The organism is Paenibacillus gansuensis (assembly GCF_042684925.1).
Classification (GTDB): domain Bacteria; phylum Bacillota; class Bacilli; order Paenibacillales; family DY6; genus Paenibacillus_N; species Paenibacillus_N gansuensis.
Genome location: NZ_JBHUME010000013.1, coordinates 56,992 through 172,334 on the forward strand (window position 1 = coordinate 56,992; position 115,343 = coordinate 172,334).

The 115,343-nt window shown below is 44.1% G+C and carries 116 protein-coding genes and 1 pseudogene (2 of these 117 only partly in view); 43 read left to right on the forward strand and 74 right to left on the reverse strand.

The genetic code is table 11. The annotated features are described in order from the left end of the window. Window positions 1-597, forward strand: the 3' portion of a protein-coding gene (locus tag ACFSUF_RS19675) for a hypothetical protein (RefSeq protein ID WP_377605702.1). The gene continues 411 nt to the left of window position 1, outside the view; only the last 597 of its 1,008 coding nucleotides appear in the window; its start codon lies off the left edge, out of view; the stop codon is at window positions 595-597. Between the two features lie 17 nt (window positions 598-614). Beyond that, window positions 615-1,196 (forward strand): stalk domain-containing protein, encoded by a 582-nt coding sequence (locus ACFSUF_RS19680; RefSeq protein WP_377605704.1) that lies wholly within the window; start codon window positions 615-617, stop codon window positions 1,194-1,196. 139 nt (window positions 1,197-1,335) lie between these two features. On the opposite strand, the gene ACFSUF_RS19685 is transcribed toward ACFSUF_RS19680, so the two are convergent. Genes ACFSUF_RS19685 through ACFSUF_RS19695 form a run of 3 tightly spaced genes read right to left on the reverse strand, consistent with a single transcriptional unit; the run spans window position 1,336 to window position 5,929 of the window. Next, complete coding sequence (locus ACFSUF_RS19685) at window positions 1,336-4,215, reverse strand: DEAD/DEAH box helicase (protein WP_377605705.1); 2,880 nt, start codon at window positions 4,213-4,215, stop codon at window positions 1,336-1,338. Beyond that, window positions 4,216-4,854, reverse strand: a complete 639-nt coding sequence (locus ACFSUF_RS19690) for a hypothetical protein (protein ID WP_377605707.1) — start codon at window positions 4,852-4,854, stop codon at window positions 4,216-4,218. It lies immediately after the preceding gene. A gap of 28 nt (window positions 4,855-4,882) precedes the next feature. Continuing rightward, on the reverse strand, window positions 4,883-5,929 hold the full coding sequence (locus tag ACFSUF_RS19695; RefSeq protein ID WP_377605709.1) for a DUF6094 domain-containing protein: 1,047 nt from the start codon (window positions 5,927-5,929) through the stop codon (window positions 4,883-4,885). A gap of 327 nt (window positions 5,930-6,256) precedes the next feature. Between ACFSUF_RS19695 and ACFSUF_RS19700 the strand changes: the two genes are divergently transcribed. Continuing rightward, the gene (locus tag ACFSUF_RS19700; RefSeq protein ID WP_377605711.1) at window positions 6,257-6,505 is read left to right on the forward strand and encodes a hypothetical protein; all 249 of its coding nucleotides are present in this window, start codon (window positions 6,257-6,259) and stop codon (window positions 6,503-6,505) included. Window positions 6,506-6,566: 61 nt separating this feature from the next. Here ACFSUF_RS19700 and ACFSUF_RS19705 read toward each other — a convergent pair whose 3' ends face one another. The 11 genes from ACFSUF_RS19705 to ACFSUF_RS19755 all read right to left on the reverse strand — a co-directional run bounded on the left by ACFSUF_RS19705 (window position 6,567) and on the right by ACFSUF_RS19755 (window position 15,738). Continuing rightward, window positions 6,567-6,899: a hypothetical protein gene (locus ACFSUF_RS19705; RefSeq protein WP_377605713.1), complete on the reverse strand. Its 333-nt coding sequence runs from the start codon at window positions 6,897-6,899 to the stop codon at window positions 6,567-6,569. Window positions 6,900-6,904: 5 nt separating this feature from the next. Continuing rightward, window positions 6,905-7,279 (reverse strand): hypothetical protein, encoded by a 375-nt coding sequence (locus ACFSUF_RS19710; RefSeq protein WP_377605715.1) that lies wholly within the window; start codon window positions 7,277-7,279, stop codon window positions 6,905-6,907. A 104-nt stretch (window positions 7,280-7,383) separates the two neighbouring features. Then, window positions 7,384-8,544, reverse strand: coding sequence for a DNA polymerase III subunit beta (locus ACFSUF_RS19715; protein ID WP_377605716.1), 1,161 nt, complete (start codon window positions 8,542-8,544; stop codon window positions 7,384-7,386). A gap of 308 nt (window positions 8,545-8,852) precedes the next feature. Beyond that, a complete protein-coding gene (locus ACFSUF_RS19720) occupies window positions 8,853-9,680 on the reverse strand; it encodes a hypothetical protein (RefSeq protein WP_377605718.1) in 828 nt (275 codons plus the stop codon). 84 nt (window positions 9,681-9,764) lie between these two features. Further along, the gene (locus ACFSUF_RS19725; protein WP_377605720.1) at window positions 9,765-10,664 is read right to left on the reverse strand and encodes a hypothetical protein; all 900 of its coding nucleotides are present in this window, start codon (window positions 10,662-10,664) and stop codon (window positions 9,765-9,767) included. Window positions 10,665-10,785: 121 nt separating this feature from the next. Further along, on the reverse strand, window positions 10,786-11,337 hold the full coding sequence (locus tag ACFSUF_RS19730; protein WP_377605722.1) for a hypothetical protein: 552 nt from the start codon (window positions 11,335-11,337) through the stop codon (window positions 10,786-10,788). An 87-nt stretch (window positions 11,338-11,424) separates the two neighbouring features. After that, window positions 11,425-12,111 (reverse strand): hypothetical protein, encoded by a 687-nt coding sequence (locus ACFSUF_RS19735; protein WP_377605723.1) that lies wholly within the window; start codon window positions 12,109-12,111, stop codon window positions 11,425-11,427. A 216-nt stretch (window positions 12,112-12,327) separates the two neighbouring features. After that, window positions 12,328-12,609: a hypothetical protein gene (locus ACFSUF_RS19740; RefSeq protein WP_377605725.1), complete on the reverse strand. Its 282-nt coding sequence runs from the start codon at window positions 12,607-12,609 to the stop codon at window positions 12,328-12,330. Between the two features lie 129 nt (window positions 12,610-12,738). Next, window positions 12,739-13,221 (reverse strand): single-stranded DNA-binding protein, encoded by a 483-nt coding sequence (gene ssb / locus ACFSUF_RS19745; protein ID WP_377605728.1) that lies wholly within the window; start codon window positions 13,219-13,221, stop codon window positions 12,739-12,741. A gap of 136 nt (window positions 13,222-13,357) precedes the next feature. Further along, a complete protein-coding gene (locus ACFSUF_RS19750) occupies window positions 13,358-14,611 on the reverse strand; it encodes a hypothetical protein (protein ID WP_377605730.1) in 1,254 nt (417 codons plus the stop codon). 17 nt (window positions 14,612-14,628) lie between these two features. After that, a complete protein-coding gene (locus ACFSUF_RS19755; protein ID WP_377605733.1) occupies window positions 14,629-15,738 on the reverse strand; it encodes a hypothetical protein in 1,110 nt (369 codons plus the stop codon). Between the two features lie 852 nt (window positions 15,739-16,590). Between ACFSUF_RS19755 and ACFSUF_RS19760 the strand changes: the two genes are divergently transcribed. Then, a complete protein-coding gene (locus ACFSUF_RS19760) occupies window positions 16,591-17,586 on the forward strand; it encodes a helix-turn-helix domain-containing protein (RefSeq protein ID WP_377605735.1) in 996 nt (331 codons plus the stop codon). 392 nt (window positions 17,587-17,978) lie between these two features. Here the strand turns inward: ACFSUF_RS19760 and ACFSUF_RS19765 are convergent, their stop codons facing one another. The 7 genes from ACFSUF_RS19765 to ACFSUF_RS19795 form a co-directional block, all read right to left on the reverse strand. Continuing rightward, window positions 17,979-18,572, reverse strand: coding sequence for a hypothetical protein (locus tag ACFSUF_RS19765; RefSeq protein WP_377605738.1), 594 nt, complete (start codon window positions 18,570-18,572; stop codon window positions 17,979-17,981). Continuing rightward, window positions 18,550-19,140, reverse strand: coding sequence for a hypothetical protein (locus ACFSUF_RS19770; RefSeq protein WP_377605740.1), 591 nt, complete (start codon window positions 19,138-19,140; stop codon window positions 18,550-18,552). The genes ACFSUF_RS19765 and ACFSUF_RS19770 overlap by 23 nt, the downstream gene beginning before the upstream one ends. Before the next feature lie 314 nt (window positions 19,141-19,454). Then, entirely contained in the window at window positions 19,455-19,619 is a 165-nt protein-coding gene (locus ACFSUF_RS19775) for a Spo0E family sporulation regulatory protein-aspartic acid phosphatase (RefSeq protein ID WP_377605743.1), read from the reverse strand. A 32-nt stretch (window positions 19,620-19,651) separates the two neighbouring features. Next, window positions 19,652-21,382, reverse strand: a complete 1,731-nt coding sequence (locus tag ACFSUF_RS19780; protein WP_377605745.1) for an LPD1 domain-containing protein — start codon at window positions 21,380-21,382, stop codon at window positions 19,652-19,654. A 94-nt stretch (window positions 21,383-21,476) separates the two neighbouring features. After that, the gene (locus ACFSUF_RS19785) at window positions 21,477-21,908 is read right to left on the reverse strand and encodes a hypothetical protein (RefSeq protein WP_377605747.1); all 432 of its coding nucleotides are present in this window, start codon (window positions 21,906-21,908) and stop codon (window positions 21,477-21,479) included. A 92-nt stretch (window positions 21,909-22,000) separates the two neighbouring features. Continuing rightward, window positions 22,001-23,848, reverse strand: coding sequence for a phosphoadenosine phosphosulfate reductase domain-containing protein (locus ACFSUF_RS19790; protein WP_377605750.1), 1,848 nt, complete (start codon window positions 23,846-23,848; stop codon window positions 22,001-22,003). Continuing rightward, complete coding sequence (locus tag ACFSUF_RS19795; RefSeq protein ID WP_377605752.1) at window positions 23,849-24,109, reverse strand: hypothetical protein; 261 nt, start codon at window positions 24,107-24,109, stop codon at window positions 23,849-23,851. A 1,179-nt stretch (window positions 24,110-25,288) separates the two neighbouring features. On the opposite strand from ACFSUF_RS19795, the gene ACFSUF_RS19800 reads away from it, so the two are divergent. Beyond that, a complete protein-coding gene (locus ACFSUF_RS19800) occupies window positions 25,289-26,545 on the forward strand; it encodes a replication initiation protein (RefSeq protein ID WP_377605753.1) in 1,257 nt (418 codons plus the stop codon). A gap of 62 nt (window positions 26,546-26,607) precedes the next feature. On the opposite strand, the gene ACFSUF_RS19805 is transcribed toward ACFSUF_RS19800, so the two are convergent. From ACFSUF_RS19805 to ACFSUF_RS19840, 8 genes are all read right to left on the reverse strand, one after another. Further along, entirely contained in the window at window positions 26,608-28,047 is a 1,440-nt protein-coding gene (locus ACFSUF_RS19805; RefSeq protein ID WP_377605756.1) for a DNA cytosine methyltransferase, read from the reverse strand. A gap of 80 nt (window positions 28,048-28,127) precedes the next feature. Next, a complete protein-coding gene (locus tag ACFSUF_RS19810) occupies window positions 28,128-28,490 on the reverse strand; it encodes a hypothetical protein (RefSeq protein WP_377605758.1) in 363 nt (120 codons plus the stop codon). Then, window positions 28,474-28,914, reverse strand: a complete 441-nt coding sequence (locus ACFSUF_RS19815) for a hypothetical protein (RefSeq protein ID WP_377605760.1) — start codon at window positions 28,912-28,914, stop codon at window positions 28,474-28,476. The genes ACFSUF_RS19810 and ACFSUF_RS19815 overlap by 17 nt, the downstream gene beginning before the upstream one ends. 134 nt (window positions 28,915-29,048) lie before the next feature. Next, on the reverse strand, window positions 29,049-29,537 hold the full coding sequence (locus ACFSUF_RS19820) for a hypothetical protein (protein WP_377605762.1): 489 nt from the start codon (window positions 29,535-29,537) through the stop codon (window positions 29,049-29,051). Between the two features lie 43 nt (window positions 29,538-29,580). Next, a complete protein-coding gene (locus ACFSUF_RS19825; protein WP_377605764.1) occupies window positions 29,581-29,922 on the reverse strand; it encodes a hypothetical protein in 342 nt (113 codons plus the stop codon). Between the two features lie 648 nt (window positions 29,923-30,570). After that, complete coding sequence (locus ACFSUF_RS19830) at window positions 30,571-32,139, reverse strand: hypothetical protein (protein WP_377605766.1); 1,569 nt, start codon at window positions 32,137-32,139, stop codon at window positions 30,571-30,573. A gap of 34 nt (window positions 32,140-32,173) precedes the next feature. After that, window positions 32,174-32,842 carry a DUF4145 domain-containing protein gene (locus ACFSUF_RS19835; protein ID WP_377605768.1) on the reverse strand — a complete coding sequence of 223 codons (669 nt, stop codon included), beginning with the start codon at window positions 32,840-32,842 and terminating at the stop codon, window positions 32,174-32,176. Between the two features lie 232 nt (window positions 32,843-33,074). After that, window positions 33,075-33,269, reverse strand: a complete 195-nt coding sequence (locus ACFSUF_RS19840; protein WP_377605770.1) for a hypothetical protein — start codon at window positions 33,267-33,269, stop codon at window positions 33,075-33,077. A 376-nt stretch (window positions 33,270-33,645) separates the two neighbouring features. Between ACFSUF_RS19840 and ACFSUF_RS19845 the strand changes: the two genes are divergently transcribed. Together ACFSUF_RS19845 and ACFSUF_RS19850 are read left to right on the forward strand one after the other, a co-directional pair. Continuing rightward, window positions 33,646-34,278, forward strand: coding sequence for a hypothetical protein (locus ACFSUF_RS19845; protein WP_377605772.1), 633 nt, complete (start codon window positions 33,646-33,648; stop codon window positions 34,276-34,278). Window positions 34,279-34,301: 23 nt separating this feature from the next. Continuing rightward, a complete protein-coding gene (locus tag ACFSUF_RS19850) occupies window positions 34,302-34,496 on the forward strand; it encodes a hypothetical protein (protein ID WP_377605774.1) in 195 nt (64 codons plus the stop codon). Between the two features lie 437 nt (window positions 34,497-34,933). On the opposite strand, the gene ACFSUF_RS19855 is transcribed toward ACFSUF_RS19850, so the two are convergent. The 32 genes from ACFSUF_RS19855 to ACFSUF_RS20010 form a co-directional block, all read right to left on the reverse strand. Further along, window positions 34,934-35,146 carry a hypothetical protein gene (locus ACFSUF_RS19855; RefSeq protein WP_377605776.1) on the reverse strand — a complete coding sequence of 71 codons (213 nt, stop codon included), beginning with the start codon at window positions 35,144-35,146 and terminating at the stop codon, window positions 34,934-34,936. 108 nt (window positions 35,147-35,254) lie between these two features. Next, the gene (locus ACFSUF_RS19860) at window positions 35,255-35,791 is read right to left on the reverse strand and encodes a hypothetical protein (protein ID WP_377605779.1); all 537 of its coding nucleotides are present in this window, start codon (window positions 35,789-35,791) and stop codon (window positions 35,255-35,257) included. Window positions 35,792-36,055: 264 nt separating this feature from the next. Further along, on the reverse strand, window positions 36,056-36,262 hold the full coding sequence (locus ACFSUF_RS19865; protein WP_377605781.1) for a hypothetical protein: 207 nt from the start codon (window positions 36,260-36,262) through the stop codon (window positions 36,056-36,058). 415 nt (window positions 36,263-36,677) lie between these two features. Continuing rightward, window positions 36,678-38,591, reverse strand: coding sequence for a phosphoadenosine phosphosulfate reductase domain-containing protein (locus ACFSUF_RS19870; RefSeq protein ID WP_377605784.1), 1,914 nt, complete (start codon window positions 38,589-38,591; stop codon window positions 36,678-36,680). A gap of 82 nt (window positions 38,592-38,673) precedes the next feature. Then, window positions 38,674-39,732 (reverse strand): DNA cytosine methyltransferase, encoded by a 1,059-nt coding sequence (locus ACFSUF_RS19875; RefSeq protein WP_377605786.1) that lies wholly within the window; start codon window positions 39,730-39,732, stop codon window positions 38,674-38,676. Window positions 39,733-39,795: 63 nt separating this feature from the next. Beyond that, complete coding sequence (locus tag ACFSUF_RS19880; protein WP_377605787.1) at window positions 39,796-40,215, reverse strand: hypothetical protein; 420 nt, start codon at window positions 40,213-40,215, stop codon at window positions 39,796-39,798. A 566-nt stretch (window positions 40,216-40,781) separates the two neighbouring features. Continuing rightward, complete coding sequence (locus ACFSUF_RS19885) at window positions 40,782-40,955, reverse strand: hypothetical protein (RefSeq protein ID WP_377605789.1); 174 nt, start codon at window positions 40,953-40,955, stop codon at window positions 40,782-40,784. Further along, complete coding sequence (locus ACFSUF_RS19890; protein ID WP_377605792.1) at window positions 40,939-42,063, reverse strand: hypothetical protein; 1,125 nt, start codon at window positions 42,061-42,063, stop codon at window positions 40,939-40,941. Before ACFSUF_RS19890 ends, ACFSUF_RS19885 begins: the two co-directional genes overlap by 17 nt. Window positions 42,064-42,173: 110 nt before the next feature. After that, window positions 42,174-43,229 carry a hypothetical protein gene (locus tag ACFSUF_RS19895; RefSeq protein WP_377605794.1) on the reverse strand — a complete coding sequence of 352 codons (1,056 nt, stop codon included), beginning with the start codon at window positions 43,227-43,229 and terminating at the stop codon, window positions 42,174-42,176. 665 nt (window positions 43,230-43,894) lie between these two features. Then, window positions 43,895-44,212 (reverse strand): hypothetical protein, encoded by a 318-nt coding sequence (locus ACFSUF_RS19900; protein ID WP_377605796.1) that lies wholly within the window; start codon window positions 44,210-44,212, stop codon window positions 43,895-43,897. A gap of 27 nt (window positions 44,213-44,239) precedes the next feature. After that, the gene (locus tag ACFSUF_RS19905) at window positions 44,240-44,659 is read right to left on the reverse strand and encodes a DUF6573 family protein (RefSeq protein WP_377605798.1); all 420 of its coding nucleotides are present in this window, start codon (window positions 44,657-44,659) and stop codon (window positions 44,240-44,242) included. Further along, window positions 44,544-45,395, reverse strand: a complete 852-nt coding sequence (locus ACFSUF_RS19910; RefSeq protein ID WP_377605801.1) for a hypothetical protein — start codon at window positions 45,393-45,395, stop codon at window positions 44,544-44,546. The genes ACFSUF_RS19905 and ACFSUF_RS19910 overlap by 116 nt, the downstream gene beginning before the upstream one ends. Window positions 45,396-45,400: 5 nt before the next feature. Then, window positions 45,401-45,886 (reverse strand): hypothetical protein, encoded by a 486-nt coding sequence (locus ACFSUF_RS19915; protein ID WP_377605804.1) that lies wholly within the window; start codon window positions 45,884-45,886, stop codon window positions 45,401-45,403. An 82-nt stretch (window positions 45,887-45,968) separates the two neighbouring features. Then, window positions 45,969-47,531, reverse strand: coding sequence for a hypothetical protein (locus tag ACFSUF_RS19920; protein ID WP_377605807.1), 1,563 nt, complete (start codon window positions 47,529-47,531; stop codon window positions 45,969-45,971). Window positions 47,532-47,549: 18 nt separating this feature from the next. Next, on the reverse strand, window positions 47,550-48,224 hold the full coding sequence (radC, locus tag ACFSUF_RS19925; protein WP_377605810.1) for a RadC family protein: 675 nt from the start codon (window positions 48,222-48,224) through the stop codon (window positions 47,550-47,552). Between the two features lie 438 nt (window positions 48,225-48,662). Then, window positions 48,663-48,953: a hypothetical protein gene (locus ACFSUF_RS19930; protein ID WP_377605813.1), complete on the reverse strand. Its 291-nt coding sequence runs from the start codon at window positions 48,951-48,953 to the stop codon at window positions 48,663-48,665. Window positions 48,954-48,967: 14 nt separating this feature from the next. Further along, window positions 48,968-49,531, reverse strand: a complete 564-nt coding sequence (locus tag ACFSUF_RS19935; protein ID WP_377605816.1) for a hypothetical protein — start codon at window positions 49,529-49,531, stop codon at window positions 48,968-48,970. 3 nt (window positions 49,532-49,534) lie between these two features. Beyond that, window positions 49,535-49,879 carry a hypothetical protein gene (locus ACFSUF_RS19940; protein WP_377605819.1) on the reverse strand — a complete coding sequence of 115 codons (345 nt, stop codon included), beginning with the start codon at window positions 49,877-49,879 and terminating at the stop codon, window positions 49,535-49,537. 32 nt (window positions 49,880-49,911) lie between these two features. Next, window positions 49,912-50,178, reverse strand: a complete 267-nt coding sequence (locus ACFSUF_RS19945) for a hypothetical protein (protein WP_377605822.1) — start codon at window positions 50,176-50,178, stop codon at window positions 49,912-49,914. A gap of 230 nt (window positions 50,179-50,408) precedes the next feature. Then, entirely contained in the window at window positions 50,409-50,600 is a 192-nt protein-coding gene (locus tag ACFSUF_RS19950; RefSeq protein WP_377605825.1) for a hypothetical protein, read from the reverse strand. Between the two features lie 98 nt (window positions 50,601-50,698). Beyond that, window positions 50,699-50,977, reverse strand: coding sequence for a hypothetical protein (locus ACFSUF_RS19955; protein WP_377605828.1), 279 nt, complete (start codon window positions 50,975-50,977; stop codon window positions 50,699-50,701). A gap of 60 nt (window positions 50,978-51,037) precedes the next feature. Further along, entirely contained in the window at window positions 51,038-51,448 is a 411-nt protein-coding gene (locus ACFSUF_RS19960; protein WP_377605831.1) for a DUF4258 domain-containing protein, read from the reverse strand. Window positions 51,449-51,743: 295 nt separating this feature from the next. After that, window positions 51,744-52,178, reverse strand: coding sequence for a hypothetical protein (locus tag ACFSUF_RS19965; RefSeq protein ID WP_377605833.1), 435 nt, complete (start codon window positions 52,176-52,178; stop codon window positions 51,744-51,746). Window position 52,179: 1 nt separating this feature from the next. Continuing rightward, window positions 52,180-54,105 carry a glucosaminidase domain-containing protein gene (locus ACFSUF_RS19970; protein ID WP_377605836.1) on the reverse strand — a complete coding sequence of 642 codons (1,926 nt, stop codon included), beginning with the start codon at window positions 54,103-54,105 and terminating at the stop codon, window positions 52,180-52,182. Window positions 54,106-54,118: 13 nt separating this feature from the next. Next, complete coding sequence (locus ACFSUF_RS19975; RefSeq protein WP_377605838.1) at window positions 54,119-56,782, reverse strand: CD3337/EF1877 family mobilome membrane protein; 2,664 nt, start codon at window positions 56,780-56,782, stop codon at window positions 54,119-54,121. Continuing rightward, window positions 56,757-59,423 carry an ATP-binding protein gene (locus ACFSUF_RS19980; RefSeq protein WP_377605841.1) on the reverse strand — a complete coding sequence of 889 codons (2,667 nt, stop codon included), beginning with the start codon at window positions 59,421-59,423 and terminating at the stop codon, window positions 56,757-56,759. Before ACFSUF_RS19980 ends, ACFSUF_RS19975 begins: the two co-directional genes overlap by 26 nt. A gap of 32 nt (window positions 59,424-59,455) precedes the next feature. Next, a complete protein-coding gene (locus tag ACFSUF_RS19985; RefSeq protein ID WP_377605843.1) occupies window positions 59,456-59,911 on the reverse strand; it encodes a TcpE family conjugal transfer membrane protein in 456 nt (151 codons plus the stop codon). Next, a complete protein-coding gene (locus ACFSUF_RS19990) occupies window positions 59,863-60,165 on the reverse strand; it encodes a hypothetical protein (protein ID WP_377605845.1) in 303 nt (100 codons plus the stop codon). Before ACFSUF_RS19990 ends, ACFSUF_RS19985 begins: the two co-directional genes overlap by 49 nt. A gap of 61 nt (window positions 60,166-60,226) precedes the next feature. Further along, window positions 60,227-61,360 (reverse strand): conjugal transfer protein, encoded by a 1,134-nt coding sequence (locus ACFSUF_RS19995; protein ID WP_377605848.1) that lies wholly within the window; start codon window positions 61,358-61,360, stop codon window positions 60,227-60,229. Between the two features lie 15 nt (window positions 61,361-61,375). After that, a complete protein-coding gene (locus ACFSUF_RS20000) occupies window positions 61,376-61,762 on the reverse strand; it encodes a hypothetical protein (RefSeq protein WP_377605855.1) in 387 nt (128 codons plus the stop codon). Between the two features lie 123 nt (window positions 61,763-61,885). Next, window positions 61,886-62,059: a hypothetical protein gene (locus ACFSUF_RS20005; RefSeq protein ID WP_377605858.1), complete on the reverse strand. Its 174-nt coding sequence runs from the start codon at window positions 62,057-62,059 to the stop codon at window positions 61,886-61,888. A gap of 4 nt (window positions 62,060-62,063) precedes the next feature. Beyond that, entirely contained in the window at window positions 62,064-63,005 is a 942-nt protein-coding gene (locus ACFSUF_RS20010) for a replication-relaxation family protein (RefSeq protein ID WP_377605861.1), read from the reverse strand. 540 nt (window positions 63,006-63,545) lie between these two features. On the opposite strand from ACFSUF_RS20010, the gene ACFSUF_RS20015 reads away from it, so the two are divergent. After that, entirely contained in the window at window positions 63,546-64,823 is a 1,278-nt protein-coding gene (locus ACFSUF_RS20015) for a hypothetical protein (RefSeq protein ID WP_377605864.1), read from the forward strand. A gap of 36 nt (window positions 64,824-64,859) precedes the next feature. Further along, window positions 64,860-65,435, forward strand: a complete 576-nt coding sequence (locus ACFSUF_RS20020; RefSeq protein WP_377605867.1) for a hypothetical protein — start codon at window positions 64,860-64,862, stop codon at window positions 65,433-65,435. A 299-nt stretch (window positions 65,436-65,734) separates the two neighbouring features. On the opposite strand, the gene ACFSUF_RS20025 is transcribed toward ACFSUF_RS20020, so the two are convergent. After that, a complete protein-coding gene (locus ACFSUF_RS20025) occupies window positions 65,735-66,355 on the reverse strand; it encodes a hypothetical protein (protein ID WP_377605870.1) in 621 nt (206 codons plus the stop codon). Window positions 66,356-67,316: 961 nt separating this feature from the next. Next, window positions 67,317-67,973, reverse strand: a complete 657-nt coding sequence (locus tag ACFSUF_RS20030; RefSeq protein WP_377605873.1) for a hypothetical protein — start codon at window positions 67,971-67,973, stop codon at window positions 67,317-67,319. 515 nt (window positions 67,974-68,488) lie between these two features. On the opposite strand from ACFSUF_RS20030, the gene ACFSUF_RS20035 reads away from it, so the two are divergent. Continuing rightward, window positions 68,489-70,942, forward strand: a complete 2,454-nt coding sequence (locus tag ACFSUF_RS20035) for a type IV secretory system conjugative DNA transfer family protein (protein WP_377605876.1) — start codon at window positions 68,489-68,491, stop codon at window positions 70,940-70,942. A gap of 40 nt (window positions 70,943-70,982) precedes the next feature. On the opposite strand, the gene ACFSUF_RS20040 is transcribed toward ACFSUF_RS20035, so the two are convergent. Continuing rightward, window positions 70,983-71,300, reverse strand: a complete 318-nt coding sequence (locus ACFSUF_RS20040) for a hypothetical protein (protein WP_377605879.1) — start codon at window positions 71,298-71,300, stop codon at window positions 70,983-70,985. Between the two features lie 409 nt (window positions 71,301-71,709). Between ACFSUF_RS20040 and ACFSUF_RS20045 the strand changes: the two genes are divergently transcribed. The 20 genes from ACFSUF_RS20045 to ACFSUF_RS20140 all read left to right on the forward strand — a co-directional run bounded on the left by ACFSUF_RS20045 (window position 71,710) and on the right by ACFSUF_RS20140 (window position 92,643). After that, the gene (locus tag ACFSUF_RS20045) at window positions 71,710-72,333 is read left to right on the forward strand and encodes a hypothetical protein (protein WP_377605881.1); all 624 of its coding nucleotides are present in this window, start codon (window positions 71,710-71,712) and stop codon (window positions 72,331-72,333) included. Window positions 72,334-72,429: 96 nt separating this feature from the next. Then, window positions 72,430-72,912 carry a hypothetical protein gene (locus ACFSUF_RS20050; RefSeq protein WP_377605883.1) on the forward strand — a complete coding sequence of 161 codons (483 nt, stop codon included), beginning with the start codon at window positions 72,430-72,432 and terminating at the stop codon, window positions 72,910-72,912. Next, a complete protein-coding gene (locus tag ACFSUF_RS20055; protein ID WP_377605885.1) occupies window positions 72,909-73,754 on the forward strand; it encodes a 30S ribosomal protein S1 in 846 nt (281 codons plus the stop codon). Before ACFSUF_RS20050 ends, ACFSUF_RS20055 begins: the two co-directional genes overlap by 4 nt. A gap of 20 nt (window positions 73,755-73,774) precedes the next feature. Beyond that, entirely contained in the window at window positions 73,775-74,686 is a 912-nt protein-coding gene (locus ACFSUF_RS20060; protein WP_377605888.1) for a replication-relaxation family protein, read from the forward strand. A gap of 15 nt (window positions 74,687-74,701) precedes the next feature. Next, window positions 74,702-75,226: a hypothetical protein gene (locus tag ACFSUF_RS20065; protein ID WP_377605891.1), complete on the forward strand. Its 525-nt coding sequence runs from the start codon at window positions 74,702-74,704 to the stop codon at window positions 75,224-75,226. Window positions 75,227-75,293: 67 nt separating this feature from the next. Beyond that, the gene (locus ACFSUF_RS20070) at window positions 75,294-76,970 is read left to right on the forward strand and encodes a hypothetical protein (protein WP_377605894.1); all 1,677 of its coding nucleotides are present in this window, start codon (window positions 75,294-75,296) and stop codon (window positions 76,968-76,970) included. Window positions 76,971-77,018: 48 nt separating this feature from the next. Then, on the forward strand, window positions 77,019-77,870 hold the full coding sequence (locus tag ACFSUF_RS20075; protein ID WP_377605897.1) for an SAF domain-containing protein: 852 nt from the start codon (window positions 77,019-77,021) through the stop codon (window positions 77,868-77,870). Further along, window positions 77,867-79,093 carry an AAA family ATPase gene (locus ACFSUF_RS20080; protein WP_377605900.1) on the forward strand — a complete coding sequence of 409 codons (1,227 nt, stop codon included), beginning with the start codon at window positions 77,867-77,869 and terminating at the stop codon, window positions 79,091-79,093. Before ACFSUF_RS20075 ends, ACFSUF_RS20080 begins: the two co-directional genes overlap by 4 nt. A 5-nt stretch (window positions 79,094-79,098) precedes the next feature. After that, complete coding sequence (locus ACFSUF_RS20085) at window positions 79,099-80,493, forward strand: ATPase, T2SS/T4P/T4SS family (RefSeq protein ID WP_377605902.1); 1,395 nt, start codon at window positions 79,099-79,101, stop codon at window positions 80,491-80,493. A gap of 1 nt (window position 80,494) precedes the next feature. Beyond that, window positions 80,495-81,424, forward strand: coding sequence for a type II secretion system F family protein (locus ACFSUF_RS20090; protein ID WP_377605905.1), 930 nt, complete (start codon window positions 80,495-80,497; stop codon window positions 81,422-81,424). Window positions 81,425-81,439: 15 nt separating this feature from the next. Continuing rightward, the gene (locus ACFSUF_RS20095) at window positions 81,440-82,306 is read left to right on the forward strand and encodes a hypothetical protein (RefSeq protein WP_377605908.1); all 867 of its coding nucleotides are present in this window, start codon (window positions 81,440-81,442) and stop codon (window positions 82,304-82,306) included. A gap of 14 nt (window positions 82,307-82,320) precedes the next feature. Beyond that, a complete protein-coding gene (locus tag ACFSUF_RS20100) occupies window positions 82,321-82,470 on the forward strand; it encodes a hypothetical protein (protein ID WP_377605910.1) in 150 nt (49 codons plus the stop codon). Window positions 82,471-82,491: 21 nt separating this feature from the next. Beyond that, complete coding sequence (locus ACFSUF_RS20105) at window positions 82,492-82,680, forward strand: hypothetical protein (protein ID WP_377605912.1); 189 nt, start codon at window positions 82,492-82,494, stop codon at window positions 82,678-82,680. A gap of 14 nt (window positions 82,681-82,694) precedes the next feature. After that, entirely contained in the window at window positions 82,695-82,883 is a 189-nt protein-coding gene (locus ACFSUF_RS20110; protein WP_377605913.1) for a hypothetical protein, read from the forward strand. A 15-nt stretch (window positions 82,884-82,898) separates the two neighbouring features. Beyond that, window positions 82,899-83,054 carry a hypothetical protein gene (locus ACFSUF_RS20115; RefSeq protein WP_377605915.1) on the forward strand — a complete coding sequence of 52 codons (156 nt, stop codon included), beginning with the start codon at window positions 82,899-82,901 and terminating at the stop codon, window positions 83,052-83,054. A gap of 52 nt (window positions 83,055-83,106) precedes the next feature. Further along, window positions 83,107-83,577, forward strand: coding sequence for a hypothetical protein (locus tag ACFSUF_RS20120; protein WP_377605917.1), 471 nt, complete (start codon window positions 83,107-83,109; stop codon window positions 83,575-83,577). Then, window positions 83,561-84,202: a hypothetical protein gene (locus ACFSUF_RS20125; protein WP_377605919.1), complete on the forward strand. Its 642-nt coding sequence runs from the start codon at window positions 83,561-83,563 to the stop codon at window positions 84,200-84,202. Before ACFSUF_RS20120 ends, ACFSUF_RS20125 begins: the two co-directional genes overlap by 17 nt. A gap of 89 nt (window positions 84,203-84,291) precedes the next feature. Next, a complete protein-coding gene (locus tag ACFSUF_RS20130) occupies window positions 84,292-84,909 on the forward strand; it encodes an HD-GYP domain-containing protein (RefSeq protein ID WP_377605920.1) in 618 nt (205 codons plus the stop codon). Further along, complete coding sequence (locus ACFSUF_RS20135) at window positions 84,906-86,033, forward strand: S-layer homology domain-containing protein (protein ID WP_377605922.1); 1,128 nt, start codon at window positions 84,906-84,908, stop codon at window positions 86,031-86,033. Before ACFSUF_RS20130 ends, ACFSUF_RS20135 begins: the two co-directional genes overlap by 4 nt. A gap of 10 nt (window positions 86,034-86,043) precedes the next feature. Further along, window positions 86,044-92,643 (forward strand): CARDB domain-containing protein, encoded by a 6,600-nt coding sequence (locus ACFSUF_RS20140; protein WP_377605924.1) that lies wholly within the window; start codon window positions 86,044-86,046, stop codon window positions 92,641-92,643. An 82-nt stretch (window positions 92,644-92,725) separates the two neighbouring features. On the opposite strand, the gene ACFSUF_RS20145 is transcribed toward ACFSUF_RS20140, so the two are convergent. The 4 genes from ACFSUF_RS20145 to ACFSUF_RS20160 all read right to left on the reverse strand — a co-directional run bounded on the left by ACFSUF_RS20145 (window position 92,726) and on the right by ACFSUF_RS20160 (window position 96,870). After that, a complete protein-coding gene (locus ACFSUF_RS20145; RefSeq protein ID WP_377605927.1) occupies window positions 92,726-93,172 on the reverse strand; it encodes a hypothetical protein in 447 nt (148 codons plus the stop codon). Window positions 93,173-93,320: 148 nt separating this feature from the next. After that, window positions 93,321-94,634 (reverse strand): hypothetical protein, encoded by a 1,314-nt coding sequence (locus ACFSUF_RS20150; RefSeq protein WP_377605929.1) that lies wholly within the window; start codon window positions 94,632-94,634, stop codon window positions 93,321-93,323. Window positions 94,635-94,740: 106 nt separating this feature from the next. Beyond that, window positions 94,741-95,400 (reverse strand): prepilin peptidase, encoded by a 660-nt coding sequence (locus ACFSUF_RS20155; RefSeq protein WP_377605931.1) that lies wholly within the window; start codon window positions 95,398-95,400, stop codon window positions 94,741-94,743. Window positions 95,401-95,769: 369 nt separating this feature from the next. Then, the gene (locus tag ACFSUF_RS20160) at window positions 95,770-96,870 is read right to left on the reverse strand and encodes a tyrosine-type recombinase/integrase (RefSeq protein ID WP_377605933.1); all 1,101 of its coding nucleotides are present in this window, start codon (window positions 96,868-96,870) and stop codon (window positions 95,770-95,772) included. Between the two features lie 337 nt (window positions 96,871-97,207). On the opposite strand from ACFSUF_RS20160, the gene ACFSUF_RS20165 reads away from it, so the two are divergent. The 7 genes from ACFSUF_RS20165 (at window position 97,208) to ACFSUF_RS20195 (ending at window position 101,854) form a co-directional block, all read left to right on the forward strand. After that, a complete protein-coding gene (locus ACFSUF_RS20165) occupies window positions 97,208-97,699 on the forward strand; it encodes a hypothetical protein (RefSeq protein WP_377605934.1) in 492 nt (163 codons plus the stop codon). A 6-nt stretch (window positions 97,700-97,705) separates the two neighbouring features. Continuing rightward, a complete protein-coding gene (locus tag ACFSUF_RS20170; protein WP_377605936.1) occupies window positions 97,706-98,665 on the forward strand; it encodes a helix-turn-helix domain-containing protein in 960 nt (319 codons plus the stop codon). Between the two features lie 38 nt (window positions 98,666-98,703). Beyond that, the gene (locus ACFSUF_RS20175) at window positions 98,704-98,955 is read left to right on the forward strand and encodes a hypothetical protein (RefSeq protein WP_377605939.1); all 252 of its coding nucleotides are present in this window, start codon (window positions 98,704-98,706) and stop codon (window positions 98,953-98,955) included. 39 nt (window positions 98,956-98,994) lie between these two features. Continuing rightward, window positions 98,995-99,435 carry a zinc-ribbon domain-containing protein gene (locus ACFSUF_RS20180; RefSeq protein ID WP_377605940.1) on the forward strand — a complete coding sequence of 147 codons (441 nt, stop codon included), beginning with the start codon at window positions 98,995-98,997 and terminating at the stop codon, window positions 99,433-99,435. Continuing rightward, window positions 99,432-99,827, forward strand: a complete 396-nt coding sequence (locus tag ACFSUF_RS20185) for a hypothetical protein (RefSeq protein ID WP_377605942.1) — start codon at window positions 99,432-99,434, stop codon at window positions 99,825-99,827. The genes ACFSUF_RS20180 and ACFSUF_RS20185 overlap by 4 nt, the downstream gene beginning before the upstream one ends. 128 nt (window positions 99,828-99,955) lie before the next feature. Further along, on the forward strand, window positions 99,956-101,050 hold the full coding sequence (locus ACFSUF_RS20190; RefSeq protein ID WP_377605943.1) for a GGDEF domain-containing protein: 1,095 nt from the start codon (window positions 99,956-99,958) through the stop codon (window positions 101,048-101,050). A 201-nt stretch (window positions 101,051-101,251) separates the two neighbouring features. Beyond that, a complete protein-coding gene (locus ACFSUF_RS20195) occupies window positions 101,252-101,854 on the forward strand; it encodes a hypothetical protein (RefSeq protein ID WP_377605945.1) in 603 nt (200 codons plus the stop codon). Window positions 101,855-102,173: 319 nt separating this feature from the next. On the opposite strand, the gene ACFSUF_RS20200 is transcribed toward ACFSUF_RS20195, so the two are convergent. Then, on the reverse strand, window positions 102,174-102,626 hold the full coding sequence (locus ACFSUF_RS20200; RefSeq protein WP_377605947.1) for a hypothetical protein: 453 nt from the start codon (window positions 102,624-102,626) through the stop codon (window positions 102,174-102,176). Window positions 102,627-102,857: 231 nt separating this feature from the next. On the opposite strand from ACFSUF_RS20200, the gene ACFSUF_RS20205 reads away from it, so the two are divergent. The 5 genes and pseudogenes from ACFSUF_RS20205 to ACFSUF_RS20225 form a co-directional block, all read left to right on the forward strand. Continuing rightward, window positions 102,858-103,634, forward strand: a complete 777-nt coding sequence (locus ACFSUF_RS20205) for a LytR/AlgR family response regulator transcription factor (protein ID WP_377605950.1) — start codon at window positions 102,858-102,860, stop codon at window positions 103,632-103,634. A gap of 1,037 nt (window positions 103,635-104,671) precedes the next feature. Then, on the forward strand, window positions 104,672-106,138 hold the full coding sequence (locus tag ACFSUF_RS20210) for an SUMF1/EgtB/PvdO family nonheme iron enzyme (protein WP_377605952.1): 1,467 nt from the start codon (window positions 104,672-104,674) through the stop codon (window positions 106,136-106,138). A 12-nt stretch (window positions 106,139-106,150) separates the two neighbouring features. After that, the gene (locus ACFSUF_RS20215) at window positions 106,151-106,879 is read left to right on the forward strand and encodes a class I SAM-dependent methyltransferase (RefSeq protein ID WP_377605954.1); all 729 of its coding nucleotides are present in this window, start codon (window positions 106,151-106,153) and stop codon (window positions 106,877-106,879) included. 21 nt (window positions 106,880-106,900) lie between these two features. Then, window positions 106,901-108,151: an MFS transporter gene (locus ACFSUF_RS20220; protein ID WP_377605956.1), complete on the forward strand. Its 1,251-nt coding sequence runs from the start codon at window positions 106,901-106,903 to the stop codon at window positions 108,149-108,151. A 934-nt stretch (window positions 108,152-109,085) separates the two neighbouring features. Beyond that, window positions 109,086-109,154: pseudogene (locus tag ACFSUF_RS20225) on the forward strand (group II intron maturase-specific domain-containing protein); the annotation flags it as partial. A 90-nt stretch (window positions 109,155-109,244) separates the two neighbouring features. Here the strand turns inward: ACFSUF_RS20225 and ACFSUF_RS20230 are convergent. The 4 genes from ACFSUF_RS20230 to ACFSUF_RS20245 form a co-directional block, all read right to left on the reverse strand. Further along, window positions 109,245-110,981, reverse strand: a complete 1,737-nt coding sequence (locus tag ACFSUF_RS20230) for a sensor histidine kinase (protein ID WP_377605958.1) — start codon at window positions 110,979-110,981, stop codon at window positions 109,245-109,247. After that, on the reverse strand, window positions 110,971-111,822 hold the full coding sequence (locus ACFSUF_RS20235) for an ATP-grasp fold amidoligase family protein (protein ID WP_377605960.1): 852 nt from the start codon (window positions 111,820-111,822) through the stop codon (window positions 110,971-110,973). The genes ACFSUF_RS20230 and ACFSUF_RS20235 overlap by 11 nt, the downstream gene beginning before the upstream one ends. A gap of 537 nt (window positions 111,823-112,359) precedes the next feature. Then, entirely contained in the window at window positions 112,360-112,785 is a 426-nt protein-coding gene (locus tag ACFSUF_RS20240; protein ID WP_377605962.1) for a hypothetical protein, read from the reverse strand. Between the two features lie 3 nt (window positions 112,786-112,788). Continuing rightward, window positions 112,789-113,457 (reverse strand): thermonuclease family protein, encoded by a 669-nt coding sequence (locus ACFSUF_RS20245; RefSeq protein ID WP_377605964.1) that lies wholly within the window; start codon window positions 113,455-113,457, stop codon window positions 112,789-112,791. An 822-nt stretch (window positions 113,458-114,279) separates the two neighbouring features. Between ACFSUF_RS20245 and ACFSUF_RS20250 the strand changes: the two genes are divergently transcribed. Beyond that, a complete protein-coding gene (locus tag ACFSUF_RS20250; protein WP_377605966.1) occupies window positions 114,280-114,645 on the forward strand; it encodes an AlbA family DNA-binding domain-containing protein in 366 nt (121 codons plus the stop codon). 394 nt (window positions 114,646-115,039) lie between these two features. Here the strand turns inward: ACFSUF_RS20250 and ACFSUF_RS20255 are convergent, their stop codons facing one another. Then, a protein-coding gene (locus tag ACFSUF_RS20255; protein ID WP_377605968.1) for a hypothetical protein crosses the window boundary here: on the reverse strand, window positions 115,040-115,343 show its 3' end. Its footprint extends 419 nt past the window's final position; 304 of the gene's 723 nt are visible here — the last part of the coding sequence; the start codon falls outside the window, past its right edge; its stop codon occupies window positions 115,040-115,042.

Below are 115,343 nucleotides of genomic sequence, written 5' to 3' on the forward strand. Positions count from 1 at the left end.
ACCGTGAACCTAGAGAACGGCAAAAAGCTTAGCGAAAAACCACTGGAGACATGGGAAGACCCCGCTCCCTTCTCCTCGAAGTATTTCTTCCCGATCAAAACAAACGATGGTTCCGGTGTGATGTTTGAAAACGAGGACGGACAATATCGCATATATCTCGGTGGTGAGCTTGACAAGGCGATTACCATAGAAGACCCAAAACGTGTCCTTAGAAATCATCTTTATTCCTATCAACAAAACATTGTATTAACATCCAAACGTGATCGGTTGGTGTTAATAAACGGCCTCGGTTCATATGTGTTTAATATAGAAAAAAAAGACATGATCTACGATTCGAAAGGACAATCTCAAATTTTTCGAGGGCTTTCTTTTTATTCGAATGGCAAATTTTATGGCTATAAATCAGGGGGAACAGTCACAATCCAAACATTTAATGAAAACTTTAAAGTTCTCTCAACAAGCTTATTCAAACCATCAAACGAGTATCTAAATAGTGGAGAAGGAACTATAATCGGTAATACCATTCATTTTTGGAGTTTTAACAACTACCAAAACACAAATGCTCTGAAGGTTAATAGCTTTAATCTCAGTAAATAAATAAGGATGTGTAATATATGAACAAATTCCTTTTAGGAATGATAACAGGTGTTATGCTTTTTGTGTCTACTAGCGCATTTGCTTCAACATCTCTTCAAAAAGTTCAAGCATACATAAATAAGCAAATTAGTGTAAAAGTAAATGGAAATAGTTTAGCTGTAGAGCCAATTTTGTATAATAATACGACATATTTGCCAATCAGAAAGATTGCAGAAGCGACCAATTCACAAGTGAATATGAAAGGTAAGGTTATTGAATTAAATTCAATTTCTAATGAACATAAAGAAAATCAGACCTCTATCAATGATCCTAGCCCATCACCAACGGTCCCTAGATTTATTAAAATACCTAATTATTACAAAGAATCACAAATGGATGCTTTAAAAATTGACAATAGAACTTACGTTCATATTGCAGATGGTGCAAGACATTACGAACTATTTGATAGAATCAACTATGACAAAAATAAGAAGGTAATTGCATTTGACAAGAGTGAAGTGAAAATAATTGTTGATGATGAGTATACATCAACTTCTAAAGCTTTCTTGTACCAAGGTGTAGTTTACGTTGATGAATCTTCGTTCGGAACAATTGAATAAACCTAAAAAAAATTCACCTTAACAATAGTTTAGGTGAATTTTTTCTTCCGTTTAACATCACATTGAAGTCTACTTTAAAGTCTCCTTAATAAACAAAGAGAGCGGGAATGATCCCGCCCGCTCCCCAGGTCATTATGAATTAGAAATTGAACGCAAACTGCCCTTCGGTGACGTTATAGACCTTTTTTGTTTTAGTCTTCGCGGTCTTACCCTCAACTAGCAGCTCTAATCCCTTCCACGAGGAATTGGTTTTGGTGGTCTTCGGCCGTTCGGATACCGGTTTTACGGTCAGGTTGTATACCCAGCGGCGGAATTCCTCCGCCTCATCCGGTACCGAAGTTGGATCCCATCGCAGCTCCACATCCCCAAGAAGGGAAGCGTTCACGACCGTCAGCCCGTCACAACCCTTATTCACGTTTTGCTCAACAAAATTGATCTGCTGCTCAATTCGTGGGTAAAGGTCTGCCGGTACAGACTCGGATGCCCAGGCAAACAGCGCGTTACGCAGCGAATCGCCGTAATAGACATGGACCGGGGACGCCGGTTGATTCGGGTTCGTAGCTTCGAGCTCGTTCCAGATATCCGGAACTCCCTCCTCCTCCTCGAAAGCCGGTGCCTGGATCGGTGCTGTCACGCCAAGCTTCGATGCGTCGATCGTCATCTTTCCCCAAATGGATTCCGCGCTTTCTACGCCCATATTGTTGCCGACGAACCGTTTTGCAAGCTCGGTTGCAAGACTTCCTCCGGATCCCTCGGTCAAGGCAGCTAGCCCTTCCTGGCTGAACTGTCCTTCCAGCGCAAGCGCCGCGCTCATCTTGGCAGCCATGAGATTAATCGCAAGCTCCTGCATAGTATCTTTGTAGCCGCAATATACGGTCTCGCAAAGATTCTTTTGCCCAATACGCCAATGGCGCCGGCTGGCTTGACGAACAATCGACAGGCGGTAGCCTGTCTGATAAAAGAACAGAGATGGGAAGCCGAGCAAATCGAGCCCTGTGGAGACGAGAATTGGATTGGTGAGCAACACCTGAATTCCTTCCTTCTCCCGCTGAGCGATCCACTCTTCCCGGTCCGCCCCCTCGACGTTCGTATCCAGGACGGCCGTTTTTATTCCTCTTTCCTCCAGCAGCATTTGAAGCCGTTGCAACGTACCCATTTTCCCGGTAAAGGTAGCATAGATACCAACCTTCCGGCCTGCTTTGAGACGCGCCTTCACATATTTTATTAACTGGAGCTCCTTTGGGTAGATAACCCGGTCACTCAATCGATAACTAGGAGGAACGATCTCATCGCCGGTGTCAGGATGATAAACGCCTTCGAAATTGAAAGGAACGTCTGGATAGCTGAGCAAGGTCGACAGGAGACTTCCCAAGAGGACGGATTGTCCGCCTCCGCGAAGCTCTTTCTGCACTGCTTCACGCAGCAAGCCCTCTACCTCAGACAAGTTACGCGACAAATACCACGATGGCGCCACAAGACGCATCCCTTTGGACGGCTTTCTCTTGCTTCTTCCTGGCCTACGCTCGATCTTCGTGATGCACGGAATGAATGACCTATTGCCCATGAGCGAGACGTTCATCGGACCTTCGGAGAGCTCTGGCAGAACCTCAAACATATCGGACATTTGGATAAAGCACGCCACATCACTCAGCATATCAGTAAAGAGCTGTGGAGCTGCAGCAGGCAATTCCTTCGTGTTCGATTTTTTGGAAGATCCGTTGCTAGAACTGTTCAGGTCCCCTTCCTTACGGATTTTCGTCACTTTCTCGCGTACGCCGTACAGGTCGATCCACCTTCCCACATCGCCCCAATCAAAGCCATTCTCTATTAATCTAGAAGGGAACATTCGATAGAGTAGATGAAATAGATTGGATGCGTAACCGTTCATAAGGGTACCGGTCATGGCAAGCGCATACTTGGCACAGCCCATCAGAACGTGGAAAGCATGAGCCTGGGCGCTTTCTCCGGTGAGCTCGTGACACTCATCTCCTATCGCCAGATCGAACTTGCCCTTAAAATAGCGCTTGAACAAGTGGGCCGGTGAAACTTTACGTGGAGCTGTGCCGCTTGGCTTGCGGGATACACCCGAATAACTGCTCTTATCCTTGTTCTTGGCTTGCCACAGCGCTGCACCGCACAGGCGGAACTCATCCTTCTCCGGATCGTTGTTCTTGTACAGCCGAATGTTATTCGAGCAGAACAAGTTGTTTTTGCGGCGGGTGGGCTTTCCGTGCTTATTGAAGAAGTCCTCGTATTCCATTGGAACCATGCTGCCTTCTTCTTCTTTCATCAACTGGCCACCGCAGCAGGGGCATTTCCACCCCTTAAACGCGGTCCGGCTGTACTCCCGCACTTCATCACCCTTGATTGACTGCTTGGTATAAGTGCGGTCAACCCATTGCGCAACCGGCTCGTAAATGTACCCGAGCTTGGCCGTATCGCGGGCAATGATGTACACTTCGATCTTCTTGGGCTTGAACTGCATCTTGCCGCTGTCACGCAGCTTGATGACGTCAACAAAATCGTCGAGGAAAGTAACCTCGAACAGATTCTTATCGAGCAGGATCCCCACTTCCCGCTTCGTCTTTTTGATCAGGTGGTTTGGAACCATGTAAATGACGCGGCCCTTACCGTTGAGCAAATCAGACAATATAGCGAAGAAAAGGGAAATACTCACTGACGTTTTCCCCGTGCCCATCTCACCGATCAAGAGCTGGCGGCGATTTTTCGTGTAACCCTTGCGGAGCGCGGTGACCACATGCGCTTGGGCGTTAAACAGCGGCCGTTTGATTTGATTCAAAACGGCGAGCGGTTCGTCATTTCCCGGGTGGTGCACCGGTACGTACTCCTCATTCAAACGCCGAATGAGATCTCCGCCGAACAGGGTTAGGTAATCACCGATGTTCTCAATATCGTTGAGCGAAGTTGGGGCGGCTGCAGGGGCACCATCCGTAAGGAGTGCGATATCCCCTTCCCCAATAACCTCTCTGTTGATCGTTTCCAATGTCTCCGTTGTCAATTAGATAGCCTCCTTTGCATCTTCCTCGGTCAAGTGGATCCTGCCGTTCGCGAGCCCGAACGAAATGTACCCATCCAACACGTCCTCCCCTACGATCAAATCGTAGGCAACCAATTCCGGATAATCCCCGGTGAAATCATGAACGACTAGCGGCAAAAGCGCTCTGTCCTTCACAAGCTGGTCGAAGAGGAACGGTGTCCACTCCTCAAGCAAAGGCGTCTCGTAATTCGCCTCGATCGCCCAGAAGAGCTTCTCATGGATGTTGCCGTCCCAAGCGAAAATGGCGAAGCCTTCTTGCCGTCTTTCCAGCGCACGTTCGCTGGCAATCAGACCGGTTACGAAGGTCTCGTTCTCACGCTGAGATTGATGCTTGTACTTTCCGTGAGGTCGGACAGACCATGAGGAACGGTCATACCCCGTTTCGCCAATGCGAGGTGCGTGGCGAACCATGAAATAAACATCGTCCGCCTTCTTCGCATGATGAAATTGAGCAAACACGGCTTGGACTCGCGAGTCAATATCAATGACGTTTGCGTAAACCAATTCATGATGCTTCTTTTCCTCATCGAAGCGGGTGACGATCAGCGGCGTATGTACCTTGACGTAAATGTCTTTGTGTTTGAACTCCATGATTTTCATCTTTTTATTTCCTCCAATTCGTGCTTTTTTAGCCTTGGATCGTACGCATATTCCCGAGCCGATCAACCATCTTGAAGGTAATTTTGAATACCTCCGTCTCGGTGACGATCGTTTCATCGGGTGTCTCCTGCACATTCTGAACCGTCTCTTTCCTCACAATACCCTTTAGCACATGAAGCAAAGAGCCTTGACCGACCTTGCCGTTGAGCCGGCCGCTGGCCATCCTAAGGACGCGGTGCATTTCCTTATCCGGCAACAACGGCTGCAGTTTGGCGGCAGGCTTCTTCGGGGTTGTCCACTCCATGCCCCTTCGGGTTAATGCGGAGCTAAACGACACTTCCCGAACCTGGTCAACGTCCATTCTGCTTGAGCGGAATAGCTTCGGAGTGATGTTACCCGGCAGCACCTTGTACAGCGGCTCGTCGAGCATTGGGAGCCGTTCCAAATCGCTGCCTTCCTCCATCAACCTAAGAATCCGTTCTACCTCATTCCGGTCAAGGAACTTCTCCTTTCGCTTGCGGCCGATCGTGTACACTTGATGATAGGTGTCATCATGCGACTGGTACACTCGAATGTCATCCAGGTTTGCCACAAGCATCTTCACGACGTCCGAGGTCATCCTTCCGCGCGGGATGTTATAGACGAGAATACCGTCGACAGCCACATACTGCAGAAGATGCCTCAAAAATCGCTTCTCTTTACGCTCCACCTTAGCGTCAATGGTCTCGCTGTCCGAATCATAGGGAGGATTCAGATACATCAGACGGAATGTGTCTCGGCTGATTCTGCATTCCTCATACCCGCCGAACAAAGCATTGGGTATCCGCTCGCGGAGCTCCAAGTACTTTTCCTCGTTAGGCTCAATTCCGAAACCGACTGCCGCCGAATCTGCCATCAGAATTTCAAGTGCGCGCCCGCTTCCTGCGCAGAAATCCGCAACAGAAAACGGGGCTGTGGGAAACTGCAGAAGACTGCGAATCGAGAGTATGTCCCCATCCGTCGTCTCAAAATTACCCATCCTCACCTTGTTCCGGACAATCCGGTCGAACATGCCTTTCATCTGCTCTGCTGACATTGCATATTACCTCCTTAAAATAAAAAAAAGAGCCGACGCGGAAGCGTTCAGCTCTTATTTCCAAGTATGGGCTCAAACGAAAAAAAGACATACCGGTGGTATGTTCGTTTAAACCGTCCAAGCAAAATGTGAATTTCCCTAAAAAACGGGACTCGTTCTCCGCCTAAAATATAAAGGCGCAGAAAATTAAAAGTGGTTCGTATTGCCTATTATTATATCATGTTTTCAAGTTCGGTGAATAGACACAAATAAGCCGGTATCGTTTGGAGAAAAGGAGCTTTGCGTTTATACTTAAGGTATACACAATAAATGGAAGGTGGTGTGGAAATGACCATCGAAAATCGCGAAGACACGTTGGAGGAACATGATATCGAAAGTAATCCCGACATCGCAAAAAAGATGGAATGGATGAGAGAGCGTATGGGATTGGAAACCAACGAGGAACTCTTATCGAAAGCCCTCAGCCTGCTGCATCAGACGATTGAATTGGAAGATCAGGGCTATACAGTTGGTGCCTGGAAAGATAGCATGTTCAGCCGGCACGTCGTGAAATACCGGATCGCCAGCAAAAAATAAAACAAGGCCCCTCCCTTCTTATCGAAGGTGAGAAGCCTTGTTTTTTTGTTCATGCCGTAGATCATTTTCTGGACGACTTGCTGCCGAAATAGAAGCCCAGCACCAGCGTCGCGATTGGAGATGCAGCCGAGAGAAATACCTTGAATACATCCAAGGACTTGTCGATCGGCCGCTCTGCGAGAAGCTGATACGCAAAGATACCAAGAAACACCACAATTACCAGAAGAGCGATAAGAATTGCGGCTTTTACAAGCAGCCTTCGTTCCTCATACGTATCTTCCACGAGACTTTGCGGCTTCTTGCCATGCGTTTTTATCGCGCCTTCTACCATCTTCAGCTCTTCATCAAAGTCCTTGATCTCGAGCCCCTTCAATTCCTCCATATTTTCATTCATCTATATTACCCCCCTTGTAAATTGAATTTAATAACCTCCTTCGAAAGCAAGCTTTTCCTAACAGCAAGTATTTCGTAGCCTCTATCCTCCAGCTGAAGTCCCATATTTACAAAGGACAACGCTTTAGAAAGAAGCCCCTCGGTACTGGTGACGTTAAGCCGCTCCGTGAGGTATGTAAGCTTCCCCACCGCTGTTGATTGCTGTTCACCCGAAGAGTCCAATTCAACACTTTTCATTAAGTGGTTTTTCAACTCCGAAACCAATGGATCCTTACCATGAAGCTGGGCGATGAGTTTCCGAATATTGCTACTTGATAACTCCATTTCAACCCGAACCATACGTTCAGCTTCACCGATTGCCCTCTTACCTAATGCCCCCATACTGCGTGTCCTCCTACTCAGACGCCGGCGTAGCCGATGTCCCGAATAATGAACGGACAGGGCTCCCAATGCAGCCTGTCCGTTATGCTCTGAATTACCAACCTTTAACGAACCTGGTTAACAACAGTAATAACGGACGAATCGCCGTCAAATTCGATGTAACCCGGTTGACCGATACCGGCCGTCCGCAAAGAGACGTTTTTGACCTCACGATCGCCAACAAGAAGTGCATCCCGCAGATAGCGTGCATTGTATTTGACCGTCGGGAAACCCTCGTCAACCTTGGCACCCGGGAAGCCCTCGCAAATCTCTCCCGTTTGGGACTGTGAGTGGATCGTGAACTCATCGTTCTCGTTCACTTCCAGCGTGACACGGTTGTTCTCAACCCCACTGAGCGAAAGCATACGATTCAGCGTGTCATCCAACTCGGCACGTGATACCGTTACAGCCGTCCCTTCTTGACTACGGTCGAAGATAAATTGGATGTTCGGGTAATTTCCGTCGGTGAGCCGCCCGAAGTAGACGATGTTCTTGTCCCGCAGCACAAGATGGCTTTCTGCAATGGCAAGATCCACCTTAGACGACTTAAGCGAATCGATAATCCCCTTGAACTGGACGGCCATGATCATAGCATCCTGGAAACTCTCGGGCTCTTCAATCGCGATATCGGAAATATACCGATAGATACGGTGCCTGTCGGTTGCCGTGAACCCCAGCTTACCTCCCGCGTTGTGAAGAAACACCGAAGAGATTGAAGGCGTTTTTTCGTCCGTTCCAGCAAACCTTGCCGCATGTGCTCCTTTACGAAGCATTTCAATCGGACATGAGAGGAAGTTCGACTTTGCCGGCTTTGGAAGCTCCGGATACTGCTCGGAGCTGAGAACCTGCAGATTCGCACGACCACGTTCGCCGTAGGTGACGGTAACCGTCGAATCTTGCTGTGTGAAAGACAGGTTGCCACCCGGCATCCGCTTCACCAGCTCGATTACTTCCTTTGCGTTCATGCAGTAGCTGCCGTCTACACCATTTTCGTTCGTTACTTTTAACACCTGTAGGACCGCCTGTGCCGGAGCATCCATCGCGGTGACGAACAGACTGTCTTTTTTCAGGTCGAACTTGATGCACTGCAGAAGCGGGATCGAGCTCGATCTCGGGACAACCTTGGCGCAAAGCACCAGAGCATCCAGCAATTCATTCTGTTCAATGCTAAAAGCAGTCTTACCCGTCGCGATCGTGTCCAGTTGCTTCTCCTTTGTTGTTGCCATTTACCAATTTCCTCCTTGTTTTTGCACACAAAAAAAGCCACAGAGAAGCAGAAAAAGACATACCGGTGGTATGCTTCATCTAAATCTCCATGGCTAAAATGCGTGCCGTTATTTTGTTGTCCTTTGCCGGACGCTCCTTCACATGCCGAAAATAGTGACGGCCGTGAAAATTTGTGTTGATTAGTATTGCATATATATTACCATGTATATCCTATCACCTTCAATAGCTTGATAGAAAAGAAGAGCCGGTGGTTTCCCACCGGCCCGCCGAAATTATCTTCCCAGCTATTGGATTATGTTGTGCCGTTCTATGAAAGATTCGCAGCTTCTGCTTCTTGTCTTCGGATTCGGAAAAACCAAAAAACCAGTAACAGCGTTATTCCAAAAGGTAAAAGCGACCATGCAGGGTGAAACAAAGGGAGAAATAAGGCCAGTATGATATCAACCACAGAAAGAAGGGAAATTGTCATCATCCGCCAATTAATCCCTCTCCCCCTCAATGGATTGGATAGTTTCCACAATCCTATCGAAAGACCAACCGAGATTATTCCGGACCCGTAATACAACACCTCAGTAACTGTGTTCGCGGTTTTAACGTAGAGGGTGAGTATCCCGATAATAAAAAAGCCTAACATCACGTACCCTATCATCAATGCGAAAGACCCGAGGATTGTGATTAGGGTCATAGTTAATATGATTCCACGGCCAGTAATCGTCGAAAGAAGTTCATTTTCAATTCCCAAATCGTTGTTAGCCCTAATATTCCCGATTTCAACCTGGAGCTCAGAAAGGAAGCCGCGAGCCTCCTGTTCCGAAGGGTTCAAATAGAATGATGTCATTCTTGCTCGTAAGGCTTCGGACAATCCAGCACCTACCGAGCCAAGTTTTTCAATCAACTTGTCACGGTTTGCAGCTGGATCTTGTAAATAGAGGGCCAGGAAACTCTCTAATTCATAATACTGGGAAATTTTCTGCGCTTCCTTAGCCTCCTTGGTCTTCTCTTTTTCCACCAGGACCGACTCACTCTTCTTAAAGAGCCAAACCAGTATTCCACCGATAATGGTGAAAATAAGGGAGGCTTCAGGGTTAGCCTTCACATCTTTAATTAACGACAATATAGTCTCAATTGCATCCATTTTGTTTCTCCTTCATTCCTCTCCCCGTTATCGGTGAAGGAGATGGTAATTCCCCTTCACCGCGGGGTTACTTCATGAGGACACCTATTTTCTAGTAATAACCTTGTTCTGTAGTGGGTAGGAGCTGTCCGTACGGATCAAGATGCCGTCTGGTCCACCAAGATCAACACGATTCCGGGCAATGATGTACCCTAGTCCGGTGCATCCATCGGTCCTGTGCGTTCCTTGAACAATACGGTAATTTCCGCTGTCGTACAACACGTTGAAAACATGTAACTGCGGATTCTCGGCCAACAGCTCTTTAGTTGCATCCGCAAACGGTACCCAGGTATACCGGGTGATGTTTGCTTCGTCGTTGCCTTCCGGCATGACGATCTCTGCTTCACGTAAAAGCCTGCAGAGCCGGTTATCGTCCACGATTTCACGCAGCAATTCCGGAGTTTTCTCTCCCAAATAGAAGAACTCACCACCGAAATCGCCTGTTAAGACCTTAATGTTGTCTTCGTTTTCCCACTCCGTTACACCTTTATATACATCCCAAGTAGTTATCGGGCCTTTTTGCACGAAACCTTTGTTCTTTAATTCCTCTTCTGATTTGATGCTCGAGACTTCGACCAGTAACATATCCTTAGCGTTCTGCGGAACGTTTACTCCATAGTACGAGCGCAGCGTCTCTGCAGCCGAACACTTGATGGCTTCAACAGCTTCCATCTTCCAATCAAGACCGTCCCTGTTAACGATGCCAGCAAGCAGATTCATGTAGACGGCCGTAAACGTGTCGGACAATAGACTATTCGGCAGTGATTCTACTGGAATAGCCATAGTGGTCATACCACTGGCAAGTGTGCGTTGCGCTTCACCGATCTCCTCGCGGAGATTAAAATCAAACGCTTTGCTCCTGGCGTCAGCGGCGAGCGTTTCAGAAATAAGGTCATAAGTATCCTGCGGCATGATGCAGACAACAACATTTTGCGAATTGGTCATCTGAATAAGCTCCTTTCGCCCCTTCCTCTAGGAAGGGGCGCATAATGTAATGGCCCCCTCCGGAGAGGGAAATGGACGAACCTATGCTCGTTTCATGTCAACAGATCCAGACTGCGGGAGTTCAACATGCGGCCTGTACTCCGCCTTGCGGCAACCCGGTATTCTGTTCAATCAGTTCTCGCCGAATGGTAATAAGTTCGGCCCGGCCGATGTACTCACCCAACATGCGGAGCACAGCAGCGTCAAAGAGAAAATCGGATTCCGGCGTTTCTTTCGAAGGGTCTTTGGATCCGAACGTCCAGCGGAACCCAATCTCCTGTTTTGTCATGGCGGGGAAGATAATACTGACGCCCAAATGGTAGGCGCGCATCGTCAGCTGAAGCTTATCCCCGATCGGCTGCACACAAAGCATTGCTGCCGGCCGGTGCGCTTTATCAAATCTGGAGACGGCCATATTATCCATTAGGTGAAGCTCCGGCCCATCGCAAACTTTGCAAAGTGCGAGGAACATGTTGTTCATGGACATATCCTTTTGGAGAAAGTTATGTCCGCAGCAGTCGCACGTTACCCGCTTACTCTCGCAAATGCACTCGCTCTCAACTGAACCGGTTTCTTCCGAGCCGTACACTTCCGGTTTCCCGCAATCGAAACAATCTGTTTTATATCCATCCATTCTTATCCGCTCCCTTCGCCCCTCCTTACGGGAAGGGCGCAAATTAGTAGGCCCCTTCCGCAGAAGGTTTGAAGAGTAACGATACTCCTAGATCAAGGCTTCAACGATCGTGTATTCCGGCGAATTACGTTCTTCGATCTTGTAACGGAGGAGCTTGTTGATGTACTGGCGCGTGTAAGACTCGCCATGATGCCGTAGAACCGACTCGAAGGAAATTGAATCAAAGGCACACCAGTCCTTCAAGGTCAGGTACTCATCCCCGCCATTGACTTGTTGAATGAAACAGAGATTTTTGTACACGAACGCATTTCCCAAGCTCCAGTTGCCATGGCGAAATTTCGCGATCAGTTCGTCGACAGAGCCCACTTCCAGAAAAGATTCGCGGGTGAACAGCGGATCTTCTGCGGTACGAATCCAAGGATTCCGGTACCCCTCAAAAAGCCAAATGTCCGTCATTCCACGCTTCCCGCAATTTTCGCAGAGAACCTTGCCGTACTTCTGGTTGAAGTAGCACGATTCCCCTGCAGCGATATGATGCCCGCATTCGCAATTCTGTTCGCTTTTACGGCCCTTCTCTTGCCACACGAGTTTACCCGGCAGGTCGATGAATGCACCAGAGTAACGCTCGGCGAACCACAGCCAGATTGCGAAGCGATTGGTGGTCTCCATCCAGATTAGAAACCGCTCCGTCAAACCCTCATCGTTCTTATCAAACGAGACCTTGCTGAACAGCTTCCATAGTTGTTCCAGCTGACGATCATCCAATTTGGACAACTGCTTAATCGTCGGCTCCAAGACGATTTTAAGATCTACGCCACAGGAAAGACAGCGAGCCTCATTGTATGGGAAATCCGACACATAGCTGTCACCGCACGAACAGAAATAAAGCCCTACCTTCATGTGAATGTCTCCTTATCAGCCCCCTTTCGCATGGGGGGACTGTTACTTAACCCCCATGCCGGGTTGCTGATTCCGTTGCCGTACAGCGAATTATTGCCCAATCTCCCGCTTCTCTTTCTCATACAGCTTTTCAAAACCATTATCGTTGATTAAAATACCGCAGCATGGGCAGCGAAGAATCTGCGGGGCGCTCCGGTAGAATTTTTTGATCTCTCCATCGCAGTACTCCCCTTCAATCCGATTCCGAGGGCATACAATGCTCCGGTGAGCCGCCCACAGGTCAGTAACAAGATTCGTTTCGATAACCGGAATTTGAACGCTGAACGAATTCTCAAAGAGATCAAGAAAAACTGGTTTCGCCGGGTCCTTCATCTCAATAACTCCTTATGCGCTCCCTTTCGCCGCGGGGAGACGTATACTCCACCCCGCGACCGGGAATAAAAGAAAGGGAACTCGCTGCTAAAGCAGCAAGAATCCCCTAACTCTAGTTACCTAATGAAGTTAGAATGGCAAGTCGTCGTCGTTGATATCGATGGGACGGCCATCATTCGCGAACGGATCACCTTCGTTACCTCCATACCCACCTTGACCTCCGCGATCACCGCCACCATTTCCTCTGCGGCCACCGCCTCCGTTACCGCCGCCACTGTTCCCCGACTGATTCGGGGACTCGAGAAAACGCACATTGTCTGCAACCACTTCGGTCACATAGACACGTTTGCCTTCGCTGTTATTGTAATGGCGGGTTTGGATACGTCCCTCAACAGCCGTCAAACGGCCTTTCTTAAGGTAGTTAGCACAGGTCTCGGCGAGCTGGCGCCACGTAACGACCGGAATGAAGTCTGCTTCGCGTTCGCGGCCCTCGCTTCCGGAAAATGGACGGTCCGTTGCAAGCGTGAATTGCGTCACCGCAACGCCTGCGGGCGTATATTTCATATCCGGGTCGCGAGTTAATCTTCCAATAAGCACTACACGGTTCAACAAATGAATAACCACCTTTAATTGAGATTTTTGAATTGCCTCCAGTTCGTGCAGGATCCGTTAAAACCAACTAAATTAATGTTTAGTTTCCAACTCTAATGAAAAGTTGCCAACTCTAATGTCAACGAACACCCATCCTCTACTCAAGCAACGTAGAGATTTTCGGGATCAGGTTGTTATCGAGCAGATCATCTAGGCCCTTGCCTTGGGAGATATCCCACATGGCAAGGCTAATTGCCATATCCGTCTCTCTAGCAAAGAATTCAACACACTGCTCCAGCGCCATTTCAACTTCCGGGGTCTTTACCACGTCGGCGTCATAGGCAAAAACAACGTGTTTGCATCCCAACTCTTTCAGTGGCTGAAGCAAAAGCGAAAAGGCGCCTGCGCCGGGGATGCCGAATACAGGCTTCACCAGGCCGTCAGCAGCTTTGTCAGCTTTGATTGGGCCTTCGGTTACCCAAACCTCGGAACAATCCATGATCGTATCCGCTGTCTGGCCCACTTGCCAATACTTCAAGCACGGATGAGGTAATGCAAAATGAACCGGGAGCGGACCACCAATAGAGGCCCCATTATCCTTAGATCCACTGCTCCACCACCAATACCGCTGCCCCTGCTTCAGTTCAATACTGAAAACAAATTGACCGGATTTGGAGTTACACACTTTTTTATCTTTTTCGGTGAGATCCACAAGCAGCTTTTTATCCTGGATTTGGAGCTGGCAACGCGCCCTACGCTTACCAGATTCGTCTCGTTCAAGTTCCTCTAGAATTTCTCCCTTAATCGCACCCTTCATCGCCAATTCAAGAGGGGGCTCGTCCACCCGAATTTGCCAACCCGTTATTTCGTTCGTGATTGACCGGAACGGAACCATCAGTCCCGTGCTGCCTGACATGGTCCAATAGGGACCGTAGCGTCCCTCCTGGCAAAAGAAGCCGGGGACGCCAAGCAGGTCGCTTTGATCGCTCAAGCGGTTGATGACGCTTTTCGCGATTTTGTACCTCTCCTGTGTAGGCATAGAGCGGTACTCGCGCAATCGAATCACATCTGGATCAAAGTTACGGTCATTAAGCAAATGTTCGTAGTGTTGAGGGGATAGCGGGAGCTCCTTAATCAAGGCACGGTAGACGCGGTTAAGATGGTGGTCCGGCTTCTTTTCGACAGCCTTATTCACTTCAATCTCTACCTTCGTCTGCGGGACTGCATTAGGATCCAAATAATGACGGAATTGCCTTCCGATGACCGAATCGAAATAATCATCGGACGGTACCCTCATGCAATGGACGATGGTTTGCTCGTGATTGATACGGCACCATCCCTTATGTCCACAAATGGGGCAGGCCGTCATGACCTCGTACCATCCTGCGTGCTTTGTTCTGCGAAGCTTCATGCCCCAACCTCCTGTCGTTACGATGCTTGTGAATTACGGATCTCCTCTTTCATGTGCTCCTCGACGAGACGCAGTTGGCCAGCATCGAGCGCATTAAACCGGCCATTCCAGTTGAAGTTGAGCCACTGCGAGACCTTAGCTTTCAGGTCAGCTTGCGGCCATCCCTCCGACATTTTCATCAATCGGCCGACTAATACTGTTTTGTTTTTATGGAGATCCTGTTCCTCCTGTTTCGAATTGTCCTGACGCTGTCCATTACCGGCATTCGGTTGATCGTTAGAACGACCGGACTGCGATTGAGAGTGTTGCTGCTGAGTTTGAGATCGGTTGCCGGCAGAGGGCGTATGTCCGCTTCCTTGCGAAGATTGACTGCGTCCTTGCATTTGCTGCCCACCTCGCCCATGCACACCTTGACCGCCAGTCTGTCCTGACGCCTGCTCTCCACGTCCTTGCGAATCACTGTTCCCTTTGACGCTTTCAGAGCCTACCGATCCAGACGGCTTCCTCTCATTCTGCAGCTTCTCAAGCGCCTTTTGCCGGGACATCGCAATATAAATGTCCTCGAACGAAGAAAGGCCGGAACCAATGTTGCCGTAACCACCATGAGACAAAGCCCGTCCGACAGCACTTGTCGAGGCATTTTCAATCGGATTGGAGGCATCAACGCCCGAACCGCCAAAACCGATAATTGCACGTTCCTTGGTTTTGAACGGTTGACCGAGCTTGTTCAGTCCTTCGAATTCGCAGGTTATCACCCAAGAATCGTTGATCTGCTCCGGGTATGTATCGAGCGTGTACTTCGCGCTATGTTCTTTGTGTACGGCAATCATCTGCTCAATCCTACCTTCTACGTCGAAATATGGCTTGAAGGTCTCGACGTATGTTTTGCCGTAGTAAGATTGAAGCCCAAACCCCTTGTGTTCCTCAGTAAGAGTGAACTGCTTGTCAATCAGTTTTTCCTTTTGCGAAAGCAGACGAATGTGCTTGTGGAACTCCGGAGGAACCAACTCGTACACCTTCAAAATCGCATCGTGCGCGTGCTTTTTCTTTTCCTTAGCCGTTTCCACCAAACGCTGACCTTCCTCACCCGCCAAGTAAGGATTCTGGTCATAGTTCCTGTTCCCCATGTTCGCAACCTCCAAAATTGAATTTTTATTGCCTCCAGTTCTTGCAGCTGATCATGGATCCATGACCATTCCTCCTTTTCTAAATTACCAACAAAAAAAGACGCATTCGAAAATCGAATGCGTCTCACAAAAATGGCAGCAAAAAAAGGACAGACTTATAGTGTCAGTCCTTCAAGCGTCCATTAACATGCTTAAATTGCCGGTAGGCGTCCCCATCTTCGCTGAAAATGTGACAGCAAAGAAAAATTAGATAAATCAATCGTATTAACCAAATTATATCATCTGGATAGGTAGTGGTAAAGTGGTAGCCGGTTCGGAAAAGAAAAACCCCCCTTCCAGGAGGTATCCTAGAAGGGGGGTTTACTCTGCGTGCTACCGCTATGTAATTGACTTTATCTTAGCATATTATTAAGACTTTCCGCAACACTGACAATAGGGTTTTGGTTAATTCGGCAAGATTCGCCAAAAATCTCCTTTACCGTTTGAAAAGTTGTGATGTATAATTTAGGTGCGTGCTGTAGGGTCGAGTCATACATCTATTTAGGTGTGTGAACATGACCTATCTTTAATGCACACAAATTCATGTGTGTTTTTTTGTTTTCAACCGCCAGTAAATGATGTTAAACGAAAACAAAACGCTACATAAATTAAGCTAAAAATGAAAAAAAGCCCCTACCGGGTCACCATATATTGTCCTCGGCCGCCAAGCGTTGTGACAATGTATGAATCAAGAGTAGAAGCTTTACAACAAATTCGATATGTGCTCATTTTAGCACATCGTTTTTGAAAAATAAAGCCTCTTCTCTCTCTTGAGTATTGCCTTTTTGGGTAGGGCGACAAGGGAGATTTTTTATGTCAGAGTTAAGGAATCTTAAAGATGGGACGGCGAAGCTGCTCTATTATCGCGAGCGGCCCACCGGTAAACGCACACCGAAAAATAGGACGGTTCGGGGGAAGCAGCAATCGTATTTTGAAGAAGAATTAGAGAGATTGTACTTTGAGGAAGACGTTATCCGACAACTATCTTTGGATAAGTTCAGTCAGAACCTGCCTTATCGCGATGGCGACCTCACGATCATACATAATTATATCTTTGACTATTGGGGGTATTTCCTCAAGGCGGAGGGTCTCGCACTATACGGTCACTTGAAGCGCTATTGTTATGGAGATAAGGACTACTGCTGGCCCAACTTGGAGTTAATCGGGCAAAAAATGCGTATGAGTCGTAATACAGTTAAAACATATATTGATCTGCTTGAATCATACAGCTTCATCATCAAGTTCAATGTCCAGAATGCCGACAAGGACAATAACAATGAAAGTCCGTTGTTTAAGGTGCGGAAGAAAGTCCCCCTTTTGTCTCAGGAGTTAATTGATCAGTTGCCAAGAACTCTGCATGATGATCACGAGCGTTATTTGCAAAAGCTCATGTCTACATCCGAAAATCAAATTGACCTTGATCCTTCTATCGATTATAACGAGTTTCGTAAAAAAGTCGAAGAACAGGGTAAGGCGCACCGTAAACCGAAGCAATTATCGCTGTTTGATGCCGAGCAGATGACTGCAGCCAACCGGAAACTTCTTAGGGACGAACAGACCGAAGAAGATAAGGCACGCTGGAGTGCTGTGTTGGACAAGGTAAGGGAAAAGGTAGCAAAGGCTACGTTCGATACCTGGTTCAAGGACACCTTCGCGATCAAACGGGACGGGATTCTTACTGTTTTCACACCGAATAGCTTTGTAAAGGAATGGCTGCAGGACCGGCTGGGTTCCCTAATAACCGAATCGGTAAAATCAATTGACCCACAATTCTATGAATTGAAATTTCAAGAAACAGAGTTTAAATAAACATAGCAGGGGGCCTTCGGCTCCTTTTTTTTTGCTCCTTTTTCCTATCAATAACTGACACCCGGCCTGTAAAATATAAACCCCCCACTATCAAAAATTGACACCTGGGGTATAGGTTTTTGATATGCGCCGATTTGCCCCCTATATCAAAATTTGATACCCGGGTTATCCACAGAATTTAAGCCTGTCAAAAATTGATATAGGGGGGTAAATTATTTATATGTGGTTTACGCCTGTCAATAATTTATGCCCCTGTATCATTATTTGATATAGCTCTATCAGAAATTGATACCGAATAAATACAATAGCAATAAGCACTAAGTAACTTAAGAAAAACAATATTAATAAATAAAAAATATATATATATATATATATATATATTTTTTTCTTTCTTATTCAAAATCATGAAATGAAAACTTGTCGATCAACGTCCGAACCAGGTCTTTTTGATTGCCTCGACGGAGCTGCGAAACGAAATCACAAAAGAGAATCGACAGCAATTCCTCCAGACTCATTTCAAATTCAGGAAAGACTGTATTCGCATCGTACAGGAAGACTCTCCCCCTCTGTGCGGTTTCCCGCTTCAGCCGGATCTCCATTAACGCCCACCTTTTTCGAATGGCAGTCTCGCCCTTCTTTCTTGGGAAGTACACGTTTCTCATCCGCAGTAAGCCATTAACAGTGTCCTTCATCGTCACCGTTTCCTCGTCAACCTTCTCCTCATTCAAGTTCTCCCGGATTTGAACTAAAAAGTCCTCATATAACACATAGATCATGTGCTCGACAGTGAATTCCGCAAATGCTCCGCGGGTCTTCTTGTTGATATCCGCGATAAATACCTCAACACGTTCGAAGTCAATTTCTTCAGCTCGGACTTTCAAGGAAACTAGACGTTTCGAGCGAAAGAGCAGATCCGCCCAGGAATCCTCGCCGGACATCCTGCGAATTTTTTGGGAGATCGCATTATCTCCCCGCTCGATAAGCATCACTGTCCACCTCCCCCCGATAGATGATGTTCATAATCAGGCGATAAACTGTCTTTCGCAGCGATAAGTTCCATTTCAGGGACAATTCTTCGATTACCCTAAAATCGGCAAGCATCGGTTCAGCGTGCATATATTGGCGAGTATCCTTGTACAAAAGAGGCGGGTACCGCTCCGGAAAAATTGCATAATGATCAAGCGCTTTTTTCAGCAGTTTAGTATTGGAAATTGTCTCGTACTTCTTACCAGGATCGTTCTGCTCGGCGCGAAGGTCCTTTGCAAGCCGGCGTAGCTCTTCACGCTGTGCTGGAGTCACCGGGAACTTAATATCCTTCTTCTTGTCCTTCCTCTCCTTCCGAACGCGAACAGAGGCTTTCTGAGACGCCTGACGACGTTCTTGAGCCTCTTTTGGGTAGAACTGAGAACTTTCCCTTTCCGTGGATCTACCAGTCTCTTTCTGAGCTTCCTGGCACACTGCTGGACCCGTTACCTTATCCATTAAAGCTTTTATATCCTTTGTGCCTACGGAGTCTCCTGACGGACGGAAAATCGCGTTCAAACTATTGTTCATGATTGTTCCTCCTCTTTCACCGTACAATAATTCCATTTTTCCATTTGGGACAAGTCTATGATAGCTTAGGTGCAATTAGAACAGGTTTGCGTTTTGGTGGACGTATATTGAGAAGAGAATCTGTCGAGGATAGAGAATATTCTATTAAATCGGGGAGTGTATTTTCTATGGCAAAGAAAGAGAAAGGCTTAAGCAAGGATGAAGCAATGAAACTGGCCGCCATCCTGCAGAAAAGCACGGCCCGCATGAGCGGTCTGCGACTGGTGAAAAAATAAGAAAAAGCGGGCTGCCCCAAGGACATACCCGCTTCAACTTTATCGCTTTAACCCGCGCTTCTCGTAAAATCGATTCAAAAGCGCATCCAGTTCTTTAGATATCTTTAAGACCGTAACAGACGTCAATCCGTACCGTTCACTCGCTCGGTACATTTCTTTTCGCTTGCTCTCGATCGCCTGTTCAATTTGAGCTATTCCTTCCACGTCACAACCTCCACACTGTTTATCGGCAGAATCTAGCATTTTTTCCATAGCTCCTCGTTATGGAGAATGCCGGATTCATAAAGGACCGACCACCAATCCCGAAATGCGTTGTTGATGGCCGTCCTCTCTTCTCCTTGCGGATAAGGACCTCCAAATCGTGTGCCACAGACAAGATATGAGTTGGTCATCCCACGGTCGAAAAGCTCATCCTCGATCCAGGCTTCAAACGCACGAGCAAAGAGTTCGTGATCCCGTTTCCAGTAATCCCCTCGTGCCTTTGCATCGAGAAAGAATGAACTGAAATCACTTGGTACAAAAAATTCAACAGGTACCTCTTTTCCCGCTTCCTTCGCAAGATGGCAATAGAAGAACCCGATTTCCACCAATTGCTTTGGCTTAATGCGATACGAGCCATTTAGAGACGCTAAAGCCTTAGTGACGTCGTAATCGTAACGTTCGAGACGTTGAGGAACAGCGGACACCCAATTACGACTAACTGTCGGCAATTCTTCGGGTACTTCATACTGAAGAAGGCCGTTCCCCTCTTTAATCCGTTTCATCAGAACCTTGAAAGCCCGCTGGACTGGATCTGGCAAACGTGGTCCCGGCTTTTTACTACCGGAGAGGGCTTCTGCCTTGCCATTTACGAAATCATGAGAAAAAGAGTTTAAATTGAAATCCAGCGCATGCGCCCATTCGTGACAAAGCGCGCCGCCGCCATTAAATTTGGTCAAATTAATATTGTTCCTTGGCATCGCTTCAAAATGTGCGGAAGCTCGTCCCGTTCCCCGGGCGCCGAATGCTAGCCCCAAGGCCCCGTAGAAACTGAGAGCTGCACGAGGCAATTTGAGGATCGCTGCCAAGTCGGCATGCGCATTGCCGCTGCAGAGCACATGATAACGGCCCGCCGCATCCTCGACCCAGTTGCCAAACTGAATGCCGCGATACCCATACTGCTGGATGAGGTCCTCAGGCTTCTCGACTCCCGATGGTTCTTGAGAGAGCCGAACGACTTCCTCCGGCACCTTACGTTCCCACCGTAACGCATTGTCCCTCTTGGAATCGCTTCGCGCCTTATTGTCCGTCCAGTTCCAATCCCGTCCTTCTTCTGAGTTAAAAGCTCTGGAGAAGATTTTGTGATAAGCAGGAACCTTTCCTTTTCCGAAGCCTATGAAAATAGACATGAAGCGATCTCCGAGCGATAACCAAAATGCGAAATCAATGAGGAAGGGTTTTTCTTTAACCCTACGCTCATATTGTGAGTGGTATGCGTTCCACACTTCCTCTTTAAGCCTTTGGAAAGCCTGCATAAACAGGTCTTCATTATACGCATCTACAAAAACGAGCTTTAGCTTCGCGATCGCTTGTACGAAATATTCGCGCTGCTTGGCATCATCTGCAGGCCGCTTACTTACGCGGTCCCAGATCAGCTTGATGGCAAACGCGGATTCGGAAGCAAATCCTTGTTCCCGCAGCAAGACCGGCCGGAAACCCTCAAGTAGTGCATCCTTGCAGATAGCATCATATGCCTGCGTCGGATCCTTCTCAAGTGCTTCATACCATTCCGGGGTGAACTTGGTGAGCGCAGCCAAATGCTTCCTCGCCCCCCACAGCTCACTTCCCACATCGTAAGCATAATTTTTACGACCTGCGCCAGCAGCTTCCGCCTCCGGTTTCTCTGTCATCACGGAAACCATTTCGGAAACACCTGCCGACGTATCGGCGAAATAATCAAAAAGGGAAAATTCTATTTGTTCTGCCATGTATGAATTGCCTCCATAGTTCCCCCGCGTCCAAGCGGGGGATTTTTTTAAAATCCGTCCCGCCTGGCCGGGAATAACTATGCACTAAACCGACTTACAGACCGCTGTAGAACAAGTCGCCCCACATAATCCGCTGTATCGACGAAATAAGGATCGTGAGGCCAAACGTCAAGTAAATGCCGACGAACAGCCAACAAGCCACGGGATATGTGTGAAGCCACAGATAAGTTTGACCGATCGCTAGTGTAAGCTGACCCGCAGTGTGCAAACCCTTCCGCCAATGGCGAAGGATTTTCTTGAAAATAGATGGCCTGCTTACGAGTTGAAGGTCGTCTGCATATTCGTAGCATTTGCCGGTTTCATAGGTAAATCCCGGCCGGCCCGAATACTTCACTTTGTACACCCACATTCCGCGCGACTTGTGACTGTATAGCACAATGCCGTACTTGCCCTGCCGAATCCCCCATAAGACCTTCACGACGGATCCAGCAAAAATGCGTTTCTGCGAAGCGGGTTTTTCCTGCATACCGATTACCTCCAAAGACCCCCGCTTCCAGGCGTGGGATAATTTTATCCGTCCCGCCTGGCCGGGAATAACGTTGCTATATTATGGCTAATCTATAATACCGCCGCGATGAAATCCCGCTCCATTTCCTCCTCTTTTATCCGCGCTATCGCCGCAGCGTCTTCCGCTGTGAACTGATCCACACCGGTCCCAAACGGATCAAAAACTGGATGGCACAGCAGCCCGCGGAAGTGACCATCGACACCCAACAGCTTATATATTGCTTCACGAAATCGTTCAGTGACGGGGAAGCCCTCTACCTCTTCCCGATGAAGTACCATCTGGTAAGCGGTCAGAATTTCGCTCTCGCGCCATTCGATGCCGAGCCGGTGCATGGCTTCCAAAATGTGTGTGCGGGCGTCGATCGTAAGATCGCCGATGCCGCGCCCGATTTTGGACTTGCCAATACGTTGATACCCGCCTATACCTCCATAACGTATATCCTGAGCAACACCTTTCAGAATGCCGCGGAACAGGTAGTATTTTTCATACTCAGGAAACGTGTTTAGCAGGTTTCCCATGCTCCTGTCGTTGGAAATCGTACAGGCAAAGCAACCGGTCCTTGCGGACTTTCCGCATTGCATCATCGCTTCATTGTCGTTGACGACGGCTGCACCAAGAGGACACTCACTTCCTGCAGCACTCCCATAAAAATGCAGAAGCTCCGTATTGCGTGCCCCGTATTTACTCCAAGGCGCCCGGTTAAAGGCAAGGTATGTAACGACCTCTTGGCTCGTCCAATCTCGAATAGGGCTACAGGTGCGGATATTACCAACAGGATGATTGCCGTAAAACTCATCGCCGAAAAATTTCTCCAAACTCCTTCTTCGATTCCCGCTCTCATTGTCGCGGCTGCCCATGACAAGACAGGTATCCTCGGCGCCTTCTGCTAAAAAGACAGCTTCGAGAAAATCGCGTGCCGGTTCGATCTTTAATCGTCGGACGCAGTAACGAAACGTGGTTGAGGGGGATTGGTACCCTTTTCCAATGATGCAGACCATAAGGGTTTGATCTTCCCTCGGCTCGACAATATGATACTCAACCCACGGCAAGGCTCGCGCAAGTGCTTCCCGCAGCGCCAGTATGCTTGCTTTAACTCCCGGATTCTCGACGAGCGTGTCACTCGTAATGATCATGATCTTCTTCGAGGGATCTGGGTTAGCGATAGCATGCTCAATCATCAGCTGGGCAACGGTCCGGCTGTCTTTTCCCCCTGACATTAACAGGCCAATACGGGTGTGGTCGTTATAAATCCTTTTGATTCGCTCCCGAGTCGCTGTTAACAGGTCGTCATCGACCTTATCCAAAATATCGAGCGTTTCCCCATCAATAACTCGCACACGGTCACGCGTTCCGGTGTCCACCTCATCGACGTCAAAATCGAGGAATGGCTGGCAACGATCTACCGGGTACGGCATTGGATCATCCTGGGCGCCATAGGGAGGAATCCGGTTGTGCATATAAACCTCCACCAGCAGCGTACAGGTGGGATGGAAACACCACATCTGGAATTTATGCTTCGGGCTCTGATAATGCCAATTAGCTCCATCATCGATCATGGCGTCGATCATCGCCTGGACGGGAATCATTAACCGGAAGCCAACTCTCTCAAGGAATGAAAAGAGCGAACCCGCAGGGGATTCGCTCTCGAATATCATATCCCATTTGAAGTTGCTGTCCTGAGAGATGCAGTCTTCGGCCGGCACGTCCTTCATGAAGGTGTGCAGCACGTAGTAGCTCTCGTTGCAGAACACAGCTGACCAGTCACGGATTACACCATGAAACGTAAAAGCGGCCCTCTCCAGAAAGTCCCACACATCGGTTAGGATTAAATTATAATCCCGCAGCCGATCAGTTACGGCAACCTTGTTCTTGTTGTCAACAAACTGGTACCTGTCCATTCAAATTTCCCCCTCTATGCTGAATGTGTCGTTCGCATACAAAACGCCTTCGTAGAAACCGACTAGCATGCCGTCCTGCCATACCAAGGTAACCATCTCACCTGAAGCAACTTCGTGGAGCTCGTCCGGTGTATGAAGGAAATACTCAGCGTGATGGCCACTCCTATCGACGAACCATCGGATGAAGCGACCACCGGAAGAAGAAATCAAAAAGTCTACCAGTTCTCCACCCAACAACACAACACGATTCTTTCGATTCATCTACTTCCTCCTGTTTAGGGCATAAAAAAACAGGTAGACGCAAAAAAAGAACATACCTATACCGGCGCATGTTCTAATTGGTCTCCTGTAAATAACCCTGTTCATATAAGCTAATAAAAAGCTTGCCCCATCTCCGCCGAAAAAGGAACGGCAAAGAAAATTTTGTATTGCATCGTATTGACTAAATTTTACCATGGGATATAGGGCGGTGACAAGACCACGCAGTAAGTGCCACACAAAAGGGAGCCAGATTGGTCAGAACCACAAGTGCCACACGAAACAGGTATAATCCCTTCTATAATAGAAGTGCCACATGAAAAGGAGTCCTTTACCCGTTCAACGTATAGAAACTTCAGACGTATAGCTCTAATTCCTAAGGAAAATGCCCTTTAAAAGAAAAATCTATAGGAGTAAATAGTCATCAAAGGTAGAAATGCCACACAGAGCAGGGTCATTTTAGCATGAAACACCTTATTTGCCACACCAAAGGGAGTAAAACCTAGATAATTAATGGCATTAAAAGTTAATAAACTATCTCTAACTCCCTTTAGTGTGGCACCTTACTCCCGTTTGTGTGGTTATCCACACCTTTCCATGTGGCAGGAATAGTCCTCTATATGTGTCAGTAAACTCCCCTTTGTGTGGCAGTTTACTCCTTTCCATGTGGCATTAATCCCAGTCAAACCCTTATCATAGTTGGACTTCCACTATCCTTAAACAGATTAAACACATAAAATATAAACAAAATAAAAAATTAAAGAATAATATATTATTGTTAAAGCAACTCATCAATTTATACTATGCAGCGCTCGAAAAAAAAGAATACTCCGCTTGGTGTGGCAATTCGTATGCGTTTCATATACTCCCTTTAGTGTGGCAGTAAGATTATCATCATATCTACATCGACTTATTACGTGTGGCACTTCTCCTGCTTGATTTACCCTGTCACTAAACGCCCCCTTTCTTGTGGCAGTATCTATTTATACTCGATTTAGCCTCAAACCCTGGATAAATAAAGGAATATCCTATAATAATTTAAGCATTCACTCCTTTTCATGTGGCAGTAATTAAAAAACTACTCCATTTATAAGTGCCACACGAAAGGGAGTAGAAATCTATGAAAATCTTTCCTATAGTCTTAATAGAAAGTCGAATTTTAATAGAAAGGTGGTCATGAACATGGAGGAAGAACAAGTGGTCACGAAAATCCAAGATGCTAGAGCTGTCCAAATTGCCTTTGACTTTGAACCGGATCCCATCTCTGACCACTATATTGTTTCCGAAGCAAACGCATTAATTGAGGCTCGAACCAATCTCGATATCTATGAAGAACGGCTCATTTACATACTCGCTTCAAGAATAAATCCCAAGGATACCCATTTCCGAACCTGTTATTTTAAAGTTAAAGAAATCGCTGATAAGCTCGATCTAAAAGACAAAAATCTGTACAAACGTCTCAGAGAAATCGTACGCCGCCTGAGTCGAAAACAAGTAGTAATTGATGATAAATATGAAAATACAACACTCGAAGCAAACTGGCTAGCTGCATCCAAATACTATCATGGAAAAGGGATCATCGAACTTGAATTTTCACAAATGCTTGGACCATATCTCCTCCAGCTAAAAAATAATTTCACGAGCTTTAAATTGTGGAATGTGCTCTATTTAAAGAGTTCATACTCTTCCAAGCTTTACAAAATGCTAAAACAGTACCTACCGCTCGGAAAACGGAAATTCGCCACCCTTGCCGAACTAAAAGATGCACTCGAGATTGAAGATGGTAAATATGTTATGTATAGCCATCTAAAAAACCGCATTTTACTTCATGCACAGCGGGAATTGGCAGATAAAACCGATATTAAATTCGATATAGAGGAAATTAAAAATGGCAACAAGGTCGTGGGTATTACCTTTCTCATATCCCCTAACCCTCGGACACCACGGTTGGCGATTAATGGAGCGGAATCCTTTGAACATGAATCCATCTACGATACATTGAAACGGTTTGATATCGATAAGAAGACGGCAACCGAACTTCTGGTAACCTACGGAGAAAATCACATCCGTGCTAACATCCGGTACGTTTACGAAAAGCAACAGAATGCCGAAATCAGCAGTCTCTCCGGTTACATAATTAAGGCCATTAAGGAAAATTACGCTAAAACAGCTAAGACATACACACCAGACGATGAAAATGATCGCTCTACCTCTATTGAATATTTGAACAATAGAATTAATAGTACCGTTGATGTGTACCACCTTATGGTGCGAGATAATGTCAAAAGCACAGCCGAAGCTGAACGAGAATTGCTTCTTAGTCTTATTAAAGATATTAACTCCACATCAGACCATCGTATCCGGAAGAACATGCGACCACTACAAGAATCCGATATTGTACATCCAAAAGGTAAGGCAGCCTTTAAGTACCATAGCTAAAAAACCGCCCTCGGATATTATCCCTAGGAGCGGTTTTACTAATTGCCAATCACTTCAGTTCCTTATGAAATCATAAAACCGATCTGACCGGACTGGTCCATTGAGAAAGCAAATGAATCATTGGCCTGCTGCTTTTTGGTCGCATTTTCTTTGGCAAAACGACGAAAGAACACTGAAGCCAATTCTGCTGCGAACGATTTTAAAACCTTTCCGCAAACCGATTGCCCGATTTGTTCATAAATCCGGGTAATTGGAATATGCGGCGGCCACGTAAACCACTCCGGAATCGAGAAGATCCGTCGCAGCTCGCTAATGGTTAAAAAGCGCCATTTCGTTCTATCTTCATTTAAGACATAGCTGTTGCTCGCCGATTGACTTCTGTACCTTCTGGCAATACACTGAATGACCGACGCATTCTCGTCGACAAAGGTTTTATCCAAGTTACGGTCCGCCCACGCATTGTCTTTCTCCGCTTTCTTGTTGAAGCTGTCCTTCCAAGCATCGAGGCTCTTCCAGGCATGGACCGTAGACCGTGGGTCAAGAAACTCCTTCAGTTTTCGGTGCCGAACGGCTGGCGGCTTCGGTACCCGGAAAAGGTCAAAATCTTCCTTCTCCTTAAAATACACTGCATAAGACCGGTTGCGCAGCGCAACACTGCCAAAGTCATGGCTCTGCAGCTGGATTGGGCCTACTGTATATGGGTAGTCATTGCTGAGAAGTTCCCGCAGATCATTATAAGTCGAAGAGTGAAAAAAGCTTGGGACATTCTCGAAGAAAATTGCCCGACATTCAGCAGCTTTCAGGATCTTGTATGTACCAAGAACCAGGTTATCAAAGTATGACTCCCCGCCGTCACCCAAATTCGAGAATTCTGTACAGCTCAAGGACACGAAAGCAACGTCAGCATTCGCCACCGTATTGCAATCCCGTAAATCCCCGTTGAATAGAAAGCTGTGCGGGAAATTGTGCTTTAGGACCTCGGCGCTATCCTCCTCGATCTCAACCTCCATCGTGGCAGTAAAATACTGGCTGTCACAGAACATACTAGTCCCGATTCCTGCCCCTGCGCAGATAGAGAGAAGACGTAGGCGCTCATCTGCAGGACTCTCAAACGTATCCGTCTCAAAAAGCCTGAATCGGAGCGGGCGAACTACTACTGTTCCTATATCGCCGTTACGATAAACGGATATCTCGATCTTCTCCTGGATGCAAAGAATGGTCGAATACCGGTCACCGCACGTATCGACAAGCGGCCGCGGTTGCCCGCTGACACGATTCATCCGGGACGAAACGCTGACCTCATGCACGTCAGCAACCTCTTCCGAAAATGGCTTGTTCTGGATGGTGATCAACTTGTCATCCTCATTGACCAACACATACAGGTCAGCGCCCGGGGCCCATCCTGCAGCCTCGCAAACCAACGATTGAATCCATAATCGAGGCTTTTCATGCTTGCTTGAGACCGTGTATACCTTCTGGAGAAGCAGTTTAGATTTATTCATGTTTAGCTCCCATTGCAGGTTCGGGGGAAGCCCCCGATGCTGCCGAGGGACTTCCTCCTTCTATTATGAGTTTGAATTGCCTACCTGTTTACAGCAATCATCCAATTAAGCTTTTCAGACTCTTTATCACCAGTGAAAATGCTAATCTTCTGACTTAGACGGCCTTCACGTTCGACGATGCGCTTTAGGGCAAGGTCCATATCGCCTTCGATGCACCCCTCCCGGTCGTGAGGCGTAACGACCGCTGTCTTCACAATGGCGGCATCCCACCGCGCAACCGGATCGGTATCCCGCTCCTGCTGTGATAGAACGACGGAAGGGAAATTGAAGCCGTGTTCAATCAGAACTATGTTCTCCGCAAATTCCTTTGCGGTCATCCCGGCATCCCGCAACTGTTCGTCGGATACGCGAATTCGGATTTTTACTTCAATCTCCTGTGCCATCGTACCCCGCCCCTTTCGAACGATTAAATGCAGAGGTAAATTCCAGTATAATGGCATCGACCTGTTCCTTCGTCATGCCGTGGCAGTTCGTAGCGAGTTCGGCCACCTGCTCTTTCATGCGCCGGTAAACATCGTCATCCGGATGTAGCAGATGATCTTCGATCGATTGGACCACAACAAGCGAAAAATGGTCCGGGCCGAGTACATTGGCATCGAAGCCCATTGGGAACGCATGATAGCTGCGCCCCGGGGGCACGACTTCGTTGTACTCCCTGACCAAGCGCTCAGCAACTTGAGCGGGTCGTGAACGGTATGACCAATAACCACCGTTTTCTAACCGGCACCATATCATCTTATATTCCAACTGCTCCTGCGTATTGATCACGAATGGTTGCGAACCGTTTTTGACCAGCGTAACACTCATCTAAATCGCTCCTACGCTCCCGCTGCACCGGGAGCCAATTTTAGGCTTAATCCCGTGCAGGGGATGAGAAATACAGTTAGATGATGCCCGTAATGCTCCCCAGTGATAACATACTTTGAAGCGGGATATTCGGGTTACATAGCTGCTCGGTCATTCACAGCCAACAAATCGCCGCCATCGAGCCATTGTGTCCATCGAAAGAGCTCACCAGTTTCCGCATCCGTCAAGTCAACATCCCACCCTTTTCTCGCGTAGTATGCCGCCTCAACAACGGTACCACGAAGGCAGCGGGACCTTGAAAAAAGATTACGTTTCACCTTGATGGTAACCTCATCCCCTATCAAGACCGAAGCAAAGCGAGAAATACCGCCTAACTTCTTCAGCTTCGCAGCCTGATTGTTGAGCAAGACGATTTCACCACCGTCTCTTTTAGATGTCCAACGAACAGCAAAGCCCGTTTTATCATTGATTAGATCAATCTCCCAACCGAGGGAGTTGTAGTGAGCAGCATCTTCAACGGTACCGCTGATGTAACGCGACTTGGAAAAGAAGTTGCGTTTGAGCTTAATCGTAACGGAATCGCCTCTTTTGATGTTGTTGAAATTACCTTTCTTCTTTGACATAAGAACTGCCTCCAATTTGGTATAATTTAACATCAATACAATTTCAAAAATGCCCTTTTGTAGCTTCGAGACGCTTCTCCCCGGTCTCATCACCCCACTGGTCAGTAGGAGCAAGCTCATCGCCGTTCCAGTTGTAAACCCTGCCGCAAGGACAGGATGTTGTGAAACCGGAGCACTCGATTTTTGCGCCGCAGTTACAGCGAATCAGGACATAACCCGGAATCCGTCTGCTAAAATCGAACGTATAAGGCTCCATGGTCTTTCCGCAGCGGCACGGGGTCGGATCTACATGCTTCGTCGTTCCTGTCCCGCAACCGCAGCACTGGACGCCTTCTTTCACGTCTTCCTCGATGCGGCTGTCTACTCTTTTGATGACGGTAGCCATCTTCTTTTCACTCCTCTATGGTTGGTTCACAGGTGATTATTACAACATCCCTGTATGCCTCTCTAAGCTGGCTGATAATGTCATCCTCATTGCCAGCAACGTAATCAATCAAACTTTCATAGATGATCGATCCGTTTTCCTGGCTTATGGGGACAATAGCCGCTCTCACCGCTTCATAATTCTCGGCCGTAATGGAGAAAAAGAATTGGTGATCTATCCGCTTCCAAGGAAGGGAAAGTCAGCCAATTGTTCTTCAATCGTCGTTGGCTCCATTTAGCATGATTTGATGTAGAGGTTTTTCATGTCGGCACCTTCCATTTTTCAACACCCTCCCTTTGTCGGACAACGCAAAAAAAAGAGCACAAAAAAAGACACACGGATCCCGTATGTCTATTGCGCTCCATTGGTTGAACCTTGATTTAATTACGCTGCAAAGCGACTCATTCCCGATCGAAAATATGACGATCAGGAAAATTTAGGTGTTTCGTATTGCCTCCTATTATACAGGACTTCCCGATAACATTAAAGATAGTGATGGAAAAATGCCCTTGAACTCGTGGGTTACGAGCTCATATGGATAAATTCCACATTATTCTTAAAATATTCCCATACCGAAGATACCCTGATTGGGATATTTTAAAAATGCTATTATTCTATTATTTTTTCCAATTCAACGCACTTTGCCTCTAATATGCCAAGTTTCTTTAGGTTATATGAAAAATCTTCCAGTTGACTAACCCTAAATCCATTTTCCTTATTCAGTTGAGTTAAACAACCTTCCAATTCACTCAACTGATTAGAACTTACAAAAAGATTGATCAAGTGTTCTGAATCTCGAAGAATATCGTAGACTGATTTCAAATTACCGTTCTTTATATAGTCTGAAAATACAGCGAATAATTCTTCCCTATCTTTGAAGCCGGTCGATATCAAATCTTCTGCTTTTTTAGCACCTTTTCTTGCGGCGGAAAGAACGGCTAAAACAAGATTAACTTTCATTTCATTTGAAATGCGTAATATGTAACTTTTACTTATTTTTTGTAATAGTAATGTTGCATCGTTACTAATTTTATAGGTAGATGTGTAGTCAATTCTATTTTGCAATCTATCAAAAAATGCTTTATCAAGCTGAGGTGAATCGAGTTTTTCAACACATGCTTCCCATTTCTCTAATAAATCCACATCTCCCATATCAATAACAGAACAAAGCCCGTCAATAATTTGTTGTTTTTTTGCTTGATCGAGGGGATTTTGTTCATTCTCTAAGTAACTAATAAGAACTATTGGAGAAAGTACTCTATTATTCAAAAATAGACAAAGTATATCTAGACGATCATGCTCATCTATATGTTTAGAAAGGAAAATTTCAAAAATTAAAATGATGTTATCTTTAGTTAGAGCCTTCATTTCCGTTACTCTTCGTATTATTTTTTTCTGATCATCCTTATCAAAGATTCTCAATATTTCAATGTTGCTTTCTAACATCTTCAAGACATATGAAAATGGTTCAGCTTGATCTAATAAAGGGGGAAGGTAGCTTTGAATTTTCATGTTTGTATCATCATCTGTATATCGAGTAAACCCAGAGACTAAAAGCGCCGCATTTTTTCTTTCTATCGAAGTTGCTTCTTGCTTCTTGATAACTGATATTAATTCACGGCATATAGTTGGAAGCACTGAGGAATGGATGATATTAAAGTGCTTTTCGGAAACCGCTGAGTTATCTCGTGGATCTGGAAAGAATACGTCACTTTTAATCTTCTCAAGCAGTTCAGCCTTATACTTAAATCCGATTCTTGGTGGTTTTGAAAGTAGAAAATCATAGATGCCAGCGAAGACATTTCGGGCCTCTTCAGGGCTAGATTGATGCCCGCCTGGATGTGCACAAGAGTTACGGACATCTTTGTATCCGAGTAGTGCTTTATACTCGTAAGGTTGAATAATTCCTATCGATTGTGCACCATCTATTAAATTTTGTTCATATGGTGATTGTCCCTTAATTAAGTCATTGATTTGCTCCATTAATTCCGTTGCCTCAGGAACTGACGTAGACAATGAAAGTATCTTATTTTTCAAGTCATACATACCAGACACAAAACTTAATATAACGCATGCTCGGTATGATCCAGCGTTATAACATCTCAATGCTTCAGCCATATAATTTCGAATTTCGTAATCTTTAATCGAAATCACCAGCTGCTCCATGTCTCTTAACAATTGATTTCCACCCTTTCTCGAACTTCCAAAATAACTATTTCATTAAAGGCTTTCCTAGTCTTTGTAATTTTTTATTCAGTTCAGTTTTCCTTGTTTCTAACTTTTTAGGATACAGGAAATAAAAATCAAATAACATTTCCAAAACTTCTAGCAACCATTCTGCTTCTCCTGGCTCAACATCTATAATTTCACCTGTATTTGTGTCTTTTAAAGGGTGTGCAGCAAAATTCCCGATGTTTCGAATCGCATCCACAGCTTTGATAATATAGCTCGGTACTTGTTGAGAATTAATAAATTGATCAATTTCCTGCGCCAAACTGTTTTTCTTAATCTTTAATTCATTATGTAAAAAGTTTTGAAGGCACCTTCTACTTAGTGCTGCACTCGCTTTGGAACTGATAAACAAAACATTAACCGCCTCGTTAAAATCGGATAAATATTCACGGGGTATTTCTTCTGTAACGATAAGCTTATTCTTATTAAGAGGGTACAGTGTAATTTCGTCTCCACTATGCATTACATATCCAGAACCATTTACTCCGGGTTTATATTCCCCGCTGTAACTAACTACAATTAAATTTTGACATGAAGGACAAAATCCGCCTGCAATGGCACGTCCAATTCTTTGTTCTGAATCAATTTCAAAGGATATTTCATCTAAAATTTCAAAGTGAATATTTTTGGCGCAATATGGGCAAATCATATTTTCCACCTTCCAAAATTACTATTTATAGTCCGCTAGTATCCTAATTATGTCATATACTACATGCTCTTTAACAGGGCAAAACTATTACAACAACTTTACTCAGTCGATTAGGCATTAGTTTAATCCAAGTACAAACCCTGCAACCAAATTCCCCAATTACCGTTCTATTGGCACAAAGAGAATTGAAAAAGACCGCCGCAGCCATAGATAGCTGCAGCGGTCCCTTCACTTACTTGAGGGAATCCGGGTCGTAGTTCATAAAGATATACTCTGTCTCCCTCCGCCGTTCCTGGCCGAGTTCAGACTTTACGAAAGCACCTACCCTGGTGTCCATCGTCCGTACATGGAAGTCGCCGTACAGGTCAAGGATGAATGGATCGCCGTAGTATGTGACGAGGCATTTCCCTTGAATCTCATGAAGCATACGGGCCAGCTCCATGTGATCGGACTTGGTGAAACCACCAAAGTAGAGCTTTTCCTTTCCGAAACATGGTGGATCGACAAAGAAATTCATTCGTGTGCCTAGAGCGACTAACGTTTTGATAACGTTGATACCAATTATAAAGATATTTTTGGTATGTCCTAATAGGTCATAAATTGAAAGGGACATTTCCCTATGTTATTTTTGATCTACAAGAGGGAGGCAGTTAATGATGAATCCAAATATTAGTGATCGTTATAGCTGGTTGATACTGTCCTTTATAAGGATTGATTTTAATTCAGAAAACTCGGTAAAAGAATTTTGGTCCAATTGTTTTCAGTTCAATCGGAGCAAATTCTTACAAATGAAGTTTTCTCTCATGGAAGAACAACCCTACTCAAACGAAGTTAATGATGACGGAATACCCATCATTCCAGATGATTTTCACTTCAAGTTTCTATACATTGAGAAGGATGAAGATGGGTGGGGAGATAGGTATCTTTGGAATTTAAGGGATAAATACCGAGAAGTTCAAAAAGAACTAAAAGAGTATTTGTTCGCAATAGCTCAGGTTGCACATATGAAAAATAGAGGAGAAAAGTTGGTTGGCATGTTCGACGGAGGAATTGCAGGAATATATACAGACCGGTTAAATCGAAGGTTGCAGAATATATCCACAGCGTGCCATATTAATGGATTCGAGATTAAAAAGTTTTATAATACTTTTGATTCCTTTTTGTACAATGAACTTGTTGAATTTTTATTAGCGCCAGAAGGAAAAATGGCGTGTAATATTTGCGGGAAACTAATTCTTTACCCGCATCCCAACCAACTATCACATTATAAATTGGGAAGAGGTCCCGTATACTGCCGGTATGAAGGTGATGAGAATGATCGAAATTCATGCTGGAGAAAAAGTAGAAGGGAAAAGTCCAGAGAAAGCAAGGCAAAAAGTAGAGCGGAGAAAAAACAAAACCAAAAAAATCAAATTCAAATCCCCATTATTAATTAATAAAAATATAGGAGGCAAAACACATGTTTAATACAAATGGTCCAAGGTACTGGAACGGGAAAAGATGGGTTGGCGGAGCCGCAGCATGGGTGCACACTATTAGTGAAAATGATGGCTGGAACCAACACCACATTAAGTTTTATGAAAAGGCGGTTGCAGGCGTAATCGATGAAATGAACCGTGAATCGGAAAAACCTAAGATAAAAAAAATAAAATGATAGCGATTCTTTACATGCTTATTGTAGTAGGACAAGCCCCTAACGGCCGCTAGATCCCTTGCTATTCATTAGGAAGCAGCTGCTCCGGATCGAATTAAACATGATACGGGAAACAGGCAAGACTCTGTTTTTCCTCAAGCGGACGGGGCGAGGACTACTTATCCCGGTTTTGGGAGCTCGCCGAAGGGGGCTACATTGAACCTCAAAACGAGAGAGGGCCACTGCCCCCTCCCGCTCCTTCATCACACCTGAAATCAGAAAGTGAGCATTAAACCGCCGATTTTAATTTCCTTTAACATATAAGCTTCTCCTTGGTGAAGGCTTATTCTTTACCTGGATCCTTGACCGATGAATCTGGAATGTACTTGCTGCACGGTGGCTTTTGCCAACCGTAATTCTTGCAAGCCACCCAGCGGCAATTTTTGCAGGTTTTCATATTACCGACACCCTTCGTATTCTGAAGTATAAATCGAGTCACCAACCACGTTGGAATTAAACAGTATCTCCAACAAGTCAGTTTCCTCATTTCCCTTCGCTCTCAAATCATTGAACAAGAATTTTAGGTATAAGTCCTTCTCCACTAGACGAAGCATTTGTTCTGCATTGAATTCTGGAGCGGGTTCATCCCTTTCATACTCCTTAGGGTTCATATCCAATTTCCTCCTTGGGTTATTTTATAAGGAAAATCTAAATGCAGAGCATGGCTTCGCGGATACGATTCTCCATCTGCAGGGCGTAATCCCGTTACTTAGAACGAATTAGTCAGCAACCTCAACTATGAATCGCCATTTCCCAGGCTTCTCCTCTTGTCCGCCTGACGGCTTGACCTCAAGGGTCCGTTCCGGCTTGGATAACCGTTTCGTACGGGCATCCTGCCATAATCGAGCAGGGAGCACATGCACTTCCGCATATTGCTCTCTGGCAATCTCGTCAGCTTTCTTTTTTGCTTCTCCTTGAGTCATGGCGTACTCCTCGATAACGTCAGGAACCGTCTCGTTTCTAAAAGAAGCCATAACTTGCCTCCGAATTAACTCGGGTGTTTCGGTGGTGACGATAAACCCGTTAACGAGTTTTCCGTCTGCTCTTGGCATAACCTTGACCGCCTTCGTTTTCTTTGGTGCCGTGGCGTGTACCGGTTTCTGCAGGCACTTCGAATCAACCCATTCCCGAATGTCATTCCCGCCGCCTTGGTAAGAATCTTCTCCATACAGACGGTTCAGTTCATCAATGAAATCCCGTCTTGCTTCTCTTTCATTCATGCCAAACCCATAACCCGAACGTGTCGCTTTTCCCATCTCAAATACCTCCACTTTTTTGGTTTAAGCTCCTCTGATCTTCTGTTTTCGGGCATAAAAAAAGGAAACGCAAAAAAACATACGGGTCCCGTATGTTTGAATGGTCTCCTTAATAACACCCTTTGTTTAAATCGCTTGAAAAGCGGCTCCTTCCGCAGCCAGAAAATTTGACGGCACGGAAAACTTGATTGTGAATCGTATTAAGGTAATTATAACGTATTCCGATCAAGCGTGTAAATAAAGGAAAAGCCGCCTTTCGGCGGCCTATTCCTCTTGGGTGACGATAAAACCTGATTCGTTGTCTACGCAAAACTTGATCTCGCGATTGTCGACCGTTCCCTGGAATTCATAGGACGCTGCCGTCGGTCCGATGTATCGGACGTTCGTCGCATTCTCCTCCCGCTCGATCCGCGCAGTCAACGTCGCAATATCCCGGTCCGTCAATTCACGTTTCTCTGGAAACAATGCCATGTGCACTCACCACCTTTGACTTTGACTATCTTTGACTATAATAATGCCATAATCTGCCGACATAGTCAAGAAAGGTCAAATAATGAAAATCTCCGATTGTTTGTTAAAAAAAACTTCGCATCTCCATACCATAGTGAAGTAAGAAAAAATTATACCCAAGGGGGATGGCCAACATGGCTAAAATGTCAGAACCTCAACGTACTGCATACTTCAATCAACTTGCCAATCAGTGTAGATTTCCGGGAGGCGCTGCCTATATGCGTAACGTCCTCGCTCCGATTGAATCTCAAAAGACTGGCTATGCCGAATCGACCATTTGTAAGTACATTGAGAACATTCTGCAGAAGCATTACCGCGAAGTCTGGTAAAAGAGTATGAAAAAAGACCGGAACGGCTTTTGCCGTCCGGTCCTTTTTCATTGCTCCCGCTCCGAAGCCCAATATGGCACTATCTGGCCGGCGTCGATCATGGCGAGCACGCGGTCGATCGCCGCGGCGTCATCGGATGATCTCCGGTCGATCATGCCGTCAGGGTTAAGAATCGGGTCATACATATCCGCCATAAAGAGCGGATCGGTCGAGTAAAACGAGCGAAGCACGTTGCGGAAACGGTCGGTTACCGGAAGCCCTTCGGTGAGCTCTCGTTTCTGCACCTGGCAGAAGATTTCATCGACCTCTTCATCCCGCAGCGGAATGTTTAGATCCGCCATCTTTTGAAGAAGAATAGTTCGAAAATCAAGCGTCCAGTTACCGAAGCCCGGCTCGAACCGGGGCCGGTTGCGATTGTCCCGCTTGTAACCGGAGTACGCGCAGTAACGAATGTCCTGTCCCGCCTTAAAATACTGACGCATTTCATAAAGCGGGCGAATTTCCTCATGCAGCTCCATTTGGTTCCGCAATGAGGTGTCGTCAGAGATGATCGTGCAACTCCAGCAGCCCATTCTAGCTGCCTTTCCGGTGCATGAGCGCACCGCTTCATTCTCGCTTAGGATTGATGCACCGATGGGACATTCCTCAAGCCCGCCTCCGCTCATGGCCGAGCCATATAGGTGAATGAGGTGAGAATTGCCATAGTCGTAAGTGTCTTTCCACGGAACATCGTTCCGCATGAGATACGTTATCGTGTCCGTGGCGCTCCAGCGCCGGATCGGGGCTGCTGTCAGGATGCCTTTGACTACGTGATTACCGTAAAATTCATCGGCATAGTGTTTGTCGATACTAGCGGCACGTGCGGTAGATTCCGGTTCGCGCAGCCCGAGGAGCTGACAGACACGCTTCCCCTCCGTAACAAACTGTTCCAGCGCTTTTCGTCCCGGGGTTACCTTGAGACGGTCGACGCACCAGCGAAAATTGGCACTCGGAGTGGCATACCCCCTACCAAAGACCGTCACCATGTAAGTGTCGGTAATGGCCGGCTCCACGATGATGAACTGGACACCGATCCCCATGCTGTCTACGGCTTCCTTCAGCCTGTGGACGTGAGCAGCGAGCAGGGGATTCTCTGTCAATACATCAGCCGATACAATGACGAGCTCGGTTTTGCAGTCCGGATTCTCCTGTTTGTAGCGAAGACATTTTTGCATAATGACCGAGCTGTCCTTACCTCCGGACGCTGGTACCACGACTAATTCGCACTCGCGAAATACCCTTGCTATTGCTTCATCCGTCTCTCGCTCCAGTGCCTCGTTGACGGACCCAGCAATGCCCATGCGCTCCCCGCGGATCGGTTCGACAACCGACGTCTCTACGACAAACGGGGCAGCATCGAACAAGTCGAGCTGGATGCCGTTGTCGATGATCTTGAGCGGGGGCCATGGTAACGGTTCCTTCACTCCGTAGGGCGGGAAAGGCATATCGTCACCGAAAACCTCAATGGCAAACGAATGACGCTCCCCCCGCGCTTTGAGTACCAGCTTGTGAACCGGGGATTCATAATGCCAGTTATACGGCCCGGTCATTTCGTGTAGGATAGCGTCAACGTAGGCTTGCTCGGGAATCGTAATGCGGTATCCCGCTTCGGCAATCGTTTCGATTAGATCCTCCAGTCCGCCGCCCATTGACAGGTGACGATAGTGGATGTCCGAATCCTTACCGTAAAGCGCCCACATCGGTTTCTCGTCCACGAAATGATGCAGCACGACAAACGTACCGCCATGACCGAAAACGGCCGTCCAGTCGCGGATCACGCCGTAATAAGATAGACCGTACTCCTGCAGAAGCCCCCATACAAAACGGGTATCGTTGTTCTGCCGTTTCAAGTTGATCGAGGGGCGAACCTTGTTGGGCGCGTCTTCAAAACGATAATCAGTTTGTTCTTGGCAAACATTCATCTGAATTACCCTCCTATCCCCCCGCTGCACCGGGGGGGCAATGTTTCAACCCGCCCCGTGCAGGGGAAAATAGGAAAATCCCTTATGTGCCGATGATGAATGAAAACTGGCCATTCCGGTCGGCAGAGAGCCAGTCCTCCACTTTCCTAGCCGGAGTGGGAGCGGGACGGTTGTTTCTCGCCGGCAGCGGTTCGCTCCGGTCAGAAAGACGGTCCATCATCAAATGAAACGCAGCTTCGATTCCGATTGCCTTCACAACCCGACAGTCCACTGAATTTCCGAGCATGTACGTCCTCTTCGTTTCGGCAATTTCTTCTGGAAAAAAGAAGTCGTCGGGGATATCCAAGATGCGTGATATTTCCTCGGACGTAAACGGCCGCCACAGGTACGGATGGTCGGGGTGGGATAGGTATGAGCTTGTAACCTGCACTTTGCTGTAAGAGGCTACCAGTGCTGCCAAGCGTACGTCCTTAGGCTTGACCAGAGTGTAGTTTTTATCGCTCCGGAAATTGTTGTTGCCCGATTTATTCAGCAGCCCTTCCATAACAGTACCGCTTATCTCGCGCCACGGTGCCCGGTCCTCCCATTCCTTACCGATGACCTGCTCAATCGTTGGTCTGCGGTGGGCGGGAATCTGAGGCTCTGGCCAAGCGAAATTATCCAGTGGCGTCCTTGAAGCCACGACGTAACCTCGGCGCCGGCCGGCCGGACTACCAAAATCGTAGGCGTCGAGTCCTGATCCTGTGATGCGCTCGGTCCAATACGGGAATTCATTTTTGAGCATGACTTTAAGGTGATGGTAGCTTCTCGAGCTGAAATAGGGGATGACTTCTTCAATCATGACGATCTTGGCTTGGCTGGCAAGTACGAGGTTAGCATAGATCATACCCATGCCTTCCAGGTATCCGCCCGCTGAGTCGCCCCCGCTTCCCGCGAGAAGCGAGAATTTCGTACAAGCCGGGGACAGCCATGCTGCATCAACCGGTTCAATGTACGAGGGGTTTAGCCTGCGAAGATCGCCCCAATATGCGGCACCGTCTGCGAAATTTGACTTATAGGTCTCGATCGCTTCTGGAAGAATGTCACCGCCAAATACAGGCTCAAAAAAGCCGGTTGCCTCCAGCGCCTTAAAAGACCGCAAGCGAGGAATCTCCAAAATTCAATTTGAATGTGTCCACAGCAGCATTCCAATAGTCGAGCCCACCTACACAGGAGTACAGCCCGAGGGGATTGAGAAGCACCGGAGGCGGCCAAGTTCGTGGCCTTGCAATTCTTCGTCTTCTCTTACTTCCGTTAAGGAAAAGCCGACGCTCATTCCCCTAACTTCGATCTCCCCGTCGCGAACGATCATATCAATCCGCTGGTGGGCGCGTAGAACACGGGTAATCTCTTGGTTCTTGCGGTCAAAATATGGGCGGGGCTCCCTCCAACCGGCACGCTGCCGTCTGGAAATAACGCCATCCCCATCTTCACTCCGAACCAAAAAGATCGCTGCTTCCTCGATGCGGACCGCAACTGGATCGCCCGGAGTGAAGCCGGCACTCTCCAGAACGGTCGGCTCGAAATATAGCCTGGTATTTCCCTTCGCGGCAGTCGTCATCAGATTGCGAACCATCTTGATCATTCCAATTTCTTCTCCTTTTGGGCACAAAAAAGACGCAAAAAAGGCAGACGGGTCCCGTCTACCTATATCACGCCAAATTTGAAACCGAATATTAAATGCTTAATAAGCTGCTCCTTCCCCATCGAAAATGTGACGTTGGGGAAAATTTGTAACTCTTGTATTGCTTTTTATTATAGGGGTTTTCATATACTGAGTAAATGAGACTTGGCTATTTTTGTTAGGGACGGAATTATAAGCGGCTCCCCTCTATTTCCAACCACTGTCGCCATGCTTTGGATCATTTAATATCTACTATTAAAAGCTGCTCCCTCCAATCCAAAATGGCTGGGAAGTTACTTATTCTTCCGTTTGACCTTATCTAGCATAGCGCTTCTTTTAGCGCGCCGCTCCTCGATGAGTTCCTTTTGTGACCGATCGGGAAGTGGCACAGGCTTGGGGCAAAATGACACAATCTTTTTATCTTTCATCCTATCCACCCTTAACGAGAGAATAGTAGAAAGTCTGCCCCAAACGCATCTCGTATAAACATAAAGCCCCCTTGGTTTTCACCAAGGGGGCTTCGCAAATTATCTGGTTAATTGAGCAAGACGCTCGATGTTGTGCTCTGTGACGGAAGTCCGCTGACCTATCCGCTTCAACATTTCTTCACGCAGCCTACGGCGTTTTTGGATGATACTTTGTTGAGGAACATCCATAATTACCTGAACGATAACAGCAGCGGTATTATTTTGCTTCGGCATCTTGGCCAACCTCCTTCTGAGAAATGATACGTTGTTGAAGAGTTAAGCAAAACGCATGAATAACTCTACGAATCTGCCTTGACTCTATTATACCATTTCCTAGAATTAGAGACAAGGAGCGTTCGTCATCATCATCGAAATGGAAGCACCATACCCACGTCTCTTCCTCCAGCATGGTCATCCGAAATGCCACAAGATGACGTCCAGGGTAAGGGTTATTGTAGTGTGCTTGTTCCTGCTCGTCTTTTACTGCGACAACAGCTGCAAAATGCGCATCGGCGTCCAAATCAAGGTTCCGATGTTTTCCAGAGGTACCCTTGTCCAAAATCAGTTCAAGGGTATTTTCAGTTTTACGATACAATGAAAAACCGGAGATGAAATCCAGATCAGATAAGTCGAGCCGATTGTTCACGTACCGGAACAAATTCTCGTTTACCTTTTTGATGATCCCCACAAGATAGGAAATGGCATTCTCAGATTTGACCAATTCATCCTCGAGATGTTCGATTGCAGATTCCTGTTCATCAATCGTCTTTTTAAGATCAGCGATGCTGCTTTGCAGGAACTCATGCTGGCTCTGAGAGTAGGCTACGACGTATGCTACGCTGGACGGATCGTGGTTATTCTGACTAAATACCGTATTTACAATGTCGTAAAGACCCTCGAAGGTGAAGTCATTTTTATTAACAAATTGCGCCCACGTCATCTCATACTCCTCAGGGCGTCTTGTCTTAAATGCCTCTACATGGAAGTCCGGATGCCCTATGGTCGCCATTTTGCCAATATAGACTTGGACATAAATGATGTAAAAGGCAGATGCGAGAGTGATTGCTCCCGCAACACTAAGCCAGATAGGCCAAGGTCCGTAATTACCTGCCAAGATACCAGCAACGGTCGGACCAATAATCGGTAGGGATGCCCACTGGATACCTTTAATAAGTTTGACGTGCTTAAAGTAGCTGCCAAATGTCTTCAGTGGCCCCAACCAAGCTTTCCCTCGCCAATGCTGTCCGTTCTGGCTTCTCATCTTGGATATAACCGGATCCATATTAAATTTAATCTCGTTGAGATAGCTATGATAGTTGGCTTTGATCTGTTTGACAACCATACTTGTACACTCACCCCAATCTAATATACAACAATAAGCAGGATAAATCCCGAATGCCGATTATTTTTTGGGTACAAGCGGTGCTCGCACCCCATACCCCCTACACTTCCTCACGTACAGGAAATGAGGGTTGCGTTACCGCTATCCGGGGGCGGCAGTTGATCAAAGTTGAGCTGTAAATCCCAGTATCGATCCTCCAACGCAGCGAGTGAACGTACGTTGAAGCCAAGTGCTTCCTCGCTCGACATCCACCGTGGAGCAGTTGTATCACCTGCGAAAGTGATCAACTTGCGGAAGATGCGGCCGTTTAGCCAGGTACTTGCATCGGCAGAAAACCACGGATGACGCAATAGAAGTTCTGTCGTGCCGAGGCCGAGCGCATGGAAATTTGCTCGGTCACCAAAGCGCTTGAAGATCTCACCAAAAATTCGAGCCCGATCCTTCCGACTGACAAAGACGGAACCGCCAATGGCGATTACTTCATGGTCTTCAACAATAATTTCCTCCAACACATTAAGCGAATTCTGGACGTGAAAAATCGGTATCGGCCGGCGCCCGACAACCCGCTCCAAATACTCCGTGTTTCGGCGTGTCTGAACCGGGTCAGCAATGACGTCAGCCGTTAGGTACTGATAGATCACATCCGAATGCGCTTTGACGAACTCTGCGTAGTCGTGGAGGTCCACCGGCTTTGGTGATTTCCCCTTCTTTACGGCTTCGTAATAACTCTTTTCCCCTGGATCCAATATTACACACTTGTAATCGAACCCAAGCTCCCGCAGATTTTCCTTCCAGCCATCCGAAAGGTCATTGCGGATATTGTAGTAATTCAGGAGGACAAACAGCCCGCCATTTTGCCGTACAATCCTTACGTCGTCTTTTCCCTTGCTGACGCCGGAGAAAATGTAGCGAAGCCCGCGCAGGCTTAGCCGGACCGCCTTCGTTTTGGTTTCGGTAATCTTGCAAATGTCACTCATCATCGCCTTAATGAGACCGGCCAGAGCGCTCGAAAACGAATTGATTCGAATCAACGCCTTGAGGGTCGTCACCCTGCGATAAAAGAATAGCAAGCGCTCGCCGTAAACTGGAACGAGGTATTCGGTTTGGCTTTTGGCTTTTCGCGGTGGTGACGTAGATATAATCTTTTGTGACCTTCTGAATGACATTTGGGCGCCGTTCCTTCACGGTCAAAAAGGTGTACCCTTCCTTGCCGAATTTGCGTAAAAACGCCCGCTCCTTAGCCGCAGCCTTGATATGAAAATGATTCATCGTACTTGCTCTTGCAACCAGGCGGGAAACCCCGCCGATGGTTACAGCGGAGCTTCCCTCCTTAGTTGTTCTTTATTTCCCTACCCGTGACATTGGCTTTCGGAATGTTCAGCAAAGCGGGGCGGGCGGATCGTTCGGTGCGCTGCCCTGCGGGCTTCAATCAGCACCACGACATCTTGCCCACCCGACTGTGACCGTAAATCCCCCCATGAAAGGTCAGAGTAGACCTGAAGCCATTTCATACGCAGCGCGTCGGCTTCCCAGAATCCCACCTGACGTGATTTTAGGCATTGATACCGCAAATAGTACCAACCGCCCTCCTCCCTACCTCCAAAACCGCGTGTGACCGTGTAGACATTCACCCAACGTGCGAGACCAAACAGGTTGTGAAGGACAATCCAACACCAGGACAACGCTGCTCCAACTTGTTTCAGGAAGGAAAACCACGGCCGTAATGAATTGGATGAAACCGGAGCGGGAGCAGCAGCCATTCTTTCGGCTGCCTCTTGCTCCTCGATCTCATGCAGGTATGCGAACATATCTATTTGCTCAATAGAGGCCATCAACTGTTAGCCCTTTCGGCAAGCACAAGGGAACGGAGTGTACGGTAAGCGCGGAGCCCCCGTGATACCGCGGCGCGAACCTCGGCCAGCACAATTGCACGAAGGCGAGGCCGCAGCAGGCGCGGATCGCAGATGACATAACTTCCATCCTCAAACACGACTTTGTTTCGATTCGCGTTTTCAAATACAGTAGCTGGCTTCCAGGCGACCACCTTCCCGACTTTGCCGACAAGGGTCTTAGAGTCAGCGTTCCAGCTGGAACGGAGAACCACATGTTCTCCCGCGGTGTACAGTGTAATAGTGCTCGTACTTTTCATCTAAATTTCCTCCTAATGGCATATAGGTTAGTCCTCGTGTTGGAACTGCACGGTAATGACCGGTTCATAATCGTCACCGAGCAGCAGCGTGGCGTAAAGCGGAAAGTCCTTTGATTGACCGTCAACGGTCACGGTGTGCGAAAATTCAAGTTTCTCACCGCTTGCATGGAGCATTTCGCCTTTAAGCGTCAGCAGAAGCTTTGCTAGTCGCCCCATTAGCGTCTCGCAGGATTCTTTGGCAGCCTCGTCAGGATCGAGTATGTCAAACCACACGGAACGGGTTACCGCCACCGGAAAAATGATGCCAACCCGCCTAGCGTACGTTGTCACATTAACCAACACTCCGTCGGCGATGGCCTCGGCGCGGCTGTATGCAGATATCACCATGTCCTCGCTGTTCTGTTGAATACCAGGCATATTTATCACACTCCTCAAAATCTCTTTCATCTAAACCAGCGGAAACAGGCGGAAGTCCGAGCCGGCAAAGTGCTTCATCCCGGCCGTAAAACTTCACGTAGTTGCTCCAGACAGCAGCAATTTGCGGATCAAGCTTATTCACAGCTTTCGCGAGCTCAAAGCCTTGACGAGTCCACCATTGGTTTTCCCGATCCGCACGGAATTGTTCACCGTACAGCTTCGTCATCTTGCTCTCGGACCACTTTTGCTTTCGGATGTCGTATAGGATTCCAACGACAAACCATTGATTCGTATCTTGGCGATAGTAGGTCAAATGGTAGCTGCGATGCTCACTTCCGTCACGTTCTTCGTATGAGACGAGAATGATATTTGTCTGTGGCAGCTGCTTGCAGAGCTCCGAAGGCATTCGAGAAGCAAGGTTGTCGTCGAAGACAGGGTTATAGACCTTCGGGGGCTGCGGGTTCTGGTAGATATCCCGGCAAACCCTCCCGTTGACCTTCACGCACCATAGGCGCACGATAAACTCGTACAATGCGTCCTTGCAAGCTTCGTCCGAAATGTGCTCAGCCTTCCAGTCCTTATAGCTTTCTTCCCCCTGGGCGGTAAGTTTCCGTATTTCCCGCTCCGCTCGTACGTCCCCTCCATAACCTGCATTTCCGCGTTGGTGATTTGCAAGGGACCGGAATTCTTTGTAGTAGGCGTCTATGGAAACGTCATGTTTATTCACGATGCCTGCGATGTCGAACAACTCAAGTTGAACACTCACGGCCATCACCCACCTATCAACAAAAACCGCTTCGGTCTTCGCCGGTGCACAATGCGTATCAGCTTGATGAAGTACCACTCACCTGAGACCTTGCGATAATTAGCAAGATTTGTGAGGATCATCATATCTGCGAATACACGTGCGCCAAGTAAACGGAATCCGCTTGTCGATAACGTAAAACCCTTTCTATTACGGGATTGTAATGTAAAGGAAGTTGCACTAAGCGTCATATTCGGAAAACCGGTTCCGAATTTTTGTTGCGCATCGCACAGCAGCCGATAGAACTTTCGTTCCCCCGCATTGTAAAAGCTTGGGAATGGATGGTGATGAAGCTCGTATACACCACTGCCTTTTGAGCTGACGATGAAATAGCGGTTCAAATAACGTCCGGTCAGTTTAGCCCGAAGCGAAACGCACATAGCAGAGAACACCACCGTAAAAATAAACATCAAACTGGCCAGGATGAAATAGATAATCGCCTCAATAATCACTGTTAATTTCCTCCCATTTTCGAGTAGATATAGAAAGGGGGAACCGCTATGAGCCGCGGACCCCCTAATAACCAACCACTAGTTACGCAACGATTTCACTCTGCAGAACCGCTTTCGGAACGACGGAGGCGACAAAATACTGTGTCACCGGCTCATCGAAGCTTTCCACCGATTCGGCATTGTCAATGTAAACTGGGTACGAAATATTTCGCACTTGGTTCAGCAGACCAGCCAGTTCGATGGAGCAGCGAATCTTCTCGGATGTGGAGAGCGACTTGTACTCGGTCTCGTCCTCACCATAGAGAATGGAGAAATCGAGGGTCATTTCGCCCGTGGATCCGGAAAACTTGAAGAGCTGGATTTTCGCCAGTTTCAAGAATGAATTCACGTACTCGACCTGCATTTCCGCGTACTGGAGCATGAAGTTTTTGACCGCTTGCATATCGGCTTTTTTCTCCTGCTGCTCCGTTACAATCTCATCGTAGATTTCGCGCTGCTTCGTAAGATCACCCGCCATTTTTAGCTTCGCGGCGCGCTCTGCGACGACAGCGGACAGCTCCTCAATCTCAGCTTGTAACTCCTCGATTTTGAGCCGTCGCTCTCCCTCATAGGCGAGCATAGCTTCGGCGTTCTCGTTGGTCACCTTCTCAATTTCTGACGCAAGCTGAAAGCCTGCCTGCTTGATCGCATCGCACTCCAGTTGAAGTTCCTTCAGTCGTGCTTTGCGGGCTGAAAATTCAGCCGCAGCTTCCTCTGCCGTATGCTCACGTTGGCACGTTGGGCAGCGGTCGCCGGCTTCGGACAATGGCTTTTCCTTGAGCTCCTTAAACTTTTTGGCCCGCTCGTCGTACTGAAAACGCAGTTGTGCCCTTTGTTCCTGGAGCGGGGCGAGGTCATGAAGTACCGGCTTGTCCGCATCGACGGCACAAAGGATTCGTGAAAACTCGTCTCTGAGATCAGCCAGTCTATTCTCGTCTGCCTCTACAATCGCTTTCGGAACGTCGAGCATACTGTTGATCCGCAGGTAATCAATTTTTCCCTGCACGTTTCCGAGTGCCTTGTCGTTTTCAAGGATTTCAGCTCGTATATTTTTCAGCGCATGTTCCGGATTCACCATATCAAGGGATTCTATACGAACTTGGTCATCTTCGTGCAGCCGGGCAGTGACGTCGGCATGGTCCAGCTTGGGGAGCAACGACACCAGCATGTTCCGTGCTTTGGTCGGCTCCGCAATGCCGATCGTACCGAAATACCCTGGAACGAAAACGCTCAGGAACAACTCCATGGGCCCAATGAGGCCATCAATCTCATACTGCTTCGCCTCGTGGCCGTTAATGAACAAGGAAGAGGACTTTCCCTTTCGCGTCCTGCAGAAGTCATAGTGGACGATGGAGCCATCTTGCTGCGGCAGGTCCACGCCGATCTTCACAATCGTTTCCTTGGCCGACTTGTTTTTTAAGCGGTCATAGACTTCTTTCGTCCGTCCCGCCAAGTCACAGCCGTACAAACACCAGGTTATCGCTTCGGAGATTGTTGTTTTTCCCTTACCGTTTCCACCGCTGATATGGTTGACGTGGCCGAAGTGGAAGATCGCCTTCGATTTGTGAAGCTTAAACCCGGTAATTTCTGCGTCAGTTATTTTCATCCTAAATACCTCCTAAATTCAAATCACGCCTTGTTGTTTGAAGCTGTACCAATTGTCTCCGCCTATAATCACATGATCCTTTACTTCAATCCCAAGTAATTGACCGCATTCGACTAAACGATGGGTCATCTCGAGGTCTTCCGGCGACGGGTAAACATCTGTCGAAGGATGATTGTGAGCAAAGATGATGCTGTTGGAACCTCTCCGAATAGCAGCTTTGAAAACTTCCCGCGGATGAACCAATGCTGAATTCAAGGTACCTACGGAAATGGTCTCCCTGCCAATCATCTTGTTTTTCGTATTAAGGAACAGACACACAAAATGTTCCTTATCGAAGAATTTCAGGTCATAGACAGCGTCCCGTGCATCCTCAGGGCTACGAATAATGACTTCATCGTTCACCTTTGTTCCACTGATACGACGGGCCAATTCAAAGACCGCCATTAGGTGATAACTCTGCCTTTCGCTCAATCCGAAGAGTGTAGATAGCTCATAATCAGAAAGGGAGGTCAAATATGCCAGGCCCTTTTGGAGAATGTCATCTACTGCAACAGAAAGCAAACGGTCCCGCATCAGCGGCTCCAAAATGAGAATCAATAGGTCCTTGTTGGAGAGAGCACCTGGGTTGCACGTGTGATGATATAGACCCATTGCTTCCTTGATCGCGGATTGATTTAACACTTTTACGGACATACCTATTACCCCCATCACGAATAAAAAGAGAGGAGCACAAAGAAGCTCCTCTCTTCGATTATTATTCAGTCAACCGATTACTTGAGTGTAAGCTTGCCGATTACGGTCTGTTCTTTCAAGTAATTACGTTGCTGGTTCAATCGTGCACATTTCGAAATAGCCACCAATTGTTTTAATCTGCTCATGTATATCGCCCATACCATGCGCGGGGTCCACCCCCGGCGCCGAATGGCAGAGGGGCTTCCTCCTCACATTATGGTTTTTTGTTTAACCTTTTTATTTCCTCCAGCGCTCGTACTGTTACAGCTTCAGCCCCTTATGGGAGCTAAGGATGAAGTAGGCGGTCACCCTTTTTTGATTCATCGGCTGGCTACGATCCCCGCTTACGGGAGCCGAGCAGAACACAGATAATCATGAATACACCAACGTAAATCGCGATCATGGCTCAAGCCTCCTTATATCACTACCCTTGGTTGAACCCGCGGCAGCCTTGAGTTTTCGTAATTTGCGGCGAACCTGCTCATTGTTCAGACCAATATCCTCCCCCTCTTGCCATACCCAGGAGAACCAAAGTTGTAAGCTGTCGTAGCTCACAACGTCGCGCTGTCCTTTTTCAGCAAGTTGGGTGCACTCGATCTCAACCATTCGTTCAGGTTTCACGTCCACAATCACGGATAAACAGCCTCTCAGCGGTCCGGATCGCGGGGTGTAGCCATTTTGTATTGGCATTCCAATTTCCTCCTTTATCCCACCATATCGAAAGCAATTTGGTCATCTGGTCGTTCATGCCCAAGCAGGTTATGCTTAAGCTCATCGAGCCAGAAGGAAAAGCGTTGATGCGAAATCGCCTTCCTTACATCCCGGTTGCGGACCTCGAAATAATAAAAGGACTGCACCGGGAAGAAAGAGAAGCGGTGCTGCTTTTCCTCTTTCGTCCAAATCTTCGGAGAGGACTCATTGTACCCATGGAGCGGGCTAAACTCGTCAAGGTCGATCATGACCTGTAGCCAGTTCACAGTTGTCTTCGCGTATTGACTCATCGCGTAGAACCATTCTGAGAGCGGACGGTCAAGGCCGGCCTTATCAACGGCGCCTTTAGGATTCACCCAGCGAAGCCAAAAGAACGATTGTTCTTTATTACTAAGCCTGGATCGATACTCCACCTGCAGCAGATGATCGCCGAAGGAGCGGGTCCAATGATTACGTTTTACCTTATCCGGCAGCAGCCCAACCTGTGCAAGCGCGGCGATAACGCCCTCTAGCGGAAGATCGATCGACCATTTGAATGAAATCGACAATGGCTTCATAGGTCAGGCCCCAACCCGTATCCCGAGACCGATGGTGGTGCCAAGGGGGAGTGTTCCACGGTACTTCTTCCCTGCCGCGAGAATAACGGCATCGTCCGTTAGGAAGCCTTCCGCCTGCAGCTGATCATTTAGCTTGGAAGACCAAACGAGTAGTTCAGCCGGCGTCATGCTTATGACGTTGGCGGGAACAAGATACATGGCCCCTTCTACCTTCACAAGTCCTTCACCGGTGAGGGAGTAAACGGTTTTGCCAAGGCTGCGGGCGAGCTCAAGATTTTCGCTCATACGCATCTCAAAACCGCCAAGATTAAGGAGAAGACATACCTCTTTTGGTTCGGGTGTTTTCAAGTCAATTACCGCCTTTCGGTTCGATTTTTAGGTTATGCAGATATGGCGTATGTTCCAAGCTTAAGGGGAACATTGTGCTTAAGAAAAAGATCAAGCAATGCCTCTTCGTACAAGTCCGCGTCCTCTTCCGAGACCTGCTTGCCGCGGTTGCCGACGATAACGCGGATCGGTTGGGATTTCACTACGTCGAAGTAGACGCAGCTTTGTTGTCCCTCCCGCTCCACGATCGCAACGCCACCGCAGATCAGGCTATGGTTGAGTTGAATCGAAACCTTCTGGACTGACACGTTTCCAGTCATCTGAATTCCCTCCTTGTTTTTTTGCATAAAAAAAGAAGATGCGGTCAGCATCTTCCAATTGCCGTTATGGGTGCGAAAACAATTAACCGAACGTAAGCCTGTCAATCAGAATCAAGATTCCTATGACGTAGCAGACGAACAGAAAGGCCGTTTGCTTCTTCGATGGCCGCATAACCAACCACCCTCTCGTGTAATGTGAATTTCCTCCAACCATGGAAGCAAGAACTTTGCTAGGAGACGAACTTTTCCCTGACTTCCTGCAGCGTCACTTCGATATCGCCGAGAATGTTCTTCTCATTCAAAAATTGAACGTATTGCGCGATAACCGCGCCATCCTCAGTCGAAATGCAATCCTCGTCCACTGCCGGCACATCCGTCACCACAAGCGTCCCGCCTTGGTATGAACGCGTAACCTGAATCATAATGGCTCAGCCTCCTAAAAGTCACCAGAATAAAAAAAGGGGATCCCACAGGCTCGTCAAAGACGCGCAGTGAAATTCCCCCAACAACTTTCTCCGAATTACCTCGCCTGCGAATAAGGCAGGATCAGATCCATCGGACGCGGATAGCGCTCTTTGAGTTTCCCCAAAGTAACTGAAACCCGACCGATGACCCCATCCCTCTCCAGCAGCATTTTGTAGCCATCCATGAGAATCCCATCGCTGAGACTGATCACCGTTTCGCATTCACATTGCTTGAATGGAAACTCCGAAACCGATAAGGAACCTCCCTTAAAAGAATCGGTCTTCGTCTTCTTCATATGCTTATACTCTCCTCCGCACCGGACACAATGAGTCATGATTATCACGCCTCCTTATGTCCTTATTGTATCATGCCTTTGAATTTCCTCCAAAAATTATCAGCAATTTCCGTCCTCAATTTCCTTGATAATCTCAAGGTGTCTTGAACTGATGGCCGGGTAGCAGGTAATCACTTTGAACATCGTACTGGCGAGCATCCCAATCACGACGATAACCCAATTCCCACTCAAGTCTCTTCCAAGTACAAGGCGTGAGGGGGTAACCATTGAAGATACACGGGACTTACGCTTGCGATTATGTTCAGATGAATAACCTTCGATGATGCTGCCATTGAAAATCGCAACAGCAATGTCGAAACGATTGTATGTACGATCAGCATAAGCGTCGTTCTCCAACCGGTCGACAATGTAATGCTCAGCAATGTCAATGTCATAACCGTCAATGCTGCCATTTACCGCTTTACGAAAACACTCCAGCTCATGTGACCAGTTATCCTTGCGGTAGTCCATGTTTCTATTACCCCCCTTGCGGTTTAATCGTACAACGCAAAAAAGGCCCCGGAAAATAAAAAAGACATACCCAAATAAGGCATGCACTTTCGTATCCCAAGACCATGTTCAAAAAGTTGTCTAATGACAACGCTCCATCTTCGCTGAAAAAGGATCAGAGAAGAACAATTAATTGTTGAGTCGTATTGCTATTAATTATAGTCGATGTTGGGCAGTTGGGCAATGTTTTCCTAACGGCGACCCGCACCGGACAGAAAAAAAGACCGCTGCGGGAGCGGTCCGGAGATAGTAATTATCAAGCGTTCATTTGAAAATAGCGATGCAATGATTGATAAAGCGGCACATTAAGCGCTTTGTCTTTGTGAAGAGCAACACCTAGGTCGATGAGCGCGTTCTCATTGCCATGCAAGGAACGAACGTTCATCAGTCGAACGAGCAACTGATGGACAGGTTCGGAGGTGTCACGTATAGGGTCTTCCGTGCCGATGGAGTGGTGAGTACGGCTTGCCTGGAAGTACATATCTTCGTGACGATAAAGGATCATTCTAGCAAACTCCGACCGGAAGTCGCTAGGTATCTGTTCGGGAAACAGTAGTGCGCCAAACAAGGCAGCGTCGTCGATCGAAGTTTCAGCCAATTCAAACCAGTTCCGAACACCAGCAAACGTAATTTCAAGGTTCATCATCATATAGGATTCCACGAATATTTGGTCCATCATTTGTGCGTTCATATTAGTATTGCCCCTTTATAATTTCTACGCGTGACGCGTGAAGATCATCGGAACCATCCGATTCAAGAGTCACCGCGATTGCGTCTGGAATATCTTTGGAGTAAATGCTTGGGCCTTCGAGCTCCCCTGAATACAAGTTTACCACATTCTTGTAATCTTCCAAATTAATTATCGGCTTTCCCGTATAGGGGTCTATCAAGTTCGAATAAGACAGCACTTCTTCTGTTTCTTCGGGTGCAGGTGTTGTCGTGGTTCCCGTTCCAGGCTTTACCCCGCCTGGAGGCGCTGTGTTCGTAGGTTTGTTCGGCTTTGGCTTGGTCACACGGCTGCGGTGAACCTGCCTTGCATAATTCCCATACAGTTGTTCGATGCCGAAAGTGACCGTGACGCTTTCACTCGTATTCTCGGCAGCAACCACCTTCAGAGGAGAAGTTGGGGTTGACCGGCTAGTCGCGCCGAAGGTTCCAGCTGGGATCGTGATTGGTCCAAGATAAGGTATATCCTTCCACGATTCGCCAGTGCTAGGATCAATGCCCCTATCTTGGTCAAGGCTTATCAGATTGTTATCCATCATGAGCTTTTTCAGCTTGTTAGCATACTGCCAATCTGTTGCATAAGTGACCCGTTGAAGCTCATTGGCGATCTCAAAGGGATTCTGCATCTGTAACATCTTAGAATAACGAGAATTACGATGAAAGAATTGAGCATGATCATCAAATGACTCCTGGTAACTCTCATAAGCACGGAAACCCGCTCTTATATGATGGACGCCTCCTGCGTCTTGCTCGCTCGTATTACTACTACAGACTTGGCCCTTCCAGGAACGGTCAGCCTTGATCCCGAACACATTGTTGCAGATATCAAACTTTCCCCAACCGGATTCAAGCGCCATTTGAGCAAGTGTAACACTAGCCTTAACACCGGTATTTTTTTCGGATTGCATAGCTATGGGTGCCCATCGAATGAAAAATTCGTTTTTTAGGACGCCGAGCTGAGTAGGAACTTCAACTGCAGGACCAAGTCCTATTCCACCCCCACTCCCAGGGCCTGAGCTCACCACCGAACCGGTGTTGATATCACGCGTGAAAATTGTCCCTGTATCCTTAAAGGGTGGGGCGGCCGTCTCCATATAGACATTGCTAATGTACAGCATTGGCTCGGTCTTATAGTCAAATCCATTCATTTCGGAAAAATTGACGTCATCCATAGCATCAAAGGCCGCATCGGTCGCCACATCTGTTAACTTTGACATAAACATAATGTAATTGGTCGGATCGGTTGCCTCTACCCCCTCCGGGGTGAGCTCGTAGTGAAGATGCGGACCAGTAGAACGTCCCGTATTGCCCGAAAGCCCAATAATCTGCCCCTTCTTGACGGTTTGCCCAGTTGTGACAAGTGCATTGCTCAAATGCAGATAGCGGGTCGTTCCGGCTAACTCTTTATCGGAACTCTCAATTTCGACATAGATGCCGCCATTCTTTGCTGCTTCTGGATCGGACGTCTTTGGATAAAACACTTTCTTTACAATGCCGTCCTGTGAGGCCGATACGGGTGTGCCAACGGGCACACCGATATCAATCCCGCTGTGGAAGCTTTTTTGGCCGGTTACCGGATGGATCCTTTCACCAAAACCGTCCGTAATGATTTCTTCCAGATCCGCCTTATAAATCTGCGGAGGAAGGAACCGTTCGGTAGCGAACATCTGTGCGGCTAATGCTTGCCCAGAGGAGATGGCAGCCGCGATGATATAGAAGAACAAGAAGATGACAAGGATGATCGCATAGAGCCACCACCATGCTACAAAATGGCTTGCAATTTGCTTGCCAATTTCTTTTTTAAGCTTGTCCTTTAGTTTGCTCTTGAGCTGGTTTTTAAGGGCGGCCCCTGCTTGCTCTAAGTTCAGCTTCGAAAAATTCGGGAGAGCCAAAGATAAGCCCTCCTTATTGGACGGTCGGGCGAGACGTCGGTTTCCGGGTCTGCTGCGCCGTCGTTGAATTCTTCTTCACCACATTATCCGTGTCGGTATTCGTCTGAGCGAGCTTCCGGCCGTTCGCTCTCTGCATGACCTTCAGCTCGTTATTCAGGCCATCCAAGCCTTCCGAAACTTCTGTCGAGACCTTATTCTTGAGATTGACCACCACGGAAGTATTAGCGACCGTATCAATCCGTAACTGCTCGCCTGGTTGGATGCCTTCCACACCAGTTTTGACCTTTTCATTCGCGTCTTTCATTCTTTGCTGGATGTTATCCGGCATTCTCACTCGTGACATATCAATATCTGCTTTAACTTGTGGTTTGCCAGTGAGCAGGATAGGCGCCATATCTAGCTTTTGAGAAGCGTTCGGTAAAGTTGGCATGCTTTGAAGCACAGAAGCGGGTGATGCAGGAACGGGAATCTTAGCGGGAGGGACTGCCGGCTTAATTCCCTCTGCTGGTGCCGTCACCTTCCTAAATGCATCATTTGCTTCTAGCAGATCGTCCCGCTTCTTACCAAACTCAGGCATGGATTCAAACTTGGAAGCAACTGAAATGCGGCCGTTACGAGACAGCATTTTATCATTGACCTTCTGCGTTGTATTGAGCCCTGCTGCCTTGAAACGCTTGTCCATGTCGTTTACAAAGTCAGAGTGTTTCACTGTATCGCCTGTTGCCGCCGCGGTATCGATCGCAGTCTTGTATTCAACCTTGTACCGTTCGAACAACTCAACCATGACGAAATCGTTGACGGTCGTCTCCAGCTTTCGGTTTTTGTTGAGTGTGTTAGCCCTTTGAAGCTGATTCACTGCCGTTTTCGGACGGTTTACCATGAACGTGGACGCTTGGCGGATCGCATTCTCGTTGGAGTACATAGTAGCCGCCACTTGCTGATCGTTCATATCTTCCGAAACGCCGGTTGTCAGAATTGCTTCCCTTACGTTGCCACCATCCTTTTGGATGGCTTCCAAACGCCCCTTTTCTTCCTTCCAATCTTTGTCCATGCCACGGAATGGATGTTTGACTCCGTTCCGTATATTATCATTGACCTTGGCCACAAATGGGGTATATTGGACGGGTTGACCGGTTTCAGCAGCAACTTGTTCTGAGGCATCCTTTTCCCTCTGATAGCGCAGTTGCATACTCGCGGTCGTAGCATCGTTCAGGTTATCGCCGGCTTTTGAGAGCGCCGATGGGTTTAATTTACTCGGCACGCCTTCTGGCTCCTTACGATTAAAGACTCCGCTCATGGTTTCACCTGCTTTTGTCATCAGGCGACGAGTACCCCACCGTTGCGTCTCATCAAGTATCGTGTTTTTGACCTTAGGTGCCATTGGAATATGACCCGCAGCTTTGGAGAACACAGATCCAATTTCCTCACGGTATTTGAAGATAACGAATACGACGATTGCTTCCAGCAACATACCGGTAAACCAACCAGCCTTGGTGTGCACGATATTAAAAGTCATATGACCAACGACAAGCGATAGATCTAGAAAGAACATCGTAAACGTCGTCATCAAGACAAGTCCCATTAATTTGAGGAACTGACCGCGGAGCACAGACAATCCCGCTTCCCTCCCTGGTAAAAGAGCAGCGAGAAGAGTAACCGCCATTACAACGGCATGAATCAATAGCTTGATCCGGAAGAAAATGGTCGCGATGGCCCAAAAGCAGAATAATCCAAGAATGAATACTGAGAAAATGGTATTACAGAGAAGAATAATCATTTGCTCGTCAGAACGCACTTTTTCTACGGCTGGCCAAGTGCCTTTTACTGCCTTTAACGCCTTATCGCGTTCGTCGGAATATGGATCCGTCTTTAGAACCTTACCCACAAGGTCAGGGTGCTTTTCGTACGCGCTAGCATCATCAAATTGCAGCATGCCATAAGGCTTCATTACAAGCTCCAACCATACTTGCTCGGATATTTGCTGCACGCCGTTTGTAGTTGATGTATTAAGGCCCCCAGGGACGGCGAGACCTTTATACATGGTTGCGGCGAGTTCGTTACCCGCACTATTCATGAACCGCAGGAAGGTTCCTGCGTTGGAAAAAAATGCAAAAGCTACGACAAGCGCCAGAAGAAACGATGCCATTGTCCCTATTGAGTCCAAGAACCGGAATCGAATCACTTGCCAAAGGACATAACAGAGCGTGATAGACGCAAAAATGCCGAACATGCTCCCCCATAATCCGTTACCGATATTTCCTCCGCTAACGCCGGTAAGATTTTGAATAATATCCTCAACACCGGTTATCAAGCTATCCATGAATGTAAATTGAAAAGCTTCTCGGGCAACAAAGTTAAAGAAGCGGGTAATCTGCACCCCAATTAAGAAGGCCATGGATAGAAGGTGATCGTAGATTGTGTTAATACTGTCGTTTGCCTTTGCGCCTACCTGCCAGAAATGACGATCAGGTGTGGCCGTTTGAAACGAATAGTTAGCCGGACTGTATTTGTTATACAGCGTTGTCGTGGATTTGTCGCTTGGGATCATATCGTCCATTGCTTTGGCGTATGAGACCGTTACCGGGATGGCGAAAGCAAGAAAAATCGTTAGGAATACACCTGCAATAACTAGCGCTCGTCTTGACGGCTTTTTAATCCTCATCCTCGGAATCTTCATCGGAATCGTTTTCCTCCTCCCCGGCAGCTGCAACTTCCTGCTGGTACTGGGCGAAGCGTTCCAGAATAGAGAACTGGTGTTCCTCCTCCTGCGTTACTTCGAGCTCCACTTCCGCAGCTTCATTTTCTTGCGGCGGACGAGTATCGAAGCAGTCGAACAGGTGCTGAAATACGACGTCGATCCGGACAAGCCCGACTCGGCCGTATATGTCTTGCATGAGACATTGGCCGTTGTCGAGGTTCTTGATCATATCAATGTTCTCCTGAGTAATCTCGAGACCGAAATAGGACAGCGTCTTCTCAATTTTGGCCCGGTCGGAGTCCCGGAAGGCAAATTTGACGCCAATGTTACCTGCAAGGTCGCCAGCAACGTCAGTTGCGTTTTGCGTGACGAATATCGCGCCACCGTTCAAGCTGCGGCCTGTACGAACAACCATATCGGCAAGCGCCTTACCCGCCTGTGTGCCAAGAAGTGCCCAGGCTTCATCCATGAGGACGTACTTAAAGATTGAACGATCATGGAAAATAAATTTATGGGCGAAGCGGGCGATTGCGAACATGAGAGCAACCGACATTTTTTCATCAAGAGAGTAGTTTTCAGGCAACTTGTCTGGGCTCGGCATTTTGAGATTCTGAACCTGAAGAATATTGATGGCATAATCCATACGAATCGTGTTTTCGCCGCCTGTGCCAAACAGCAACTTTGCAAATGATAGCGTCTGGAAGCTCTCCAGGATCTCAGCCAACTGATATGCTTGCGGCCGTTCCTTACCTATTTCAAAAAGAACGTCTACGCAACGGGCAAGGTAAGGATGCTCCTCTTGTGATACTTGGTGAACAGCGCGGGATATGTAACTGTATTCAGCACTGTTAGTTTTGGTGGAGGACAGGTATGCCAGAATTTCAACCGCTGCTTCCTTCGCCGTTTCTATATCGTCAAGCATCACAAACGGGTCCAGCTTGCCCATATCCTCTTTGGAAGAGGACAATGTGGCGACTTGAATCTGTCCATCAAGTTCGGGCAGTGCATCTGGCCAATGAGTACGTTCCCCTTTTGGGTCAAAAATGAGCGACTTTCCGCCGAGAACAGCACCATTCTGATAGGCAAGCAGATTGGCCGTCACCGATTTACCGCCGCCCAGTGTACCGGTTACTGTGATTGAAGGGCTTCGGTTGATTTGACTGGCATGCCCCGGATCAAAATAAACAGGATGGTCCAACCTGCCCGTTGTGCCGATATAGAGCCCTTTACCGTCACCAAGTTCTTGGGTCGCCCCGATCATTCCTGCGGCAAGCGTCTCAGGCGGGATCCGTTGAATATAGTCAGACACGTACCGAGGGGAACCCGGAATAAAATCATTAAATAAAAGCCATTGGTCACCGGCTGGCAACTCGACGTGAATATTACCAAAGTCCCTATAGTGGTCTTGAATGATCTTTACGTTACTCTTCAGCATGTTAAGGTCTGTATGATACATACCGAAGGTAACATGTGTGATAAAGGTAGGATTTTTGCGCTTCTTGTACTCATCCTCCAAGTACAGCGCCCTTTCTTGCTTTTCCTGCAGATCGAGCGGGACTTGGGCATTAGCCTCGTGTATGTTTTTGACCTGATTATCTATATCCATTTTCTTCTTGCTTAGTTTTTTAAGGGCATCCCGGGCTTCCAATACTTCCACCTTAACGCTCATTTGGACGGGGAACGGAAGTGTTGCAGCACTATAGAGCCATTCACTGCCCGGCATCTCCATGTTTTCGGGCAATTCAGAAAGCGCCAGGTACGCGTGATAGACCTGTTTTTCCTCTCCATCATGCGGCTGCGTAATTTTGATGCGTCTCGGGTGTGACGCATCTATATCGCCTTCGGCAAGCGTAAGGATTTGGCGCGAGTCGTAAAGGAATGTGCTGAGACCGCCCCTCTCCCCTTTTGCCTTCTTCGGACTCCAGCCATCCTCGCCAGTGGAGCGAAGCGTCGGATCCGAAATCCCCCACCAAAAATTGCGCTTTAGCAGCCATTCTAAATTTTCATGTGTAGCCCGCTTTACCTTTAACTTTCGAGAAAGACGGTCAAAGATTTGACGCTCTTTTATAAGATAGGCTTGGAACTCGTGATCAAAAATCTCGGGTTCGTTTAGACCGGTCAGGTTTTCGATAAAGCGCTTCGGATGAAGAATCAGCTTCTTAAGCTCTACCGCGATGCTCTCTACCTGCTCAACGAGGTCTTTCGCATCGTTCTTCGGCAAATATACGGCTATGTATGCTCGGAAATCCGCATTATTGGCACCATCAACGGAGTTGTAGTTGTTGTTTAGGTATTCGTCCATCGTGCCAATGAACTTTTTCCCCCACTTCTTCATAGGTCCATTGAGGCGTTCCTTTAAACGCGCGTGGTGTTCGGTAATGTCATGCGTTTTTGGAAGCCATAGCAAATGAAAACGGTCTGTCAGGAGAGCGAGGAATGATGTTTGGGAAATGAGCCGATCGATCTTTTGTTGGTCGCTCAGATGGTCATAGACGTAGGAGTCGATTTCATATACAGCCCATGCGGATTTATCATGGTTGAAAATCAAGTTTTGTTCGAAATATGCAACAGGGAACTCGATGTTAATTTTATTTACTTTCTTTTTTGCTCCGAGTGCCAAGTTTAGAACCTCCTTGTAAAAAGAGGGACGCGCTATGCGCGCTCCCTCCGAGTGCGGTAAATCACCTTACTGCCGTATACATAATGCTTTGTGTGTATGAACTTTTGGTACCTGTGCAGGTACTTGGGGCGCATCCAGAATTGGATCATTCCAAATAGCCATTTGTGAGGGGCTTTCCCGTCAAGTTTTTGTTTTGCAATAAGCCATGTGGCACCGATCGGGAACAAGAAAATAGAATATACTTTGGGAAAGAAGAAAAGCAGCGTATTTCCAAGTATCCAGAACAGGAACTCACATGCAACAAATATGCCAATGACACGAAGGTTTGCGGGAATCGGCAACTTCTTTCCTTCCAATGCGTAAACCACCCAATCTAGGTTCCATATCTTGGTGTAGTTCGAAACCGTGATGCGTGGTGTGTCGTTTCGCTCACTCATAATTAAGCGAGAAAGGAATTGTAGATTTTCCCACCGATGTTCTTCACCCATTCCCAGTTTGTGAAGATGGCAATGAGGAGGGCCGCGGCCACGAAACTGATCATTTTCATCCAGTCACGCGTGATGAGGAAATAGCCACCAACGGCGAGCAGCACGGCAGGGATTAGTGCGTTGATGTTTTTCGTGAGACTACCACCGATTGCTTCGCCCACCCCTTGAGCGAACACCGGTGAAACGACGGAGAACAAAGCGATGGATAGTAGCACGATCTTAGTAGCGGTTTTCATATGCTTGTTTTTTAACATTGGAGAATTCCCCCTTAGGAAATTAATATGTTACTAATTATATTAGTAATGTGATATACAACTATTCGGACGTAATTGGGCCTGACGTATTACTATCGCTTGGTTTTCCGTCTGGTGAAGAGGAAGGCTCATTTTCAACGGACGTAGTTGGCGGCTTTGAGAAATTAGGGACTTCTATCCCATTGGAGAGGACATACAAGCGTCCATCTTTCTGAGTAACCTGCAGCTTCCATGTATTTGTGAATGGCTCCCCAATATCACTTTTTACAATAACGTTTGCCTCGATGCGGTATGTAGAAGGCTCCCCGATCTTCGTTGGGTTCTTATATACCGTAACCTTATCGAGTTTGTCATAAATGAATTCTGATTTTGGAATGGTATCCGGCGATTTCACGGTATCTGAGTAAAAATATCGCAGTTGGCTGGCATTGCCGTCATACCAGGAATGCAGGAAACTGTCTGCAAGGTCTTTGCCCTTTGTAAGAAGATCGCTGTCTCCGACAGTCGTTCCCATAGTGGAGGTATCAACCGTATCCCCCCGCTGCTGCTCAGTTACGAACCGTGGATAATCTTGAATTACAGGCCCTTCAGCCGCCAGGGTCACCGGGACAACCATATACACCTTCTTCTTAATGGTTTCCGGTTTAGGTGCCTTACCTTGAGCATTCAGAAGTTGATCAGGAAGCGGGAGTACATCCCTCCAAACAACTACTGTAACATCAATGTGTTTTGGATCAATGACTTTTGAAGAGTAGACTTCTGAGGAGGTCACCGTGCTTGAACCCTTAACATCGAAAGTCTTTAATCCCATTTCAGAATCAACGCCCTTAACAAATTTAGTTAGGCGAGAGCTCCTGTCAGCAACGAAATCTGAATCCCACGTAAAATACTCTGTGGCAAAGTCAGCGGCAAAGCCTTTTACGGAATCGGAGACGATTGGATCATTGCTGCCGTTAATAATTGTCTGATTAATAGTCCGATTACCTTGTGCGAAAGCGATAACTCCTTTGAGGAGTAGAAGGCTCATGAAGATCCAGAATACAGAACGTATTGCTTTCTTGCCTGCCATGCTTTTTGGCGCCCTTGGCTTTATGGACTTGTCCGATTTTGGCTTCTTGTCGACCTTGGGCGTTTTACCCGCTTCAATCAGCGTCTCGTCAGATGTGTCACTATTCTTTTTTTTGAAAAACCCCAAACCTTCATCACCTACTTAATGTTGATTACGTTTGCCTCCGCCGCGGTGGTTTCCTGATACTAGAATTCCAACAACGAAGACCATGACACCGATCAGAATAATTGCGTGTTTTGCGTCAAACCCCATAAACCAATTCCAACTTTCCGTTACTCTCCCCCATAGCCCCGGTGCCTCTTTCATGACAGCAGCCGAAGCGTCGTCGATTAGACCAGCAACTTTTTCATGAGAATCATCCATCTCTTTGGGTGGTGTTGTCTCCTGAGGAGCCGGCGTGACGACCTGCTTTGGAGGAGGATCCGAGGCGATTTGCTTCTCTACCGGACTTCGGATCATGAGGACGGCCAGTATAAGCGCCAATAGAACGCCTACGCTGGAGATTATGACCTTCTGGTTCTTACTCAATCGCTCACCTCCTCTCTAGTGTGCATTGATATATATTAACTAACTAATATAATAACATAGCACTATATTAATTAACATATAACAATTGGCAAATTTTTCACCAACTTATGAGCTCATTATACTTTAGCCCTCATTCACAATAAGGCGCAGTTGGGGCCTATTTCTCTCGGTATGCCGCGTCCTAACCTTTCTTATCCCCTCTTTCTCCATCTGTGTGATGAAGTTAACCTCCTGCTTAGAAAGTTTAATAAAGCCATAGTTCCGCTTTTGTTCCGGCGTCATATCCTCGTACTTCATGCAATTAGCCCTCCCCTACAGATCCTGCTACCAATAGGTCTTTCCTTTCCGACATGATATCTTGGATGGTCCGTCCGACCAATACCTTCGTTGGGAACTTCTCCGTAAAGATAGATTTAGCCGCAGAACGTATGTTCGAGAGCCTAGCGCCATAGACGGCATCTGGAACGATGAAGGCAATAATGCCACTTTTTTGAACTTCGTTTACATCTGAGTGATGAAGAACCGCCTTATACCTTTCCAACTTGTTGGTAATAGAAACCTGGAATGTATCCCCCTTCTGGAATGGTGATCTCCGTATTGGCTCGGTAGCAAGGTCGAGCTCAATATAGTAAAGCTGATCCTGCAGACGGAGAACTGCATCGGGTCGAACCTCATACAAATCGTTATGGCCGTAAATAGTTAACGACGGGTACCAATCCCAATCATAGAATTGCTGCGCTTGCTGCGGAAGGAACTCGTATTTAAGATCGAGGTATACTTGTGCGACGGCCCACAAATGGTCCTTTCTAGCTCGGGCTAAGTCCAGTTCATTCTTAGACAGTCTGTACCGGTCAACATCTTTCAATCTGGCCTCAACCAGTCGGAACCCCTTTTGGGAAAGGAAGTACCAAGACTCGGTCTTAATGCCTCCTGTTCTTTTCGATGACGGGAGAGCAACTGCATTGGGATCCGTTTCAGCTTTCTCTAAGATGCCTGCCTTGGTGATGATCGCCATATGGTCCCTCATGTTTCTCTTCCGTTTAGCCCAATCCTTAATCTCATCATTTTCATAATAATGCTTTGTTACAGCAGTCAGTGGCATACAACGACAGAAATAAAGGTCAATAAGCATTCTCCAGTCACGATCACTCAAACGATCGACTTGTTCACCAAATGATAACTCCTTCTTCTGTCTAGACTTCCGGACCTTCTTTTCCCTATTATCCGAATTGCCTACATTCAACGTCACACGCTCCTATCATTCAAGGAAAACTTTTCCGTTTTTTTGTATCGAGTCGATTTTAAGGTGTTAGTCGCGTTTTCGTCAACGTGCAAAAGATTGACTGCACGTGGAATTACAGCAGAAATAGAGCAAAAAGGCCGACGTCGGAAAAACGGGATTTATAACGGGATAAAAAACGCTACAAAATCGTTCCATACACGTTATTAATGACGGAATAAAAAACGGTATAAATTACGCGTAAAGTGACCGTCTTTTTATTCCTCCATCCTACTGGCCGCGGATTGGAAGAATGGAATTTTGGAAAAATGGCCGTGGGATAACAGGCCCTAAACCCTTGGTGCTTCATGGTGGGGAACTACCCGCACAGACACTGGGGCAAGCAAATCCATATATAAGTGATAAATGCCCCCTGAATATAATCGTATTATAATAGGATTATAATGTTATTAGAAAAAGATTCTAATTTTATTTGACTCGCATTATAAATGGTCATACAATCAATGGTAGATTGAACAACAACAATTATGGGGAGGAAAGAACTTGAAACTACAATACTTAGTGGGAAACGATATCGGAAATAGCGAACAGGACATCTACGTGAGCGGCAAACTTATCCGGCAACCCAACGTCTTTGCGGTATACGGGCAAAACCCTTGGAACGATGACGACCTAGACGTACAAAAGAACCTGAAGAATATTTACGAGAACCTCGCGGTGTCGATCGTATCACCTGTTTTACGTACCGGGCTGTACCTTGTTGGCCGTTATGCCTTAAAAACCGTTGGAGAGAACGTGACAAGCCTATACGTCAAAGGGAACAATGCAAAGTCGGATCAAGACGTACCTTATGTAACAACCTTCGCTGCGATTGCAGCCCGTGCGGTTGAAGAGGCTTACGCTGAAGGAAAGAGCCCGGAAACATTAGAAGTCGAAGTGGATATGGCCGCCGCTCTTCCAGTCAAGCAGCATACGCCGGCGAACGTGGATAAAATGAAGGAAAAGTTCATGAACGGCACGCATTCTGTCACCGTACATCTTGGCCGGACTAAGCAAGTCGAAGTAAAGATTAAGTTCGCCTATGTACATATCCTTCAGGAAGGTACTCCGCCGGTATTTGCACTCCAAATGGATAAGGACGGGAACTGGAGAACCGGCAGCTATGAGGGTGGCACAGCCACTGATCTATTCGCAGAATTTGCTAATACATACAAACTGGACGGAGAGGTAGACGGTAGCCTTTTAGATGGCAACAGCATTCTCCATCTGGACTTGGGAGATGGCACTTCGGATACGCCCTTTACCCGAGGGGATCTTGTAGATAAGGACTTTTGCAGCGGGATTAACCATGGGGTAGGCCACGCAATTGGTGATGCGATTGACGATTTGCTCTCCCTAGCTCCTCATGCATTCAATTCCATCTCTCGTCAACAATACAGCGATATTTTGCGCAGCCAATTCACTCAAAAGCCGCATAAATTTATTAGTGAGGCTCTGCAGGCTTTCCGTCCGCATATTGAAAATCAAGTGACACAAATTATTAAGCACATTAGCGACCAGGTATTGAAGATCGGTGCAAACGACATTGATATTCTGGCTGTATATGGCGGCGGAAGCATTCTAATGAGGGACTATCTGGAGCCAAAATTACTTGAGCTCGCAGAACGTAATCGTTTCAAACTCCTTTATGTACCTGCTCAATATGCGGTAACTTTAAACGCGGAAGGCTTGGACTTCTTTGTGAGAAGCGATATCTATACAAGCTTGAAGAATGCGGCAGTCGGGGTTACGAAAAAACAAATCGCAGCAGCAAAAGAATAATGTTCAGTGGATTAATGCAGATTGGAGGTGAGTGCGTTGAAGAAAACACCAGTCGTACCGGGTAAACCCGTCGTAATGAAAACACGAGAAGATGAAGAGGAATTGGTTATGGCATGGCTTAACCTACAGAACACATATAGCGATTCCATACGGTATCTGATTCAGAAGGAAATTGCAGAAAATGGACTTCGTAACTTACAGGAATTCATTCCTCAATTCCGTTCGATAGAGAGTCTGAAACATCAACTGGCGACTGCGTCAGCGCCTCCTCCGGCTGTTTACAGCGTACCGGAGCAGCAAGCTCCAACATTACCTAGTACTTCTGCTCAGGAGCGGGTTGTTCTTGGTGGATCGCCGCAAAGCTTACCAAACTCCGAATCGCCTGTTACCGGGTGGCAAGAAGAGTCGCAGGGCTCGGAAATAAAGACGGAACAGAGACAAACGACTTCGGAGATATCAACAAGGAATAGTACCGATGAATACCAAAAGCAATCGGATCCGATCGTAACTCCCCAAGAGCAAACAGAAGATAAGAGCTCACAAGTCCCCGCAGCGAAGCGTCCAGCTGGCAAGAAGTTTGGTGCTGATGTTGCTTCTTCATTTGCAAACTAAGTTGAAGCCCCACAGAGATAACTCTCGTGGGGCTTCTTCTTTCTCCAGTTACCTTATTTATGTTTTCTTTCGCCTTAACCAGACAAAAAAACGAGCCTGGTCACATTACAAGATCGTTAGGTATTCGGGACGTAGTTCTTCTTGGAACTGGTTAAACATCTATGGCCTCAGAGCGTTGTTTATTTGTGGATTACCGACCGATTAAAAAGTAGGATAAACACTTGGCAGTCCCTTGGAGGTAGTTGCTGCTGCAAATACCTTTAACGGAAAAAAACCAGCGAGAGTGCCTCTGGTTTCTTTTAGATGTTCAATCTCATGGGAGGTTGCGGAAACACTTCGTGCACATGAGATACGACTGCTCCTAACATTTCCACAAATACTTGGGTAAGCTGTAACCGCACTCTCTCCCCTGTACCAACAATCAATTCAAATTCATGAAGAAAAGAAGGTGTATATTCCCAAATCTTTTGCCCGTTCTCGATACGGGTTGGTTTCTCCTCAGGTAGTTCTTTGTTGCGAGGTCCTATACCTACGATGCGTTCTTCTGCATGTGCGACACTGTTTCGCATATCGCGGATCGAAGAGAATTCATGTTGATATAAATCAATAGCGGAGGAAAGATCATATTTTAGTTCTGCGCCTCCTCCATATTGAATCAACAGATTTTGCATCATCTGTAATGACCTACCGATCATATCCGCGCTCATAATAAGCGATCTTCCGTACATGGTTCTATAAGAGTTGGCCACACTTCTCTCATCGGAAGCATGTTGTCCTGAATTTACGAGGCTTATAATAAGTGTATTTTGCTCTTCGAAGGCACCTAGAGCAACATAACATAATTGGATTTCCTCTTCCATCATAGTTAGCAAGCTATCCAGATGCGTTTCTAACTGCATACGATCCTCTTCTGTACGCATAACCACTCCTCCTTACTTTTCGTTTTTTCGAATGTACGGGAGTCGTTGTTTGATTGTCAATATTACAACCCTTTTAATAAGTAAGATGAACTGCCAACTCCGGTCGTGAGAATCTTATCTTAGTTTAAAAGATAAGTATCTCACGAGGTAGAGAAACGAATAAAATACGACTCAGCCATCGTCTTAGGAAGTCGCCCATGGCTACACTAGACCGGGGGTAAGTTTTAGATATGGATTAAATACATAGGGCACCCAAAAGGGTGCCCTTGTTGTTTGATACTCTTCGATCATTTATCCTCCTGTACCTACAGGTGGATCATTTGATCCTCCGTTCGGAGATGCTACATAAGTATAGCCATCACTGTTTATTTGGAATGTGGAACCAGTTAATAGTGTTACAGCGATTATAAGAAAGGCAACGACCTTTTGTATATCTTTCTAGATGAATCGGTAAGGATGAACTTATATCACCCCACGGCAGGTCGTTTAGTCCCTATTACTTTCTTTTATCCGTAACCTTTCTCACGGCCTTATTCACTGTCGGTTCGAGTCCGGCCAGGTGCCCCATACCCGGTCATGGTCCAGTGGTAGGACACCAAGTGTCCAGCCATGCATGACCGGCGCTTTCTTCCCCTCTCGATCCGTTTATTCTTGCTCACTATCGCCCATCTAATCTCCACCTGTCACCATATACTTCATATTTTATTAACGCATGGCAATTTTATTATAATAAGAGTTAATCCTGATTATAATAGAGTTAAAATAGTATTATAATAAGATATAAATAAGATATAAATGAGATATAAATGAGATATAAATGAGATTATAATTTTTTTAAATTATATTTAGATTCACTTAATGGAATTTAACTTTCAAATATCCTATGTTAACCACCTGGGATGACACATATGTGGATTACATATGACCAAGAACAAACAACAAGGGCACCCTTTTGGGTGCCCTATGTATTTAATCCATATTCTGCTTTGAGTGCATTCTCGATATTCTCTGAAACAAAGCGGTGAATATATGCCTCTCTCTTTCCCCAATCCTCTTCCTTTCTAAAGAGCCCAACCTTTCGCATTCTCTCACTTTCGGGGAGTGCACTCCATTCCTGGATCGCTTGCTCTTGGAGTTTTCTTTCAATCTTAAATCGAGTCATCACATCATTTACACGATCAGCTTGCTGTTCCTCAAATGACTTTGGTTGCGGAAGAAGTTTTTGTTTTTCCTCAAAAATCTTCTCAGCTTCACCAATTACCTCTTTTAGCATTTCAGCCTTGGCAGCCTGTAATTGCGCCTCCATCATCCTCTTAAGTCCTTCTATGTCTACAAGTTGTGAATCACCAGTAGACCAATCAACGGGAAATGACCGCATTTCATATATACTAGGTAATTGTTCGAAGATCATTTGAAGGTTATAGTTCTTGTCTCTCCCCTCTTTAATAAATTGGCCTATCTCAAGATCAAGCGCATCATAGATTTTCTCACCCAGGATCCTGTTCACGTAATGAATCCTCTTTTCCTCTAACTGCTTGAACCATTGGTCAACCGTATTATGATGTTTTCCTATAAGATTAGAGAACTCTGTTATCTTCCATGCCTTCTCAAATTCCACGTGTCTCCCCCCTTGAACTTATTATTAGCTGATATATAAAGCACATGTGCTTAAACACTCTTACTCTATCATACACAAACTATCAAAATGAGTCATCTACATATGAAGCATAAGTGAAAAACAGCCTTTTCACAATTCACTTTTTGTTCATCACAGTTGATTCATATGTAAAATACTGATTATTCTCGGTGCATCATTAGTGAATCACGTGTAAAGCCGTGACCACTTCTTGTACATTACTTATGATTCACTAATGAGTTATGGCGAGTACAGAGTGCATCTGTGATTTCTAAGTGATGAATGAGTAGTGTATTATATGTGGATCATTGACCACTTAAGGTTAATCACAGGTGAAACACATCTCTAGTACAGGTCACGTTATGTGCATCACTGGTGATGGGTTACGAGGGTGTCTGATGACATGGGGGGTGAGAAGTGAATGACAAGGTTAGAGTATGTATTGTAGTATATTAGATAATTAATAAACTAATATACGTTTAAGGGGAGATATACTCTTGAAATTCCTTGGCATGATCATAGGTGGAATCTTAACTGCTATCGGACACACAATAGCATTTATGTTCAAAGCTGCTTATATCGGTGTTAGACGTTTTACGATGGATCCGGCAAACAAGAACACAATTTGGAATATGCAGGCCATCTCGATTTTAATGATCGTTATATTTTGTTTTTTATGGATAGTAGGAAAGTATCAGGATATCTACTATGGAGTAGGGGAACCGGTATTATTTAGGGCGATTCCACTTCTACTTCCATGCTTTTTGGGACACTTGATATATTCCTGCCCATTGTTTTTTAAGAGCACCTATGCAAAACCGATAATACAAACTTTTTTGAATGCACTAAGCATCTTAGCTGCTGGACAAATAATCCTTCGATTCGTACCGGGTACCAAAGGACTCATTATAGACATCATCTTGTTTGTTGGCGTTGTATTTTTAACCCTGTACTTCACATTACACCTCAACATCCGCTCAACTGTATTTAACAAGCTTAAAGGGGTTGTCGAGCAAGCAGAATTGACTGCTGCAGTTAATCCAGCAGGGAAGAAAAATAAAAAGGGGAGATCGGAACTGTCTGATGGAGAACTCAATCTGGAGGGTCTTGATCTAAATCAGAAAGGGTGTCTAAATCACCTTCGGTACAATTCAGAAGATTGTAAATTGGAGCTTTTCAACACGGTACCCACCAAGGAACGGCAAAGCGAGCTCATGGTATTAAGCAGAAGCGATCGAGCTCAACATGCGCAAATAATTGGCGGTACTGGTGCCGGTAAGACTCTACTGGCAACGAATTTGATTGTTCAAGACCTACTCAATGATTTTATAGGTTCCACAATTATTGAACCTAAGGGTTCCCTTATAAACAGACTTTCAAACTTTTTGGATCGCACAGGGAGAACCTATCGGCGCCTGGATCCGGAATATGAGTTTACTGACTGCACCAATCCATTTTTTGTTCCTGAAGGACAGGATATTGAGCCTATGATAGAGGCAAACGTTTCGGCCTTTCACGGTTACCTTGGGCCCGATGCAGAACAATACTTCAAAAGCCGATCTACTCAGCTTATGCGTGTTGGTATTAAAGCCCTTAAACTGGCAATGGGTAATGAGTGTACATATAACGAATTGAACCGTCTCATCCAACCAATGAATGATGATTTTCGTGCGGAAATTCTCTCGGATCTGATTGGTAGGGAGTCGGAAGTACCGCTACTACTTGAATATACACGTAATATGGCGAGTGGGGGAAAGCTGCAAGAGCACGCGATGCAGACATACTCCAACCTATATGATTATCTGAGCGAGTTGACGTCGAACAAATATATTCAGCGTATTTTCTGCGGCCCGTCGACGTTCAATATTGATGATTCGCTTCGTAACGGTGAAGTGGTTCTCGTAAATGGAGCGTATGGCACTTTGCAAACCCTAACCTACACGGTTGGACGTCTATACATCAACTTGCTCCGGGCCAGTACGTTTAGACGAAACTTGAAAGAAAAGGTCCGGCCGCACCAACTGACGGTGGACGAGCTCGAAATGTTTGCTGACGAGGAGTTTTCTACCTTTCTTGAAATGGCGCGTGAATTTGAAGTGTTCGTTAATGTTATTCATCAAGGCAACGTGCAGCTGACCGATGTAAGTGAGCGTCTTGGTGTCATGGTAAAACAAAACGCCGTACAAAAGTTCATACTCGCCGGCCTGGACAATGACGACGCTGAATATTACGCTGATATGATCGGCGAAGATTACCAGATCGGTAAACGCAGCGGGACTGATGAAATGTCGACCACAGGCTTCAATACACAAATTGCAGAGGATTTGCGTTACAAAGTTCTTCCAAGTGAGATTTTACGATTAAAGGGTTACAACCCGGAGACTGGTGAAGCAGGGGAGTGCTTGTTCAGAGGGGTCCGCAATAACGTAAGACTTGATCCAGTTATCGGTATGGTCTACCCATTACCCCGCAAGCTGTTCGCCCCCCTAGTGGAGAAAGTAGAGACGAGTGTGAAACTTGAAGAGCATAGTACAGAAAAACCGCCGGAACTAACTAAGGGGTCTGAGAGGGAAGGGGAGCAGCAATTTAAAGTAGATGAAAAATTGGATCGCAAAGAACCGAAAGAAAATAAACTTGATCGGATTAAACGAAAAGCGAAAGAATTTGAACAAAGAAATATAGACAAAGACGCACTGAAGCAAGAGGAGGAGACCCATTCAAGCATTGCTGTACGGAATACTGCATGGGATGCTGATGGAGAAGAGGAGGGGGACAACGGAACTCCGACAACCCCAAAGCATGATGATCCAAATCAGAGCAAGCACCAAGGATTAGAAAACGTGGCAACACAATCACAGGCTGCGGTGAACGAAAAATTAAACGAACTCGAGCAATACCTCGCTGAAAAAGCTCAAAACGGAAGGAATCAGAGAAATACTGAAAATGGGTAAAATAAAAGGCCGGCGATCCGTAAGGATGCCGGCCTTTTATTTAATCTTCTTCGGTAATGTGGAGGAATATATGGTTATACTTTTTAAATGCACTTTGTCCAAGAGGGGTTAGACTGTAAAGTTTTTGACGACCAGAGCTATTGTATTGCGCAAGGCCAAGTGCCTCAAGCCAAAGAACAGCAAAGTTTAACTCGCCACGTCGTACACGACTTTCTATGGACAAATCCTCTTTGTTGAAATCATCTTTTGCGAGGACTTGCATAATCATTTTTGGCCCATTAGGAAGATTCATTATCATCTTCTCCAAATACGGCTCGAGAGTACCGGTAATTTCAAAATCAACTGACTCTGCTGGCATAACTTATTCCGCCCTTTCAGGATTAATATCTAATTATAAATATAGTAACACAATTATTGATTTAGTAACATACAACTATCGTTCTACAACAATCTAAAATCATACACCAAAGTGCAGTTAATTATCAACAATTGTGGGTGAAAACTTTAGAGGGAACAGTCCTTGATCCTGCCAATTTGGAAAAGCTAGATCCATCCCAACCAAGCACCTATTATTGAAACCGTTAGTCGGGAAGTTTAATAAAGATTTCTAGGGGAGAAGTAACAAGGAGCAGGCCGTCCTTTTTTGTAGCATGCATAAAGAGAATACGATAAATAATACGTACAAAATAATCATTGAAAAAATTATGTGAAATTATGGAACGGGGATATAATCATTTTAGAGATTTAGGAAGAGGAGGAACAAGAACATGCATCAATTTTTTGACCCGTCGCTGCTGCCGGTGACTACTACGGACTTGGAGGGAAATATTCTTTACGTCCGCACCCACGGTCTCTTTCATTATGGATATCCTGACATTATTGCCGAGCAGGGGGGAGAAGAATCTGAGCAGCTTCTTCTTGATATCCTGGATCGCATTTTCAGTATGGAGTTTAACATAAACGCAACCTGGAACTACAACGGACGCATATTCCGTTTGGAGAAGGGTCATGACGGTCTGGCGCACGTTGTGTTTCCCAAATTAGATGAAGCACGTATCATTACCATTCAAAATCTGGAAACAGGGCAGCCGGCCAAATATATGACAAAGGGACTTATGGACCTTTTTGGGCATCCCGAAGCTGAAATCGCAGGAGACACCCCGTACGCGAAGGACATTCTGGGATATCTAATGGAACAAGTTAAGAATGGAACGGTTTATGACGACGACACAACGATTAGCTATGATCAGTTTCTTTATGGGATCGTTACGACAATTGACCGTTTGGGATTTCCGGTAGTTGTAATTCGCTTAGAAACGGCTGCTACAAAGCAAATTACCATTACTCAGAACAAAAGAAGAAGGAATAGTCATCTGGTAAGGGTAAAATAATCCTTCTCTTTCTAATATTCGTATAGTAATATATTAGTATATATATTAGTTAATTATTCAATATGCTACAATTATTCTTGGGGGAAGGAGCATGCAATGGGACATGAGGCAACAAAAATAATCGAGGAACTGGAGTTTTTACTCTCACACCCAGCAATAAATGTGATGCACGTTGAACGGTTCTACAATAATTGTCTATTCCTTTACGATACCGTTCCACTTTTCGTCATTGTCGAACACATGAAAAAGGTAAAACCCAAACTATTAAAGGAATGGTCGGTTACCAATAAAACAGTCCAATCGTTATTAAGTGAAATGGAGCCGGCGCAAGACGAAGAAAATTCGTCCAAACGGAAAATAAATATACATGTCGACCTTTCCGGATTATTCCCTTCTCCTAATGGGATCTATCAAGTCACATGGGAAACGGAAATAGAGGAACCGAATGTAAACGCTCATTTTAAAACGAAATCTCTTCATGTGTTTGATAAGCATGACGGTCAACTAAATCTTGTTGGTATTAGCCAACTTGATATTAACCACTACCATCTGTACGTTAAAAAAGGGAGGAAAACATGATGAATGATGCTTTGATCACTAATCCTATTCAAGAGTACAAAACATCGCAGCGTCGCAAACAAATCCATCAAGGCCGCATTATTGGCGTGGAGACTCACTCTCCATTTGGTGAGAAAATGCAATGCGCAATTGTCCAATTAAACAATGGACTAAAGGGACTTATTTATGAAAACCAGTTCGACCGGCACAAATACCGCTCGCTCGTTGGCTTCATCGATCATACCGTAGACTTCATGGTACTCGATGTTTCAAAACTGGGAAAAGATGCTGAAAAAGTCCAAGTATTCGATGAGGAAAAAGGAATTGTTCTTCTTTCTCGTATACAGGCACATGACGAATTGAAGGATGAATTTTGGGAAACGGCCGACCTCAATCACGTTGTATCCGGTCAGATATCTGGTTTTGAAGATGAACGCCTATATATTCGCATAAAGGGCGTCAACTGCGTTATGCCTATTCAAGATTACGAGTATGATTGGACGCCTTCCGGGCGCGGGCTGCTGCCTCTCGGCACACAGTTAACCGTAAAGATAACCCATATCGACCGCGAGAAGAAACAAGTCCGTGTTTCAAGAAAGGAATTACTAGAAGATCCATGGAATCGGGTTTATGAGAAATACGGAGTTGAAAATTATTATGCAGGTAAAATCACAAGCGTTGTTCAGGGCGTTGGGGTTTTTGTAAAGCTGGAGCCGGGTATAGAGGCACTCGCATGGTTTCCGAATAAAATGCCTCGTGATGGCATTCTCGAAGGAAAAACCTGTACGATTCGAATTAAAAACATCCATGCTAAGGAGCGGAGAATTGCCTCACGCATTGTCGCATTCCCGCATGAACTCTAATCGGGGAAGGACAATAATAGATGGAAAATCTGGTTTCCCCTTTAATCAAACCGTCATCAAATACTGTGTTGCCTGAAAGGCCACAGTGGGACGACCCTTATGCATTTCTTTTGAGTATGAGTCCCCTTGCTCAAAACGACTACTGGTGGATTGAGCAAAAGATTAAGGCTGGTTGGATTACGGATCGTGACATTCAACTTGTCAGATTTTTATCGGTTCATCGATGGATCGTCCTGGACCAAATTAGACGGATTTTCTTCCCGGATGTAAAAGATTTTATCTCTGTAAGGAAGAGGGTAAGTCGACTGATTCGATACGGGTTGCTGCGGCGAATTAAGTGGACAAGCTACTCCGGAGGCACGGAACGTAATCGGCCGAGTATATATGAACTAGGAGACAGTGGAGCCGACATCTTAAAATACATGCACGGGATTTCGCTTGGCAACAGAGATCCGCGGCATCAAAAGCCCGCGACCATGCTGTATCGCTCGAGATATGTAATCACAAACGAGCTTTACATAAAGCTTCGTGAAGCCTTTAATATGGTGCATTTCGAATTTCACCCGACATTGAAATGGAAAGACATACAGGTAATACCAACTGCAAAATACGTACTGCGAAGTCCGAAGGGTCGAGAAATGCCATTTTACCTAATTTGTCATCGGGAAGACGAGAAATGGGTGAAAACAGTGCGCTTTCAGGCTGCCTTTTTCAAGGAATACATCGCGAATGTTGAGCCCCAAGCAACGATTGTAGTTCTTGTCTCAAACGACGAAAAAGCACTTCTTGCGAATAAAATTGCGGAGCAGGAAGGTGCATCAAGTTTTACGTGGTTCGTTACCGATAAGGACTTACTATACAATGAGGTTCATCTATCCCAAGGCTTTTTCTTTTTCGAAAAGGGAGAGAAAACCTATTACGACCTCAGATAGAAGGGGGGCGCGCTTGTGCTGTATACCATGAAAATTGAATTGCTTACCAATGAAAAAGAACATGAATTACTTAGTAATGTTATGAAGGTTTTTAATACAGTCTGCAATCACATCAGCCAGATTGGATTCCGCACCAAAACACACCGAAACAAAATCAAATTGTCGAAGCAATGTTACATGCTTATGCGGGAGAAATATAACCTTCCGTCTGCCATGGTCGTGCGGGCGATCGGGAAAGTTGTGGAAGGCTACAAGTCAGATGGAAAAAGAGAATTGCAGTTCGGAGAGAATACTTCTGTTGTGTATGATACGAAGCTGCTCAAGTTCAATTGGATGAACAATGTGTCAATTTCCACATTTGAAGGGCGTATTCAAGTACCATTCAAGGTGGTAGGATATCGCCAAGGTACTTACGAACGCAGGGTCAATGGACAAGCAGATTTGATTCTACAGGGCAACAGGTTTTATTTGCTTCTACTGGTTGATTTACCAGAAGCATCGAACATTACGATAATGGAGTTTGCAGAGGTTATAACATAAGCCGATATCTGTATATTATATTACTAATATATTGATATATTGATATTAATGAAAGACGGGTGCCTTCATGAAACGCTTGTTCCTTGTATACGACGATAAAGACTTCGGAGAATGGATAGAGGATGAACTCGCCGAATATGGCCGGTTTGTACGCAGCCTAGAAGGAATGGACTTCTTCTTTCCTCAGTGGAATGCCGTTGGACCAGCTGACGTCATCATTCTTCCCGAGACGGTGATCAAGTCACAGGAATCGTTTCTGAACCTTTATGAAACTGTCAAAACCGATTCAAGGGAAACAATATTTCTGCTAATCTATCATCGCAAAAAAGATTTGTTTATTGAGAGGATGTTAGCAGAGGGTAACGTGTGCATCAGTTACGATGAACTGGACACCGGGATTTTGGAAGACCATCTGCGCAGCAAGAGTACCACTGCCAGCCTGCAAAAGCAGACAGTTCAGGACTCTGGTTTTACTCAAGAGGAGGAAACGAAACAGGCAGAAGTGGTGGTAGTCCCTGCAGTAAGTTTAGAACCTTTCAAGAACCGAAATGATGACTCCGTTCCGGAAGAGAAAAACGAGCAGTTTACACTGGAGAAAGATGACCCGACGGTTCTCTCTCAAAAGCATGAACTACATAAATCGGTACCTGCTCAATTAGATGAAATACTAAAACCAAAAGAATTGGCTACTCTTGAAACTTCTGAGTCGGATGAAGATAAACCTCACTATGCAGGGAACCAAACTACAGAAGACATAGCCCAACAGCGTAAAGAAACGAAAACCATAGAACAGGAAATTCAGCCCAAGCCTGTCCATAAACGGAGAACTGCTGAAGAGCAAAAGGCAAAACTCCAAAGGATTAAAGAACGGATCATCATTGAGGAAAAGATTATCACTAAACATGTACCCGTTCATTTTAAATCAATGCTCGTATCTATTGTAAGTCTCTATCCAAGGGCAGGTGCAACTTTCGTAACATCCAATTTTGCCAGGATGCTTGGGGAGAACAATGTCCCGGTAGCAGTGCTTGAACCCGTATCAACGAATATGGGCTCTACATACTACGAACTCATGTATGGCGAGAAGAATGCCCCAAAAGCTTGGAAGTCATGGGCTGAACAACTGTTAGCTAACGGTTATATATCAGAGGAAGGAAACTGGATCTCCGGTGGTGTTAATTGGATACCATCTAGTATCGAGCCAACTCCCGAATGGTCAGAGCAACTGAACATGCAATTGCTGCTGGCCGCCAAACGATTTCCAGTAACATTATGTGACATTTCTTCTCAATATCATGAACCTCAAAATCAAAAGATAATGAGCATGTCCGATGAAATATGGATTATTGCCGATGGGGATCCTCTACAGTTGAGCCTTCATTATAAACAGATTGATAAATTTAAAAATGATTTCCCAAGCAAACCTTTGAAGATAATCGGTAATAAATGGAGCCGATATATTAAGCAATCTGAATGGAAAGAAGCAGTGCAGCTTCCCATGATTACACAAGTTCCAGATCTAGGTCCGATTGCAGTTAAGCATTTATGGGGTGGGAAAGTAGCATGGGAAGATACAAGGCTTAAAAATTCCTTAGCGCTTCCCTTTAAACCACTGGCTAGGGCTGTGATGGCTAAAGAATTATTCCAACTAATGAAAAAACATTACGGTATATCTGCTCGTTTGAAGCATGTTTTTACCAAATTCAAAAAGCTTGACGATGAAATTAAAATCGGCAGCAACTAAATAAAACCCATAGCGCTTTTCTTTACTGCCGTGTGAAAGGTGAACTGTATGAAGAAATCATTATTTATCATTGTTCTTGGTCTCATCATCGTTGGAAGCAGCGGTTATGGTTTCATGAAATACATGATTTCATATCGTGTGGATGTTACAACCATGACAACAATCAAACCTAAACAAATGATTCATGCTAACGAATTAATTACGCCAGATATGCTGAGGAGAGTTACCATTCCAACAGTTCAACATATGGATAATACATTAACTGACATGGATCAAATTGTTGGGAAGCGGGCCATTGTCCCCATTGGTGCTTCCGAGGAGATTGCCTTGTGGAAAATTGATGAAGAATATTTAGTTCCGAAAGAGGGAGAAGAATACCTGGCATTCGAAGCGAACATCGTCACCACAGCCAATAACATGATTCGCCGGGGTGATCGTGTCTCCGCATGGGTAGAATACGAATCGCCTAAAATTGTGGACCGTATGGGCAATGAGATTAAAGTGGACCCTAACTCCCCACAATCTGCCAACATAAATGGAAGAAAAATATATGCAGAAAAGCTGGTCGATAACCTAACTGTGGCATCAATTAAAACCACTGATGGTGCCCTAGTAACTGATGTAAAAGATACTAACTTACCACTAATGACGGATGAAAAAAGAGATCAACGGAATAGCGATACCTATCGTAGTAATCCCAATGGTCAACCAGCGTACGTCACTTTCATTATGAATGATGAGCAATATCAAAAGGTTGTTGAGGGGACAAAGAGAGGTAAACTTAAGCTTGGTTTATCTACTGGAGGTATGATTGGAACTATTACAAATTCTGCAGCAGCAAACCAGGGAGCAGTTACAGGCCTAGATAAAAACGACACTCATGAGGAGGCTGCAAAATGAATGTGATGATTGCAATGTCGCGACCACAATCAGCGGATACCATTAGCTCGATTCTGGCCGGATCAATGGAAATACATACTGCATTTGCCCAAAACGACTTACAAAAGCAACTCACTGCAAAGGGGGATAAATTGGATTACTTAGTGGTTGATGAAGAGCTATATCAGAACACTTACCCATGGTTTTGGATTTCTAATTTACTACAGGCAACCTCCCCGAATACCAAGCTAATTGTTATCATCTCAGAACAAACTGATTCGTTGTACAAGGAAATTATTAAACGATTAGCACTTGATCTTAAATTTTCCATTATTCCAAGTTTATTAACACTCGACGAGCTAGCTAAAGAAATTAGAGCTCGTGTGCTTAATAAGCCCGTTGTAAAGGAGAAGGCAGACAAAGGGAAAGTTATCTCTTTTATGTCGTCAGCGCCAAAGGATGGGGCAACAACGATAGCAATTTCGGCAGCCTACACTATTGCGGCCAAAACAAATAAAAAGATAATACTAGTGGATTTGAATTTAAAAAGTCCCGAAATACGGGACCATCTCGGCCTTAAGATGGACAAAGGGTATTCGGTCATACAAGCTGATTGTGACTCGGGTTCGCTTGACAGCAATATGCTATTACGTGCATGTGACCAGGATAAATCGTTTGGTAACTTATACATTTTGACCGGCATACAAAGAAGGGAATGGGCTGAAAAATTTACTCTTGAAGAAATTGAAAGCTTAATCAAGGTAGCTCGTGAGACATTCGACTTAGTTCTCATTGATATTCATACATTTCCTGATCAGGCTGCGACAGTGAAAGTGGCCAAAGAAGCAGACGAACGATATGTCGTTGTGCAGCCTATAGTAACAAGCTACCAATCTTCCTGGCACGATTGGTTCACGAATGTGTGGCACCACCATGGATTTTCAGAAAAAGATTTTCAACTCATACTTAACAGAGATAGTAAAGAAGCCATGAGTACATTCTCCATCGAGCGAAGTATGGGGACAAAGATCGTGGCAAACGTCCCTAACGTTGGGAATGGAATGGGTATCAAGGCAATAAATGAAGGGCTCCCATTAGTTATGACGGATCATGAAGAAGTAACTCCGTTTAAGCAGAGCATTGAAGAGTTTTGTTTGGGACTTGCAAGCCGTTTGGACATTGAATTGGATGGTTCAACCCAATTACGAGGGAAATGGTATAAGAGAATTCTTAAAAGGGGGTGAGAAGCTTGCTGCCACATCGCAAAATTCGTTCCAAGTACAGTGTAATTGAACATATGCAGAGGGATAACCCAAATAGGGAAAAAAACAATACCAAGAATTCAAAGTCAGGTTATGAACATCGGTCACTGGAGGAAGTCATTAGCATTGTTCAGGACTATTTAAAGTCATATAGTGGTCCGGCCGGTGATCAAGATGATCATAAAGAGTTATTACATCAAGCCGGTTTAGGGAATCCTTCTGCTCAGGAAAAAATTAAAGCACTCATCAAACAGATCATACATGAGAAAACGTTATATGCAACTATTGGACAACTTCAGGATAGGATGAGTCTGAGCGACGCTGTATTTGCCCTCACGGTAGGTGCGATGTATATCGAAGACTTATACAAAGGAAGAGACGTAGAGGAAGTTCAAGTTAATGACACCGACATTTATGTTATGAAGGATGGGGTTTCCCTAAAATACTCCAGGAAATTTGATTCTACTGAGCAGGTCATACGCCTACAAGAAAGATTAGCATTGTACGGTAGAGCAAGAATAAGTGAAAATCGACCAATATGCCACACGTATATGTACAACAAGGCTCGATTAACTATGACCCAAGCGCCGTATTCCGCGTTCCCAACCATCACAATCCGAAACTTTATCCTTAAGGACCCAAGCTTAGAGTCATTGGTGGAAAAAGGAACATTAAACACTGAAATGGCTAGTTTCCTTGAACTTTTAGTAAGATACCATGCCTCAATTATAGCTGCAGGTGGAACAAAGACAGGGAAAACAACTACATTATATGCTTTGGCAAAGGCAATACCTACTATGGAGCGGATATTAACTTTAGAAACTGAGTTTGAAATGATGCTTCATGACCGCCTACCTGGAAGAAACATTGTTCCTTTTCAGGCAGTGCCGGATCTAAATATTACGATGGAAGAGGCATTTAAGCCATTGTTGCGTGAGAGTCCTGACAGAATCATAATAGGTGAAATTCGGGGTGCTGAGGCATCGCAAGCAGTTCAAGCAGCACTTCGAGGACATGATTCCTTAGTATCACTCCACTCTAAATATCGCGACATGATTCTAACTGACATTATGGATATGGTAAAGCAGGATGGAAGAACACATGATGATCAGATGCTTATAAATCGTATTGGCCGTGCTTTTAATATTGTTATCTATCAACGGTTTGTTAAGGAGAATGACTATAAGAACCGACGGGTGATGACTGAAATTACAGAAATCGTTCCAAGTGAGCGCGGAATTGAGCTAAAACCCATCTTTGTTTGGAGTCATCAGAATAAATCATGGGAAAGAACTGGCCATAAAATCAGCGAAGGCTTGATGGAACACATGATGTCATACGGAGCGACCGTCGAAGAATTCAAGCAATTAGGAGTCTATTAGAATGACTTTTATAGAACTATCTTTTTTCCTTTTGTTCCTGTTGGGAATGCTGCTCATCGTCGTTCCCATACTTAGTCGTTTGCAAATAGTTGCTCAATCTTATAGCCGTAGTCGTTTTTACAAAAAGCGCCGAGAAGAGAGCAAAAGCGGGAATGATCAGAAACCCACACTGCTCGATCATAAACTCCTCAAGTCACTTGATCGCTACATGAGCATTGCAGGGATGAAAATAGCTCCCATAACTATGATTACGATCTGTTTTCTCCTCTTTTTTGTAACGATCTTGGCAACCTATAGGATTATGCCGTCTCCAATACATAACATACTGATAGCAACTCTAATATCTAGCATCCCGCTTCTGTTTGTGTGGTCAAGATATCAGAAAAAAGTACTTGAGATGGCATCTGTAATGATGCCCACTGTCCAAAATTTCATTGGTTATTTTACCGATTCAGAAAACTTAGTGACGGCGATTTACAGAGCTGCCAGAACTGCACCCTTCGAAATACAATCGGAGTGGAATCGTCTGGTACTTGATTTACAGACCGGGGAACATCCATCGACAGCACTAATTGAATTTTCGAATAGGGTAGGGAATGGATGGGCAGAAGACTTCGCCGACATTCTAATAACCCATATCGAAACTGGATCAAATATAACTTCCTCATTATTTAAGCTAATTAATGAAATGCAAAACGCAATGTACAACGAGGAAAAGAGGATAACGGTCTTGACCATTTATAAGTGGGGTACGCTGCTAATGGTCATCCTGTCAATCTTTATAGTTTGGTTCAACATCAAGATGGATCCCAAAAATTATCATTATTACTTTGAAGATAGACAGGGAATACAGATTGTTACTTTATCGATATTAGTTCTTTTTATATCGTTTATTGGGGCCCTGGAAATGGGAAGGAAAAAATTCCGGTAGAAAGGAGAGGATACAATGATCTTTGCTTTGTTCATCCTATTTACCATAGGGGTTGCATTGATCGTATTTCCGGTATTATTTTCTTTTAAATTTCAACGCAGAATTAGAACTTCTGCAGTTCGCGAGCGCAGGAAGCGGAAGAATTCTGACTCGTTAAAAAGCCTTATTTTAAAGGAAAATAATAAGCTGTCAAATATTAAGATCAACCGGCTCCTAAAGGTCTCCGGCCACCCATGGGGATGGACAGCTTTCCATGTAAGACTGGCCCAGCTGCTATTCCCACTTGGAGCAGCATTCATGATTTACGCATTATACGAGATAAAAGTTGCGATGCAAGGATCGATGCAATTTCCAATTATAGTCTTTGTCATTTGCACCGTATCCGGTTACGCATTGCCATTAGTGCTCCTTAGATTAATAGCAAATAAGCGAAAAGAAATGCTTGCAGCAGAGATTGTTATATTTTCACACCGGCTTGTCGTCTGCATTACGGATAAAACTCCGCTCTATTATGCAATCAAAAGGGCGGGAAGAGTATGTAAAATCCTTAAGCCGCATATTGACGAGCTCCTGATTGATTGGATGGAAAACCCAAGACAGGCCATTCATACATTCGCAGATAAGATAGGAATTAATGAAATTCTCCCGGTGACAAATACGCTTTTAGCTTCATGGAATGCTCCGGAAGACAGATTAATCGAATTGTTTCAGCAACAAATCCGGAATATTGATACCATGAGAGACTTTCATATAAAAAAGAAAATAGAGGTATCCCCTCTGCGTGTTACCTTTATTATTATGGTTCCCTTTATCGTGGCCGTCGCCTTAGTACTGATGCCTTGGTACAAAGGCTTTATAGATATACTCAGCCAAAATATTTAAGGAAAGGAGACTTTATGGACAAACTTGTTGTGGGTATTATCGCTGCAATCATCCTTATGGGGGTCACTTTCTGGATATTTAACAACCCCAATGGGATCGGGGAAGGTCTGGATAATGGGGCCGAAAATATTAAGGTAAAGATTGAAGATGCCACATCTCAGTAGTAATAGAAAGGAAGAATAAAAATGGACAAAATGGCAGTTGGAATCATTATGGTCATCATTTTGGTAGGAGTATGTTTCTGGATTTTCAATAATCCCAATGGAATTAATACTGGTCTTACTAATGGTTCAACAGATGTGCAACAAAGAATTAGTAACTTTGATTACAACGGATCGACGGCACCAGGTGCTACACAAACTAGACCACAATAGGGAGGAACTATAACATGGACAAAATGGCAGTTGGAATTATTATGGTAATTATTCTCGTAGGAGTTTGCTTTTGGATTTTTAATAACCCTAATGGGATTAACACGGGCCTAACTAACGGATCAACTGATGTACAACAACGAATTACCAACTTCGACTATAATGGCTCCGCAGCTCCCGGCGCAACTCAAACGAGACCGCAATAAAAGAAGGTGTAATGAATGGAGAAATTGCCCGTAATGATTGTGGTTGCTATTATCGTAATTGGGTTGTGTGTCTGGGTTTTTACTGGAAATTCAGGTATAAACCATTCATTAAAAGATGGCTATGAGCGAATGAAAAGCGAAGTAAGAAAGAACGGTTATGAACCTGGTTAATAAATGAATGGAGAGGGGGTTCCCTCTCTTTTTATTAGAAAGGGAGAAAGTGATGCATAAACTGTTTCATTATATAAAGCGACCTATAAAAAACCAAAGAGGTATGTCTGATATGTTGGTATTACTTATTATACTGCCAACATTTTTATGTATAACACTGATTATTATTACGTTTGTCGTCTTTTTGATGCGGCAAGGGAAACTAGATGATGTCCAGGACCGGGCACTTCAGATGGTAAAAGCAGAAGGGGTTCTGTCACAAGCTATCATAGACGATACACTCCAGAAACTTGATGCACTAGGGTTTTCTCCTACGGTAAAAAATGGAGTCACATACCCGGACTTTACAGGAAGTACAAGAAATAAAGTATTACGTGATGATGCGGATCCGACAGTTAAAGTTATCATCAAATACCCCGCAAGCAATCTACAAAGAATATTAGCGTTTTTTGGAGCAACATCAACGGAGGAATCCGGATATTTTAAACTTGAAGGGTATGGTCGTAGTGAAGCCTACGAATAAATTCATGCTATCCATTATTAATAACCAACGGGGCGGCATTTCAATTATGCTGTGTTCATTAATTGCGCTAGTGTTCTGTATATCCGCAATGGTTATTTCAATCGATTTTGCCCGAATCTCCACTCAAAAAAATAAAATCAAAAACTACCTTAACAATGCTCTGCATGCTGCATCTCTGTCTATCGACGAAATCAGCTTATCTAAAGGACTCGTTCGGTTAGATATCACAACGAACGGGAAAAAAGCCCAAGATATGTTTTATATATACTTACGAAAAAACCTCCATTTGGATAACAATAACAAGGCTTTGGCAACAAGTGTGCTTCCTACTGATTCTACGGTAGAGGTTAAGGAACTTGTGTACATAAACTATGAAGATTCTATATTAGTGAATTTACTTGGTGGCTCTACGTCGTGTTCTTACAGTTCATTAGGGAAAAGCATAACTTGTAACATTACCGAGAACGCCGGCCAGCCAAATGAAATAAGCAGAAAAATTACAGAAAGCATAGTGGGACCTTCCGTAGTTTCCATCATTGCTGCTGACCATGATGGGATCGGTCTGTTATCAGATGAAAGGCTATTAATAACCGGTGTACAGGAATTGAGATTCTTTAAAAAGTAACATTTTTTATTATGGATTTGAGTAATATTGGTATATAATGATATTAGTTAGTTAATTAGTTAGTATATATACAACTGTGGGGGGTTGGAGTGAGTAAAATAGATACTACACTTTCAGAGCAAACTGTTTTCCAAAAGAGACTTAGCAGTGTAGCGGAATCCACTCTGGAAACTATTAAGCTATTATTTGACATGCTCCAGCTTAGAGATAAAGTAACCGCAAAACATTCACTGTCTATGGCAGAACTTTCTTATCAGCTTGCGAAGGAATGCGATAATAGGAACGCAATGCTGTATTACTTAGGATCACTAACGCATGACATTGGTAAGATCGGCATGCACGACAAAATTTTGAAAAGTAATAAAGCTTTAAGTCCGCAGGAGAGGAAATCTTTGCACGCTCACGTAGAGGATGGGTATAACTTGTTGAAAAAGCTTAACTTACCTCAGGTGATACTCGATATATCTTTATATCATCATGAACGATATGACGGCAGCGGATATCTATTAGGGTTACAAGGAAAGGAAATTCCCCTTGCAGGGAGAATAGCAGCTATCACTGATACTTACTCTGCTTTAACAACAAACCGACCGTATCAACGAGCTTTGAACAAGCAAGATGCACTCAATATAATAACCAAGGATTCTCATATGTTTGATCCAGAAGTTTTATCCATATTTTTAAAGTTAAGGGAGAGAGAAAAATGAGGAAGAAAAAATGGATGATAGGCTTGGCAATAAGCGCAATTCTTGTGACTGGTTGTAGTACGTCTAGTGCTGCTTCTATGACGTCCTTAACGAAATTTAACGATGTAAAGGATACTCATTGGGCATCGGCTTCCATTACGAAAGTGGCTAATGAAGGGATTATCAACGGACTACCAGGTAACAAGTTTAATCCGGAAGCGAATGTCTCCCGTGCAGAATTTCTAAAAATGGTAGTTTTAACAGCTGGGCTTAGTATACCTGAGAAAACGTCTCAGGGGGCATGGTACGAAGCTTATGTAAAGGTTGCAACAGAACAGGGGATTTATAAGAATACTGACTTTAGCAATTGGAAGGAACCTTCGACTCGTTTAGAGATGGCAAGAATGGCGGTCCGTGCCTTGGACCCGTCATTAAAGGGTGCAGGGGACAAACAACTTATGTATGAGGCAACTAAACGTGGCTTCATAACAGGTGTTGCTAACGGAGAGCTTGGTAAGAGTGAAAAGTCAACCCGTGCTCAAGCTGCTGTTGTGATTGACCGGATGTTGCAGTTAAAGGAAGGTACTAAACTACCGGTCGACAAGAGGGCGGCATCCTATGCAGAAGTTGAGTATAGGGGATCTAACCTAGAGACAATGTGGGGGGCGAGAATGAACACTCTCCCACAATCCGCTGATTTTTCCCCAGCTGTTAAAGGTACTTTCAATCAGGTACTAATTATTGATATGGATGATCCAAGCAGCCCATATAAGAATCTTGTGCCTGGTTTATTAGATGGGAACGATAACGGTAAAAACTCATATGTGTTAGCCTGGAATGTTACTATGGAAAACACGGCTATAGTTCCTAAAGGCTACATTTACTTCCATTATGTTTTGTCACATCCGTATGTTGCTCCTGCCATTATTCCTCCAGATATGGAAAAGCTCTCACCGTTTGACGACGGTAATAAACCGCTTTTACTTAATAAAAAGAATAAAATCACTATCTGGCACCTAGAAACCATTAGCAAAAATAAAATTGCTGAATTCAAAGAAAAGAATTGGCCGTTCTGGTACTTTGATTGGTCATCCTCTCAAAAACGAATTGAACTTGCACCAAAGGGCAGGATATTTGGGGAGTAGGTAGATAAAAATGAATTTTTCATGGTTAAGAAATAAAAAAGCAGTAGCGATCACGATTTTATTCCTGATCGCTACTACGATAACTACATCCATATTGTTCGCAAACTATAACGATCAAAATTTCCCCACGGTGACTTACACCCCTTCACCTGGTTTTCAAGAATATCATCCAACTGAGATTTTTCCTCTAAATATTCCAATTATTGAGTATCCAGGATATGAGATAGACACTTGGGAATTAACTAAAAACAATACAATAAATAAAGGACAATTAGGCTCTTATAATTCCCAAACAAAGCAAATAGAAATACCTGCTATTAACGGTGACCCGGTTAATTTAACGGGACTCAGGAAATCAAATATGTATCATGCTATATGGAGGGATTCTTCGGGACGTACTTGGAGAACTGGGGTTGATGGTCAAAGCTATATATTTACAGCGGATCCTTCTACAATTTCTGGAGGGATATCTCAATATCCAGGTTTATTTCCAGTAAAGGATGATAGCGGAACGACTATTCCTGCAAAATTAAGGTATATCGATGGTAGTGCAGCAGCTTGGTCTGATACACTACCCCCACCAGTTGCTTTCCAAGATCCTAATGGGGATGATGTTAATGTACAATACATTCAACCAAGTTCAATTAAAATAACTTCAGCAAAAGCTGTACAGTCGAATTTGGGAATCGTTTACGACTACGTTGGAAAAGGACAGGATGGCAATGGTTACATAAAACTGCACAAGCCTATGACTGCAGGACATAATATTCCTGATTTAGATTACGTGGTTGAACCTTATTCGAATGGAAATGTTCAAGGAAGAACTTATAATTTCATTTCAGATACCGAATGGTCAGGGATTTCATACAAACTCACCTATAAATTAAAAGTGACATATAAAAAAATTAATGCAGATAAGCCTGATTTAGTAGCGCTAGATATAGTTTCAAACTCAGGAATCAAAATTGGAACAGCAGCCTCTTTTACTGCTACTTTCAAAAATACAGGCTTGAAAGTTACCGCACCGTTTAACGTTAAAGTCATGCAAGGGTCAACTGTGGTCATTTTAAAAAGTATACCTTCTATTGATGTCGGCCAAACCATAAGCATTCCATTTAATTATACTTTCACATTGGCTGGCTCTAAAACCTTTACAATGTACGTAGATAGCTCAAATTCTATTGTTGAGGAATCCGAGCAAAACAATGAAGTTTCTAAAGTCTTCTCACCTGGAGACGCACCACCGGCTGCTTTCACCGGTGACTTTGATGTTGTTCCGGATACGATTGAATATAGACAATCGTTTACATTACATCCTAGGGACTTTCAGTTGGATAGGTGTACATATATTTCACATCAATACAAAATTGAACGAGGCGGGACATATATTTCCCCCTGGTACACCAGTCAATCTGATACCACATTTACATCGGCGAATTATCCATGGAACATTGGTGTTGGATCTCATTTAGTAAGTATGAAAATAAAGACAACCTGCGGCGAATCAAACTGGATAGGACCGAAATACCTTACTGTAACAAGTCCTTCAACAAACACTCCCCCTCAATTTAAGATTGGGTTTGTTAATCCAAACGATCGTACTAAGCCATTAAATGAAGTGGTGCAGGGAGCAGTTCTCGATTTAATATACATTGATGACCCAAGCGTCCCAACACCTTATGACGCTGATGGGGATTCACTGTATTTTATGGGATTTGATTTTGAAAAAGGAAATAACTTTATTAAGGGTATCCCTTCACAAGCACAAGAGTACGGGGATGGTTGGCATCATGTGACCATGAATACAGCCGGGTGGCATAATGTAACAGGAATGATGAGGGATGAATGGGGGGCAAGCGCGACCGCTAGCACTTACATCAATGTTGTACCACCTAACCCCATTGCAATTCCAACTTGTCCCGCTCCAGTAGTCGAAAATCATCCTGTACCGCAGCATGAATTTTTGTCCATCCAAAGTAGAAGTCCAATGGGCCGAACCATAGACCATACGAAAGATGAATGGATCAATAAACGCACATCTTATGTAAACGGAACTGACCAAAACATAAAAGTAGTAGTCCAACTTCATGTGTATGATAGCGAAGGATTAAAATCACTTGAACCTGGCACATGCGAAATTACTGTTAAACCTGATCTGCCACCAAAGGCTAAATTAACAGTTCCGCCTATAGGCATTAGGGAACAGTCCATCTCTGTTATCAATAATTCTACGTCACCCGATGGTGATGCCATCACAAGAGCAGAATATCAGTATAAATACGATGATGAGAATAATGGATTTGCTGATGACCAATGGCAGGCATTGAGTGGTACCTTGGCAAAAGCAAACTTTAAACCATCAAAAGTCGGTAAATATCTCTTCTATTTAAAGGCAACAGAAGAGTATGGCAAATTCGACGATACTTTAGACGAGGCTGAATCAACTCTTACGCTGGATGTTGTTAATAATGCTCCGGAAGTTTCGTTTGAGCTCGAAGGTAAGAATCCTCAACCGGACCTGGATCCTTTTACGACAGTAACCGCAAGCCAAATGTTTAACTGGCCTCTCTATGTGCCAAATGAGCTAAACCAAGTTAAAAACAAGCAGCAACTTTGGAAAGTACAAAATGGGAAGCTGGTTAGTGGTGAAGGCAGGAACTTTGGATCCCAGACAACGCCAGTTCACTGGTGGGAACAAACAAGATTCAGTGAGAATAAACAATCGATCGAGAGTTTCGCTATGTCAAATAACGGTTACGGAAACAACCGTCTGTCCCCATGGAGATCGACGACAAGCAGCACTGTTTCAGTACCTATGTTGGACGAAGATGATAATAAGATTTCATTCAATAACTATTTGATGGACTTCAAATTCAAGATTAGATCAAATAAGAAACTTGTTTATTTCTCAGAACCTGGCTTTAATGACAAGGACAGTCAAATGAAAATCTACGCAGTGGATCCTAAAAAGCTATCTCCTGTAGAAATGTATTTTAAGCCGTATGCAATGTATGCTAATTATCGGTACACAGGTGGAAGCCCATACGCATTTATTCTAAAGAAGCCGACTTATCGTTATATTAATGGTGAGTATGCCTCACCGCAGTTCGTAGAAAGTTGGGATCTGGGGGAAAGGTATATCTATGTAAAAAGATCATGGCAAACTTCGACGTTCCTTGTTGAACTAGCGGTGCATGATGCATTTACTGGCCAGTTGATAAAGAGCTCCCTGGATACAAACTTTAATATTCCAGACGGTATCAATAGTTATAAGCTCTTATATACCAAAGGTGAGAATTTGGTTTTAATAAATAACTATGACCACTCTCAAGGATATACTGCTCCACGAATTGTTGAAGTTACTCCGGATCTGCAGATTGTAAGAAATGTATTACTATCTCGTCCATCGTTGGGTCCAGATGCATCAACTTTAAACGGTTATAATGGAACAAAAGAATATCACTTTGGCGATTTTACTCCAGATGCAACAGGAGCAATGTATAATTATCAATTTTACTATCCTACAAGTTCAGGTTGGGGAGGCACCAATCAATTTGACTTGAATGTGACAAAGTATAACCCTGACTATACGGTTGCATGGAGAAAATATTTAAAAAGAGATACAACACCAATTTATAAGTACTTCACAGGTTTATTTATGTCAGGTTTCACGTATAGTGACGACTACAATGATGTTGTATACAACCATGCTACTAACGAAGTGTATGCAAAGTACTATTACAATTACTACAAACCCGGTGACGTGATTCCAACCGGTGCTGCAGCACTGGCAGTACTGGATGGAAATAATGGGAATCTAAAGGCTATTAAAAATTCTACAGACCCAGACTTTAATCAATTTTTCTACACGAATAGTAGCTGGGCAGATATGGGCAAATCGGAGTATAGCTTTAATTGGGGTGACAGGTCATTGGGGCCGAATTCAACCGTCACCGCCGAAGGAAATAGAACAACGATGGAAAACCCAAGCTGTCCGGGCGAATTAACGGGGTCAAATAAAATACTTGACCCTTGGGGAAATAATGTAGGTAGTGCAGGAGTTCCTTGTAACAGCGGGCACCAAGTTTTTGGAGAATATTTTGGTGATGGTGTATATGTATCAATGAATTCACCATATTCATATTCCGGTAGTACAAGTCAAGCTAACCTGAACATTTCATATGGTCCACCGACTACTTCACCAAAACTTGTTAAATCATTTACACAGGGTCAATTTTACTCATCCGATACTCTGTCTAATGCGGAAATTAGATTTGGAATAAATATGTTGGAAGTCAACTACGACCAAGAATATTTAGGAATGTCATTTAGGATGCAGGACCCGCGTAATCGGTATGCCGTAGAGACGAATGGAAACAGTCTTCAAATAGTCAAATATATAAATGGGAATCGTACTGTCCTCGCTAATGGCAGTTATCCAATGCAAGATCAAACAGACTATCTGTTCCGATTAAAATTTGTTGGAGATAAGATCGATCTTTGGATGAATAGCATTCCGATTTTAAGTGCGACTGACAGCAGCTTCACAGATGGAAAATTTGGCTATTTTGCAGATAAGTCTTTTGTAACGTTAAGTCCCATTCGATATAAGGTCGTTCAAGAAAACATAAGCTGGTCGGATCAATACGCTATTTGGGACGGTGCACAGGCAAAAGCAGAAGTGCAATATAAGAATATTTCATTTATTGATCCGGAGAATGACCCTGTTGCGGGTTCCTATCAGTGGAGTTTGAAACATACAGTAAGATTTATTAACAACCAAGGCTTATCAGCTCTGGATGGGAAAACTTTTTCTTCGCCACAACTCACTTTTGATAAAGTAGGAGATTATCTTGTAACATTAAGGGCCAAGGATGATCCTAATCCGTCGTATCTCACGCCGAGTATGGTGTTTGATTCATATCGGAAGACATCAAATGAATTTGTGAAAAAAGTGACGGTTCACAGGCGGCCAATAGCTGATTTTACTCTCACGCAAGAGGCAAACGGTAAAATCACTTGGACAGATTATAGCCGCGACCCGGATCGTTATGAGAATAACTCTTATTACTCAAACGAACCTACCGGCATTGATTATCTTGCTACAAGAGGAATCATGGAGCGAATGTACTATTACATTACTCCTAGTGGCAATTATGTAAGTGGCAAGCTTACGGGTCCTCAAGAAATCGGTACCTATGAGGTGGGGATGGCTGTAAAAGATGAGTATGGTGCTTTGAGTGACTGGACAGTGAAGACTATTACTTCCGGTAGACTAGGGCCACCAAACAATCCACCCGTACCCGGCTTTACAACGACACACACAAACACTTACAGAGGGGTTCCTGTGACGTTCAACTCAACGGCACATGACCAAGAGGACGGTGCTCGGGAAAATCTTCAGCACATGTACTTCATTAAAAACGTGCTCGATGGCGTTGAAACACCTGTGAGTACATCAAGAACGAATTGGGTGAAAACTTTCGGTTCATTAGGTACGTTTAACATTCGACAGGTCGTTACGGACTCCGATGGGGCAACCGCTTCTTATCAGCTGCAGGTCTCAATTAACAACCGGCTGCCTTTCACGGATGTAACAGAACCTCCTACAACCGACTCAAGTAACCCGAAAAGATATTATGTTTTGAGGCCCAATTTCCGGTGGTCCTACTCGGATCCTGACACAGATGCACAATCAAAGTTTCAAGTTCGGATATACCGATATGGTGGTGTTCTGCAGCTTGACTCAGGTGAAGTTTCTGGAAGTATTACTAATTGGACCCCTAACAGTGACCTTCCAGAAAAGGTGAATATGTACATTCAGGTAAGGGCATATGATGGTTACGATTGGGGCCCTTGGAGCAGTGCTAAATATTTTTATATCAATACCAACACTCCTCCATTCGGTGATTTTAAAATTTACACCTACGATGCAAACAATCCAGCAATGCCAATTTACGAATCAGATACCGTAAACATTGCATCTGTAGGTGTGGGAGATGGTGAAAACGATACGCTAAGTGTAAGGTATGAGGTAAAAGATCCTTCAAACGTTAAGATTGTGGATCAAAACTATACGTTTAACCCGCCTTACCCTAACACTGGGCCATCATTTAAGGTAATAACTCCTGGATTGTACACTGTAACTCAAACGATTAGCGACGGTCAGGCTGCACCTGTTGTAAAAACAAAAACATTCCAAGTGAATCCACTAGGAATTGCCGCAGAGGTTAAACACACTTCTGATTGGGAACGAAAACGTCTGGAGTACAATCTGAGCGTTGATCCAGACAGGCCGGTGAGTTGGTTCTGGGCAGGAGAGCAATTTGATCTACTTTCTGATCTTACCGATACGACTACAAGCTGGACTAAAGCCACAAGGGTTTCTGTAAACTTTGCCGCGAAAAGTTTAAATCAGGATCTTACTTCTACGGATAAATTGAAATGGTCAGGCAGCATGTGGCAGCCAAACTTCAAAGATATTCCGGATGGGAACTATAACTTCATATTCACCTCATATTGGAGTAACGGTGCAGTTAAGCAAACAACCGTAACGATCAAGATAGCAGGTAATGTATTTGACGTTATTCGTACTCATTTATTGCAATAAAAAAAGAAGCAGCACCTTGGGTGTTGCTTCTTTTTGTAGAAGAAATTTTTAAGGCTGAAACACAAAGGTGATTCCTGACTTATTACTTTTTATGTTCGAGCATAGTTCTTAATGATGCTTGAAGTTGTTCAATGAATTCTTCCTCGCAGGATTCTAACGTAAACCCAAATACAATACTAGTATTAGTTTCTACCCAATCAGGAAAGAGTAAAGCCACGCTTCTTGCGATTTTTAAATCAGGAGTGGCTTCTAAGAAACCAGGCACCCTGTGAGCTGAATATTTATTTCTCCACTCTACGACTGACTCCCAGTATGCACGGTAAATTGATTCAGTAATACCCAAAGATGAAATAATTCTATGACCTAGGTTTTCCTGTATCCCGAGATTTCTCCAATGAGTTTCATTTTTATTAGTTCCAAAAACCATGCACCATAGGTTAATCGCTTGAAAATAATGTGCATTAATTGTGTAGAACCAGAACTCTGGTGATCCACTGGCTGTTAGTTCATCAAACATCTGATGAACCATTTTAAAGCTGCTATAATGGTAAAGGAAATCTCTTAAGATATGAATTTGTTCGTTAAAGATATCTTCATTGTAATTGTCCAGGACAACCACTCCTAAAAATGAATTTGCAGCAGTTATGGACTAGAAAGGAAACTCTAGACTGCCGCTATTAAACTTTCATATTTAATTTCAACGGTATTTCCATCATTCTTATAGCACCAACAAGCCTATCCTCAACAATCCCGTTAAGCTCCCAACGTTGAATATCTTCTTCACACTCGGTCATTCGCTTCTGAAATTCTGGGGAATAGTATGGCGACTCTTTCATTCTATTCATTACTAATTTGTAGTATTCAATTCTTTCAGAGGTATCTGGACTCGTTGTAATTTTGGTTGTTTCAGTAGTTTGTTTGAAGTGATTTAAATGCTTTATCCAAGTGTTTTCTTGTAACTTTTCGGAATGTGCAGTTTGGTCCACGGTAAATGCTTCCTGCTCCTCAGGTTGGCTTTGTTCATTAATCCATAATTCCATTTTTGCGGTAAATGAAGTTAATTCTTCAGGTTCAATATTTGGCAGCTCCCAATGAAATTTACGTACTTCTCTCTCGAAAGAGAACATACTTTGAAAAGCTATGCCTTTCGGTTTACCGAGTATAAAGTACCATTGATCAGGTATCTCACGATTGTAGTACGGTGCACTTTTAATGAGGCATATTTTATATAGAGTGCCATCAAAATTCTCTGACACGTACATAATTCGATTTACGTTCAAATCTGCCAACTCTAAATTCATATTTTGTAATACGGCATCATGTCCGTATCTTGTTACTAAATCAGTAAGAATTTCTTCCCATTCTTTATCCCTTTCATGTAATGTAAGAGATGCTTTCTCAGCATGACTTACTGCAAGGGTGTTTCCATGGATCGTTCTTAGATCATTATCAAATAAAAAATATGATTTGATTCCATGTTCGTTGTAAGCCTGCATTTTATTAATGAGGTACGTTTGATAGGCTTTGGATTTAGTGCCGGTTATATAATCAAACGAGTATATTTCATTGTCTGGCCAAATAATTATACAGTCCGGAACAAACTTTAAATCTTGTTTTAACATGTAGCCAGCAATAACGCTTGCACCATGAGGTGTTAGATTAGCCTTTAATTGATCGATCATAACTATCTTTCCGGTTTTATGCTTGGCGTTCTCAAATCTGTTAGTGTGTTCCACGTATCTTTTATAGTTGCGAGTTCCTGCACATTCTGTATTATTTTTATGTCTAAAATAACTCGAACGGTCTTCGTTTAGAACTAAAAAAGTGGGTGAATTACAGCAGCTGCATCGAAAGATTTCTTTTTTAGAATATTCACGATAGGTGCTTTCCAACTGACTTTTAACTTCCGTCCAGGAATAACCTTCATCTTCTAAATGCCTTCGTTCTGCTTCAATATTAATCGGTTCGTTTCTTAGTAATGCTATCTCCATTTAAATTTCCCCCACAAATTAAAAGTTTGGAGCCAAAGATTACATCAATATAAAATCAAACTTGCTTCATAATTTGATTCACTGAATTAACAGGAAAGCCAAAAGTTTATTTGAGTAGGATACTGAATGCAAACTTGATTCCATCTGATCCCCAATAATAACTAATTAGGGAAGCTGCAGCGATAAATGGACCAAAGGGAATTATCATATTTTTACGTAATTTACCGGATAAGATAATTAGAATACCAGCAACCATGCCGGCCAACGAGAACATAAGGAAGGAAAGGACAGTGAGTTTTATTCCGAGAACTAGCCCGGTGAGTGCAAGAAGTTTTATGTCACCGCCACCAACTGCATCGGTGTTAGATAAGAAGCGGATCAACAGTGCGGCCAAGTAAAAAAGCCCACTTCCAATTAATGCCGCGGCTATATAATCCCAAAAGGGAAGTGGGTGGATAAATATACGTAGGACAGCTGCACTTGCAATTCCTGGCAAGGTAATGACGTCTGGTATAATCATATACCGAATATCGCAAATGCAGATAATAGTAAGTGCCAAAGCAAAAGGTAATGCAATGAACCATTCTGGAGAAAAGCTTATGGATAATACGGTGAGACCAAGAGCAATAGCAGCGAGAAAACGCATCGGAATTGCGCTTATCGACTCCCCTACGTCTGACTGAGCATATTGCTTGGCCAATTCATTCATTTGACCACCAGCCCAAAAACCCGCTCCAGCTGCACAAACAAAGAATATTAGATACATCGAATGTGTCCCTTTCTATTTTAAAGCTACCTTACGAAAGTCCCATGAGGCACTGAAGATAATCATCGCACGCAGCCTTAAAGACGGATGCAGGCATATTGATGACTTCTTCATACCCCCGTGCGGTATATTGGCAATGAATCCCACTTTTTGTTTCTAGCTCAATGATCTTAATCCCCTCTGATCGGAGCACTGCCCGTGATTTCCTTTGCTCAGATTCAACCATGAGTTGAAGCTTTTCATTCTGGCGGACATATGCGGAGAGCAACCCAATCTCTTGCATGCGGCGCGAGTCCCTTTCTAATATTTTCGGCAACATTGTGACTACAATGTACCTAATAACAACTTCCCGATAGTTTGCGGCCTTCGTCACTGGAAATCACTCTTAAAGCCCGCCAATTCCACAAAATCACTCACGTCGAAATCCTTTTTCAGCTCACGATGCAAGTAATTTTCCTCTGTCACTTTCGAAGATGAATGACCAAGTGTTTTTGCAATACGGTCCGTCGTTGCACCATTTTGAAAAGCGGATCGAGCAAAATAATGCCTCATAAAGTGCGCCGTGGCCTTTTCATCATTCGTTGTTCGGAGATTTGCCGCTGCCATCTTCCTGGTTACAATTGCCGAAAGACTGGTCAGTAGATAATGCTTCCCGACCCTGTTGGGGTAGAAAGGGGATTCATCGTTAGGATTGAGGTCCACATTCAATCCAAGCCGGCGCCGATATTCAATAAGCACCTGTAGAACATAATTTTTAATCGGCGCATGCCGTACGCCATCACGCTTCGTTTGGGTTCGAAGATAATGTTTCTCCCGAACTGAATCGTAATATAAGTCCTTCCACTTAGGGGTAATAATTTCGTTCAGCCGAAGTCCAGTTGTAGAGAGTAGTACAAGAAGGCTAAGGAATTTTGGATCGTGTTTGTAGAAATCAATAGCACGCTGCAGCGTTGCCTCGTCAATCTCACGATCTGGTATTTGCTTCTTGTCCAACTTTACCATGGTGAGTCCGCGGGAAAGGTCACGCTTTAAGTAACCTTCTTTATAGCACCAGGACAGAAAAGCATTGATTATGGTGATCTTCTTTGCTTGCGTCTTAGTCTTGGGATATTGATTGGAAAGCCATCTCTGGTACACTTCCAACTGCCCACGCTTCAAGATACGAATATCATTAATTCCGGTTTCGACCAAATGTCTCAAAAAATGGAGCAGCTCACGTACATATTCGGCTCGCGTGTTCCTCTTACGACTCCCGGCCTTTCGATGAATGTATAGGTAGACCATGCCAATGTTGGATACTCCTGAATAATCGTAATTTCCATTTTCATCTTCATGATCGATTAAGTACGGATGGATAACCGAATAAAGTTCGGGATCCAAGAGCGAATCTCTAAGGGAGCGATCTGTCGATAATGTTGAGAGAGGTTCTCCTTCTTGTATAAAGAAAGGTGCGGGTGTTTGGTTATTCAATAACATCACTCCAAGACAACTAAGTAGTTATTACAATTATATCAAAACAAACTGTTAAATTCTTCTTTTCATAGAGAATGTGCAATATATCGAGTCAAACAAAAATAATAGATTATTCGTTTTACTCTAATGTAACTTTCATATTTAATATAATATATAAATAAGAACATAAACTCTTTATGTTACAAGGCAACAAAATATAATGCGATAATTATGAAACAATTCTTAGACGTAAACGTACTCGCGTTGTAAAATACTTGTATGTTAGTTATTATATTAATATGTATATATCGTTGGATGAATCCAAAATAATATCAGAAGAGAAGGGACGAAAGTTATGGACCCGCTTCGCCAAGTTCTACAATCGGTACAAATAATGGCCGATATAATGGAAAGTACATTGGACGTCCGTGTGGACTTCACGCCGGCGAGCTTGCGCAGAATCGAAAAGGCGATCAATCGGGTTTACCCGTTAGGACATGAGCCCATGACTTCAACAATCGTCAGCTACGGCATATATCTGGGCGAAGTATTCGCTAGAAATATACCGCGTACTGAATGGGGGACATACAGCGAAGATTTCCTTTCATGGCACTTCCGCTCGACAGGAGAAAGCCAAGTATTCATTGGATACCCGTTGAAGCGGGTACATGATTTCTGGTTCGATCGTTCTCGAGGGCTCTCCGCCTTCTATCACATGAACGTCGATGCCCTGGAAGGAAGGTTAGATTTAGAAGTAAGTGAGGAATGGAAGTTGAAAGAGGGGGAATACATGTACCGCTTTCCCGCTTCCGTCCGGATTGACACCAAGAAGAAGAGCGGAGGGTAGAACTTCATGAGGGAATATTTAAGAGCCAGCGAAGCGGCTGCTGAACTCGGAATTACGGTGGCCTCTTTATATAAGCTTCGAAAACACGACGATCCGGTAAAGCGTTTAGAACCATTTAACCCAAGTACATATAAGGGGGACGGCGGGTTTGTGTACCGGCGTGAGGACGTTGATCGCGTTAAGCCTTCCTATGTGAAAGAGGATTTAACCGTTACGAAAGCCGCTGAAAGAATCGGCCGCTCAACAACATTCATCCATAAACTTATCCGTGACAGGCTGCTTCCATATTATGAGGGTATATACCGCGGCAAGAAGACGTTTTTCATTCGGCCTGCCGACCTAGAGAAATTTGCAGCCAGCAATCCAGATAGCGGTAAGTACGATATGATATACGATCGCAAGACCGGTGTCTTCCTCTATCAGTCGTTCCAAAATGGGGGGAAGCTTGCCCGTATTGTACAAATAAAACGGGTGAACCGACGCAAGAAAGAAATCATCCTGCAGGTGGGAACGGACGAGCTTATCAACTACGAGGATGCACTTGCCGCGGGTTGGGCACCATCCCTCACGATCTCCGATCGAAAGCCAATTACAAGTTACGGATATGCGCGTTTTGATTTCCCACTTCCGACTGCGTCTGATTCGATGATATACGGCATCATAGAGGAGCTGTTCAAGCAGGTCGGCCCGGCCAACATTCGAATTACGGCGGGGGAGAGGGTAGTTGTAGAAGTAAGAAAGTCCGTACTTGTGGGGATCATGCCCACTTCGCATCCGGATTTGATTGATAAGTTGAAGCTTTTCCTCGTCCAAGGGGAGATTGTCCCTAAATACGATGGAACTTTAATTGACACGGGATTATCACCAATCACCTTCTATGTAACGGGTGAAAAAAAGGCAGAGTTGCTGCAGCGTGCTGCTGAAGCTGGCAAGACTTTGCAAGAATGGATAGTTGAAACCGTATGAATATTAAATGGGGTTTTTATATAAATGGGAGGGTAATGATGGCTATCAAAAAAAGAAATGTAATGCAAGTAGGAGATATTTGGAGTATCGGACAAGCCACTTTTGAACGCGAGAATAAGAGAGTAAAGGCTGGAAGTGAAGCGACAAATCAGCCAGTGTATGAGATCAGCCGTATAGTCAAGATTCAGAGAATTGAGGAAGGTACTCGATATGTTCATGTCACAGATACAAAGACAGGAACTCCGATGATTATTTCAATTACAGGGTTTGGAAAAAAACAATCAACATAGCTTGTTTCGATAAAAAGGACACGAGTAGGAGTGAGCCGTTTGAAGACACGTCACCGCTTGAATGCTAATGTAAAAAGCGATATCAGGTTAAACGGCTTTCGTATAGCTCCAGATATCAAGTATAGTTTTCCGTATCTGTATAAAGACAATATTAAGTATTGGGATTTTGAAAAAAACAGCGTCAACCCATATACGCTATTTCCAAGGAGCCAATTCTTTGCTTCTCTCGCTCAGCTGCATCCTTTGATTGCGAAGGATTGGGATTACATTCGCAATCATCCGGTGACGCCTAAGAATATTAAGCCCCGGGCGCGGAAGAAGTTTTGGTGGATATGTCCCGAAAAAGGACATTCGTACCCAGCTTCCCCGGACAATCGAGTCGGAAGAGGATCACGTTGCCCATATTGCTACGGGCACTTGAAATCAAGAATAGAGGGGCTAGATGAACAACCTGAACTACTAGGGGGTGCTAACAATTGAAATCGTTAAACCAGCTTGTCCGGGAAGAGTGGAACCTCCAAGCTTGGGATATCCGTTACGGTAAGGGCATCCAACTAATGATTGGACCATCAGCTGTTCATGTGGATCTTATCCGAGATATTACCGGTGGACCAGATATTCCAGCTGTCACATTGGAATTATATTTCCGTGGATATGGTTCGTGGCTGCCGGTTGTAGAGGCAGATTCAATCTCGGAAGCTCTACAGTTGCTTGAAGAAAAAGTGACCAGGCTAATTGGCGATGTAGAATGGAAGGATTGTGTATTTACGGGCTTTCAAGAAATTTGTGGTAAAGACGATGGTGGATACGGGCTGGAAAATGCGATTGAGAACGATGCCGAGGGGATTTATAAAAAGCCTCACTGGAAGTAGGTATCGTATCGTACGGCCGGCTAAGACGACATTCGTTCTTCGGTAAATTTGTCTTTTTAGAGGAATATGATAACCGTGGAATGGGACGGAAAAGACCCTATTACTTTCTAAATAAGGGGGAAACCAGTATGCTACAAACCATCTTTACTGGGGCGGGTGGAGATATTTACTATTCATCCTTAAACATCATCGTCATGACGCTCCTTATGCTTTTGTCCATCCGGCTGCTGGTCAGTAGGCAGAAGCGGGCCTATTTAACGCTTACCGCCTGTATGGGGCTTATGCTTATCGGCCAGCTCATTCTACTCGGAATTGGACTCACGGGATCCGAACATGGAAAGGCTCTCGATATGTTCCAAAACTTACTCAACACAGCATCATTTATCCTCGGCAACGTTGGTATTTATCAGTTGTACGGAGAAACTACGAAGCGGGTCATGATAACGTACTATTGCCTATTGGCGGGCACCCTGGCTCTCTCTATTATTCCAATTGCAAGTGTGCTGTATGAGTTTGCCTTGGTTGTACTCGCATTCATTGCAATAAAACCGATTGTTGAACAAAGCCGGCACTATCAAACTTGCCTCACTTTTTACGGGATTGCAACCGCAGCACACGCGACCATAACGTTTACTGGGGACGCGCTCATTCTTCATTTGCTAGACAATCTGTGCCGCATTGCCTTTTTCGCAACACTGTTTGTCATTCTATTCGCTAAGGTTCTCACGCTTATGGAGTCCAGCTACAACAAATCTACTCGCGACGCTCTTACTGGACTGTTCAACCGCTTCTACTTTTACACAACGGTCTCCTTCCTGGTGAGCGAACAAAAGCCTATATCCGTTATCTTTTTTGATTTGGACAACTTCAAGAAGCTAAACGATACCCGCGGCCATGAGGAAGGCGATAAAGCTCTCAAAGCTGTAGCATCCATTCTCCGTGAGGAAGCCGAAGAGATCGGCTTGGCGGGGCGGTACGGTGGGGAAGAAATGGTCTTAGTTGTAGATGATCCGGACGTGAACATGGGAGAGTTTGCCGAGAAAGTAAGAGAGCGGATCGAGACTGAAACCATCGTCACAGCCAGTATAGGCTTCGCCACATGGCAGGAAGGGGATTCCTGCGATGAGCTCATCAAAAAGGCGGATCAAGCAATGTATAAATCTAAAAAATCAGGAAAAAACCGTGTAACTTCGTATGCTGCTGCTGCTGACATAGGGAAATAGAGATCTTTCAAGACGATTTTTTTATGGAAAATATTTGAGCATTACATTATATTGATAAGGAATAATGATGGGAGCGGTGACAGTTGGATGACTGAATTTAAAAATGTGAATAATTTAAAAAGAGATATTCAAGGGATTCTGGTTGTGTTAAGTGCTTCAATATTTTTGTAGGGTACGCTTACTGCTCTCATAGGGAGAACATTGTATGCACTACCGTTTTTATTGATTTCACTCTCGGGAATAATAGCATTGGCCTTTAAAATATCGCAAGTAAGTTCGTATGAAATTAATAAATCTAATTGGAATCCCCTTAACTTAATTAGAGAATCTGAATCCATCACGACTTATCTTAAAACTTGGATTGTTAAGCATCCATTCGTTATCACATTTAGCGTTGGTTTTATAGTTTTAACCCATCAAAATCTTAAATCATTAGAGGCAGTCAAAACCTTATTACCTCAAGTTCCCAATACATATCTTACGGCATATTTATTGTTGTCAGTATTTTTGTTTTACGAGCTTTTCTTTCTCATTATCTCTAAAGTAAAACATCCTATAAATTCTGTACTAAAGATCATAACATTATTATTCTATATACCAATTTATATTTACGTTGGGACTACAGGTGCATCTGCAATTATTAAATCCGTCTTTGTTTTTCTTGTCGGCATTATGACGGGTATAGTAAGAAATGAAATCTTACCTAAACAAATTATCTTAGGAACAATAGTTCTTATTGCTGGAATATGGGCCATCTCGTACTATTTTATCAAATGCATAAATGTAGCTAACAAAGAAATTTAATTGCCTTAAATCTCTAGGGTGAAAGTCCCTTACGGGGTCTGACGAACGGTTTGCCCGCAATTTGTTAATGAAGCCACAATTGACTAAAAGCCAGAAATGGCGGTGCAGGGGTAACCTCCCTTGCACCGCCATTTTAATTTTTAACACCAAATTTCATTTAGGCGAGCCATCCTTAATTGAGCCAGCCTGCTTTTGCGACAACTCTACCTACCTCACTTGTAAACATAGGTTAAGTGACCCATGAAGGTCTAACGAACGTGAGTTATAATGATCATTATAAGACAAATTAACCATAAGGTATATTAATTAAGGATTGTTCTTATAATGCTTGTGGCAATAGGAAATTGTAATTACTTAAATATCCTACAATTGTTCTCTCAACTGGGATTTGTTTACCGTTCCTTTTCAATGTGTTTATTTCAGAAAGTAGGATCTGTTGTACATCTATTCTCAAAGTTTCTAAATCTTTTCCAATAATATTACTCCTAAATGAAGGTATATATGCAACTTTCTCCCCATTGGGAAAATTTTCATACAGAACAGCATAATTCATATCTTCTAGTTCAATATACTCAATAGTAGCAGTCTCCTTAGGTAATGGAAAACCTTTACGAAGATATGAATCACATTGCAAATTTAAGATATCAATACAGAGTTCCCTAGCTTCGTCAATGGTATCCCCTATTATACTCTCTTTAAAAGCTGGTATATATGCAGCTACATTTGCTGCAGAGGCATCTGATTCGTATATGACTATATATTGATTATTCATTTAGAACAAAACCTCCATTTATTCAATGTCTGATAAAAGTATTATTCCATAAGACCTATATAAAATAAATGAAAGTGTCCTGAAATCTACATCTTTCGACCTAAAATCCTTTTTTTACACCTTTTATTGACTCATTTAGTAATATATATAGGTCTTTATGTCGATATATGTTGGTACATGTAGAAAATTAAGGGATTAATAATTATATATACATAATTAATGGAGGATAATATGGAAGAAGGATTAAGTATTATAATTGCTGAGGACAACGAACATCAGAGAGCAAGACTTCATCTATATGCACAAAAGTCAGGGCTTACAATACTTGAGTCAGTTTCTTCTGGAACCAGATTAATTGAGGAATGTTTAAAACATAGACCAGACCTAGTTTTGCTCGATATAGGATTGGAACGAATGGATGGTATTTCTGCCTATAAAAACTTATTAGATTTAGGAATACATCTGCACATTATTTTCATTACCGGATCGAGTAATCCGACACATCTGTTAATGGGCTATGAATTAGATTCCATTGATTATTTGACTAAACCTTTAAACTATAGTCGTTTTGAAGTGGCCATCAATAAGGCAAAAAAGAAAATTCAATATGAAAAATATGTTATTAATATCGAACTCCAATCAGTAAATATGGTTACTGTAAAAAGTAAAAGGCGTAATTTTACTGTCAGTGAAGATCAGATTATTTGTGCTGAGAAAGAAGGAGATTCGAAAGTCATAAGGTTATATACAGTAAATTCTGGTGTTGTAGAGACAACCACACCCTTAAATAAAATTGCTGATCAATGCTCAACTAATATATTTTCACCACATAGAAGCTTCCTGGTAAATTTAAAATATATTGAAAAAGTTGTACCTGATAATATCATTACTGGAAATCACATTATTAAGATGAAGCATGTTGATATGAATATTATATTAACAAAGGCAAATTATGAGGAATATATGCTTAGAACCAAGTCAATAAATAATTGGAAAAGAGACGCCTAGGCGTCTCTTTTCTTTTAATATACGCCCGCATGGGCATCATCTTAAAGGAGAAAGTCCGGAACGGGGGCTGGCGAGCACATACCGGGCTAAGGTGTCTAATCGTGAGGCGGGATTCAGAGGCAAATAGACGGGCCAAGTTAACGCGTACCAAATGACGGGATGCGGCGTCGGTGCCGAGTCAGGCTTGATGAGCATCACTCTCGTTGGCCCAGCGAGATCACCATGCAGCTGCGGTTGGACCTCAGCCGTTCGACCGGCAACATTGGGCTCGCCATCGGCCACCCGGTAGCAGGAGACCACTAGGCCGGGCACACCACTTGGAGTCGGGCAGCTGCGGGCATGGACTATGGGAGGCAGAGGCCTGGTTCGGCATCAGTGAGGGCGCCCGGTTCTCGCCGGGGCTGGATGTGGAATGCGAGGCCGCCTGTGGCAACGCTGCACGGCACGGGGGGGCAACTGGCCCCGCACGATGCTTCTCCTGCTGAATCAAGGTGGAAGGGCTGGCCCCGGTCGTCTCCCATCTTTTAACTGGATGAAGTCGCATGACGCGGATCGACGGGCACCGGGTTGTCAGTGGGATGCTTTGTTATAGCTAATTCCAGGCTGGGGCATGGGAAATGTCCCTTAACTTAAATAATGCCCTTCCAACCTGCTATTGAGAAGCGAAAGGGCTGAAGTGTCTGCATCTCATTAGCTTGAACTTTGTTAACCTATTCTAACCGCATTATGTGTGGAAAAGGGATATTGATACTAATTTGAAAATATAGTATAAATTTCCTAATAAGGATTACGTGAACAGACTTAAATTGATTCCTAGTCTCTATTTCCATATATTAACTTAATAGTTATAATGAGTACATGCCCCAAATATTGGGTGCAAATACATATAAGAGGAGGTTTTTGGGATGAAAAGAAATTGGAAAAAAGGATTTTCCACGCCTATGCCATTCTTTAGTGAAATTAAATGGGGTTAATTTATTAAAAGGGGATGAAGGCTAACGCCTTCATCCTGTTTTTAAAATAAGGAGGTTTTTTAGATGCCAATTATCGAATTAGATAGTCATAAAACAATATACTTGAAAGATTTAGACCTTTTGAGAAACTTGGAAGAAAGAATTCTTCCAGAAGATATTGTAAGTTATCCTCCTTCAAAGTTAAAACAAGAAATGAACGAAATTCTTGCAAAATTATCTAAAATAGAACATCCTGTTGCAGCTGAGTATGTTTTCGGAATGGCGATACTCCATCCAAACACGTATGTTAGATACAGTTTGGTTGAATTCGTTAAAGAGTGGTTGCCGTATCCCTCAGCACTTGAAACCATATATAGATTATTACACGATCCGGACGATCTAGTTTCCTTTCGGGCAATGGAGATTTGTGGTGAAGAAGGTATGGATTTAGCTATCGGTAAGTTAACCCATATTATCGGTCCAGCTAATCAAAAAATTCTTGAACCTAATAAACCCGTTGGGCTCGGGGCAGCTAAAGTCCTTACATCACTAACTCATATTTATGAAACAGAGGATGTTGAAGAATTAAGGAATTATGAAATGTATTATAAGCTCTATAAGAAACTTGAGGACAACGCTGATTTTGAAGAGCATATTCCAGTTGACTTACTGGAGGATTTTGTAAGTAAGGATCATGAAGGTATGGTGTTAATACCAGGTGGGTTCTTTAAATACGGTTTAGAACCTGATCAAGTACCAGATAAGAATTTTGGTTGGAGTGATGCATGCCCTACTAGGACGGTATGGCAACCGCCATTTTTCATCGATAAATATCCTGTAACTAATGAGCAATATGATAGCTTTGTACGTGACATACTTCAAAATGGCCATGTTTTTTGTCATACAAATGAACCTGAGGAGAAGGACCACACTAGAAATACATATTGGGATGATAGGTTTAAACCAGAACATCCTGTAACAGGTATAGATTATTATGATGCTTATGCTTTTGCGAGATGGGCAGGAAAGGATTTACCAACTGAGTATCAATGGGAAAAAGCAGCAAGAGGAAAAGAAGGTCATATCTGGCCTTGGGGTAATGAATTTTTGGACAAAGCATGTAACTGGTCGTATACTACTACGGGTTTATATCCTTCAGGTCCCAACGAATGGAGAAAGCATATTGTAGGAATTAACTCTATTGATAACACTTGCTTGGTTAGACCGGCTTCCGAATATGCTCAATATGCAAGTTCTTATGGGGTTGTCGGCATGGTTGGTAACCATTGGGAATGGACAAGGAGTGACTTTTTAACAAGAAGAAATTTTACTCCAGCTTTAGTTAATCATGAAACTAAAGAGAATGCATATGCTGTTCTTAAGGGGGGCTCTTTTTATTCACATCCTGGACTTATGTTTCCTTCTTTTAGGGGTAAAGATATCGCCTTTTGCAGACATAATGAGATGGGGATAAGATGTGTTGTAAATATCCCTATTAATAAATTAAGAAAAGCCTTAGGTAAACCATTTAAAAATAAAACAATATATTAGGATGATATTAATATGAATTGGTGGGAAAACTTTTTTGATAAAGACTATATCAAGTTTTGGAAGACTGTTAATTTTGAAAGAACTGAAAATGAAGTAAAAGGAATAATTAATTTATTGAACTTAAAAGGTAATGAAGAAATACTTGATGTTCCTTGTGCCCAGGGGAGAATTGCTATAAGACTTGCAGAATTGGGTTATACAACTACTGGTTTAGATTATTCTGAATATTTAATAAATTTAGCACTTAGCCAATCTAAGCATCTGGATAATTGTAACTTCGTAGTTGATGACATGAGAAGATTCTCTTCAACAAGGGATTTTGACACCGTTTTGGGGATCTTCTCCCCTCTAGGGATGTTTGGGAAGAGAGAAGATGATATCAGCTTTATAGAGGCCGTCTACAATACATTAAAAGAGGGTGGTAAATTTTTACTAGATAACATGCATAGGGATTACATCATTACTTTAAGTGGGAAAAATGAGTGGTGGGAAATAGATAACACATATTTAATGGAAAAAAGGGAGTTTGATTTTGTGAACTCGATTTCATATAGTAAATTGTTTTGGTTCGAGGATGGTCTTTGGAAGGAAAAAAACGCATACACTAAAGTTTATTCCGTGGAAGAGATTATACAATTGCTACAAGATTGTAATTTCAGAATAGATGCATATTATGGCGACTATAATGGAAAAAGATTTTCTCTATCGGACCCTCGTATTATTATAGTAGCTACAAAGTAAAACTCTATTGGGGGGAAAGAATTGAAAAAGCTTTTTAATATTGATCTATTATTGAGAAATCCAAACCTTAGGAAAATATGGTTAGCCATGTTTGTATCTCGAATGGGGGACGGTATTTACTCTGTAGGATTGGCATGGTTTACATATAATACTTATAAAACAGGCTGGAGTGTTGGTTTAGTACTTGCTGCTAACGCTTTAGCTACCTTTGTGGTCGGGATCATTGCTGGTGTATATGCGGATAAAAAAGATAAGAAGAATATTATGATTTTCTCAAACCTAATTAGCGGCATATTGGTTGCATTAATTCCATTATTAATATGGATGAATGGGCTTAATTATGTAATGCTCGTGGTCATATCTTTTTTACTTGGAGCTACTTCCCAGTTCTTTGAGCCTGTGCTTTATGCCTCTATACCTAAGATAAGTAAAGAAAACGAACTGGTTGAATCGAATTCAGCAATCGGTTTAACAGATAGTTTAGGATACTTGGTTGGCCCTTTTATTGGTGGACTATTAATTACGTATTCTAATGCTAATGTAATATTTATTATAAATTCAGTTTCTTTTTTATTAGCCGCCGTTTTTATTTCACGTTTACATGTAAATTTAAATACAATCAATATTACAAAAAAAACACCCCAAGGGTTTTTGAAAGATTGTTCAGAAGGGCTAATATACGTTGTCCGGAATAAGACACTATTTTCTTATTTCGGGTTTTCTACTCTCGCCTTATTAGCTTATTCTCCATTATTCGTTGTATTACCAGTTTATCTTGATGATATTCTACATTTAACATCAGCAGAACAATCTTCAACTTTGGGTGTGCTCTATTCTTTATTAGCATTTGGTCAATTAATAGGATTTAGCTTAATTTCTTATGTGAACAATCAATTAAAGGTACTGGTGGTTATTGGTTACTTATTGCATGCTGTGGGCTTTAGCTCATTTTATTTTTTTCATAATGCGTATATAAATTATATAAGCATCATCATAGCGGGAGTCTCTTTTGGTTTAGCTGGTGCTGCTTTCCAGACCGCATTACAGAAACAGGCTTCACCAAACTTTATCGGAAGGGTATTTGGTTTTAAATCTGCTTTAAATGGAATAATGCTTCCTTTAGGACGAAGTTTAACAGGATTGTATTTAGTCACTGCTACCAGCACCAGTGTTTTTCTAATTATGGCAAGTATGTACGTCGTGGCTTCATTGTGGGGCTATGTGTCTATTCCCAAAAATAACAACAACTTTGAAGAGGTATTACATTTATAATATACGGTGAACGGTTCTGATGCTTAATGCCTATCATTTACCGTCAACGTAGGACTGGATACATTGTTTGTTGACGTAATTAAACTGGCCTCAGGAATTCTATTCTTGTCACATCCTCGGAAATAACAGAAAAATGGCAGTCAGGGGTTAATCCTGTTCTGTTTTTTTTTCTGTTTTGATCTATATTACTAAGGGAAGCATGCGGAATTTTAAACCTCTCCTTTCAGTTAATTCTTCCCTGAAATACTTCCCGCGAAGGATGTCCGGCCATTTAACCAGTTCGGATCGCCAATAATAACTAATTAGAGATGCTGCAGCGATAAAAGGACCAAATGGAATTTTCGAAAATTTTTTATTATCTCCCGGATAAGATAATCCCAAAACCTGCAACGGTACCGGCTAATGAGAAGAGAAGAAAGAACTTACGGTGAGTTTTATTCGTATAACCAGCCCTATGAATGCAAGAAGCTTTATGTCCCCGCCACCAATAGCGTCGGAATTTTAAAAAAAAGCGGATATCACTACCAATTAAAGCCGCTGCAAAATACTCCCAAAAGAGGTGTGTGTGTAGAGGGTGGATAAATCCGGAGGACAGCTACACTTGCGATTCGAGGCAACGTTAATCATATACCGTATATCGCAAATGGAGATAATAATAAGCGCCGAGGCATACCAGGAAGCCCGTTGGTGGCCGAGGGCTGCAGGACACGTGTCCTCCTGATTGACTGGACCGATACTCTAGAATCATGAACCCGACCTACCGGCGCACGCTCTCCCTAATCTAGTACGGAGCGGGGGAGGTGGTGCCCGTCTGCGCCCGTTCGAGCAGTTGATACCGCACGACACAGTGACGCGGATCGGTGGGTACCGGGTCGCGAGAGTGATGCTTTGTAACAGCTAATTCCAGGCTTGGGGCATGAGAAATGTACCGGAGAACATAAATAATGCCCTTCCAACTTCCTACTGGGAAGCGAAAGGGCTGAAAAGTCTACATTCACGTTAGCTGGAACTTTGTTAACTATTGGAACAGCCGTATACGCACCCGCAGGTACGGTGGTGAGAGGACGGGGGCTAGTCACCTCCTCCTACTCGATTAAGCTGAAAGGGGAAGAACAACCTTAAAGGTTATTTCACACTGATTCTGAGAGATTTCTATTTTACCTTTGTAGTTACTCAGTCTCTCATTAACAATCGCGAGTCCTAACCCGCTATGCCCCTCATTAAATTTCTTACTATAACCATAGTTTAAAATATTATTTAAGTCTTCAGTTGATAGTCGCTCGGATAAAGTGTTGGTTATACTAAATGATAGCAAACCATCTACAATTTTTGCTTCTATATGAACCCTTCTATTTGCCGGATCGACTTTAATGGCTTCTTCAAATGCATTATCGATTAAATTACCAAGTATTTTAACAATATCAACGGACCGTAGACCTGTGATATCTATCCGTTTTACTGCATCAAAATCGTAGCTAAATTTGATTTTCCTGTGAGCTGCATGAGTTACCTTAGCATTAAGTAATGACGCTAACGCAGGATGCCCAATTTCTATCATGTCATTGACTAACATGAATTCTTCGGCCAGGTCATCTAGGTAATTATCTAGTTCATCATACATCTTTAGTTCAATGAAGCTTTTAATGGTATCCAGGTGATTTGAGTAGTCATGGTGTTGCCCTCTGAATGCTACAATCAAGTTATTAATCTCACTTGTATAATTATTCTGTACATCTTCGGCAATATCGTCTTTTGCTTTTCTTATGAGTCTAAATAAAACTGTCGCTACAATAATACTCAATATAGAAACCAGTACAATTATGGAAATAAAGTTTACCATTTGTTGATTTAGCGCGGATGTAATGCTATCTAAACTTGTTGTGATTCCAATTACGTAGGGGAATTCTACATTGTTTAAAGTAACAGGGAAAAAGGTTTTTAAGACTTTATTTTTTTGAATTGTTGCTGAAACATGTACCGATTTCCCATTTTTGGACGCCTCTAGAATGTGTTTAATATCATCATTAGTTTTATATTTATAGTCTCCATAGAAAACTTGTCGTTTACCATATCTTGGGTTTTTTCTACCATTAGAATATGTGAATAATGATGGATCATTTGGAGAGAGAGCTATAGTATTCGGGTTAAAGACAGTAATTTCAAGAAGGTCTTTATTTTCTGAAACAGTATTTCTAATTATCTTTTCAACGCCTGCATTATCTTCAACCTTTTTGATATACTGATTGTCCATGTATGGGTTAATTATGTAATTTGTTGAGCCATCATAATAGTATCCATATTTGTTTTTAACAGAAGAAGGGTCAGAGGAGGAGCCGGAAAGCTGACCGGCCCAAAAGTTAGGTAAAACATCACCCTTTATCGTAACTGGCTTTAATGCGAATAATTCATTAAATGCGATGAAATAGTCACCCCAGTCTTTGGAGCTAATGCCAATTTGCTTAGGATTTGAAGATTTAACCCCAACTATATCATCACCCAATTTCGCAAAGAGGGTTATGTCACTTATATCATATTTATTTTTTAGTTGTATTAGTGTGTCATTATTTACTTTTCTATAATCCTTAGGTAGTTCCTTTAAAGAGCCGATGGATATATCCCTTAATTTTTGTGCCATAAGTTCATCAGTTATTGAAAAAGCATATTCCGTATGGTCTATGCTTAATTTTATTTGGTTTGATATTGCAAGGGTTCGGCTCTCCATACTCTTGGTTAAGGATCGTTCGACCGTATAATAATATACGACGTCATTTAAAACAATTGTTAACAAAAAAACAGTTATTGAAAGTATAAAGATATTTCTAATTTTCAAGTAAGGCACCGCCTATGTTTGTAATGTCACTTAAGTAGGTTTTGAGATCCAGTAATTCTCCAAATTGATGATCAAACTGACGAGGGTTGAAGGCTTCAAATCCATTTCCAGGTACAAAAGTGAGTTCCCCAAAATAAACAACATTATTTGCTTCGTAAAGGTCAACACGAACAAATCCAAATGGCTTGGATAATTGCGCAGCTAGCGAGAGCATCTTATCGAAATTCTTTGGCATAGAGACGGTCTCACTAATATTTTCATACAGCAAGACGAGTGGGAGCTTGTTCCAATGAGTGTCATATAAGTTCCTCTTATGATTATCAAATCTACCGGAATCAACCTGTATAAAGTGAGGAACTCCACCAAAACAAAAGAACTTATAATCCTTAAGGTCACCAGAAGGATCATAAATTAGTTCCTCAACAATTACTCTTCCCTGGAGTGGTTTATAGCATAACTCCCCTGTCATATCACCGTAATTAGAATCAAGCCAGCTTCTCATTTGAATGCAAATTGAGTTCCAGTCAACTTTATTCTTATCTTTTACGATGATATTCCACCCTGAACCATGAGTAGCCTTCATAATAAAGGAAGAAGGGAGTTGATTAAAGTCGATTTGTTCAATTGTTTCATAGATTCCCACCATAGGAATGAGATATTCCTGGCCTATGGTTTTCTTAACATAATCCCGAACATTATATTTATCTACGTAATTACTTAGCCTTTGTAAATTTCCATGTAGCTTAATATACTGCAGTTTCTCACTAAAAGTTTGGGGATTTTTCAGATCAGGAACATATCCTTGGAATTTGGTGAAGTTAGACATAATGTAATTAAGCAATGAAACCACGCTCCTCTGGGAATTCCTCTCTAAACAAGAAAAAAATCTACAACGTAAAGACAACTAAATAGTTAAAAATTATGAATTTTTTTGTTCTTTCTCAATACCTTGAAATCGTTAGGCTTTAACTCAATTGATGAATATTCTATCTTACAATTTGAATTGGGACAATAGATCCCTACTTCTATAGATAAGCCTGTCATTACTGTTGTTGTAGGTTGTAATAAGGTATTACACCGTACGCACCTAAAGTATGTATTTAGTTCCAATTTAAAGGCTCTCCTATCCGTATAATAGTAACTTGATCGGTCTATGATTACATTCATGAAATGTACCAAAGGAAAATAGTACATTAGTACTATGTTATATTAAACTCACATAAGAAACAATATTTATTGCCGCTGCGTGATTGAGATCGTGCCACCGCTCAGGGAGAATAAGCGGGGAGAGGAGATAGGATTACGTTTAGCAGCAGATAAAGGCTCACTTTAATATGAGAATTGGACAAAAAAAGGACTCTTACGGAGCCCTTTGAGTTTATCCTTTAATATTTTTCTTTCGAGTGACCAACCAAGTACAAATAATTAGAGTTGCACAAACTATACCAATTGAAAATATTACCGAGTTACCCAAGACATATTTCCTCGTAGTACTATACTCCATTCCCACTGTAGAATTGGTTTCTGAAGTAATGCCTTGCTTTTTCAAATAATTATGAAATTCAAGAACTGTAATTATACTATCCCCATTTTTGTCTGCGGCAGGCGGACCTAGTTGACTATAATCGTTTTTCTCTCTGGCCGTATTAATGTAGTTCTCAGTTATATCCTGACTTCGTAAATATTTTTCTACTTCATTGAGAGCTACAATTTTTGACTCAGACGGGAAAAAGTAATTATACGCTGGTATAGCCATGCAAATGAGGAGAATTAAGACTCCACTAATTATTACACTTTTTTTCATTAGTTAATCCTTCTCACAAGCAGCGCCGTCTTTATCCCGGTCGAGCCTGTGCGGATCCTTATCCGGTCCTCCAGCGGCAATGAAGAACGCCTGTGCTTCGGCTTCCGTATCGAAGTCCGTGCAGTCGCGGTCCGGTCCGTTAGGATCGTATTTAACGCCAGTGGCCGGCTTGCTCTCCGCTTTGTTATTGTCCGCCCAAAGTCCACGCTTGTTATCGCGCGCTTCTTTTTGCAGCGCTGTAAACGTCTTCGTATGCTTAACGTTAGGCGGTATCGTCAACAGCACGGCATATCCGTTCTTAATTAGCTCGGAGTTAACGAACGTTCCGTCCGCTAGGTATACGTAAGCGAGTAGACGGCCGTATTTATCACGTTGCTGAACATCAAATACGAGCGTAACCGTTTTACCTGTGAGTAACTTTTTCGTATAAATAGACGCTTCCTTACCGTAGTATTCAACCGGCTTTGTAGGGTGAACAGTTTCCGGAGTGTCTACTCCGATCAAACGTACATTTTCCGTAGACTTGCCTACCGCGATTTTAAATGTATCTCCGTCAACGACTGATGTGACTTTGTAGTTGCCGTTTTTGAGTGTGGGTTTCTTATCAGCTGCCATAGCAACGGATCCAAATAACAGCGTGAGTAACGTGATGAATACAATTAACTTTTTCATATTAATCCTCCTTCATTTTGCGTAGACGAATGTACATGTTTCCCTTAGAAAAAACTCCTCTTTAATTCTAACTACTGTGTCCGTAACATCTACAATAATACCACTACCGATAAGTTCGTTCCCTTGAAACACTAGGATAGGTTTCTTCTCAAAGTTAGCGGTATGTAAATGGACGTTTCCTTTTAGCCAACGAAATCCCATGTAATTATCCATATTTCACCACTCCCGTCCTATATTTTACGATAATTGTCTAATCCTGCCTACTGCTTTTTACCTAACTACTATGCGGAGGAACCAGAAGGCAACGGCAGGTTGATGACAGTAATGTGGAGCATTGAAGAGCGCTAAGATAGTATTGGAGGGGAGTTGGCCAACGAGTAGGGGGGGGGGGAGTTTAAGCAGAGATTGACCAATGCCAGGGTAGAAGAAAACAATTTGGTCAAGCGAGGAGTTAATGCTGAACGTCGTAATAGATAAATATACGGCAGCATTGATATAAATGGTTTTGAGATTTTTAAAGCATGGGAGCATCTATTCAACGTGAAAGAAACTTTAAAATTGCTTCTGCTAACGGAATTTTCAAAACCGAGCTTTGTTGTATTCCCATAAGAAGGCTTGTAATTTTATAATAATTTGGTAGATTATGTTGGAATCTAATGTTTGAACATCAGATATCCGAAAGCAGTTTCAATCGATTCAGTTATCCCGTTCCAGCTGGGTATCTTTTTCTGATCTGTATTGTAGAATGGATAGAACGTGAGGTTTTATGGACTTTGGGGAATATTGGTTTGATATAGTGTTGATACGATAGGGGGCAACCATTTGTCTTTACTATGGAAACCGATTGACCAAATTACTGAGCAGGACATCCAAAGTCTTTTCACCAATCTAGTTCCGGAGAGTCGCGTCGTAGCGCTGCCAAACCTTCAAGGTGGGGACAATAAGCGCGAGTTCGTATATGACGTTACCGCCTTCGCTAATGGTGGCGGGGGAGAGCTCATCTTCGGCATTGCTGAAGCATCGGGCCGGCCTGATCGCGTGGTAGGTGTCTCGATCGGTAATACAGACCAGCTTATTCGGCAGGTTGAAGAGATCATTCGCACCAGCGTGCAGTATATATGGCATTCAGATTCATGCGGTACAGCTTTCATCGACCGGCAACTACGCATTCATGATTCGGATACCTAATAGTCTTATTTTGCCGCACATGGTGAGTATAGGAGGCACGCAGCGATTCTACACCCGAAATTCGGCCGGCAAGTACCCAATGGATATCAACGAAATTCGTTCTGCAATCCTCTCTACCGCAGGAATTTCCGAAAGGCTAAGGGACCTACGACTCTTTCGTATCGCGAAAATTAAAGCAGATGACGGCTTTATGACGCTACGGAACGGGGCACGTAGTACTTTTATTGAGACCTAAAATATATGATTCTGCCAAGGACATTTCAACTTCTTATTGCGGACACCCGACCGATTGTCAACCTCGATCTATAATTTCATATTTCTGCTGGAAAGCAGGCAAAACAAAAGCCAGTAAACCTTTAAATAAGGGTTACTGGCTTTTAGCTTTATGTTGAAACTACTTTACCGTTATATTTCCGACAACTGCTTTTATCGGAGAGTCAATATTCTTATTGTTTGAAAGAGCTTCAATTTTAATAGCTACTTTTTCAATGCCTACAACGACTGCGTCTATAGCAGAAATATCTTCATTGCTAATCGTAGCCTCTTTTAATATAAGCCCACTCTTTTTGTCAATGACAAATAATTTAAAAGACACGTTCGAATCTGCAACGGTCGCTCTAAAATTTAGCTTACTAAATTGTTTTCCTATATTAAAAGTAAATTGATATGAAGCATTAAGATTGTGGACGTTGAATATT

Bases quoted from the DNA above. Each gene is read 5' to 3' on its own strand.
- ACFSUF_RS19690 (WP_377605707.1), bottom strand. From the start codon at position 4,854: ATGAAAATCATGGAGTTCAAACACAAAGACATTTACGTCAAGGTACAT.
- ACFSUF_RS20200 (WP_377605947.1), bottom strand. From the start codon at position 102,626: ATGAATAATCAATATATAGTCATATACGAATCAGATGCCTCTGCAGCA.
- ACFSUF_RS19750 (WP_377605730.1), bottom strand. From the start codon at position 14,611: ATGAAGCTTCGCAGAACAAAGCACGCAGGATGGTACGAGGTCATGACG.
- ACFSUF_RS20095 (WP_377605908.1), top strand. From the start codon at position 81,440: ATGATCTTTGCTTTGTTCATCCTATTTACCATAGGGGTTGCATTGATC.
- ACFSUF_RS19945 (WP_377605822.1), bottom strand. From the start codon at position 50,178: ATGACTGGAAACGTGTCAGTCCAGAAGGTTTCGATTCAACTCAACCAT.
- ACFSUF_RS19865 (WP_377605781.1), bottom strand. From the start codon at position 36,262: ATGGCATTGTTTCCAGAGAAACGTGAATTGACGGACCGGGATATTGCG.
- ACFSUF_RS19900 (WP_377605796.1), bottom strand. From the start codon at position 44,212: ATGAAAAGTACGAGCACTATTACACTGTACACCGCGGGAGAACATGTG.
- ACFSUF_RS19955 (WP_377605828.1), bottom strand. From the start codon at position 50,977: ATGACTCATTGTGTCCGGTGCGGAGGAGAGTATAAGCATATGAAGAAG.
- ACFSUF_RS20175 (WP_377605939.1), top strand. From the start codon at position 98,704: ATGGCTATCAAAAAAAGAAATGTAATGCAAGTAGGAGATATTTGGAGT.
- ACFSUF_RS19770 (WP_377605740.1), bottom strand. From the start codon at position 19,140: ATGAACAATAGTTTGAACGCGATTTTCCGTCCGTCAGGAGACTCCGTA.
- ACFSUF_RS20240 (WP_377605962.1), bottom strand. From the start codon at position 112,785: ATGAAAAAAAGTGTAATAATTAGTGGAGTCTTAATTCTCCTCATTTGC.
- ACFSUF_RS19805 (WP_377605756.1), bottom strand. From the start codon at position 28,047: ATGAATAAATCTAAACTGCTTCTCCAGAAGGTATACACGGTCTCAAGC.
- ACFSUF_RS19705 (WP_377605713.1), bottom strand. From the start codon at position 6,899: ATGAATGAAAATATGGAGGAATTGAAGGGGCTCGAGATCAAGGACTTT.
- ACFSUF_RS19780 (WP_377605745.1), bottom strand. From the start codon at position 21,382: ATGGCAGAACAAATAGAATTTTCCCTTTTTGATTATTTCGCCGATACG.
- ACFSUF_RS20205 (WP_377605950.1), top strand. From the start codon at position 102,858: ATGGAAGAAGGATTAAGTATTATAATTGCTGAGGACAACGAACATCAG.
- ACFSUF_RS19700 (WP_377605711.1), top strand. From the start codon at position 6,257: ATGACCATCGAAAATCGCGAAGACACGTTGGAGGAACATGATATCGAA.
- ACFSUF_RS20190 (WP_377605943.1), top strand. From the start codon at position 99,956: ATGCTACAAACCATCTTTACTGGGGCGGGTGGAGATATTTACTATTCA.
- ACFSUF_RS19800 (WP_377605753.1), top strand. From the start codon at position 25,289: ATGGAGGAAGAACAAGTGGTCACGAAAATCCAAGATGCTAGAGCTGTC.
- ACFSUF_RS20025 (WP_377605870.1), bottom strand. From the start codon at position 66,355: ATGCGTACAGAAGAGGATCGTATGCAGTTAGAAACGCATCTGGATAGC.
- ACFSUF_RS19895 (WP_377605794.1), bottom strand. From the start codon at position 43,229: ATGTCATTCAGAAGGTCACAAAAGATTATATCTACGTCACCACCGCGA.
- ACFSUF_RS19730 (WP_377605722.1), bottom strand. From the start codon at position 11,337: ATGGATGGATATAAAACAGATTGTTTCGATTGCGGGAAACCGGAAGTG.
- ACFSUF_RS19825 (WP_377605764.1), bottom strand. From the start codon at position 29,922: ATGGCTACCGTCATCAAAAGAGTAGACAGCCGCATCGAGGAAGACGTG.
- ACFSUF_RS19890 (WP_377605792.1), bottom strand. From the start codon at position 42,063: ATGGTTGTCAAACAGATCAAAGCCAACTATCATAGCTATCTCAACGAG.
- ACFSUF_RS20060 (WP_377605888.1), top strand. From the start codon at position 73,775: ATGGAAAATCTGGTTTCCCCTTTAATCAAACCGTCATCAAATACTGTG.
- ACFSUF_RS19820 (WP_377605762.1), bottom strand. From the start codon at position 29,537: ATGTCAAAGAAGAAAGGTAATTTCAACAACATCAAAAGAGGCGATTCC.
- ACFSUF_RS19725 (WP_377605720.1), bottom strand. From the start codon at position 10,664: ATGACCAATTCGCAAAATGTTGTTGTCTGCATCATGCCGCAGGATACT.
- ACFSUF_RS19740 (WP_377605725.1), bottom strand. From the start codon at position 12,609: ATGAAGGACCCGGCGAAACCAGTTTTTCTTGATCTCTTTGAGAATTCG.
- ACFSUF_RS19695 (WP_377605709.1), bottom strand. From the start codon at position 5,929: ATGTCAGCAGAGCAGATGAAAGGCATGTTCGACCGGATTGTCCGGAAC.
- ACFSUF_RS20115 (WP_377605915.1), top strand. From the start codon at position 82,899: ATGGAGAAATTGCCCGTAATGATTGTGGTTGCTATTATCGTAATTGGG.
- ACFSUF_RS20170 (WP_377605936.1), top strand. From the start codon at position 97,706: ATGAGGGAATATTTAAGAGCCAGCGAAGCGGCTGCTGAACTCGGAATT.
- ACFSUF_RS20070 (WP_377605894.1), top strand. From the start codon at position 75,294: ATGAAACGCTTGTTCCTTGTATACGACGATAAAGACTTCGGAGAATGG.
- ACFSUF_RS20245 (WP_377605964.1), bottom strand. From the start codon at position 113,457: ATGAAAAAGTTAATTGTATTCATCACGTTACTCACGCTGTTATTTGGA.
- ACFSUF_RS20080 (WP_377605900.1), top strand. From the start codon at position 77,867: ATGAATGTGATGATTGCAATGTCGCGACCACAATCAGCGGATACCATT.
- ACFSUF_RS19850 (WP_377605774.1), top strand. From the start codon at position 34,302: ATGTTTAATACAAATGGTCCAAGGTACTGGAACGGGAAAAGATGGGTT.
- ACFSUF_RS19840 (WP_377605770.1), bottom strand. From the start codon at position 33,269: ATGCTTCATGAGATTCAAGGGAAATGCCTCGTCACATACTACGGCGAT.
- ACFSUF_RS20145 (WP_377605927.1), bottom strand. From the start codon at position 93,172: ATGGTTCATCAGATGTTTGATGAACTAACAGCCAGTGGATCACCAGAG.
- ACFSUF_RS19990 (WP_377605845.1), bottom strand. From the start codon at position 60,165: ATGTTAAAAAACAAGCATATGAAAACCGCTACTAAGATCGTGCTACTA.
- ACFSUF_RS19860 (WP_377605779.1), bottom strand. From the start codon at position 35,791: ATGGGAAAAGCGACACGTTCGGGTTATGGGTTTGGCATGAATGAAAGA.
- ACFSUF_RS19950 (WP_377605825.1), bottom strand. From the start codon at position 50,600: ATGATTCAGGTTACGCGTTCATACCAAGGCGGGACGCTTGTGGTGACG.
- ACFSUF_RS20150 (WP_377605929.1), bottom strand. From the start codon at position 94,634: ATGGAGATAGCATTACTAAGAAACGAACCGATTAATATTGAAGCAGAA.
- ACFSUF_RS19935 (WP_377605816.1), bottom strand. From the start codon at position 49,531: ATGAAGCCATTGTCGATTTCATTCAAATGGTCGATCGATCTTCCGCTA.
- ACFSUF_RS19720 (WP_377605718.1), bottom strand. From the start codon at position 9,680: ATGGATGCAATTGAGACTATATTGTCGTTAATTAAAGATGTGAAGGCT.
- ACFSUF_RS19765 (WP_377605738.1), bottom strand. From the start codon at position 18,572: ATGCTTATCGAGCGGGGAGATAATGCGATCTCCCAAAAAATTCGCAGG.
- ACFSUF_RS19905 (WP_377605798.1), bottom strand. From the start codon at position 44,659: ATGAAAGAGATTTTGAGGAGTGTGATAAATATGCCTGGTATTCAACAG.
- ACFSUF_RS19790 (WP_377605750.1), bottom strand. From the start codon at position 23,848: ATGGACAGGTACCAGTTTGTTGACAACAAGAACAAGGTTGCCGTAACT.
- ACFSUF_RS19715 (WP_377605716.1), bottom strand. From the start codon at position 8,544: ATGGCAACAACAAAGGAGAAGCAACTGGACACGATCGCGACGGGTAAG.
- ACFSUF_RS19795 (WP_377605752.1), bottom strand. From the start codon at position 24,109: ATGAATCGAAAGAATCGTGTTGTGTTGTTGGGTGGAGAACTGGTAGAC.
- ACFSUF_RS19880 (WP_377605787.1), bottom strand. From the start codon at position 40,215: ATGATCAAGATGGTTCGCAATCTGATGACGACTGCCGCGAAGGGAAAT.
- ACFSUF_RS19985 (WP_377605843.1), bottom strand. From the start codon at position 59,911: ATGGGTGAAGAACATCGGTGGGAAAATCTACAATTCCTTTCTCGCTTA.
- ACFSUF_RS20155 (WP_377605931.1), bottom strand. From the start codon at position 95,400: ATGTATCTAATATTCTTTGTTTGTGCAGCTGGAGCGGGTTTTTGGGCT.
- ACFSUF_RS19855 (WP_377605776.1), bottom strand. From the start codon at position 35,146: ATGAACCCTAAGGAGTATGAAAGGGATGAACCCGCTCCAGAATTCAAT.
- ACFSUF_RS20120 (WP_377605917.1), top strand. From the start codon at position 83,107: ATGCATAAACTGTTTCATTATATAAAGCGACCTATAAAAAACCAAAGA.
- ACFSUF_RS19975 (WP_377605838.1), bottom strand. From the start codon at position 56,782: ATGAAGATTCCGAGGATGAGGATTAAAAAGCCGTCAAGACGAGCGCTA.
- ACFSUF_RS19710 (WP_377605715.1), bottom strand. From the start codon at position 7,279: ATGGGGGCATTAGGTAAGAGGGCAATCGGTGAAGCTGAACGTATGGTT.
- ACFSUF_RS20090 (WP_377605905.1), top strand. From the start codon at position 80,495: ATGACTTTTATAGAACTATCTTTTTTCCTTTTGTTCCTGTTGGGAATG.
- ACFSUF_RS19930 (WP_377605813.1), bottom strand. From the start codon at position 48,953: ATGCCAATACAAAATGGCTACACCCCGCGATCCGGACCGCTGAGAGGC.
- ACFSUF_RS19760 (WP_377605735.1), top strand. From the start codon at position 16,591: ATGTCAGAGTTAAGGAATCTTAAAGATGGGACGGCGAAGCTGCTCTAT.
- ACFSUF_RS20110 (WP_377605913.1), top strand. From the start codon at position 82,695: ATGGACAAAATGGCAGTTGGAATTATTATGGTAATTATTCTCGTAGGA.
- ACFSUF_RS20165 (WP_377605934.1), top strand. From the start codon at position 97,208: ATGGACCCGCTTCGCCAAGTTCTACAATCGGTACAAATAATGGCCGAT.
- ACFSUF_RS20105 (WP_377605912.1), top strand. From the start codon at position 82,492: ATGGACAAAATGGCAGTTGGAATCATTATGGTCATCATTTTGGTAGGA.
- ACFSUF_RS20215 (WP_377605954.1), top strand. From the start codon at position 106,151: ATGAATTGGTGGGAAAACTTTTTTGATAAAGACTATATCAAGTTTTGG.
- ACFSUF_RS19965 (WP_377605833.1), bottom strand. From the start codon at position 52,178: ATGAACGCACAAATGATGGACCAAATATTCGTGGAATCCTATATGATG.
- ACFSUF_RS19885 (WP_377605789.1), bottom strand. From the start codon at position 40,955: ATGCCGAAGCAAAATAATACCGCTGCTGTTATCGTTCAGGTAATTATG.
- ACFSUF_RS19680 (WP_377605704.1), top strand. From the start codon at position 615: ATGAACAAATTCCTTTTAGGAATGATAACAGGTGTTATGCTTTTTGTG.
- ACFSUF_RS20050 (WP_377605883.1), top strand. From the start codon at position 72,430: ATGGGACATGAGGCAACAAAAATAATCGAGGAACTGGAGTTTTTACTC.
- ACFSUF_RS20040 (WP_377605879.1), bottom strand. From the start codon at position 71,300: ATGCCAGCAGAGTCAGTTGATTTTGAAATTACCGGTACTCTCGAGCCG.
- ACFSUF_RS20140 (WP_377605924.1), top strand. From the start codon at position 86,044: ATGAATTTTTCATGGTTAAGAAATAAAAAAGCAGTAGCGATCACGATT.
- ACFSUF_RS19920 (WP_377605807.1), bottom strand. From the start codon at position 47,531: ATGAAAATAACTGACGCAGAAATTACCGGGTTTAAGCTTCACAAATCG.
- ACFSUF_RS19870 (WP_377605784.1), bottom strand. From the start codon at position 38,591: ATGAATGTTTGCCAAGAACAAACTGATTATCGTTTTGAAGACGCGCCC.
- ACFSUF_RS20045 (WP_377605881.1), top strand. From the start codon at position 71,710: ATGCATCAATTTTTTGACCCGTCGCTGCTGCCGGTGACTACTACGGAC.
- ACFSUF_RS20135 (WP_377605922.1), top strand. From the start codon at position 84,906: ATGAGGAAGAAAAAATGGATGATAGGCTTGGCAATAAGCGCAATTCTT.
- ACFSUF_RS19810 (WP_377605758.1), bottom strand. From the start codon at position 28,490: ATGGCACAGGAGATTGAAGTAAAAATCCGAATTCGCGTATCCGACGAA.
- ACFSUF_RS20075 (WP_377605897.1), top strand. From the start codon at position 77,019: ATGAAGAAATCATTATTTATCATTGTTCTTGGTCTCATCATCGTTGGA.
- ACFSUF_RS19960 (WP_377605831.1), bottom strand. From the start codon at position 51,448: ATGGACTACCGCAAGGATAACTGGTCACATGAGCTGGAGTGTTTTCGT.
- ACFSUF_RS20005 (WP_377605858.1), bottom strand. From the start codon at position 62,059: ATGAAGTACGAGGATATGACGCCGGAACAAAAGCGGAACTATGGCTTT.
- ACFSUF_RS19845 (WP_377605772.1), top strand. From the start codon at position 33,646: ATGGAAGAACAACCCTACTCAAACGAAGTTAATGATGACGGAATACCC.
- ACFSUF_RS20055 (WP_377605885.1), top strand. From the start codon at position 72,909: ATGATGAATGATGCTTTGATCACTAATCCTATTCAAGAGTACAAAACA.
- ACFSUF_RS20210 (WP_377605952.1), top strand. From the start codon at position 104,672: ATGCCAATTATCGAATTAGATAGTCATAAAACAATATACTTGAAAGAT.
- ACFSUF_RS19755 (WP_377605733.1), bottom strand. From the start codon at position 15,738: ATGGGGAACAGGAACTATGACCAGAATCCTTACTTGGCGGGTGAGGAA.
- ACFSUF_RS19835 (WP_377605768.1), bottom strand. From the start codon at position 32,842: ATGATTTGCCCATATTGCGCCAAAAATATTCACTTTGAAATTTTAGAT.
- ACFSUF_RS19815 (WP_377605760.1), bottom strand. From the start codon at position 28,914: ATGAGTGTTACGCTGGTCAAAAACGGTTCGCAACCATTCGTGATCAAT.
- ACFSUF_RS19785 (WP_377605747.1), bottom strand. From the start codon at position 21,908: ATGCAGGAAAAACCCGCTTCGCAGAAACGCATTTTTGCTGGATCCGTC.
- ACFSUF_RS20100 (WP_377605910.1), top strand. From the start codon at position 82,321: ATGGACAAACTTGTTGTGGGTATTATCGCTGCAATCATCCTTATGGGG.
- radC (WP_377605810.1), bottom strand. From the start codon at position 48,224: ATGTCCGTAAAAGTGTTAAATCAATCCGCGATCAAGGAAGCAATGGGT.